Raw genomic sequence first — 108481 nt, 5'->3', positions numbered from 1 at the left:
CTTGGTGAGGCGATTACTGGTGTCGTAAGTGTATGTGAGGCGGTTGCCGTCGCGCTGGTCAATATAGTCTATAAACCCGTTGCGCCGGAATACCATCCTTGGCCCAAAGGCTGATCCGCCGCGCGTGTGGAGAAGATATTTGCCGCTGTCAGCAGTTCCATCGTCGATGACGGATACCCAGTACATCGAGGCTGTTCCAGTACCGTGCCAGTTGCCACCGGATTTGGTCATCTGGATGACGCCACCCTGATCGGTATAAAAATGCAGCGTTGTCGGACTGCTTACGTTACAGGATGGTTTCCCCGGGGTCGGGTAGCACATCACGCCTGTCTTGGAAAACGCAATTTTCAGATCGAGGTTCGTCACCCACGACTGGCCCAGAACGCCTATCCCTTTCCACCGCGGGTTCTTGTATCGTTCGAATCTGAGATCGGGATTTGAAACCGACTGGAAGTCGACGGCAGATGCATGCTTGTAGCCATCTACTACGTTTACAGGGTTGTTCTGTATCGCAGGTGGCGCCTTGTTGTCGACAGCGCCACACTGGGTGTCGGGTTGCGGATTGATTGCTGTCCCGGGGCTTGGGTCTGAAGGGTCCGGCCGTTCGGTGTCATAGCCGAAATCACCAGCCTGAGGGACTCCATCAAGGAAGAAGGAGATGCTGTTCGGATTCATCGATGCCAGCGGCCCGGTGTTCAAAGAGACCATCGGCGGCGCCATGGGAAGGCGCGATATCCGGAATCCATACGCCGTCACGCGATCAAGCGTAGGCACGCTGTCGGGTACCTGTTGCGCATGTGATTGACCGACCGCGGCGACTGAGCCAACCGCAGCGATGAGCAGGCAGCGTAACGCCTTGCCAAGATCTGAATTGCCACGCGCACTCAGCTCGACTCCCAAGGACCTTCCTTCCATCATGTAAGCCTTCCTATGGTTTGATCTTTAGCTTGAACCGCAACGTTCCAAAGCCCGGACATGACTGCCGGGCCATCGTTTGCAATCGAGAAGGGAGTGCCGACAAATTCGCTACGGATCTCGTCAGCCAGCGCATTGGCTCTCCGCTCCGAGACACCCAGGGCATTTCTCAACGTTGCGACTTCAATGCAGTTCTGCGTCAGTACGCACAGCAGTGCGCGGTCCCCATCTCTCGGGGATCGGGACGCACCGCGGATGGCTCGCGCCACGTGCGAGAAGACATGCTTGCTACGGTCGCATTCCAGTACCGAGGACAAGGACGTTCGAAATGCACCGGCCAGGCGCAAGTATGGATCGAGCCCCGCCATGAACGCGTCCGGCCATACCTGACCTGCCAGTTCGGCGCTGAAGGTTGCCAGGAACACTGCCGCGGCGACCCCCTCCCCGGGGCTGCCAGCGGCCGCGCCGGCTTGGACCGTCATCAATCTGGCCCAGCGGCCGTTGCCATCGATGAAGGGATGAACACAGCTGCAGTACATCCCTGTCACTGCGGCGACAACAAATGGGCTGACGTCTGTGGGAGGGGACGCGAGGACGCGTCCAAGGTCATCGACGAGTTCCGTCAGCGCCTCGTAGGGTGGATAGACATGGCGTGCTTGGCTGGCAGTCGCTGCGCCAGTGAACACGTTCTCCTGGCGCAAGCTCGTCGCAAGGGGGTGGACGCTTCGCGCAGCCTCAAGGACCGCCTGGGGCGACCGATATGCCGCCTGTCCAATGGCAACCTGGCCAAGAGTTGTCGCCAGCTTCGCATCGATAACGCCTGCAGACAGGCGATAGGATGCCAAGGGAAGCAGCCACGTTGCGATGCTCGACTCAAGCTCTGGGACGTCAGTTGGTCGCTGACCCGCGCAGCGAGACAAAAGCTCACTCAAGGGCTCAGGGGCCGCATAGCGTATCGGTAGCCCGGTTACGGCAGAGGGGATGGCGTCAGAGCGCCCTATAGGTATGCGGAGCGCTTCGTCGCTCTTTGAAGAGCAATTTCGTGCGGAGACCACTGGAGCCATCCCTGTCCCCCTTAGCAGACTTTCCATGTCGCAGTAGAGGCAATCAGTTCGATTGCCGAGCGCCGGACTCTAGGAGGTGCGACCTTTGGCTGTCAAGCCAGTGCCTCGATTTACGGCTCGCAAACTGTTAGTGCTCTCGCGGAGCGAATGATCGGGAGTCGCTTTCAACAGAAGAGGGGACGGTATTGTTTGTCGAGCGACCTGGGGCCGCGATGCTCGGAGGCAGGACGCCGGGCAGGATTTGGGTACGAAATGTACCTAACCCCAATTTCGGGGCTCGGCTAAGATCGCGGCATGGCCCGACTCCTGCTCAACCTCCGCCACGTGCCCGACGACGAGGCCGACGACGTGCGCGCCATGCTCGACGAGGCCCGTATCGCTTTCCATGAAACCCCGCCGAGCATGTGGGGCATCTCGGCGGGCGGGATCCACGTCAGCGAGAACGGCGACTTCGAGCGGGCGCGGCGCCTGATGGACGACTACCAGGCCCAGCGCGCTGCACGCGTGCGCGCCGAGCACGAGGCCGCGGTGCGGGACGGCAGCGCTGGTACCTTCTGGACCGTCTTGCGGGACGAGCCGGTGCGTGTGGTGCTGACGCTGCTCGCGATCGTGCTGCTGCTCGGGCTCATGGCGCTGCCGATGATCCTGCTCGGGGGCGGTTGACAGGCTGGACGGCACGCGGGCCTGGGAACAAGAGGAGGCGGAGGCAAACCAGGCAAGTGTGTCTACCTCCGCCGCTCGTTGATCCCCGCCTGCCGCAGCGCACGCAGGCGGCTGTCACTTTTCGCTTAGGTTACGTTCAAGTCGCTAGGGCACTAGCCAGCCCAACTCGTACGCGAGGGATGTCATGAAGAAGCTGAGCGCTGCTGTGCCTATCAACGTGCTCATGAATCTTCGTTTTTCGATGGTAGGGGCACTTCGAAGCGACAGGATGCCGACGACATAGCCGAATATCGCCGCAATCGCCATGCCAACGAGGAAGTTCTGTGTCATCGCGGTTCCTCGCACTTGCACTTCTTCTGATTCTGGTTCCGCCGATGCGCCGTGAACCCCATCTTGATGAGGCCTCCAGCACACGCTACTCCGCCCACTACCGAAGCCGCGGCTGCACAGCTGACGCCCGTCACTCCCGCTTCGATGATTCCCTTCTCGGATAGTTCCCGGACGCGGTCGCATGCAGCGGCTCTTTCCGAGGGGCTGGGAGGCGTGCGCGGGCCGCCGAACGTAGAAAATCGATCAAAGAAGTTCAAGCCGTCATAGCCGTCTAGCGCGTCGAAGTTGTTGAACTTCCACGGAGAGCAGTGGGCGGAAAGACAGCCGTTTCCAGTTAGCTGCCAATCGTCCATTTGTCCGTTGGCGTTCGAGTCGTAACGTACTTCGAAGGCGTGGCCGGGGGCAGTCATCACGTGCTCGAACTCAGCGCGCGTCAATCCGGCTTCGGTCAGTACCGCATCTGAAATCGAAATCGAAAGGTTCTCACCCTTTGAATTGCTGACATAGACCCGATTGGTGGCAAGGTCGATGATTGCGCCTACTTCGGAATGGCTGACTTGATACTGTTGTGCGACAGGATCGAGTGCTTCAAAGCTCCGGCCGTCCTCAATTCCTTCGTTGGGCAATTCGATCACATCACCCGGGGGTGTGGAGGCATGTGCGAGTCCCCATGGAACAAGCCGTGGAAGGCTCATCGTGGCAATTGCGAGACAGCTTTTTCTCATTTCCATTTGAGTGCATTCCTTGCATGTCACGTCATTGTGACAATCAAAAAAACTATCAACGCGGCGGTGGCTGCGCAACTCGACTCCATGGGGACGCCGAGGTCGAACAAACGCGCTTAAGCGTCTCCGTCCCGACTGGCCGCTTGCCACGTGCGATAGCGGGGCAGGTAGGGCGAGTCGGGGTCGAGGATGGCGATCAGGTCCGCCATGGCCTGTACGCCCCGTGGGTGCGGTGCGTTGAGGAGGATGACCAGACCGTCGCCTGAGGGCTGGTAGAGGTAGGCCAGGGTGTCTTCCGACCAGTCGCTGCCGCCATGGCCGAGGGTCGAGCCATCGGCGAAGTGGGCGACTTCCACGCCCAGGCCGTAACCCTGGCTGACGGGGCAGGGCGTGCCCGGGTATGCGGCGCAATCGACCAGCCGGTCCTTGCCGCGATCGGTCTGCACGCGGTCGCGTTCCCGTGCCAGCGCGCGGTCGTAGCCGCTGCCTGTGTGGAGGGCACCGAGGAAGCGGGCGAGATCGGGCACGCTCACCACCAGGTCGTCCGCCGCCGACCAGGCGCCGTCGGCCTTGCAGCCGCCGTAGGGCGGGCAGTAGTAGCCGGGAAACATGCCTTGTGCGTCGACCGGTCGGGCGATGCCTTCCAGGTGATGCCTGTCCACGGCGATGGCCGCCGTCGTCATGCCGACGGGATCGAAGACGGTGCGCTGCACGATGGCGGGGAAGGGCGCGCCCAGCTTTGCTTCGATGGCGTGGGCGAGCCACTCGAAACCCTCGCCGGAATAGCCGTAGCGGGTGCCCGGGTCGTGTTCGAAGACCAGCGTGCGGTCGGCACGGAATACGCGCCAGTTGGGGAGCCCGGAGGGTGGTCGAGCACCATGCGGGCCGTCAGCGCCTCGTGGCGGGAGTCGCCGGTGACATCGGGGTCCACCCAGTACGGCGCGAGTGGCGCATCCAGGTCCAGGTCGCCCGACGCGACCAGGCGCAGCGCGGTCTCGGCAGTGACCAGCTTGGTGATCGACGCGACGTTGAAGCGGGTGCTGGCGCCGGCCCGCTGGCCGGGCGCTTGATCGCCATGGTAGTGCGACCACACCAGCTTCCCGTCCCGAAGGATACCGATACCGGCGGTCACGATGCCTTCGCGACGCAGCACCGCGTCCAGCGCCGGCCCGGCATCGGGGGCGGGCAGTGCGACACGGCCGTTCGCGGGCGGTGGGGGTTGCGTTGAAGCGATCGTCGTGCAGGCGCCGAGCAGGAGCATGGCGGCGAGGGGCAGCAGTCGCATGTCGTTGTCCGTTGGAGGGCCGGGCTCCATCCGATGCCGAAACCTGCGGGAGGGTTTACGCGTTGTCCGTGCGGGAACGCGTCCCGTGGGCCGACCAGCGAAGGATCCCGCCCGGACAAAAGGGGCGAATTTCCAACCATTGGTCGCGGCGCCGCATCCGTAGTGTGGGCCGCTTGGCCCGGTGAATCCCCTTGACGTATCCCTTCGCGGCGGCGTCGCTTCGATGCCCGCGGGGCTTGCGCGCCCAGACGCGTGCGAGGCGCTACGCCGGTGTCCGGGCGGACATCCGTCTCACGGACGCCCGGGCGGGGCGGGACCCCGCGAGTGCCGACCGCCGCCCACGTCACGACGTGGGGTTCGTGACGACTTCCGTACCAACGAGGAAATGTTCATGAGATCAGTGCTGTTTGCGAAATTTGCGATGGCCTTTGCCTGCGTCCTGGCGGCCCTGCCTTCTCCCGGGCGCGCGCAGGACACCGCGGATGGGGCCCTGACCGTCGTGCGGGCCGCGCATCTGGTGGACGTGCGGCATCGTCGGGTGATCGATGACGTCGCAGTCGTCATCGCGGGTGGCGAGATCCGCTCGATCGAGACTGGCGCTGGCATGCCGATGGGAGCGGAAGTGATCGACCTGGGCGAGGTCACCCTGCTTCCCGGACTGATCGACGTGCATACCCACCTGCTGCACGAGTACGACCGCGAGCACGGCGACGACGACGCCAATCGCATCCTGGAGATCGTCGAGATGAGGGCGGCGGACCGCGCGCTGCTGGGCGCGCGCAATGCGCGGGACATGCTGGAAGCAGGCTTCACCACGGTTCGCGACCTCGGCAATTCCGGCATCAACAATGATGTCGCGTTGCGCGACGCCATCGACGGGGGATGGGTGCCCGGGCCGCGCATGTTCGTGTCGACCCGTGCCCTGTCGCCGGTGGGCGGTCAGTTCCAAGAGCTGGTGGAAGCGGCGCAGCCGCTCGTGGCGCGCGAGTACGTGCAGGTCGACGGCCCGGAGCAGGCCCGCAGGGCCGTGCGGCAGGCGATCCACGACGGCGCCGACTGGATCAAGGTCATCGTCAATTCCGACAGTCTGATGCTGTCGCCCGGCGAGATGGAAGCGATCGTCGACGAAGCGCACCGCGCAGGCGTCCAGGTGGCCGCGCATGCCACCCACGGCGACGCCGCCGCGATGATCGCGGTGCAGGCAGGCGTGGATTCGATCGAACACGGTTACACGATCTCGGACGACGTGCTGGCGGTCATGGCACGCAAGCACATCGCCCTGGTGCCGACCGACAGCCCGACGGCCGAACACCACCGGGCACGCATCCGCCGTGCCGTCGCCGCCGGCATCCGCATCGCGATCGGATCGGATGCGTACTACCGCGCGGATGGCCTGACGCGGGGCCAGGTCGCCGCGCGCATCTATCCGCGCTACGTCGCGGCGGGGATGTCCAACATGGACGTATTGCGTTCGGCCACCCTGCTGCCGGGCGAGCTGCTTGCGCCCAGGCATCCAATCGGGACGATCGAGGCGGGGGCCAGGGCCGACCTCATCGCCGTGCGCGGCGATCCGCTGGAGGACATCGGCGCCCTTGAAGACGTGGCCTTCGTCATGAAGGAGGGGCGCACCGTGGTGAATCGCCTGACCCGGCCGTGATGAAAAAACACCCGGGTGCGACGCTCGCCGCCACCCGGGTGCCTGGCTCGCTTCCTGCGAACGTCGCTTCAGTAGCAGGGGCCGCGGTGGTCGCCGTGGCCCAGGTGGGCGCTGATCGCCTCGGGCGGCAGTTCCAGCGTCTTCTTGCCCTTGTGGCAGACCAGGCCCTTGCCGGAGTGACCGTCCAAGTCGACCGGCACCCACAGGCAGCCGGACAGGGACAGGGCGAACAGCAGGACGAGCAGGTACTTCATTCGGTGCGTCTCACGATGGGATGATGCGGCCTAGGGTAGTGGCGCCGCGGTCCGCGGTGTCGTGATGCATGGTCCAAAAGGCGCTGCTGCATGCCCGCCGGGCAAGAGCGGGGCGATGAAGGGCCTGGAGGCGAATACGCCGGAGATGTAGGGCCCACATCGCCTCGCATGCGACGCCTCAGCCCTGCGGCGGCTTGCCGTCACCGGCGGGGATGGTGTTCACCATCCACGGCACGCCGAACTTGTCGACCACGGAGCCAAAGCCGGGGGACCAGAAGGTCGCGGCGAAGGGCATCACCTCCTTGCCGCCTTCGGACAGCGCCTTGAACCAGCGCTCGGCCTGGGCCACGTCCTCGGTGTGCAGGGTGACGTCGAAACCGTTCTTGGGCTTGTCGATGTTGGGGCTCCACTCGACGTCCATGTCGGCGCCCATCAGCGACTGGTCGCCGACGTCGAGCCAGCAGTGCATCAGCCAGTCCTTGTATTTTTCGCCGGTGATCGGCATGTCGGGCGGCGCGTCGCCGTAGGGATAGGCGGCGGTGATCTTGCCGTCCAGGACCTTGGCGTAGAACTCGAAGGCTTCACGGCATTGTCCCTGGAAGCTGAGGCTGGTCACGATCTTCATGGTGTCTCCTTGGGTGGGGGAACGGGCGTGCGAACACGGGGGTGGGGTCGTGGGGTCACTTCCCGGCCACGGCGGCTTCGATGGCGGCGATGTCGATCTTCTTCATCGTCATCATGGCGTCGAACGCACGCTTGGCCAGGGCCCGGTCGGGGTGGGTGAAGGCTTCGGTCAGGACGCGCGGGGTGATCTGCCAGGACAGGCCCCACTTGTCCTTGCACCAGCCGCATTCGCTCTCCTGGCCGCCGTTGCCGACGATGGCGTTCCAGTAGCGGTCGGTCTCGGCCTGGTCGTCGGTCGCGACCTGGAACGAGAACGCTTCGTCGTGCTTGAAGGCCGGTCCGCCGTTCAGGCCCAGGCAGGGGATGCCCATGACGGTGAACTCGACGGTGAGGACGTCGCCTTCCTGGCCGTCGGGATAGTCGCCGGGGGCGCGATGGATGGCGGTGACTTCGCTTTCGGGGAAGGTCTCGGCATAGAACCGGGCCGCGTCCTGGGCGTTGCCGTCGTACCAGAGGCAGATGGTGTTCTTGGCGGGGGTGGCCATCGCTCGGGCTCCTGTCGGGGTGGGGTGCATGGCGTGCACGTATCCCTTAGACGAACGGGCGCTGGCCGGATCGACACGCCGGCCACGCGGGCTAAACCCCACGCGGCCGCCGCGCATCTGTAAGCTCAGGCCCCCGACACAAGGATGCTGCCGCATGCGCACGCAACTGCTGGTCCGAACCGCCCTCGCCACCGCCCTGGCGGCGCTTTCCGCCACGGCCCTTGCCGCGCCGCCCGAGGGCGCCCCCGCGCCGGCGCGGGTGATGATGTTCGGCATGTTCCACTTCGCCAATCCGGGGCGGGACATGGTCAAGAGCGGGGTCGTGGACGTGACCACGCCCGCCCACCAGGCCTACCTTGACGGCCTCGCCGGGCGCCTGGCCGGCTTCGAGCCCACCGCGGTGCTGGCCGAGTGCAGCCCGGGCGACCAGGCGCGCTACGACGCGCAGTTCGAGGAGTACGTCGCCGGAGACTTCGACCTGCCCACGAACGAGACCTATCAGATAGGGTTCCGGCTGGCGCAGCAGGCAGGCCTGTCGGGCGTGACCTGCTTCGACGAGGACCAGGTGGGCTGGGACGCGCAGCCGATGTTCGACTACATGGACGCGCACGACACCCGGGCGCGCGAGGACATCGAGGCGCGCTTCAAGGCGCTCTCCGCCGAGCAGGACCGGGAGCAGTCGAGCCTGTCGCTGGCGCAGCTGCTGCAACTGGCGAGCGATCCTGGGCGCGATGCCGTCAACAAGGGCCTGTACCTGCGGACCAACGCCGTCGGCGCCGGCGACGGCTTCGCGGGCGCCGACGCCTCGGCGAGCTGGTGGCATCGCAATTTCCGCATGTACGCCAACATCCAGAAGGCCGCCGGACCGGGCGACCGGGTCGTCGTCCTGGCCGGGCAGGGTCACACCGCGATCCTGAAGGACCTCCTGGCCGTCGACGACCGCCGGGTCGCCGAAGACGTGCGCCCCTACCTTGAGGCCGGCGACTGAGGGCGCGAAGCACGTCCCGTAGGGCGCAATAAGCGCAGCGCATTGCGCCGGATGGAGCACAGGCGGGTGGAATCCGGATGTCTCAGGCAGGCGCGGCGGGCGGTGGTGCAATGCGCTTTGCTTATTGCACCCTACGAATGTGCTGGACCGTGCCGGTCCGCCGCCACCGGGATACCGTAGGGCGCACTAAGCGTAGCGCATTGCGCCGGATGGGATCAGTCGGAACAGGTCAGACCCTCCGCAAGACTGGCGTTGCCCCAGTCCAGGGAATAGAGTCCGGCGCCCACGCAGCGGTGGAACGTGGAATGCGGCCAATCGGCCACGCGGGCGACCAGGCCATGTTTGACCGGGTTGAAATGGACGTAGTCCATGTGTGCCCGATAGTCGTCGCCATCCCGTATGAGGTGCTCCCAATACCGGCGTTGCCATATGCCGCGCTCGCCGCGCCTTTGTCGCACCGATGAGCGTCTCTCGTCCCGTGGCAGGCCGCGGGAGAAGCCTCCCTTGATGAGTCGCCAACGCAGGGCGAAGTCCGTGTCTCCCTGGGGGAGCTCAATGAGGCAATGCAGGTGATCGGGCAGCACCGCCCATGCATGGATGCGGAAGGGGTGGCGTCCGCGAACCTTTCGCACTGTCTGGCGTAGCAGGTCGGCCTCGCGCAGCAACAGGTCGTTCTTGCCGCGTTCGAGCAGGTTGACGGTGAAGAACCAGGTGCCGCCCGGGTGCCAGGCGCGCCGATACTGGGGCATGTCGCGTCCTCCTTGACGCCGATGCAGGTGCATTGCGATCCGCTTGATGCACCCTACAGATACCGACATCCTGCTTCGACGGTGTGGCGCCGGCGAATGACGGGTGCCGCTTCGCTCGGCCCATCCTACGGTGGAGGCTGCCACTTGCGTTAACGGCGCCAGGGGCGCGCCGGTGCCTGGGGCGGATGATTTGAATCACGGGCGATGCAGGGCCCTTCATGTCCATCCTGAACAGCCTCCCGTCTCACCTGGTGAGACGGGAGGCGGGCAGGCTATAACTGCATGAAACTGAAAGAAAAACTCGCGGTACTGGCCGATGCGGCCAAGTACGATGCGTCCTGTTCGTCCAGTGGCGGCCGCAAGCGGGACTCGCGCGGGAGCGATGGCATCGGCTCGACCGGTGGCATGGGCATCTGCCATGCCTACGCGCCCGATGGCCGCTGTATTTCGCTGCTGAAGGTGCTGCTGACCAACTTCTGCATCTACGACTGCGCGTACTGCATCAACCGGCGCAGCTCCAACGTGCGGCGGGCGCGCTTCACGGTCGATGAGATCGTGCGCCTGACGATGGACTTCTACCGGCGCAATTACATCGAGGGCCTGTTCCTGTCCTCGGGGATCATCCAGTCCAGCGACTACACCATGGAGATGCTGGTGGAGGTCGCGCGTCGCCTGCGGGTGGAGGAGCGGTTCCGCGGGTACATCCATCTCAAGACCATTCCCGACGCCTCGCCCGAACTGCTGGCCGCGGCGGGCCGCTGGGCGGACCGGCTGAGCATCAACGTGGAGATGCCGACCGAGTCCGGACTCAACGCGCTGGCGCCGGAGAAGGATGCCGGCGACATCAGGCGCTCCATGGGCCGCCTGCGCCTGGGAATCGACGAGGCACGGGCCGAGAAGAAAGCCCCGCGTTTCGCACCCGCGGGGCAGAGCACGCAGATGATCGTCGGTGCCGACGCGGCCAGCGACCGCGACGTGCTGAAGACCAGCAGCACCCTTTACGCGAGCTATCGCTTGCGCCGGGTGTATTTTTCCGCGTTCAGCCCCATACCGGATGCCTCGCGGGCGCTGCCGCTGCGCCCGCCGCCACTGTTGCGCGAGCATCGCCTCTACCAGGCCGACTGGTTGATGCGCTTCTATGGTTTCGATGTCGGCGAAATCGCACCGCCGGGGGAGTCGGGCATGCTCGACCTGGACATCGACCCGAAGCTGGCGTGGGCGCTGCGCCATCGCGAGAAGTTTCCCGTCGACCTCAACACGGCAGACCGCGAGATGCTGTTGCGGGTGCCCGGGCTGGGAACCCGGACGGTGCACAAGCTGCTGGTCATGCGCCGCCACCGCCGCCTGCGTTACGACGACCTGGTCCGGCTCCGCGTGGCGATGGGCAAGGTCGCGCCGTTCATCGTCACGCTCGACCATCGGCCGCGCGCCGACGTCGACAGCCGGCTCATCCGTGCCGCCGCCGCGCGTCCGCCGGCGCAGGCGGACCTGTTCGGCCACTGATGCGCCGCGTCTCGCTGGACGATGGCGCCGACCTGGCCGAATGGCGGCAGGCCGCGCGCGGCCTGTTGGCGGACGGCATCGCCCCCGAGCACGTGCTGTGGGACGTGGGCGCTCAGGCGGACCTGCTGGGCGCGCTGGCGGCCCCGGGGCAAGGCCTTGCGAGCGGCGCGCGACCCGTGCCGGCCGTAGCGCAGGCGAAGGTGCCGGCGGCGTTCCTGTCGCTGGCCGGACGCGTGATCGCGCACGCCGATCCGCGACGCCATGCGGTGCTGTACCGGTTGCTGTGGCGCCTCGTCCATGGCGAGCGCGCGCTGCTGGGCATGGCGACCGACGACGACGTGGCCTGGGCCGCGGATGCGGCGAAGGCGGTGAATCGCGAGAAGCACAAGATGAAGGCCTTCGTGCGACTCCGCGAAGTCCAGGCGGCCGACGGCAGCGTGTACGTGGCCTGGTTCGAACCGGTGCACGACGTCCTGGCCCAGGTCGCGCCGTTCTTCGCGCGGCGTTTCGCCGGCATGCGCTGGTCCATCCTGACGCCGCTGCGGAGCGCGCACTGGGACGGCCAGGCGCTGCGCCTGGGCCCCGGCGCGGAACGCGCGGACGCGCCCGACGGAGACGCGCTCGAAGCGCTGTGGCGCGTCTACTACGCCAACATCTTCAATCCGGCTCGGCTGAAGGTCGACGCGATGGTGAAGGAGATGCCGGTCCGCTACTGGAAGAACCTGCCCGAAGCCGCGCTGATCCCCGGTCTCATACGCGAGGCCGGCGGGCGCATGCAGGCGATGGTCGATGCCGCGCCGACCACGCCGCGACGGGCGCAGCGGGCACCTGCGCGTACGGCGCGCGATGTCGCGCTGCCGATGGAGGCCGATGCGCTGGCCGCTGCGGTCCGCAGTTGTCGCCAGTGCGCGTTGTGGCGACCCGCCACGCAGGCGGTGCCGGGCGAAGGGCCCGTGGATGCCCGGGTGATGGTGGTCGGGGAGCAGCCCGGCGACGCCGAAGACCTGGCCGGGCGGCCCTTCGTCGGCCCGGCGGGCCGCCTGCTGGACGAAGCCCTGGTGGCGGCCGGGCTGGACCGGGCGGGGTTGTACCTGACCAACGCGGTGAAGCACTTCAAGTTCCAGCCGCGTGGCAAGCGCCGCCTGCATGCGCGTGCCAGTGCCGCCGAGCAATCGGCCTGCCGCCCGTGGCTGCAGGCCGAGCTCGAGCGGGTGAAGCCGCGATTCGTCCTGTGCCTGGGCAATACCGCCGCCCGCGCCCTGCTGGGCGCGGGCGTGTCGGTGAACGCCGACCGCGGCGTCTGGCACGCCTCGGCGACGGGCGCGGCGGTCATGCCGACCTTCCACCCGGCGTATCTGCTGCGCCTGCCGGTGGCCGAGCGCGAAGCCGCCTGGGCCGCGTTCGTCGCCGACCTCGCGAAGGTCCGGGAAGCCTGCGAGCGTGACGGGCCAGTCTGAGCGTCCCCGATACGCCGGTGCCGGGATTCGAGAATCCTGGCGCCACCCCCACCCGTCATTCCAGCGAACGCTGGAATCCAGCCTTTCGGGGAAGGGGACGGGGAAGGGGGTGGGGCAGTTCGGGCCTTGGTGCAATGCGCTTTGCTTATTGCACCCTACAGCGAAGGGCGGCGGGACGGGGCCGCGGGCTTCAGGCCTTCTTGCCGAGCAGGGCGAGCACGGCCTCGGCGGCGGCTTCGGACGAGGCCGGGTTCTGGCCGGTGACCAGGTGACCGTCGGTGATGGCGTGGCTGGCCCAGTCGTCCTTCTTCTCGTAGTGGCCGCCGTTTTCCTTGAGCATGTCCTCGACCAGGAACGGCACCACGTCGGTCAGGCCCACGGCGGCCTCCTCGCTGTTGGTGAACCCGGTAACGCGCTTGCCCTGGACCAGCGGGTCGCCGTCGCTGCCCTTGACGCCGCGGAGCACGCCGGGGGCGTGGCACACCAGTGCGACCGGCCTGCCGGCGGCGTGGGTGGACTCGATGAGGGCGATGGAGTCGCGGTCGTTCGCCAGGTCCCAGAGCGGCCCGTGGCCCCCGGGGTAGAACACTGCGTCGAAGCGCTCGGGGTCGATCCCGGCCAGGACCTCGGTGGAGGCGAGCGCCGCCCGTGCGTCGGCATCGTCGCGGAAGCGGCGGGTGGCATCGGTCTGCGCGTCCGGGGCGTCGCTCTTGGGGTCCAGCGGCGGCTGGCCACCTTTCGGCGAGGCGAGGGTGATCGTGGCGCCGGCGTCCTTGAAGACATAATAGGGCGCGGCGAATTCCTCCAGCCAGAAGCCGGTCTTCTCGCCGGTGTCGCCCAGCCGGTCGTGGGAGGTCAGCACCATCAGGATCTTCATGTCGCGCTCCATGGGGAAGGCCAAGACCCTAGCGGTCGCCACCGAAACCGGGCGTGAAGCCGGTGCGGGCCGCGTCCATTTTTTGGCTACTATCGCGCCATGAACGACCTGACGACCCCCGACCCCGTCGATGCCACCCTCCGCGAGGCCATGGCCGATGCGGATGTCTACCGCACGCTGCTGGAGTCCACCCGCGCGATTCCGTGGAAGATCGATTGGGCGAGCATGCGCTTCGCCTACATCGGGCCGCAGATCGAGGCCCTGCTGGGCTGGCCGCAGGACAGCTGGAGCACGGTCGAGGACTGGGCGGCACGCATGCATCCGGAGGACCGCGAGCGGGTGGTCGGCTTCTGCGTGGCGCAGTCGGAGGCCGGTGTCGACCACGAGGCCGATTACCGCGCGATGACCCATGACGGGCGCTATGTCTGGATCCGCGATGTCGTCCACGTCGTGCGCCGTCCCGATGGCGGGGTCGACAGCCTGGTCGGCTTCATGTTCGACATCAGCGAGCGCAAGAAGGACGAAGAAGAACTCCTGCGCCTGCATCGCGAACTCGAGCGCCTGTCGATGACGGACGGACTGACGGGCATCGCCAACCGGCGCATGTTCGATACCCGCCTGGGCACGGAATGGAAGGCCGCGCGCGAAGGCGGGGTGCCGCTGTCGCTGGTGATCGTGGACATCGATTATTTCAAGCAGTACAACGACGCCCATGGCCACGTGGCCGGCGACGAGTGCCTCAAGCGCGTCGGCGGCATGCTGCACGAACTGTCGCAACGGCCCGGGGACGTGGTCGCGCGTTTCGGCGGCGAGGAGTTCATCCTGCTGCTGCCGGGTGCCGATGAAGTCGCCGCGCGCGAGGCCGCCGAGGCCTGCGTGCGCGGCATCGCCCGGCTGCGCATCCCGCACGGCGGCTCGGACGTCAGTGACATCGTGACCGCCAGCCTCGGCGTGGGCACCGCGCGTCCAGCCGGCGGCGACACCGCCCGCGACTTCCTCGCCGCGGTCGATCGACGTCTTTACGACGCCAAGGCCCGCGGCCGCGACCAGATCCAAGTGCTGGAATAATCACCTCAGGGGATATCGGGCCAGCGCGGCACCTGCGCAGCCTTGAAGGGAACAGGGGACCCAGATGAGAGCAACGTGCGTGGGTGTGGCGGGACTCTTGATTTTCGTGGCGGCCTTGCCGGCCATGGCATCGACGTTGCCCTCGTATGACAGCCAGGAGATGGCACCGCCCAGGGTATCGGCGCAGGACCGGGAGGCCTCGACCGCATACGCCCTGCGCCGTGAGGAGGCGACCACGCTGGCGCTGACCACCGATGAGCTGGACGCCGCGAGGACAGCGATGGCCGCCGTCATGGCGGAGCCGCTGTTCGAGACGCTCGGCCCGGGGGAGAAGCGCTACCTGGCATCCTCGGCGGCGTGGGTGGAGGTACGCGCCGGACGCTACGAGGCGGCCGCCGGCTTCTATCGCGACGCCGTACGCATGGATCCGGGCGATCCGGACGACTGGCATCGCCTGTCCATGGTCGAGGACATACTGGGCCACCACGACGCTTCGATCGATGCGTTGCTGCGGATACTCGAAAGCTGGCCCGAGCTGTACAACGGCATGTCGGCGGGTCACGTGCTGGCGCTGGTGAGGCACCTGCCCCGCGAGTCGGACAAGCGCCTGGAACTGATGCTGACGCTGTTCGAGTCGAACTGGAAACCGGGCGAGGAGGCGGCCAGCACGCTCTGGTACGAACTGGCCCTGACGCTCGTGGAGCGGGAGGAGCGTGAACGCGCCCAGCATGTCGTCGACAACGTCTTCTGGCCCGATCCGCTGATACGCATGCAGGCCGACCGCCGTTTCGACGGACTGCTGGCGACGGACCCGACCCTTGTGGGCGATCGCCTGGACGTGCTCGTGGAAGGCCTTGCGTCGATGGCCGCGGACAACCCGCGCAACCTCTATACCGAGCACGAGCGGATGGACGCGATGCTGGCGGCCGGGCGCAGCACGGAGGTCGTCGCCATCGCCGAGGACATCGTGGCGCGCATCGACGGCGAGGATCCGCGACGTCCCGTCTACCACGACGGGGACGATCTCAACGCCACCCTGGCCATTCTCTCGACAGCACTCCGGCGCGAGGGACGCCTCGACGAGGCCGAGGCCGCCCTCAGGCGCGCGAGCGGCCTGCCGGAAGCAGGAGAGCCCAACATCACCCAGCGACTCAGCCTGGCGAGCTGGTACAACGCCCGCATGCGCCCCGCCGAGGCGATCGCCATGGCGGATGGCCTGGGTGTCATGGCCGAAGCGCCGGACAAGGCGTGGCGGGATGCCGTACTGCTGCATGCGGCCATCATCGAAGGCCGCAGCGACGATGCCATGCGCCTGCTCGATCGTCTCCGCGCGGTTGCCGACGGCAACGAGGCGTTGCTGATGCGCGCGCTGCTCCGCATCGGGGATGTGGATGAGGCCGCCGCCCTGTATGTCCGCCGCCTGCAGGATCCGAGGTTGCGCGGCGACGCGCTCCTGCTGGCGCAGCGATCCCTCGAGCCCACGCCGCTGCCGGGAGAGCTCGAAACCGAGCAGCGAATGGACGCCATGCTGGCGCGTCCCGACGTGCTTGCCGCGATCGACGCGGTGGGGCGGGTGCAGGACTACCCGGTATGGTGAGGGCACGTGCAGTGACGGCTCGCCGCTGAAGCGGCGCCGCACGTAACATAACCGGCGTCCGTTCAGCGGAATGATGGAATTCGTGCCTCCCGTTCACCCTGCCTAGATGAAGGGGGGGCTTGAATGGGGCATGGAAGCGATACCCCGCCGCGCGCGTCACGCGATCGACCAGGTGCTCGAGCGGTTCCTGGCCGACCTGCGGCCCGATCTGTCGATCATCCTGGACCAGCTCGACGCCGCCGTGATCCGCCGCGCGCGCGATGAGCGCGATGACGCGATGCTCGTGCAATGGGTCGATACCCGCGAGGCCCTGGGCCGGCGCAAGGACGGCTTCATACCAGCGTTCAACCAGGCCCTGGGCCGGGAATGCGAGGCCGCGTACGACCATGCGGCCCCCTCGCTGTCGCGGGGCCTGCTCGGCGACCAGTTGCAGCCGCTGATGCTCCTCGACGAGCACATCGTCGACGAAGACAACGCCCTTGCCGCGGTCGCGACCCGGCATGCGTCGCGCGCCAGCCTGCCGCTGCTGCTGCTCGGCCACCGCTTCGCTGTGCTGCTCGAGCGCCCGCCGCTGGATGCCGCCGCGCTGCCCATCGGCCCGGAGGCATGCTGCCGCGCGCTGCGCATCGCGGCACAGGCGATCGACCTGCCGATCCATGCCCGCGTGGTCCTGTACAACGCCTACGACAACGAGATCGGCCGGCATTACGAGGCCTGCATCCAGACCGCCAATGCCCTGCTCGACGACGCCGGGATCCTGCCCGGCCTGAGCTTCATCCCCCTGCGCGCGCGCAGGCGCCAGCCACCCCGGGCGCGGGCAGGGCGCCGAGGCGCCGGCCGCCGCCGCGGATGATGGGCTGCTGTCGGCGATCGAGGCGATGCGCATCGTCAACGCCACCCTCGACGAACTCGCGCCGCCCGGCACGCTGCCGGCGAGTCGCCTGACCGAACGCGCCGAGGCGGTGGCGGCGATGGTGCAACTGGTGTCCCGCTTCGGCCCGAGGTCGCCGGAGTGGTTGCGCTGCCGCATGGTGGTCGCCGAGGTGGTCGACGCGATCCGCGCGGGCAATGCCATCGATCCGGCCATCCGCGAGTGGATCGCCGGGTCGCTCGCGATGGTCGGCTATTCCGGTGTCGACGCCGAGCGCCTGTCCACCGCCCTGGTGGACATGGGCGGTGCCGGCGTGACGGCCGGCGCGCGCGACGCGCGGCGCTGGCAGGCCCGGCTCGATGCGTTGCCGCAGGGCGCGCTGATCGGTTTCAGTCGCGATGGCGGCATCGTCCGCGCACGGCTGCGCGACCATCGCCGGGACACCCACCACGTGCTGCTCGCCAGCGAGGACAGCGGCCAGGAGGCCTGGATCGACAGCGATACCGTCTCGCGCCTGCTCGCCAACGGACAGGCCTGGCTGCTCACCGGGACCGGGGGACAGCGATGACGGCCGAAGGCCACGAGACGGGCGGGCGGCGCGCGCCGCGGCAAGCCGTCGACGTGCTGGTGCCGGTGGTCAACGCCATGACCCAGCGTGCGATGGGCCTGACCCGCGACGTTTCGCGCGGCGGGATGAAGATGCAGGTCGTCGAGCCGCTGGTCGACCAGGCGCTGTACCAGTTGCGGATGGAGCTGCCCGTGGGCGAGCGCCGGTTGCCGGTGGAAGCGGGCGTGCAGGTGGTGCGCCAGCAGCGCCAGGCCGATGGCGCGATCCTCGTCGGCCTGCGCTTCGTCCACCTGGAGCCGTCCAACCGCGAGCGACTGGGCGACTGGCTGGTCGCCTCGGGCGTGGATGCCGGCGCGGCCTGAGCGCGACCGTGCCGTAGGGAAATCAGCGCGGGCTCGGGCGCTGTTTCGCCAGCCAGCGGTCCAAGGCCCAGGCGCCCGCCAGGCCGGCGCCGGTCGCCAGCAGCATCGGCCACGGCAGACCGCGCCAGTGCGCGGCACTGGTCCGCAGACCCTCGATCACTTCCGCGCCGCCCCAGCCCACCAGGGCCAGCACGGCCACGCCCGGCAGCAGGCCGAGCAGCCAGGTGTCGTTTCCACCGCGTGCCCGGGTGTCGCTGGATGCGTCGGCGGCCAGCGCCAGGCGCTCCATCTGCAGGGCGAAGCTCGCGGGCGGCTCGGGCATGGGCGCGCTGCGAATGGCGTGGTAGACGGCGCGGTAGCGGTCCGTGCGCGGGTCGGGCGCGCCACCCGCCGTGGCGGGGCGCTCGGCCTCGGCCTGGCGTCGGGCGTCCTGCGCGACGTCCGACGCGTTGGGATCGGGGTCGGGGCGATGCGTGTTCATGAGGGACAGGCCTCCAGGGATTCCAGGTGCCGGCGCAGGCGCTGGCGGGCGCGGAACAGGTAGTTCTTGACGGTGCCTTCGGGCAGGTCGGTGATGCGCGCCACCTCGGCGATGCCCAGCTCGTCCACGTGGTACAGCGTGACCAGCGTGCGCTGCAAGGGGGGCAGGGCGTCGATCGCGGCGTGCAGGTGGCGCATGAGCTCGGCATCGGCGACGCTGGCGGCAAGATCGAAGCCGTCCTCGACGCGCTCGGCCGGGGACACGCCGTCCTCGTCGGGCTCGACCATCGGCAGGCGCTTGCGCTGCATGTGGCGGCTGGCGACGCTGAATGCGATCCGGCCGATCCACGTGCCCAGCGCACTCTCGAAACGGAACTGGTGCAGGCGCCGGTGCACCTGCAGGAACACCTCCTGGGCCAGCTCGCGCGTGTCCTCGGGGTGCTGGACGATGCGATGGACCAGGTGCCAGACCAGCTTCTGGTAGCGCGTGACCAGGTGCTCGAACGCGCCCGGGCGGCGCGCCATCACGGCGGCCACCAGGTTCCGATCGTCCTCCGGTCCTTGTTCCATGCCCATTGGATACACCGGGACGGCCCCCGGTTGCACGTGGAGCGGGTCATCCGCGGCGAAGGGCGATCCCATCCGCCTTGGATGCAACCGGACGCGCGTTGGCCGTCTCCATTCCTGCAAACGGGGCATGGTGCCCCTGGAGACGCCCCATGGTCGACATCATTGCCTTGTTCATCCCGATGGTCTTCGCGGTCTGCATCGTGCTCGCGATCCGCGCCGTCGTCGAAAGCCGGCTGCGCCGGCGCCTGGCCGAGACCCACGCCAGCGAAGACCTGATCCGGACCCTGCTCCTGGCCGACCAGGAGAACCGCCACCAGGCCACGCTCAAGTGGGGCATGGTGCTGGTCCTGACCGGACTGGCCTTCGGCCTGATCGACGTCGCCAACCTCACCGCCGAGGACGCGGCCAGCTACGGCATCCTCTTCGGCGCGATCGGGCTGGGCATGATCGGCTACCACTTCCTCCCCCGCGGTCGCCACTGACCGTCCACCCGGCCCGCGCCCGCCGGGCGCGCGGCCCCTCCACAAGGAATCCCCATGACACCTGGCCTCGTCCTCACGGGCGTGCTGCTGGCGGGCAGCGCATTGCCCGCCGCCGCGACCGACACCCCCGGCGACCCCTCGACCGGAGGCGATACCGTCGCCGCCGCGGGTCCCGAACGGACCCGCCTCGATGCCGCCCTCGGCGAATGGATGGCGCGCACCCGTGTTCCCGGCGTGGCCATCGCCCGCGTGCGCGACGGCCACCTGGCCTGGACATCCACATGGGGCGAGCGCGACGCCGGCGAGCCGCTCGACGCGGACACCATCTTCAACGTCGCCTCGCTGACCAAGCCCGTGTTCGCCATGATGGCCCTGCACCGGGCGGCCGACGGTGGCCCGGGGCTGGATGAGTCCCTCGCCGCGGACTGGGTCGACCCCGACGTCGCCGGCGATCCACGCCACCTGGCCCTGACGCCGCGCATCGCCCTGAGCCACCAGACCGGCCTGCCCAACTGGCGCGGCGACGCGCCGCTGGCGTTCGCGTTCGCCCCGGGCGAGCGCCACGAATACTCGGGCGAGGGCTACGAGTACCTGCGTCGCGCGATCGAGCACCGGGCGGGCGAGTCGATGCCGGCGCTGATGCGCGCCCACGTGCTGGCGCCCGCGGGCATGAGCTCGACCTCGTTCGGCTGGAACGCACGCATCGAAGGCCATCTTGCGATCGGTTTCGGCGCCGACGGCACGCCCTACGACATGGCGTACCTGCGCAAGCGCGGGCCCAATGCCGCCGCCAACATGTTCACCACCATCGGCGATTACGGGCGATTCACCGCCAGGGTGGCGCGCGGTGCCGGCCTGCCGGCGCCGATGTTCGCGCAGATGCAGCGGCCGCAGGCCCTGCATGCAGGCGCGGCCGAGCACTTCGGCCTCGGCTGGCGGGTGAGCGAGGTCGAGGGCGCGACGGTGCTTTCGCACGACGGCCGCGAGCCCGGCGTGCGCACCCAGGTCTACGTGGCGCCCGCCAGCGGCGACGGCCTGGTCATACTGACCAATGGCGACAACGGCGAGCTGCTGACCCGGCCGGTGCTCGAGGCCACGTGGCCGGGTGCCGATGCCCTGTTGGCGGCGATCGATCGCGACATCTGGCTCTACCTGCAGCGGATGCCCGCGGGCCAGGTGGGCCAGCTGGCGAACATGCTCCCGCGCTCGCCGCCCTTCATGGCGCGCTTCCTCTACGCGGCCGATGCCCGGCTCGTCGCCGGGGCCGGCCTGCCAGCGGCGGAGCGGCAGGCCGCGCACGATGCCATCGCGCCCTTCGTGCTCGGCCTGGTCGATGGCAGCATCGCCCCGGAACGCGCATCGGCGGTGGTGGAGATGGCGCTCGAGAGAGAAGCAACGGAAGGCGCGACCACTGGCGCCACCGCGCGTTGGCGCCAGCGCTTCGACGCCACGCGCGCACGCGCCTGGCGCGATGCGCTCGGTGGTGCGGAGGGCTAGGCGCACCGCACGGGAGGGGCCGGCTCGGGCGGACTTGTTACCCTGACAGGACGTCCAGGGAAAAAGGGAGCCCCGATGCCTCGCATGCCCATGATCGTGCTGCTTGTCGCCGCGTCGTTCGTCGCGTCGTTCTCATCGCCATCGGCCGCCGGTCCCGGCGAGCGGGACGCGGCGGCGATCGCGCATTTCGATGCCTACCTCGCCGCGTTCCGCGAGGAGCACCGGATTCCCGCCCTCGCGGTGGCGGTGCTGCGCGATGGCCGGCCGCTCTGGGCGAAGGCCTATGGCTGGTCCGACGACGAGGCCGAAGTCGAGGCCACCATCGACACCACGTTCTCCATCGCCTCGGTGACCAAGCCGATCGCGGCCGCTGCGATCATCGCGGAGGCCGAGGCCGGAGCGCTCGACCTCGACACGCCGATGGCGGCCGATCCGGACTGGGCCGATACCTGCGACTGGCTTTCGCACAGCGAGATCCTGTTCGGCAGCGGCGGCCGCGAGGCCGACGGCACGCCGGTGCCGGCGATGGACTGCACGCGGGGGGTGACGCTTCGCGACATGCTCAACATGCGCGCCAACGGCGATGGGTCGCAGTTCGTCTACAACCCGGTCAGCTACGCGCGCATCGATCGCGTCATCAGCGGCGCAGGCGGGCGCGACCTGCGCGCCATCGTCCGCGAGCGCATGATCGACCCGGCCGGCATCCACGACCTGGCCCTGGGCTGGCGCGATCCGCAGGGCGGTTCCGCCTTGCGCCTGCTGGCGCCGCCCTTCGAAGTCGTGGACGGCAAGCGCCGGAAGAACAATGTGTCCGACGACGACTTCCGCGCCGCCGCGGGCATCAAGGCGAGCGTCCGCCAACTGGCGCAGTTCGACGCCGCACTCGACGCCGGCCGCCTGCTGCCGGAAGGTTGGCATGCACGCATCTTCGACGCGCCCGTCGAGGCCGCTGCCGGCGACTACCGCTGGGGCTGGTTCGCCCAGGAATGGCGGGGCGAACGCCTGCTCTGGCATTCGGGTTGGGACCCGGGCCGCTACTCGGCCATGTACCTCAAAGTGCCCGAGCGCAGCCTGACCCTGATCGTGCTGGCCAACACCGAAGCCTTGTGGTGGGACAACTCGGCGGTGCGCGCCGAGATCGAGACCAGCCCGGTCGCGGCGACCTTCCTCGCCGATTTCGCCGGGCTGGGCGCGCCCGCCACCGCCGCGCCCGATGCGCTTTGAGCCGGGCGGGAGATCGGGTAGCCTGCCCGGCACGCAGGATCGGAGGCGGGCAGGGATGCGGGACGCGTCGAGGAGCATCAGCCGGGGACTGGCGATCGCAATGCTCGTCGTCGCGGGCAGCGTGGCCGCGTCGGGTGGGGACATCGATCCGCGCGTCCTGGCGCCCGATGCGTCCGTCGAAGGCACGGACTTCGGCGAGCTGACCGAACACTGGTGGCGCTGGGCCGAGTCGTTGCCGGTCGCGCCCTACCAGGATCCGGACGGGCGACTGTGCGATCTGGGCCAGGCGGGTCCGGTCTGGTTCCTCGCGGGGACCGATGGCAGCTTCACCGCGCGCCGCGAGTGCACCATCCCGGCCGATCGCCACCTGCTGCTGCCGGTCATCAACATGCTGCACAGCAACCCGCCGCGGGCGCCGAAGGGCTACGTAAGGCGCCGCTGCAGTGAGCTCCAGGCGGCGGCTGCAGTCAACAACGACGGACTCAACAGTGCCGTGGTGCTGATCGACGGCGAGCCGGTCCGGGACGTGGCGCGCTACCGCGTGCGCAGCCATGGATGCTTCGACATGGACGAGGATCGCGAAGGGGCCAACGGGGCGGGCGATGCCGGGAAGCGTCCCGGGCGGCTCGCCGCCGCCGATGGCTACTGGTTGCTGATCCGGCCGCTCGCGCCGGGTCGGCACACGATCGTGGTGGGCGCCAACTATGGGGTCGATGCCGATCGCAGCTACGGCAACATGGTGCAGAACTTCGAGTACGTGCTCGATGTCGGCGGTTCGGTGAACACGGCCTCGCGCCAGCGCCACGGTCGCGGCGGAGAGCGCCTCGCCGCGCGCGCGGGCCCGCCTGGGCACGCAAAGGCCCCCTGAGCGGGGTGGGCAGCGGAAGGACGCGCAGGGAGGGTGGGCGTCCCGACGATGTGCCCGAAGGGCGATTGGAAGGCGGTCAGTCCGCCCGGACGAGGTGATAGAGATTGGTTTCGCCGGAATTCGCCTCCACGATGTCGGGGCGACCGTCGCCATCCAGGTCGCCGCAGGAGACGTGGTAGGTGTCTTCGGCCAGTTCGGGGCGAAGCGCCATCTCCCGGTAGCGGCCGTCCGCCTGCGACAGGAACACGACATTCGCCTGCTCGCTGTTGCCCTCGACGACGTCCAGCCGCCCGTCGCCATTGAAGTCGGCGACCGCGACCGAGGCGGTCGCATGCGCCGTCGACAGCACGCGCCGCCGGGTGAATCCGCCGCGGCCGTCTCCGTAATGGATCGTCGACCCCGTCCGCAGGCTGCCGGTCACCAGGTCGAGGCGTCCATCGCCGTCCATGTCGCCGCTGGCGACCGCGCGCGTGTCGTCGTCGGCTTCGCCGTAGGAGAGACCGGCGTCGAAGCCGCCATGGCCGTCATTGAGGTGGACGCGCCCGGGCGCGCCGCGCTCGGCGGTGGCCAGGTCGAGCCAGCCGTCGCCGTCGATGTCGGCGACATGGACCTGGATCGTCGGGCCCTTGGCGTCGCCGAAGCGGGTGACGCGGTCGAAGCGCCCGGTGCCGTCGTTGAGGGCGATTTCGTTGGGGCCGAAGCGATTGGCGACCACCAGGTCGACGTCGCCATCGGCATCGATGTCCACGGCGGCCACGCTGCGCGAAGCGAGGGCGGGGTCGCCGAAATCACCGGCGGCATCGAAGCCGCCGCTGGCGTTTCCGAACAGCAGCCGGTTTTGGACCTTGTCGTTGGCGACGGCGATGTCCATGCGACCGTCGCCGTTGAAGTCCGCGGCGGCCATGGCGTACGAGGCGTCCATCCACTCACCGACGGGGCGTCCGGACTTGAAGGCGCCATGGCCGTCGTTGAGGTAGAGGTAATTCTGTTCCGCCCAATGGCGGCCGTTCGCCACCAGCGCATCCAGGTCGCCATCGCCGTCCATGTCGACCAGGGTGATCGAGGCCGTGCGTTCGGTGCCTGTTCCCACCGACAGGAACCCGTCATGGTTGACGAACCTGATGTCCTCGGCAGCGGCGGCGAAAGGCATCAAGAGCAGCAGGGCGACGCAGGGTGTCAGGTGCATGGCGATCCAGGGGGCCGATGGGCAGGCATCCCGGGCCGGCCCCGTCGTGCGGGAAAGCGGGCCCGGACGCCTTTGGGCCAGTCTGGAGGCAGGCCTGGCCGCACCCCAGTGTCGAAGGTCAGGGGCGGTGCTCGCGCTCGCCGGGTCCAGGCGCAGGGTCGGGACGAAAGCGCCCCCGCGACGTGCGGGGGGCGCTTCGAAGTCCCATGTCCGGATGGATCAGGGGCTGGTGCGCAGGCTCAGGCCATAGGCACCGAGGATGGCGTTGATCGGGGTGAAGTAACTGTTGCCACCGCCATTGCGGCCCTGGCGGCCCTTGCAGCTGCCGCTGCCGCCGGACAGCACGCCCTGGGCCTGGCCCACGCCGGTGATGTACGAACCGCCGGAATCGCCGCCCTCGGCGCAGGCCGTGGTGCGGGTGAGGCCGGTGACCGTGCCGTCCGGCTGGCCGCTGTCGTTGACGTAGGACACGGTCACGTTCTTGCTGCCGATCGCGCCGCAGTGCCAGCCCGAGGTGCGGCCGGAGCGGCAGATCGCGGTGCCCACCGGCGCCTCGGTGCCGCCGCGCACGGTCACGTCGCCCTTGCCGTAGCCATACACGCTCGGCGAGAGGGTGTGGGTGCTGTCGACCTGCACCCAGCCGCGGTCGGGACCGGTCTGGTTGCCTTCGGGCATCGCGGAGGCGGCGAACGCGCCCAGGCGCACGCCCGGCGTCCACTGCGAGACCTCCTGGTAGACGATCTCGCCGACGTCGCCGCAATGGCCGGGCGTGGCGCCCTTGGTCACCGCGAAGCCGCTCGAGCAGGCGTACAGGTAGCCATCGCCGGGATCGCGCAGGATGCCGCGGCCGCCCTGGATGGCAGCGCGCCGCTGCGGTGCCTGGTCCATGCGCTCGAAACGGACGGTGCTGGCGTCCAGGCCGCTGCGGGCGACGAAGTCGATGGCGGCGTCCTCCGCGCCCGGCGCGACGCCGAGCACGACGCTGTTGCTGGGCAGGTCCACGGCCCAGCTGTACACCCCGCGCGGTGCACCGGCGCGACGGGCAAGCTGGTCGTCGAGCTGGCCCTTGGTGGCATTGAGCGCGGCCAGGCTGTGGCGCGCATGGCGCGATTCAGCGCCTGGCACGCCCGCCGGGCGCGTATTGGAGGTGGTCGCGACCACCAGGCCGAAGCTGCCATTGGCTTTGCGTTCCAGCCAGGCACCGGCGAACTCGCGGCCCAGCTGCCGCTCGGCGACCTTCTCCTGCTGCATGGCCAGGCGTTCGGCCTTGAGGTACTGCGCCAACTACGGGCCGCTGAGGCCGAGGTCGCGCTGCATGGCCGCCTCCAGGGCGGGCGAGAGTCCATCGGCGGCGAGGGCGGCTCCGGACAGGGTCATCGCGACGACGGCGGCGAGGACCGACACACTGAACTTGCGCATTGCCAAACTCCTTTTCCAGTAGTGGGCGTGGACAGCAGTGACGGCAGGCCGGGCGGCATCGCCAGTGGGGGCGTGGCCGGGACGCCTGGGCGACCGTGCGTGCTGGAACGGCGGCGCCTCGCCGCCCCCTACCCGGAAAGAGCGACGCGGCTCACGATTCGGATAGGTCGTTGCCGGTGCCCCGGTCGCGGTCGGCCAGGGCCGGGGTGCGATCGCTCAGCGACTGCGCTGTGCCAGGCGTTCGAAGCGGATGTCGGGATGGCCTTTTGCCTGCAGGTGCCGTGCGACCCGCTCGCTGACGATGATGCAATCGGTGTCCTCGTCGACGAGGAACATGTCCAGGACGCCGATGCGCGCCGGATCGAGCACAAGCCGGTCGATGATCCGCATCGGATGGATTTCGTCGGCATCGCCGCCTTCGTCGATACGGGCGACGTCGGAGTTCGCCAGGTCCGCGCAGGACACGCGACCCAGGATGTTGAGCAGGACGTAGGACTCGTCGGGCTGGGACAGGTCGTCGCCCTCGATACGCACCGGATGCACCTCGAGGTTGTCGATGCCCAGGGCCTGCAGGTCGTCGAGGAAGCCGCGCGTCGCGATCAGGGCCGGGGAACAGAACAGGGTTGGCCAATGGGCGTCCGGGCTGTCGCGGTCGAGCTCGCAGACCAGCGGGCCGCGAAAGGGCGCGCCGGCGTCGCAGGCCTCGTAGTCGACGAGCCTGCGGCCGGTCTTGGTCTCCACGCCCGCATGGCTGCGTTGGAACAGCGAGGCGGTGTCGCCGGGGACGTCCTCCAGGAGCCGGTAGTAATGCATGGGGCGCTGACCTCGTCGGGGGAGGCGGGCGAGCATAGCCGACGCATGCGCGGCCTATTGCCGAACGGTGACGGAAGTCGCACTATCGGCATGGACGCCGCAGGGGGTGGCGACAGGGGGCATCGATGGGCAAGTACATCCTGGCGCTGCTGTACGCCTGCCTGGCATGGGCGTCGCCCGTGCGGGCCGGGGAACCGGGCGCCGACCCGGCCGTCTGGGGCGATTTCGCCGAGGTCGCCGGACGCACGGCGTCCGGCGGCGAGCGCGCCTACACCCTGCGCTGGCAATGGCAGGTGCCGGGCCAGGTGCTCGTGCAGGAATACCTGAATCCCGGCGACGGGTCGGTCGCCAACCGCGAGGAAATCCAGCCTGGCAATGCGCCCGGCCGCCTGCTGCTGACGTCCTCGGTGCTGGGCAACAAGCAGTGGAACGGCACGCTTCAGGCCGACGGCAGCGTGCTCTTCATCGGCAAGGGCCTGCTCAAGCTCCCGTATCGCGTGGGGCTGTCGGACGATGGCGCCTGGGAGGTCCGGCGGGTGAAGCTCGATGGCGAACGCATCGCCTCGATCCTGCCGGTCGACGACTACAACCATTTCGTTTTCCTGGGCGCGTCCAGCGACACGGCGGTTGCCGTCGCGGTCGCGACCGACCCGGCCGGCGGAGCCGCCCAGCCGATCGGCGGGGCCGGGACGGCGAGCATCGCGATGGACGGCTCGGCCTGGTCGATCCTGGAGGCGTTGGTCGGCACCTACTGGTCGCCCAATCACCTGGACGATGCACCCGACGTCCAGGTCCGCGTGGATTCGATCTCGCGTGATCGCAAGGGTCGCATCGAGTTGCTGCAGCGCACCTACGGCATCGGTTCGTCGACGTGGACCTTCTCGCCGGGCGATAGCCCCGACGTGGTCCAGGCCGAGCTGTCGGATGGCTACGCCAAGCGGAGCGTGGTGTTCCGGCGCACGGCGGGCGGCGTGCTGGTGTCGGAATGGCATCGCCGGCCCTATTCCTTCTGGCGCGATTTCGGCATGGCGAGCAAGGACGAGTCGCGTACGCGCATCGTCTCCAGCGGTCCGGGCGACTACCTCATCGAAACGATCTGGCGCCCGGAAGACGACCGCCGCGACATGCCGTTCCCCGGGGAAACGACGCCGATGATCGGCTACAGCGCGGGCGAGGCCGGGGTGCTGGTCGCGCGCGGCGAGGCCGTGGAGCGCCGGAACTGGGAGGCGGTGATGGCGCGCAACGAGGCCGACAAGGCCGCTCGCAGCGCCGAGCGCTGGGCCACCTTCGGCGCCATCGCGCAGGGCTTGGCGGTGGGCACCATGGCCGCGATGGAAAGCCAGCAGGCGATGGAAGCGCAGCTGCAGGGCTCGATCGACCAGGGCCTCGCGCAGGGCGCCGCGATGTACGCGCAGACGCAGGCGCAACAGGCGCAGCAGATTCGGCAGGCACAAGAGGCGCAACAGGCGCAGATGCAGATGCAACAGGCGCAGGCTCAACTGGCCCAGGCCCAGGCCCAGACGCAAACGCAGGCTGTGGTGGGCGTGGGCCGGTCGCTCGCCGATTCTTCGAGCGCATCCGGCACGGCGGCGGGCGGTGCGTCGCCGTCATGCGCCAGCACCGGCCCGCAGCTCCGCCCGCAAAGCACGCCCTACATCGTCGGCAGTCGCGCCGAGGCCGAGGCCCGCCTGGCGGCGCTCGCCGCGCCGTCCTGTACCGGCGGTGGTGGCGGTCATTTCACCGACGAGACGTGCGTGGAGTCGCAGGGCATGTGGAGTTGCCGCCGGCAATTCGTCTGCGACGTGCCGCTGTGCTACGCCTCGCCCGCCCAGGGGTCGGCGCAGTAGCGCTGCCAGGGGCGGGGGCGGCGCGAGGCCGGCATCCCGCCACCAGGGCAACACGGCATACGGCCGTGGAGGCTTCAGAAGACCGGTTCGTCCATGCGGACCCGGCGCCGCAACTCGGTGAGCATGCGGCGCTCGGTCAGGTCGAGGGCCCATTGTGGCCGCAGCTGGAAGTGCGAGCGGTCGACGAGTGTCTTCCAGTTGCCGCCCCATTCCAGTCCCAGGTCGATGCCCAGCGCGCCGACTGCCTGGTACGCCGGCGAGTCCGGCAGGTAGCGATTGCCGCTGAATATGCCGATGTCGAAGGCGATGCCGAAGTTGTGCGTCGAATGGCCGCCCCGGGCGCCCGTGACCTTCGTCCCCGGCGTGCTGCGGCCCTGTGCATACAACCGGTCCTGCTCTTCGAACGAACGCAGGCCGCTGATGATCTCCAGCGTGATGCCCAGCGAGCGCGCCTTGAAGTACAGGGCGCGCGCATAGGGCCGCACCTCCGGCAACAGGGGGGCGATGGCGCGTTCGCTGCGGTCGCTGGCGCGATCGCCGGGGGCGGTGAACGCGACCCGGGGCCTTGCAGCGGGCTGCACGACGTAGCGATGGATGGCACCCCAGGTCTGCGGTCCGGCGCGGCCGTCGACGACGACGCCCAGTTTGCGTTGCACCGCGCGGATCATGTCTTCGGTCTTCATCGCCCTTGCTCCCTTCGGGTTCCTGCTCCGCCTGGCCCACGGCCCGATGGTGCCACGCCGTGCGTGCGGCGCCTGCGACGGCGGTAGCGGTCCGGGCCGCAAGCCTCAGGGTGCCAGCGACAGGCCCGGTCGTTCGTTGTCCCAGATCATGTGGATGATGCGCCAGCGTCCATCCGGCTCGCGGTACAGCTGGATGCTGTTGACGCCGCGGCGCTCGATCTCCGGCGCGTCGGGCGCGACGCGGGCCTCGTAGGTGCTCCATGCATGCGCGATGTTGCCGAAGACCTGCAACTCGCGCGCCGTCTCGACCTCGTGGAAGCCCTGCGAAGCCAGCAGGCGGTCGACGTTCTCGCGGTAGGAGGCGAGGTCGAAGGCCTGCATCCAGGGATTGCCGTCGGCATCCACGCCGGTACGAACCTGGCGGCAGTCGGGATGGAAGCAGTCGTCCTGCGTGCGCCAGTCGCGGGGGCCGGCCGGGCCCGAGATCATTGCGTACATGCCGGCGATGGCGGCGTCGATCGAGTCCAGGTCGGTGGGCATGGCGGCGGTTCCGGCGGGGGATGCGTGAAGCCTCACGCAAGACGCCCGGGCTGTCCACGCATGCGTGCGACTTGAACCGTGCCGGGCGTTTGCTAGATTCAGCGCATGGCCAAGACATCCGATTCCATCCGCTTCGAAGCCCGCCTGATGCGGCCCGCCACGCCGAAAGGCGCGAGCTGGTCGTTCCTGGTGTTGCCCGCGGCCGCCAGCGCGAAACTGCCGACGCGGGCGATGACGACCGTCGAGGGCCGCTTCGGCGACCAGGACTTCAAGGCGACGCTGGAGCCCGACGGCGAGGGCAGCCACTGGCTGAAGGTGACGCGCGCGCTGCGCGAGGCGGCGGGGGTCGAGGTGGGCGACGGCGTCGCACTCGAGATCCGGCACTCGGAAGAGCAGCTCGAGCCGGAGCTGCCGCCCGACCTGCGCAAGGCGCTCGACGCCGATCCGGCCGCGCGTGCCGTCTGGAACGACATCACCCTGGTCGCGCGCCGCGACTGGATCCTGTGGATCACCACGGCGAAGAAGGCGGAGACGCGCGACAAGCGGGTCGCCGGCGCCTGCGACATGTTGGCATCCGGCAAGCGCCGCGTATGCTGCTTCGACCGCTCGGGCAAGTTCAGCAAGGCCTTCGGCGCGCCGCAGGCCGCCTAGCGGCACCGCGGCCTGCACACGCGACCGTCAGGGCGGTGGCGCTAGGCTCGGGCGTCCCGACGACGGATGGACGCCCATGCAACTCGAAGGATCCTGCCACTGCGGCAAGGTGCGCTTCCGCTGCGAAGCCTACGCGCCGGTGCCGTTCCTCTACTGCTACTGCTCGATCTGCCGGAAGACCGCCGGCGGCACCGGCGCGGCGATCAACCTGGGCGCCTGGGCCGACACGCTGGAGGTCGAAGGCGAGGCGCACCTGGGCCTGTACCACGCGCGCATCCGAGAGGACGACGGCGCGTGCCGCATCAGTCGCGGCGAGCGCCGGTTCTGCCGTGAGTGCGGGAGCGCGCTGTGGGCCTTCGATCCGCGCTGGCCTGGGCTGCTCCATCCCCATGCCTCCGCGATCGACACGCCCCTGCCCGAAGCGCCCGCGCGCGTGCACATGCTGCTCGACTCGAAGGCCAATTGGGTCCAGGTCCCGGCGGGGAAGGGCGAGACCCGCCTGGCGGAGTTCCCGGACGAATCGCTTGAGGACTGGCACCGCCGCCATGGCCTGCTGGAGGAACGCGGCGGCGATGCCCCATAGCGGCGCGTGCCGGTGCGACCTGTCCGAACCGACAGCGGCCCCGGGCCGCCATCTGGTCCACACTTCCGGGGTTGTGGAGGCCCCTCGGAAACGGGGCTTTCGCGTCGCGCATGCCGACGCGCGCACGTGGCCGCTGTCCGTGGCCCGCCCCATGGAGACGAGAAAAGGAGTACGTCCGTGCCCCAGGACCTGCTGGACATCACCTTGTCCGACGAACAGATCGCCGCGGCCGATGCCGCCTTCGAGCAACTGGTGCGCGCCTTGCCCGGGCTCACCGCACTGACGCCCGACGAGCGCCGGGAAATGGGCGCGGCGAACGCCGGGCCGCCGGAGCTGCGTTCGCTGGTGTCCACCGGGCCGTGCGGGGATCCGGGTCTGGACCGCTTGCGTCGCGACCTGCAGGCATACGATCGGCTTCATTCCGTGTTCGAACGGGTGCATGCCCTGCGCGCGATGCTCGACGACACGCTCGCCGCGCTTGGCGGCAGGATGGCCCGGAGCGCGCTCGACGCTCGCGTCGCCGCCGACGCCGTGTGCGCGGCTGGTGGTGCACGGCCACCGCTTGCCCCGGGCGTGGACGACCCGCGCTGAGCCGCGCTCCGCGCCGCCGGACTTGCCTGCACCGGCGATCACGGCGAGAGTGCGCTCTGCCGGTGCTGTTGCGCCAGGGGAGACGGGGACATGCAGGCAAGCAAGGGAATAGGGAAGTGCGCGTGGCTGGCCGTGGCCTGGCTGGCGCTCGGCGGCGTGGCCGTCGCCCAGGCGTTCCGTGACGGTGAGGGCAGGGCGAGCCCGCCTTCCGAGTCGCGCCGCTACATCGACGGCTTCAGCGGCATGTTGCTTGTCACGCCGGACATGGACTGGGCGGCGAAATGGGACACGCCACCCGATGTCATTCCGCATTTCCGCGAAGCCAGCGAGGTCGCGCGGGGCGAGAAACTCGCCATCCTCGTGTTCTTCGCCAACGCGGGCCAGGTCGACGGCGCGATCGATACCGCGGTCGGTGTTCGCGTGACGCAGCCCGATGGACAGGTCCAGCTGGACGCCACGGACGAAGCCTGCGTCAGCGGCCCCTACGGCGGCGCGCCGGGGAATGTGCTGCTGTGCGCGACCTCGCTGCTGTACGTCGCCGACGCCGACGACCTCTCCGGCGACTGGACCGTGGAGGTGGTGTTGAAGGACCGCCACCGCGGCATCGAGATGCCCCTGCGGACGGCGTTCCGTGTGCTGGACTGAGCGGACCGGCATGCCGCCCGCAGCGTCGGCCGGCGCCCCGCGGACGCGACATGTCCCATAGGGAGGCGTGGCCCCGGCATGAGGTCATCGACGCGCTGAGGGGCTTCGCGCTAGCCGGCGTGGCCCTGGTCAACCTGCGCTACCTGTCGCTGTATGCATTCCTGCCGACCGAGGCCCGTGAGGCCCTGCCTTCGGCGGGCTTCGACGGCGTGGTGCTGTCACTGATGGGCGGGTTGCTGGACGCGAAGTTCATCACCCTGTTCTCGATGCTGTTCGGCCTCGGCTTCGCCCTGCAGGTCGACCGCGACGACCGGGCCGCCAGCGCCGGCGGCGCCCGGCGATACGTGCGTCGCGTCCTCGGGCTGGCACTGATCGGCGCGCTGCACGGCTGGTGCCTGTGGTGGGGCGACATCCTGCTGACCTATGCGGCGGTCGCGCTGCTGATGCTGCCGCTGCGCCGCCTGGGCGATCGTATGTTGCTGCTGTTGGCCCTGGTCCTCGCCCTGCTGCCGGGGCTCATCGCACCCTGGGTACGCCCGTGGCTGCCGCCGCTGCCCAGCGGCCCGGAAGCGTTCGCTCAGGGCCTGGTCGCGTTCTCGACGCCATCGCTGGCCGTTGCCTTCCAGGGCAACGCCGAACTCGCCAACTGGGCGCGGATGTCGAACTGGGGGCTGCTGTGCTTCGTGTTGTCGCGCTTCCTGCTGGGCTACTGGGCCGGGCGCCGCGGCCTGCTGCAGGACCCGGAGCGGCACGTCGGCCTGCTGCGCCGGTTGTGCATCGGCGGGGGGCTGCTTGGCCTCGCGCTCCTGCTGGTCGCGGGCCTGCAGGCGGAACTGCGCGAGGCCGTCCCGTTGTTGCAGGCGCCGCTGGCCCGGCGCGCGCTGCGGATGGTGGGGCGACTCGAGTCGATCGCGCTCGGCGTCGCCTACGCGTCGGGTTTCGTCCTGCTGTTCCTGCAGCCGGCGGGGCGGTGGTGGCTGGGCGCGTTCGCGCCGGCAGGCCGCATGGCCTTGACCCACTACCTGCTCCAGAGCGTGGCGGGCGTGGGCCTCTTCTACGCGATCGGCTTCGGCATCGGGCCCGGGGGCGGCCTGTGGCCGGTGTTGCTGGCCTGGGCCGCGATCCTTGGCCTGCAACTGTGGGTCAGTCCACGCTGGCTGGCGCGGTACCGCCACGGCCCGGTCGAGTGGCTGTGGCGCTGGTCCACGCGGGGGGAGCGACCGCCCTTCCGTCGGCGGCCGGCGATGGCGCCTGCGCCAGCGGCGACGGCATGAGTGCCGCGGCGCTGCGACGGGCGTAGGATGCGATGGCGGGATCCAGGGGGTGGACCGCGGGGGCGGGCCGGGCGGGCACCGGCGCCCTTCGCCGCGCAATCGTTCCCCGGACGCATGGGTTGTCCATCTTTCTCGGGAGCACGACACGATGAGCGGTTCCACCCTCCAGGGCGGTTGCCTGTGCGGTGCGGTGAGGTTCGAGGCGACGTCGCCGTTCCGGCGCATGGTCCACTGCCATTGTTCGCGCTGCCGGCGCAGCACCGGCACCGGGCATGCGACCAACATCGCCGTCGACAGCGGCCAGTTCGCGTGGCTGTCGGGCGAGTCGTCGATCTCGCGCTTCGACCTGCCCGGCGCCGAGCGCTTCGGCAAATGGTTCTGCAGCCATTGCGGTTGCCCGCTGCCCCGGCGCTCGCGCGACGGCAGCTTCGTGATGATTCCCGCCGGGTCGCTCGACACCGCGCCGCCCATACTGCCGGGCGACCACATCTTCTGGGGCTCGCGGGTGGAATGGGGATGCCCCAGTGGCGGCATCCCCACGCACGACACCTACCCCGAAAGCTGGGGCTGAGCGGGGGCGCACTCACGGCGTGTAAGTGACGCTCAGGATGGCCGAGGCGCCGTTGTCGAGCCAGAGGTAGTGGGTCGCGAGCGGGTCCTGGGCGAAGCGCAGCCGCACCTGGGTGCGGCCGCCCTTGTTGATCGCCGCCCGCCCGGCGGTGCTGAACGCGGTGCTGGCCTGGCTGCCGCCGCTGAAGGCCGGGACCTGGGCGACCGCGCTCGCCGTCGGCGTGTTGGCCCAGTCGGAGGCCTCGACGGTGCACGCGCCCAGGCAGCCGGTATGCACGTCGACCACCAGTGCGTTGCCCGCAGGGCTGCTCCACGGGTCGCCGTAAGCGCTGCGGTAGGCGACCGTCAACGTGGCCGAGGTGACCGTGGCGCCATCGGGCAGGGCCGAGGTATCGAACGAGAGCAGGCTGCGGTTGAACTTGCCGTCGGTACCGCGGCCGACGGCGAGTCCCAGGTAGGCTTCCAGCGTGCCCACCGCCGCGCCGCCGCCATCGCCTGTGGCCTTCACGTACCCGTCCAGGGCGGCTTCGTTGGCGAAGTCCAGGGTGAGCGGTGCGCCGCCGCCGTCGTCGCCGCCGGTCACGGTGACGTGGGCGACGGCCGAGGTGCCGACGTTGTCGACCAGGTCACGGGCGCGCGCCTGCACCGCGTGCGACCCGTTGCTCGCGACGCCGGCGTCCCAGGTGGCGGCGTAGGGCGCGCTGGTGTCGCTGCCGACGAGGACGCCGTCGACCAGGAACTCGACCCGTTCCACGCCGACGTCGTCGCTGGCGACGGCCGCGAGGGCCACGTTGCCGCTCACGGTGCTGCCGTCGGCGGGCGAGGTCAGGTTGACCGTCGGCGCGACGCCGTCGAGGTTGTCCAGGCCCCAGAAGTGACCGATGTGGTAACTGGAGCAGATGTTGGCGTCGAGGATGTAGGCGCCTGCGGTGCCGCACTGGCTCTCGCCGGTGCCGGGGTCCACCGGCGTGCCGTGGCCCATGCCGGTGATGGTGTAGGTCTCCACGCGTGGCGTGCCGGCGGCGTCCTTGTAGACCCTGTGCGGATAGCCGGCCACGGTGTCGGCGACATCGGCGACGGCATCGATGCCATGCACGTTCGTCCACTGTTCCATCGCCTCGGTGAGGTTGGCCGGCCGCACCACGTAATCGGCGTCGCCATGCCAGATCGACACGATCGGCCAGGGACCGTTCCAGTTGCCGGCGGCGCGGACCTTGTCGCCCCACGCCGACGGCGTGAGGTCGCTGCCCGGGTTCATGCAGCTGAAAGCCGCGGGCTGGCTGGTCGCGCAGCGATAGGGCAGGCCGGACAGGATCGCGCCGCCGGCGAAGACATCGGGATAGGTCGCGAGCATCACAGCCGTCATCGCGCCGCCGGCGGACAGCCCGGTGGCGTAGACGCGATCGCCGGCGATGCCGTGGTCGAGGATCATGCGGTCGACCATCTGCTTGATCGACAGCGGTTCGCCCTGGCCCCGGCTGGTATCGGCGGTGGTGAACCAGTTGAAGCAGCCGCTGGCGTTGTTGCCGCTCTGCTGCTGCGGCAGCAGGAGGGCGAAATGCCAGCGGTCGGCCAGCATCTGCCAGCCGGTCTCGGCGTCGTAGCTGGAAGCGGTCTGCGAGCAGCCGTGCATCGCGACGACCAGGGGAGCATTGGCCGGCAGTCCGGCAGGCACGTACTTGAACATCCGCAGGTTGCCGGGATTGCTGCCGAACCCGCTGACTTCGGTCTGGGCCACGGCGGGCAGGGCGCCCAGCGACGCCAGGGCGAGGCAGGCGAGGGTGGCGAACTTCCGCAGCGGCCGCGGCAATGCCGGACGCGTGGCGGGCGGTGCAGGAACGGGGGACGGCGCGCGTCCATGGGCAACCGGTGGCATCTGCGTCTCCTGACAGCGAATGTACCGGGCAGTACGACAGCGTCGCGGAGGCCTGCACAGTGTCCAAAAGGGCAAGCTGCAGTGCAGCATCGGCACGGGCCGTTTGATCGCGGGTTGACGCTCGCGGGTCGATAGTGGGGCATGGCCGATACCTCGTCTTCCCCGTCGCCGGCTTCGCGCCTGGCGTGGTTGCTGCTCCTGTTGCTTGCGTTCCTGGCGTGGTCGCTGGGTTCGGGTCGACTGCAGGTGCCCGACGACTGGAACCCCTGGGCGCCGCTGGACGTACGGGCCACGCCGAATGCATTGACCGGGCTGAAGCTGCGTCGGGCCGGCGCCGATCCGGAGGCCTGCTTGGAGGCCCTGTCCCGCTCGCGCCTGGCGTGGACGCCGCTGCCGGACCGCACGACCGGCGACGGCTGCGGCTTGCGCAATGCCGTACGCGTCGAGGGCGGTCGCATCGATCCCGGACAGGCGTTCCCCCTCAGTTGCCGGGCGGCATTGTCGCTGGCCATGTGGGAAGCGCACGTGCTGCAACCTGCAGCGCGGCAGCGGACGGGGCAGGCGGTGGTGGCGTTCGAGCACCTGGGTTCGTACGCCTGCCGCAATCTCTACGGACGCCCGGACGGTCGACGCAGCCGGCATGCCACTGCCGATGCCCTCGACCTGGCGGCCTTCGTGCTGGCCGACGGACGCCGGGTCAGCGTGCTTGCGCACGGTGCCGCCGACGCGCCTGGCGGCGATGAAGCGCGCCTGCTGCAGGACCTGCACGATGGCGCCTGCCGCTACTTCGATGCGGTCCTCGGGCCGGCGTACAACGCGGCCCATGCCGACCACTTCCACTTCGACCGGGGCGGCGCACGCGTGTGCCGCTGAGGGCGCCGCGCGGCGCTCACCACAGGTAGAGCTGGAGCGAGTCCTCCCGAGGTCGGGGCGGGATGTCCGCCAGCAGTCCGCGGTGGTCGGGGAAGTTCATCGCGCTGCGCTCGATCAGGTTTTCGATCGCGGCGAGGTTGTGCTGTGCCTGCCGAGGGGTTGGCGGCTGCAGGCTCGTGGCGTCGGGGAAGATGCCCATGCCCGCCAGCAGGCAATACCACGACACCACCGGGTAGGCATTGCCGAACTGGCCTTGCCTGAGGCCGCCGATGATCGGCTTGCGTGCCATCCAGGTCCGCAGCAGTTGCACCAGCGACTCGGACAGGTGCGCGTTGGCGGTGTTGTCGCGCCAGTATTCGGTATCGGTGCGGTTGTTGGTCTTGTAGTGGGCGACGATGTAGTCGCGCGTGCCCTCGATCTGCGCGTTGAGGGTGTCGTTGAAGCGCGAGCGCGTGGCCTGCCCGATGTCGCCGCTTTCCAGCGCCTCGACCAGAAGGCTCGCGGTGCGCTGGACGAACTGCAGCGCGGTCGCCTCCAGCGGTTCGATGAAGCCCTGCGCCAGCCCGTTGGCGACGCAGTTGTGGCGCCAGCTCTCCGCGGCGCGCCCCACGCGCATCTTCAGGTGGCGCGCCTGGACGTCGGCATCGAGCAGGCCCAGGTGCGCGCGCAGCTCCGTCTCGGCCTGGTCGGGCGTGCAATGCGCGGTGCTGTAGACATAGCCGTTGCCGTGGCGCTCGGTGAGCGGGATCTTCCATGCCCAGCCGTGCGAGAGGGCGGTGGAGACGGTCTGGGTCATGATGCGGCCGCCGGCCGGGCCCGGCAGGGCGACGGCGGCGTCGTTGAACAGGTTCTCGGTGAACGGCACGAAGGGCGTTTCCAGCGCCTTGCCGATCAGCAGCGATGCAAAGCCGGTGCAATCGACGAAGAAGTCGGCCGACAGGGTCTCGTCGCCGTCGAGCTCCAGCGCGGCGATGTCGCCGTTGGCGGCGCGGCGGACCGCGCGCACGTGGCGCGGCACGTGCCGCACCCCGCGTTCCACGGCCTTGTCGTGCAGGAAGACGCCCAGCAGGCTGGAGTCGAAGTGGTAGCCGTACCAGACATCGAAGGGGAAGTTGCGCGACGGTCGAGGGGCGAGGGCGTCGCGCGCCAGACGCGCGGCGATGAAGAAGCGGTCCGGGTGCGCATCGACGTCGGCCCCCTGCAGGCGTGCATGCACGTTCTGCACGAACTGGGTCATCGTCAGGTTGTCGAGCATCGAGGCGAAGGGATGGAAGTAGCGCTCGAAGCCGGGACGGGTGGACCAGCCCTCGAAGCTGATGCCGGCCTTGTAGGTCGCGTTGCACGCGGGCATCCACTCGGGTTCCTCGATGCCCAGGCCATCGAAGAAGCCGCGCAGCCATGGGGTCGATCCCTCGCCGACGCCGATGGTGCCCACCTGCGGCGATTCGATCACGGTCACGCGCAGGCGCTCGCCATAGGCCGAGTTGGCCAGGAGCAGGGCGGTCATCCAGCCCGCGCTGCCGCCACCGACGACGGCCACGTGCTTCACCGGCGGTTCGGCATCGATCGCGGCGTGGGCGGCATGGGCGGCACCGGTGCCGCAGGACTGGGTATAGAGGGGTAGGGTGGCCATGCCCCAGCCTACGCACGGTCGCCGGCATTTCAAGCACGGTCGCGAGGCCGCGCCCTTTATCCCGTGCCGGCGCGTCCCCATCTGTAGGATTCCCCCGCAGAGCCGCGACCATGATCCCGTTGTCCGTCCTCGACCTCGCGCCCGTCACCGTCGGCAGCACGCCGGCGCACACCTTCGCCAACACCCTGGCGCTGGCCCGCCATGCCGAGCAGCTGGGCTACCGGCGCTTCTGGCTGGCCGAACACCACAACATGCCGGGGATCGCCAGCGCCGCCACGGCGGTGCTGATCGGGCACGTGGCCGGCGGCACCTCGTCGATCCGCGTCGGCTCGGGCGGCGTGATGCTGCCCAACCACGCGCCGCTGCAGGTGGCCGAGCAGTTCGGCACCCTGGGCTCGCTGTACCCCGGCCGCATCGACCTGGGCCTGGGCCGTGCACCGGGAACCGACCAGCCGGCGGCGCGGGCGCTGCGACGCTACTACCAGGGCGCCGACGAGTTCCCCGCCGACGTGGTTGAGCTGCTGGGCTACTTCGAGCCCGTCCGCGACGGGCAGTCCGTGCAGGCCGTGCCGGGCGCCGGAGTCGAGGTGGAACCCTGGATCCTGGGCTCCAGCCTGTTCGGCGCGCAGCTGGCCGCGACCCTCGGCCTGCGCTATGCGTTCGCCTCGCACTTCGCGCCGGCCATGCTGGAACAGGCACTGGCGGTGTATCGCCGCGAGTTCCGGCCGTCCCGCCACCTCCAGGCGCCGCACGCGATGCTGGCGCTGAACGTGGTCGCCGCCGACAGCGACGAGGAGGCCGCGCGGCTGTTCACCACGCAGCAGCAGGCCTTCGTCAACCTCAGGCGCGGTCGTCCCGGCCAGGTGCCGCCACCGCTGGCCTCGGGCGCAGCCTTCGACGCCTATTGCCAGCCGGGCGAGCGCGCCGGCGTCGACGCGGCCCTGTCCTGCGCCGCGGTGGGGTCGCCGGACACCGTGCGCACGGCGGTCGATGCCTTCGTGCAACGCTACCGGCCGGACGAGCTGATCCTCACCGCCAACATCTTCGACCACGACGCGCGCCTGCGCTCGTTCGCGCTGGCCATGGAGGCGATCCAGGCCTGAGCCGACCCGCTCCGCCCGGGCGCGTTGCTGCCGCCGGCGGTCAGCAGTGTTGCCAATGGCATGCGCACGCGCGGGCCGATCGCGCCGATACTATGCGGCCCCCTCCGGTCGACGCCCCCATGTCCGACACGTCCACCGCCGCGGACGCGCCCCTGCCCGCGCCGCTGCCCCGCCACCTCGATCCGCGGGTGATGATCCCGCTGTGCCTGCTGACGCTGTACCTCGTCTGGGGTTCGACCTACCTCGGCATCCGCTTCGCGCTCGAGAGCTATCCGCCGTTCCTGCTGGCTGGCATGCGCTTCCTTGCCGCGGGGGTGGTGCTGTACGGCTTCCTGCGCTGGCGCGGCCACGCGGCGCCGACGCGCCTGCAGTGGCGAAACGCCGGCATCACCGGCCTGTTGCTGCTGGGGTTCGGCAACGGCCTGGTGTGCTTCGCCGAGCAGCGGGTCAGCTCCGGCATCGCCGCGGTGGCGGTGTCGAGCATGCCCTTGTTCGCGGCCACGTTCTCGGGCCTGTACGGGCAATGGCCGAGCCGGCGCGAAACCCTGGGGCTGCTCGTGGGTTTCGTCGGCGTCGTCGTGCTCAACCTCGGCAGTGGGCTGTCGGGCGAGCGCCTGGGGGCGATCGCGCTGCTGACCGCCGCCATGTGCTGGGCCTTCGGTTCGGTCTGGAGCCGTCGCCAGGACATGCCGGCCGGGCCGATGAACACCGCCGCGCAGATGCTCTGCGCCAGCGTGGCCCTGCTCGCGGTGGGCGTGCTCTCGGGCGAGCGTCTGCCCAGCCACCCGACGGTGCAGGCGACGCTTGCCCTGGCCTACCTCGCGGTGTTCGGCTCCATCGTGGCCTTCAGTGCCTACCTGTACGTGCTCAAGCACGCGCGTCCGGCGGTGGCGACCAGCTACGCCTACGTCAACCCGCCGGTGGCGGTGCTGATCGGCGTGCTTCTGGCGGCCGAGACCGTGGGCCCCTACGACCTCGCGGGCATGGCCATCATCCTGGTCGGTGTCGCCCTGATCACCGTGGTGGGCAAGCGTCGCCGTCGACCCGCCTGAGCGTCGCCATCCCGGCCGGGCGGGCACCGGCGCGGGTTTGGCGCTAGAGTCGGGACCGGAGCATGCGCTCCGATCCTGGGGACGGCCGTGGGCATGACGGGTACGCAGGCAACGCACGGCGGCATTGCCGCGCGGCGAGCGGAGGACGACTTTCCGTTCTACGACGACCGGCCGATGGCCCTGACAGGCCCCAGGTGGTTGCTGGTCATGGCCGGGGTGGTGCTGGGATTCCTGGTATTGATCGCACCCGTTCCCTTCTTCGCAAGCGCCTGGGGGCAATGGATCCCGGCGGTCCTGTTCTTCGCGATCCCGCTCGCGACACTGGCGTGGGGCCGCGCCGGGCCACTGGACCGCGATCTTCCGTCGACTCACGCCTGGCGACTTCGGCTGGATGCTGCTGGTGGCGCTGCTGAACGTGGTCGTGACGCTGGGCATCGCGCTGGCGGTCTCGCGCTTCTCGGGCGTTTCGGCCAACCCGGCGATGGAGATGCTGCGCGGACAGGCCACCGGCGATCGCGTGATGTTCTTCCTCAGGACCCTGCCGCAGTTGTTCGGCGAAGAGGTGATCACGGTCCTGCCGTTCCTGGCGATCGCCTGGCTGCTGCACATGAAGTGCGGCCTGGGTCGGACCGCCGCGCTCGTGCTGGCCTGGCTGGGCGCGGCGGTGCTGTTCGGCATGGCGCACCTGCCGACGTACGACTGGAACTGGGTGCAGTGCCTGGTGATCATCGGCAGCGCGCGGCTCGTACTGCTGCTGGGCTACCTGAAGACGCGCAACATATGGGTGTCCACCGGCGCGCACATCATCAACGACTGGCTGCTGTTCGGCGCCATGCTCCTCCTCAGCGGGCTCCTGGCGCCGGCCTGAGCCAACCGCCTCAGGCGTTGGAGTCGGCGGGCGGCGCCGAGGTGTCGAGCGGAGCGGCGCCGGCACTCGAGCGGCCGGCCGTGGCGACGTCCAGGCCCACGGTGTACGCGGTCATCGACAGCGAACCGTAGGTGTAGCCATCGGCCAGCACGCCGGGCGTGCCGCCGTCGGCCGCTGCGAGCCCGGCGATGTACAGCAGGGGCAGGAAGTGCTCGGGCGTCGGCGCCGCCAGGCCGTAGTCCGGCCCCTCCATCAGCGAGGGCAGCTCGCCCGGCCGTTCTTGCATGACCTGGCGGACCCGTTCGTCGAAGCGCCGGGCCCAGTCGAAGGCGCCGTCCGGCCGGTTCCAGTCGATCGCGCGGAGGTTGTGGACCACGTTGCCGCTGCCCATCACGAGGATGCCGCGGGTGCGCAGCGCGGCCAGCCGCTCGCCCATTGCCAGGTGGTAGGCCGCCGGCCGCCGTGCGTCGATGGACAGCTGCACCACGGGGATGTCGGCGTCGGGGAAGGCGTGCGCCAGTACCGACCAGGTCCCGTGGTCCAGGCCCCAGCCGTCGACGTCGGCGCCGACGTGGTCGGGCCGGGCGAGGTCGGCGATCTCTTCATGGAGCGCGGGCAGTCCCGGCGCCGGGTACTGCATGTCGAACAGGGCGGGCGGGAAACCGAAGAAATCGTGCAAGGTGCGCGGCCGGGCCATCGCGGTGACCGCGCTCGCGTTGACGTACCAGTGCGCGGAGACCATCAGGATCGCGCGCGGCCTCGGCACGCTGGCGCCGAATGCCCGCCAGGCGTCGGTGTAGCGGTTGCGTTCCAGCGCGTTCATCGGGCTGCCGTGGCCGAGGAAGGCGGCGGGCATGGTCGGGCCTGGCATGGAGCCTCCGGCGATCGGGACGTTGCAGGCATCGTACGCGCGCCCGGTATCGCGCAGGTCGCCATGGGCAGGACAGTGCGTGCGACGCGACTTCCGGGCGAAAGGGCGCGGGCACGGTGGTACCGTAGAACCGTCGGCGGAAAGTGGCCGGGGCCGGCCGCGAACGGATCGGAGGACGCGGGATGAGCGAGCGCAAGGTACCGGGCGTGGAACCCTTCGAGGGTGCGGCGGGCGGCTGGAGCGCACTGGGCGCGGTCGCCCGGGTGCTGAAGGACCAGATGGCGGTCGGGCGCGAGGCCTCGGCGCTGCGGCGGGTCAACCAGCCCACCGGCTTCGACTGCCCGGGCTGCGCCTGGCCCGACCCGCGGCACACCTCGTCCTTCGAGTTCTGCGAGAACGGCGCCAAGGCGGTGGCCTGGGAGGCCACCGGCAAGCGCGCCACGCCCGAGTTGTTCGCCCGGCACCCGGTCTCCGAGCTTTGGGAGTGGAGCGACCACGCCCTGGAGGATGCCGGCCGCCTCACCCATCCGCTGGCCTACGACGCCGACAGCGACCGCTACGTGCCGATCGAATGGGACGAGGCTTTCGCCCGCATCGGCCAGGCGCTGCGGGCGCTGCCGGATCCGGACATGGCCGAGTTCTACACCTCCGGCCGCACCTCCAACGAGGCCGCCTTCCTCTACCAGTTGATGGTGCGCGAGTTCGGCACCAACAATTTCCCGGACTGCTCGAACATGTGCCACGAGGCCACCAGCGTGGGCCTGCCGGCGTCGATCGGCGTCGGCAAGGGCACGGTGACGCTGGAGGATTTCGAGCACTGCGACGCGCTCTTCAGTTTCGGTCACAACCCCGGCACCAACCATCCGCGCATGCTCACCACCCTGCGCGAGCTGTCCCGGCGCGGGGTGCCGATCATCGCGGTCAATCCCCTGCGCGAGCGCGGGCTGGAGCGTTTCACCTCGCCCCAGCATCCGGTCGAGATGTTGGCCAACCAGGCCACGCCGATCGCGCGGACCTACTACCAGGTGCGCATCGGCGGCGACCTGGCTTTGCTCAAGGGCATGATGAAGTGGCTGTTCGAGGCCGATGCCGCGGACCGGGCAAGGGGAGGTGCCGGTGTCCTCGACCATGCGTTCATCGCCTCGCATACCCGGGGCATCGATGCGCTGCGCGAGGATGTCGAGGCGACCGCCTGGGACGACATCGTGCGAGCGTCGGGCCTGGCGCGCGAGGACATCGAGTCGGCGGCGCGCGTCTACGCGAAGGCCGATCGCGTCATCCTCTGCTACGGCATGGGCATGACCCAGCACCGCTTCGGCACGCGCAACGTGCAGCAGATGGCCAACCTGCTGCTGCTGCGCGGGAACATCGGGCGCCAGGGCGCGGGCATCGCGCCGATCCGCGGCCATTCGAACGTACAGGGCGATCGCACGGTGGGGATCACCGAGAAACCCACGCCTGCGCTGCAGGCGGCGATCCGGCGCACCTACGGCTTCGAGTTCCCGCTCACGCACGGGCACGACGCGGTCGCCGCGATCCAGGCGATCCGCGATGGCCGCTCCCGCGCGCTGGTCTGCATGGGCGGCAACCTCGCCGTGGCGATGTCGGACCCGGCGACGACCCTGCCGGCCATGCGCGGCCTCGACCTGGCCGTGCACGTGGCCACCAAGCTCAACCGCTCGCACCTGATCCCGGCCCGGCAGGCCTTCGTGCTGCCCTGCCTGGGACGCACCGAGCTGGACATCCAGGCGAGCGGCCCGCAATCGGTCACCGTCGAGGACTCGATGTCGATGGTGCACGCCTCGCAGGGCGGCCTGCCGCCGGCCTCGGAGCACCTGCGCTCGGAGCCGGCGATCGTCGCCGGCATCGCCAAGGCGCTGTTGCCCGACAGCCGCGTGGACTGGGACGGCCTGGTCGCGGACTACGACCGCATCCGCGACGACATCGAGGCGGTATTCCCGATCTTCCGCGACTTCAACCGGCGCGTGCGCGAGCCGGGCGGGTTCCGCCTGTATGTCGGCGCTTCGGTGCGCGACTGGGGCGGGGCGGGCAGGAAGGCCGAATTCCATGTCGCCGCGGGCCTGAACGAAGACCGCCCGGTGGAAGGGGCGGACATGCTGACCCTGACCACGATCCGCTCGCACGACCAGTACAACACCAGCATCTACAGCTTCGACGATCGCTATCGCGGCATCAGCGGCCGCCGCGACGTGGTGTTCATGAACGCCGAGGACCTGCGCGAGCGCGGCCTGCGCCACGGCGACCGCATCGACGTGGAATCGCGGGTGCCCGGCAGCGATCCCGGCGCACACCGTGTCGCCGGCTGCATCGCGATCGAGTACGACCTGCCGCGTGGTTCGGCGGCCATGTACTTCCCCGAGGGCAACCGCCTGGTGCCGCTTGCCAGCCACGACGCCGAGTCGGGGACACCGGCGTACAAGTCGATCCCGGTCCGCATCGTCGCGGCGGTCGCTTGAAGAGGGGCGAACCCGTCGGCAAGGGGCTCGCGGGGCGGGGCGTCTGGCGGGTGGAGGCGGGCGCGTCGACGCCGGCCGACGACCTGCTGGCCGAGGAGGTCCCGGTCGATATCCGGTTCGACGGCGTTGCGTTCGCGGTGATGATGGCCTCGCCGTCCGACCTGGAGGACTTCGCCGTCGGCTTTGCCCTGACCGAACGCCGCATCGCGCCCGACGCCATCGTCGGGATCCAGGTCCGCGAAGTCATCGAGGGCATCGTCCTGGAGATCAGCACCCGCGAACCGGCCGCGAGCGGCAGGGCCCCGGCGCCGCGGGCGATCCCCGGACGCAGCGGCTGTGGCCTGTGCGGCAGCCGCGCGCTGGAGGAAGTGCTGCGCCGTCCGGCAGCCGTCGGCGAGGGCGGTCGGCTGGGGGCCGGTGCGATCGAGGCGGCCTTGTCGGCACTGCGCTCGCGGCAACCGCTCAATGCCGCAACCGGCGCGCTGCATGCGGCTGCGTGGTGCGATACCGCCGGCGGCCTGCGACTGGTCCGCGAGGACATCGGTCGCCACAACGCGCTGGACAAGCTGATCGGGGCGATGCGGCGGCCGGGCACCGCGGTGCAGGACGGCTTCGCCCTGGTCACCAGCCGGGCCAGTTACGAGATGGCCGCCAAGGCCGCCGAGGCCGGGATTCCGGTACTGGCGGCCATGTCCGCGCCCAGCGCGCTGGCCGTCGATCTCGCGCGCGATTGTGGCCTCACCCTGGTCGGCTTCACCCGGCCGGGCCGCCACGTGGTCTACAGCCATCCGCAGCGCCTGGATGGCGTCGAGGGCGGGCGCGTCGCGGGCTGAGCGCGCGCGGCTCCAAGACGATCGGGCTGGGGTAACATCGGCAGCGGGACGCCGGCGCCAGGGGGTTGGCCGCCGCGCCCGCACAAGACAGGGGGAGGGGACCATGCGGCGGATCGTCGGAATGTTGCTGGTGGCCGTGCTGATGGCGGGCTGCGCACCGGTGCGCCAGACGCCGGACGAAGCAGTCGAGCAGGCGCAGGCACAGGCGCGTGCCGAGGCGGAGCGCCGCGAGGCGCAGGCGCGCGCGGAAGCGCAACGCAAGGACGCCGAAGCCTTGGCCGAAGCTCGCCGCGCCGCCGAGCGCGAGGCGCGGGCGAGGGAAGAAGCCGGCATGGCGCCGCCACCGCCACCCCCGCCGCCACCGCCGCCGCCGCGCACCGGCCGCTCGCGCGCGCCTGCTGCGCGCCCGTCGGCCCCGACCGCCGACTACGTCAACGTCGATGTCTTCTACGCGACCAACCGCAGCCCGCACGCCGCGTTCGACAGCCGGCCCGCGGCGGACCGCTTCACCGCTGCCAATGCCGGGAAGCTGACCTACGGCCAGGCCCGGATCAGTATCCCCAAGAGCCACGTTGCCGGCGAACTGGAGTCGCCGCGCTGGTACCTGCTGGAGTTCGAGGAAGACCCCGCCCGCCATGTGGTGCTGCAGGACGTCAGCCGCCTGCCCGAGGGTGCGTTCTTCGGATCGTTGCAGTCGCGCGTGCGCGACTCCGGCGACAGCAGTGCCTTCGTCTTCGTGCACGGTTTCAACGTGAGCTACCGCGACGCCGCCCGGCGCACCGCGCAGCTGGCCTACGACCTGCGCTTCGACGGCGCGCCGGTGTTCTACAGCTGGCCGTCGCAGGCATCGCTGACGGGGTATTTCACCGACGAGGAGACGATGGCCAGGACCGTGCCGCTGATCGAGGGCTTCCTGGCGGACATGGCCGACCGCTCCGGCGCGCGGAACCTCTACGTCATCGGCCACAGCATGGGGACGCGCGGCGTCACCCGCGCGATCCGCAACCTGGTGGCCCGCCGCCCGGACCTGCGCGGGCGCTTCCGCGGCATCATCCTGGCCGCGCCGGATATCGACGCGAAGGTCTTCCGCGAGCAACTGGCGCCGGCCATGCACCTGGCAAGCGGCCGGGTGACGCTGTATGCCTCGTCCGAGGACCTGGCGCTCAAGGCATCGCGACAGGTCAACCGCGGTCCCCGCGCCGGCGACTCGAGCGAGGGCGTGATGCTGGTGGACGGCATCGACACGATCGATGTGTCCGGCGTCGACCAGAGCATCCTCGCCCATTCCTATTTCATGGAGTCGGACCAGGTCATGGGCGACATCCGGCAGATGCTGCGGGGCAACCTGCCAGCGGCCGAGCGCAAGCCGCTGCAGACGGTGAAACTGCGCGAAGGGGTGTTCTGGAAACTGCTGCCCCCGTGACGCCGGCGCCTGGTCCACCGGTGTCCGGCGCGCCGCGCCGCGCGCGGCCCGTACGGGTCCCGGTCGTCGCGGCCTAGCCGTTGCCGTCCGTGGACGGCTGCGCGTTGTCGTTGTCCCTGGATGCGTCGCGTTCAGCGAGCTTCTTCGCCTGTTTCTCGTCTTTCTTCTTCTTCTTCGCGATCTCGCGCTGTCGTTTTTCGTACGAATAGTTGGGCTTGGCCATCGAGCGTTCCGTGGGTGTGTGTCCCTGCAGTGTACGGGTTCGCGCCGCCACGCCCCGCGTGGCGGGCGCGCCGCGGGTTTCACCCGGCTGCCACCGCACCCGCGATAGCGTCCTTGCATCCCCCATGCGACGAGTGAGCCCATGAGCCAGAAGAAGATCGCCATCCTCGCCACCGACGGCTTCGAACAGTCCGAGCTGGTGGAGCCCCGCGACGGCCTGCGCGCCGCCGGCTTCCATGTCGACGTCGTGTCGCCCGGCGGCGCGCGCATCCGAGGCTGGGCGGGCAAGGACTGGGGCGACGAGGTCGAGGTGGACGTCGCGCTCGACGACGCCTCCCCGGATGCCTACGACGCCCTGGTACTGCCCGGTGGCGTGATCAACCCCGACAAGCTGCGCATCGACGAATCCGCGGTGGCGTTCGTGCGCGCATTCGACGAAGCCGCCAAGCCGCTCGCGGCGATCTGCCACGGCCCCTGGCTGCTGGTGCAGTCCGGCGCTGCGAAGGACCGCGCGTTGACATCGTGGCCCTCGGTCCGCACCGACCTGGAGAATGCCGGCGGGCGCTGGCGCGACGCCGAGGTCGTGGTGGACGGCCACGTGATCACCAGCCGTAAGCCCGATGACATCCCGGCATTCACCCGCGCGGTGATCGATGCGCTGTCCTGACGCCAGGTCCGCGGCCGCATGATCGCGACGGTCGCCGCCTGCCTGCTCGGCCTGGTCGCGGGTGCCCGGACCTTCACCGCCCCGGCGGTGCTGGCCTGGGCGACACGGAGCGGTGCCCTGGATCTGCAGGGCACGGCGCTGGAATGGCTTGGGGGCGCCTGGGCGCCTTGGGTGCTCACCCTGCTGGCGCTGGCCGAACTCGCCGGCGACAAGTCGCCGCGCGCGCCCAGCCGCAAGACGCTGCCGGCCGCCGGCGCGCGCGTGCTGTCGGGCGCGTTCTGCGGCGGCGCGGTCGCGCTGGCGATGGAAGTCGCCTGGCTGCTGCCGGCCCTGGCCGGTGCGATCGCCGCGGCGCTGGGCACGCGCGGCGGCTATCGGCTGCGCATGGGCCTGGCCACGCGCTTGGGAAAGGACTGGCCCGCAGCGCTGCTCGAGGACGCGGCGGCGATCGGGCTGGCGCTGGGGACCGTCGCACTGCTGGCGGGCGGCCAGGACTGACGGCCGCTGGCGTCAGTCGGGCAGGTCCAGGACCGGGACGAAGCCCCCGAACACCATGCGCTTGCCATCGAACGGCATCGGATGCGCCTTGGGATCGAAGCGGGGGTCGTCGCCGTCCATCATCTTTTTCATGAAGGCGTCGCGCGTGGCCTTGTCCGGCCACTCGATCCACGAGAACGCCACGGTCTCCGCGTCGGTCGCCCGGACCGCGCCGAAGAAGTCGGTGTGCTTGCCGCGCGGCACGTCGTCGCCCCAGCATTCCACGATCCGCAGCGCCCCGTACTCCATGATCACCTCGTCCATCGCGCGGGCATGCGCGACGAAGGCGTCCTTGTTGGCGGTGGGGACGGCGATGATGAATCCGTCGACATACTTCATGGTGGGCTCCGTGCTGGCGTGGCGCGCGACAGGCGCGCCTTCACCTGGACGACGTCCGGCGGGGACACGGATCGACACACCGTCGGTCGCCTGCCGATAATGCCCGCATGAACAGGACACGCGATGCCCTCGACCTGCCCGCACGCATGGGTGAGATCGCGCTTGCGGGCATCTGTGCGTTCGCGGCGGCCGCGACCGCCGCGCAATGGCTGCGCGCCGACCTGGACTGGCAACACGCACCGCTGAGCTTCTACCTGGTGGGACCGTACGGCACCTGGGTGCAGGGTGCGTATTTCGCGCTGGCGCTGGCCCTGGTCCTGCTGGGGGTGGGCTGGTATCGCACGTTGCGACCCGCGGCCCGCAGCGCGGCGCCGCTGCTCCTGTTCGTCGCGGCCGCCGTGTCTCTGGCCGTGACCGCACTGGCCGGGACCGGGCGTGCCGGTTCGTCGCCCAGCCTGGAGGCCCTGGTGCACGGAGTCGCCGCACAGACCGCTTTCCTGTGCGTCACCGTCGCCATGCTGCTGCAAGCCTGGCGCCTGCGCGGCGACCCCGTCTGGCGCCACCGCTTCGCAGCGGCCTTCGCGCTGGCCCTGCTCGCCTTCATCGGCCTGTGGGTGCATGCCCTATGGCGCGAAGCCCCGCGCGGCCTGACCCAGAAGGTGGAGATCCTGTTGATCCTGTCCTGGCTGGCCCTCTCGGCCGCGGCCCTGCGCAACGGCCCGCGCGGTCAGATCCTGGTGCCGACCGGCAGGTAGCGCCACTGTCCCGGCGGCATCGCGCCCTCGGGGCCCTTGCCGATCGGGATACTGCCGATGCGCAGGCGTCGGATCGACCGCACCGACAGCCCGACCTGCGCGCACATGTCCTGCAACTGGCCCTCGCGCACGCCCTTGAGGGCGAAGCGCAGGCGCGTCTCGTTCTGCCAGCTGACCTTGCACGGGGGCAGGGCGCGGCCCTGGAAGGACAGCCCGTGGTTGAGCCGGCGCAAGCCCCACGGCGCCAGCTCGCCCTCGACCTCGACGAGGTATTCGTGCTCGATCACGTCCGCATCCTCGGTCAGCCGTCGCCAGACGCGGCCGTCCTGGGTGAGGATCATCAGGCCGCTGGCGTCGGTGTCCAGGTGGACCAGGGGCGTGAGTCGATGGAAGTGGCGCTCGAGCGGCCGGATGCCCGATGGGTCGTCGGCCCAGTGCGACCCGGGCTGGACCAGGCCCGCGGCCATGCGCCTGCCTTCGATCGCGTCGTAGCCCGCCGGCTTGTGCAGCAGCACCGTGGCCGGCTCGACGTCCTCCAGGCGCGCGTCCGGATGCAGCTCGACCGTGGCGTCCGCGACCGGGTGCTGCGGCGATTCGACCACGCGGCCATCCACCGACACCCAGCCGTTGCGGATGTATTGCTCGGCATCCGCGCGCGAACACCTGAACACTTCGGCGACGCGGTGGGCCAGGCGGACGGGTTCGGACATGGGTGCGGCATGCAGGGGCAGGGGGGTGGCAGTGTAACGACCCCGCCCGGGGCGTGCTGCCTGAACGAAGCGTTTGCCGGCTGCGCGGCGTTCTGCAACCATCGTGCGATTGCAGTCACGGCTGCTTGCAGGGGGGCGCCGTTGGATTACCTGGACCTGTTCGAACGTTCGCCCAATCCGTACATGGTCGTGGACCGCGGATTGCGCTACGTGGCGGTCAACCGCGCCTATGAGTCGGTGGTCGGGCGCACGCGCGACGTGCTGCTCGGGGTGGGCCTGTTCGAGGCCTTCCCCGGGGACGGCACGCGCCTGGGCGAGACCAATGTCGCCCTGCTGCGACAATCCATCGAGCGGGTCTTCGCCACCGGCGAGCGCGACGTGCTGAGCCTGATCCGCTACGCAATCGAGCGACCGGACGAGGCGGGGCCGGTCATGGAGGACCGCTACTGGTCGGCCACGCACACGCCGCTGTTCGACAGCGCCGGCCGGGTCGCGCACGTCCTGCAGCACACCACCGACGTCACCCACCTGCAGCGCCTCAACCAGGCGCTCGCGCGGGCCACCGGGGCATCGCAGGAACAGATCGAGTTCGGCATGTTCGAGCGTGCGCGCAAGGTCCAGGAGCACAATCGCGCGCTCGAACACCGCATCAGCGACTTGGAGACCCTGTTCGCGCAGGCGCCCGGCTTCATGGCCTACCTGTCCGGGCCCGAGCACCGCTTCACCCTGGCCAACCGGGCGTACGAGACCCTGGTCGGCCGTGACCGCGACCTGATCGGGCGGGTCCTGGAAGAGGCCTTGCCCGAGACCGCCGAGCAGGGCTTCCTGGCGCTGCTCGACGAGGTATACCGGAGCGGCCGGCCCTACGTGGGCCAGGCGGTCCCGCTGCTGCTCCAGCGCGAGCCCGACGCGGAGCCCGAGGAGCTCGTGGTCGACTTCGTCTACCAGCCGGTGAAGGATGCCGGTGGACAGGTCGTCGGCATCTTCGTCCAGGGCAACGACATGACCGCCCAGGTCGCCGCGCAGGCGGAAGTCGAGCTTTTCCACAACAACCTCGCCGAACTGGTCGAGCAGCGCACGCAGGCGTTGAAGGTCAGCGAGGAGGAACGGCTCGCCGCGCAGGCCGCGCTGCACCAGTCGCAGAAGCTCGAGGCGATCGGCCAGCTCACCGGGGGCGTGGCCCACGACTTCAACAACCTGCTGCAGGTCATCGGCGCCAACCTCGAACTGCTCGAAGGGCAGGTCCAGGACAGCGTCGCGAGCCAGCGCCTGGCCTCGGCCCGGAACGCGGTCCAGCGCGGCGCCCAGCTGGTGTCGCAGTTGATGGCCTTCGCTCGCCGCGACCCGCTCAACGTGGCCGTGTTCGATCCGGCGCTCACCCTGTCGACCCTGGCCGACATGCTCGAACGCACCCTGGGCGAGGGACGCGAGATTGCGCTCGAGCTCGACCTCGACTGCGAGACGCGGATCCGGACCAACCCGCAACAGTTCGAGACCGCGATCCTGAACATCGTGATCAATGCCCGCCACGCCATGCCCCATGGCGGCAAGGTCCGCATCGAGTGCCGCTGCGTGGACGGCGCCGAAGCGGGACGGGGCGGCGAGCACGTCCGCATCACCATCGCCGACACCGGCACGGGCATGGCCCCGGAGGTCGTGGAGCACATCTTCGAGCCCTTCTTCACCACCAAGCCGCAGGGCGAGGGCACCGGTCTGGGCCTGGCCGCGGTGTACGGATTCATACAGCAAAGCGGCGGCGAGATCCGCGTCGACAGCGTTCCCGGCGAGGGCAGCCGTTTCACGCTCTACCTGCCGACCACCGACGCGCCCGGCGAGCCGGTGGTCGATCCCGCGGACAGCACGCCACGCGGACGCAATGAGGTGGTGCTCCTGGTGGAGGACGACGAAGGCGTGCGACGCACCGGCGTGGACATGCTGTTCGACCTGGGTTACGACGTCGTGCAGGCCTCGCATGCCGCGATGGGGCGCGCCCTGCTCGATGAGGGCCTGCGGCCGGCGTTGCTGTTCAGCGACGTGGTGATGCCTGGGCCGATGCACAGCTTCGACTTGGTCGCGCACGTGCAGGCTCGGTTGCCCGGGACCGCCGTCCTGATGACCTCGGGTTATGCAGAGGCAACCCTCTCACGCTCCGGCGCGGCGCGGCCCGATGTCCCGATGCTCGCCAAGCCCTACACGCGCGCGGACCTGGGCCGCCACGTGCGCGCCGCCATCGATGGCCACCGGCTGCCGCCATCGCTGCGCGTGCTGCTGGTGGAGGACAACGAGGACGACAGGCTGCTCACGGGCGAGCTGCTGGAGGCCTGCGGGATGGACGTGGCGCACGCGGGCAATGCCGAAGAGGCGCTGCGGCGCCTGGCCGAATCGCCGCGCGACGTCCTCCTGACGGATGTCGAGCTGCCCGGCTGCGACGGCATCGAGCTCGCGCGCGAGGCGCGCGTGCGCCAGCCGGGCCTTCGCGTGGTGTTCGTCACGGGGCACGACGAGGACGCGGTGCGCGAGCGCGGCGGCGTCGGGGCGATCCTGTCCAAGCCCTTCTCGCGCGCGCAGCTGACCTCGGCCATCGCCCTGGCCACCCAGGCCCTGGACGCCTCGTCGTCGCCGGCTGGCTGAACGCTTCGCGACGGCGGTGCGATCGCCGTCGCGGGCCCGTGCGAGAATGCCCGCCCCCGAGCGCCCGAGCCGCCCCCAGTCCATGAAGACCCCCACCGCGCTGATGGCGCTGATCGAGGACGGCGTCATCGACGCCGTGCTGCGCCCGCTCAAGAGCGGCAAAGAAGCAGCGGTGTACCTGGTCCGCAGCGGCGACCATGTCCGCTGCGCCAAGGTCTACAAGGACATGGCGCAACGCAGTTTCCAGCAGCGGGTGCAGTACCAGGAGGGGCGCAAGGTCCGCGGCAGCCGGGAGGCCCGTGCCATCGGCAAGGCGACCCGATACGGCAGGCGGCAACAGGAAGCCGAGTGGAAGAACACCGAGGTCGACGCGCTCTACCAGCTTCGCGACGCTGGCGTGCGCGTGCCCGAACCGCATGGCTTCTTCCACGGCGTGCTGGTGATGGAGCTGGTCGTCGATGCCGACGGCTCGCCGGCGCCGCGCCTGGGCGAGGTCGAGCTGGGTCCGGAAGTAGCGCGGGCATTCCATGGCGTGCTCGTCCGGCAGGTCGTTCGGATGCTGTGCTGCGGCCTGGTCCACGGCGACCTGTCGCCCTACAACGTCCTGGTCGGCGCGGACGGCCCGGTGGTGATCGACTTCCCGCAGGTGGTCAGCGCCGCGGGCAACAATGCGGCGCGGAGGATGCTGCTGCGCGACGTCAACAACCTCACCGCGTGGCTCGGTCGATCGGCACCGGAACTGCTGGACACCTGGTACGGAGAGGAGATGTGGGCGCTCTATGAAGCCGGCGCCCTCGCATCCGATACCGACCTGAGTGGCCACTTCGAGCACGACGCGCACGAAGCCGATGTCGAGGGCGTGCGCGATGCGATCAACGAGGCCCGCGACGAGGCGCTCATCCGCCAGCAGGGCCGGGAAGCCGCCGAACTGGAAGACTGAACCCGGTTCGCGATTTGCGGTTCACGCCGGGCCCCCGGCTGACGTTTTCCACGGCATGGGCAATGACGCCCCTGCCGGAGGACTCCCCATGACCCGCATCTACCGCGGCCAGGCCCAGATCGAGAGCCTGGACCCCTATTTCATCGACGCGCTTGGCCTGTGCCGGGCCGCGGCCGGCTGGTTGCAGCCGCGCAACCGCAACGTGCTGCTCGACCCCAACGACGCGGACGCCGGGACCGTTCGCGGCGCACTGACGACCTACTTCGGCGTCCAGTTCGGCGCCGGGCCGATGCCGGCGCTGGGGCCGGGCGACACCGTCTTCGTCGATACCGCACAGACCGTCTACGCCGCCATCGCCACCGCGCTCAATACCTGGACGGTGTACATCGAGTACGCCGACTGGCAGGACCACGATCCGGACGAATACGCATCGGCGCGCCCGCCGGTGGTGTTCCCCGATGCCGAAGGCAACGTGGACGCGGGCAATCCCAACAGCTTCCAGGCGACCTGGGCCGACGTGCGCAACAACATGAACCGCGGCACCCAGAGCTACGTGTTCATGCACAACGGCCTGCCGGTCACGGTGTCGCCCGCGCGCGACCTCGCGTTCAATATCCAGTTGAATACGCGCTTCCGCAATGCCGACGACATGCTCAAGCAGGAAACGATCATCCACGAGATGTCGCATGCGCTGGCCGACACCAACGACGCGGCCTACGCCGACACCCTCGCGCAGGCGCGGCTGATCTGCGCCGCGCACGGGGCGCCCACGGCGCGCGATACGGCCGACTGCTGGGGCTTCTTCCCCTTCGACCTCTAGGCGGGCGCGGGCCGGGCGCCGGATGCGCGAGCGGACCGGGGGCGGGCGGCGAGGGCATCCGGCGCCCGGCGGGGCGATGGTAGAGTGGGCCGCTCCATCGCCCGCACCGGAGCCTGTGTCCATGTCCAGCACCCCCGCCTTCCATTCCATCGGTACCCCCGGCGTCGCGTGGGGCCCGGCCGAGCGCGGGCAATGGCTGGCGCGGCAGTCCAGACACCGCAGCTATCGGGAAGACGTCGTCGACGCGATCGATCGCCTGCGCGCGCGCTTCGACGTGGAGGACTATGGGCGCCTGGTCTATGGCGAGGAAGCCTATCCGTTGTATGCCGTGCGCAGCCGCGGTTGGCGCGACGACCTCCCGGTCGTGTTGGTGACGGGGGGTGTCCACGGCTACGAGACCAGCGGAGTCCATGGCGCGCTGCGTTTCCTCGACCTCGATGCCGCCGACTACGCCGACCGGGTCAACCTGCTGGTGGTGCCCTGCGTGAGCCCCTGGGCCTACGAGCGCATCCACCGCTGGAACCCGGATGCGATCGACCCCAACCGCTCTTTCGTCGAAGACAGCCCCGCCGGCGAGTCGGCCGCGCTGATGCGCCTGGTGGCCCCGCTGCAGGGACGGGTGCTGTTGCACGTGGACCTGCACGAGACCACCGACAGCGACGAGAGCGAATTCCGGCCCGCGCTGGCGGCGCGCGATGGCAAGCCCTTCGAGCCGGGCGAGATCCCAGATGGCTTCTACCTGGTGGGCGATACGGCGAACCCGCAATCGGATTTCCAGCGGGCGATCATCGACGCCGTGGCGAAGGTCACCCACATCGCCCCCGCCGATGCGCGCGGCGAGATCATCGGGTCGCCGGTCGTCGCGCCGGGCGTGATCAACTACCCGCTCAAGCCGCTGGGCCTGTGCGCGAGCATCACAGGTGCGCGCTACACCACCACCACCGAGGTATACCCCGACAGCCCGAGGGCGACCCCCGAACAGTGCAACGAGGCCCAGGCCACCGCGGTGCGCGCGGCGATCGACCACGCACTCGCGCACGGCTGAGCGCCACCGGCACAGCACCGGCCGCTGGTCGCGCGGCCGGGACGGGTTCCGGAGCGCGCCCATTCCGGTCATGCTGTGCGCCGTTCCCATCGAAGACGCCCCTGCATGCACCTGCGGTTCCCCAGCGCCTGCGACATCGGCCAGCACGACTTCGCCGGCATCCTCGACACCATCCACGACGAGGTTCGCCGGCGCCTGGGCGAAGGTCGCCAGGCCGATTACATCCAGGCCCTGGCGAAAGTGCCGCTCGATGGCTTCGGCATGGCCCTGGTGCTTCGCGACGGCCGCGTATTCGAGGTCGGTCGTGCCCGTCATCGCTTCACCATCCAGAGCATCTCCAAGGTCCACACGCTGACCCTGGCGCTGGACGCGGTGGGCGACGCGCTGTGGGAGCGGGTGGATCGCGAGCCCTCGGGCGATGCCTTCAATTCGCTCATCCAGCTCGAGTACGAGAAGGGCATCCCGCGCAATCCGTTCATGAATGCCGGCGCGCTGGTCGTCGCCGACGTGGTCCTGTCCAGCTGCAGCGACGCGCGTTCGCGCCTGCTGGCCTTCATGCGCGCGCGTTCGGGCAACACGGCGGTGGCCTGCGACGAGGGCGTGGCGCGCTCGGAGGCCGACACCGGGCATCGCAACCTGGCGTTGGCGCATTTCATCAAGAGCTACGGCAACCTGCACAACCCGGTGGAGGACGTGCTCGACTTCTACTACCACCAGTGCGCGCTCAGCATGGATTGCGTCGACCTGGCCCGGAGCATGCAGTACCTGGCCGGCAACGGCCACTGCAGCGTTTCCGGCGAGCAGGTCGTCAGCGGCGAACTGGCGACCCGCATCAATGCCCTGATGATGACCGCGGGGACCTACGATGCCGCAGGCGACTTCGCGTTCTACGTCGGGCTGCCGGCCAAGAGCGGCGTCGGCGGCGGCATCGTCGCCGTGGTCCCGCACGTGCTCAGCCTGTGCGTCTGGTATCCGGGCCTCGACGACAAGGGCAACTCGCTGCTCGGCCGGTATGCCCTTCATCGCTTCAGCCGCATGACCGGCCTGTCGGTGTTCTGAGGCCTCGACGGGCGCGGCCCGTTGACGGATACCCAAGCCCAGCGGTCTTGGCTATGCTCGCGCCATGAGCCCGCATGGCACCGGCGGTCGAGGCCCGGGGGAATCCGCCCGCCGACGGCGTGCGCGCAGGTGGCTGCGCAAGCTCGCACTGGTGCTGGGCCTGGCCTACGCTGGCTACCTGCTGATCGGCAACCTCCTGCTCAACACCCCCCTGGGGCCCGCGCTGGCGAACCGGCAGCCGGAAAAATTCCACGTCGACTGGGGTCACGGCTACACGCTGTGGCCGGGCCGCGCGCAGCTGTGGGACATCGAACTGGGCGGTCGCGTCGCGCGTAACGCGTGGACGCTCGAAGTGGACGCCGCGGCCGGCCGCGTGCGCCTGCTGCCGCTGCTGCGACGGCGGCTGGAAGTGCCCTGGGTCGAAGCAGGCGGCGTCGATGCGCGCGTTGAGCGCCTGCCCGGGGCCCTGGCACGCGCCGCGCCACGGCCCGGCGCCTGGACGCTGCGCTTCGAGCGGGTCGCGGCCACTGAAGTGCGGAGCGCGCGACTGGGTGGGCTGGTGCTCTCCGGGCAGGGCACGGTGGAAACGGGCTTCGAGAAACAACTGCGGGGCGGTGCGCTGGAAGTGATGCCGTCGCACGCGCACTTCAGCGATGCCCGCCTGGACAGGGGCGAGGTCGGCCTGCTCGCCAGCGCCACGCTGGACGCACGCTTCGCGATGGCGCGCCATCGCCGCGCCGACGCGGCCGGCGCCGACGCCCTGCGCCTGACCCAGGGGGTATTGCAGGTGGAGGGCAGGACGCCCGGACTTTCCCTGCGACTGCAGGAAGGCCAGTCGGGCGTCGACACGCGCCTGGTGGCCGAAGAGGGGCGGGCGTCCGCCGACCTGGCGTGGGCGGACGGGGCCCTGCTGCCCGGTGGCCAGGCCCGGATCGACGTGCCGGTGCACAGCACCGGTTTCGATGGCGTCCGCCACGAGAATCGCCTGCAGCTCCACCTCGACGTCGACGAGGGAATCCGGCTGGCGGCGGCGACGCGGGTCCCAATCGATGGCGCGGATGCGCCCGACCTGTCCGTGGACGCCCGGCTCGACATCGACGGCCGGGCCTTGCCGCTCGAAGGCATCGATGCGTTGCTGGCGCGGACCTCGGGATATGTGCAGGGTCGCTGGGCATTCCCTTCGCTGGCCTGGCTCGAGGCCTTCCTGCCGCAGGCTGCTTGGCTCGGCATCGAAGGCGAGGGCCTGGTCGATGCGGACATCCGTGTCGTGGAGGGCCGCGTGGCCGCCGACAGTCGCGTCGACGTGCCCCGGGTCAAGGCAAGCGCAACCGTGATGGGCAACCGGATCGATGGCCAGGCGCGCCTGGAGGCCCGCCTCGCGGAGGACGCCGACGGGGCGCTGGTGCCCCGGCTGGCGCTGCACATGGATGCCTTCCGGGTGGCCGATGCCGCCGCGCCCGACCGACCCTATGTCGAGGGCAACGCGCTTGAGCTGGAGGTCGATTCGGGCATCCCGATCGGCAGCGTCCGCCAGGCCGGCGCGGCGGCGGCCCTGCAGCAGGCCCGGCAGGACGTGAAGGCGCGCCTGCGCTTCGAGGGGGCGAGAGTGCCCGACCTGCGTGCCTACAACGGCTTCCTGCCCGGTACCCAACTGCGCTTCGACGGCGGCTCGGGCACCCTGGGCGGCGACCTGCGGCTGGATACCGAGGGCGTCATCGATTCGGGTTGGCTGCGCATCCGCGCGACCCGCGCGCGCTTGCACATGGCCGAACTGGCGATGGGTGCCGACGTCGACCTGCGCGCCCGTCTGGCGCGCAACGACGCCGTGGCGCACGAGTTCAAGCTCGACGGCTCGACCCTGGACCTGGCGAACGTGAGCTACACCGAGCCCTCCGGCGACAGTATCCGGGGCTGGTGGGCGAAGGTCGCCTTCGACGATGCCCGGATCGACTGGAAGCGCCCGATGGACGTGTCGGGCCGGGCCCGCATCGCCATGCGCGACGTCAGCCTGCTGTTGTCGTTGTACTCGCGGCAACGCGACTACCCCAGGTGGATCACGCGGGTGGTCGGTTCGGGCCAGGCGCAGGTGACCGGTCGCCTGGCCTGGAAGGGCGACACGCTGGTGTTCGACCAGCTGCATGCCGACAACGGACGCTACGAACTTCGGGCCAGGCTCAAGCTGCAGGGCAAGCAGCGCACCGGCAGCCTGTACGCCAAGTGGGGCGTGCTGGATTGCGCGGTGGAACTGCGCAACGGCACGCGCAAGTTCCACCTGGTGCGATCGCGCCGGTGGTACGACGCGCAGCCGGCGTTGCTGCCCTGAGTCGACGCACCGCCCCGCGGCGGTACGCGACGCATCAGTCCAGGCGGACGTCGGCGACCTTGTCCTGGTAGTCCTTCTTCGGGTCGACGCCCAGCAGCAGCTTCACGCCCGCCAGGAAATTGGACTCATTGAGCCAGATCTCGGCGTGCTCGGCATCGAAGCGCAGGAGGGTGAGCTTGGGGTCGTCCTTGCCTTCGAACCATGCCGCGATGAAGGGATTCCAGAGACGGTCGATCACGGCCCTGTCGTTGTCGATGACCAGGCTGCCCTGGATGCTGGCGAACAGGTCGTGGTCCTTGGCGGAGAAGGCGGCGATGGCACGACGGCTCTCGGCCAGGTGCTGCACGACGGCGTTGGGGCGTCCGGTGAAGAACCAGATGGGACCGCCTTCGTCGTGTTCGGTCATGGCGGTCATCGGGCGCGAGTGGCCGTCCTCGACGCCGTCCACCCCCAGCATGAGGGTGCGATCGGATTTAAGGGCCTTCCAGAAGCGCTTTTCGAGTTCTTGGGGTGTCGTCATGGGAGCCTCGTTGGGGGAGCGGTCGGGGCCACGATGGCCCGCGTCCCATTGGTAGGGCACTGGCCGTTAAGCACGCGTACGTTTCCCGCATCCGGCACGCATCGCCACGACATCGGTTGTCGGGCGGTACATCTTGGTGACGGGCAGGTGCGCGCCTCGCCTCAGGTATAGACCGCCAGCGGAATGCCACGCGCGCGGCGATCGCTGTAGTCGGCGCGGATGTCGCGACAGTACGGCCCATCCATCCGGAAGCGGCGGCAGACGTCCGGCCGGCTGCCGTAGATCGAACAGCCCCCGCTGGCCGCGTCGACGGCGACGCACCAGCCTTCGGCGTCGCGCGCCATGACATGCAGGCCCGCCGCCGTGCGTGCGGTGAGGTGCTCGGGAATGCGGTCGTCCGCGTCGAGGACGACGGTCAGGCGACAGCACACCGCGTCGCAGCGGCTGCAGTCGGCATGGGCGCGCGCGGCAGTCATGGCGTCGGCGCTCCCACGGCATGGTCGTCGCGGCGGTAGTGCAGCAGCCGCCCGCGCGGTACGTCGGGCTCACCGTCGAGGGCCTGGCGGCGTTCGGTGACCGAGAAGCCCTGGGCTGCCAGGTGCCTGGAGAACGGCGCGCTGTTGCCGCGGCCCGGGTCGCTCACCACCACCTCGGCGACTGAATGCGCGTGGCGGCCCACCACCTCGGCGAGCAGGGCGGCATGCCCCCGCTCGTAAAGAACATCGCTGGCGATGATCATGTCGAAGCGGCCGAGCGTCTCCAGCGGCAGGTCCCAGTCCATCTGCCGGTAGTGCACCGAGTCGAGCGCATTGAGCGCCGAGTTGTAGGCCAGGAAGGGTTCGGCAAGCGGATGGATGTCGGAAGCGACGATCTCCGCGCCGCGCTGTTGCAGGACCAGGCTCGCAAGCCCGATCCCGCAGCCGACTTCGAGGATGCGCTTGCCCGCCACGTCGGCGGTGGCCATCGCCTGCGCGAGCAGGCGGCCAGCGGGCCAGAGCTGTCCGAAGAGGCTCCACTGCGCCGGCGAAATGCCCAGCCGTTCGCCATGACCGTCGGGGTCGGAGAACTGCTGCAGGTCGCTCAGTACGCGAAGGTGGAATGCATGGCCGCCCACGTGGACGAGCAGGGTACGGGTGGAGTAGCCGGGCACGGCGCTTCCTGGGAAGTGTCGCCCGAGGGGGCGATGACACGTGAAGGGAAGCGGCCGGCGACGCAGGCGCGTCGCGGGGGGCTTGCGAATAAAGCCTGTAGCGTGCTTCGGATGGTAGCACCGCGGCCCGGCGGGCGCGTGAGGATCGCGTCGCGTGGCCCCCGGGTCGGCGTGCAACGCCGCCCCGGGGGCGTGCCCGGTTTTACTTGTCGAGCGCGATCACCGCATCGAGCGTCTCGCGCACGTGCTTGTTGGGGCTCATGTCCGAGTAGGCGTGCGCGACATGACCGTCGGGGGTGATCACGTAGGACGTGCGGCTTGACCATTCCGGCTTCATCGACAGCGTCGCGTCGTATTCGGCGGCGATCTTCGCGCCCGGATCGGCCGCGACCGCGAACTTGCCGCCGCAGGTCTCCGTGTTGCTGGAGAACGCCTGCAGTTCGTCGATGTTGCCGCCGGTCACGCCGATCACGGTCGCATCGTGGTCCTTGAATTCTTCGATGGCCTCGGAAAACAGGTGCGCCTCGATGTTGCAGCCGGGCGTATTGGCGGCCGGGAAGAAATAGACCACCACCGGACCCTTCTCCAGTGCCGCGGCCAGGTCGAAGGTGAACGGCTCGCCGGCGAGATAGGCCGGCGCGGTGAAGACCGGGGCCTCGGCGCCGGGCTTGAGCGCCGCCATCGCCGTGGAGGCGAATGCGAGGCCGATGAGGGTGGCGGACAACATGCGCTGGGTGGCGTTCATCGCGACTTCTCCGGGGAGGGAGCGCCAGCATACGGGTTTGGCCCCCCTGGGTGCGACGTTCCCGCGCAGGAATGCGCGGGCCACCGGGGCCCGCGCATCCTGGCCGGGCGCCTGCCCGGACCTGGCGCCGTCTCTCAACAGCCGGCGGCGTTGCACAGCGGCACGATGTTGCTGCTGCTGAACCGGGGCCCGACATAGCTCTGGCCGAAGTCGCCGATATGCGGCCCGCTGACGACCGCGTTCACGTGGTTGCCCGAATGGGAATTGGGCGTGTAGTTGCGCAGCCAGCCACCGCCGCTGCTGCCGTAGGTCATGTCGCACCCCTGCACCAGCACGTCGGAGCCCTCGTTGCTGGAGGAGTAGGTGTAGCCCCGGCAGATGCTGGTGTACTGCGTGCTGATGTTGCTCGCATAGCCGTGCGAGTAGGTGTATTGCACGTAGGGCTGGTTCCAGGAACGGCCCAGCCAGCCGACGTAGTCGGTGACGGGCCGGCCACTGGACTGCTCGCCGGCGAGCCGGATCACCGCGACGTCCCAGCGTCGGCCACCATCGTTGATCCAGTTGTTGAGCACCGTCGCCGACTGCCAGCCGTACTTGCCGTAAGGCGCCACGCCGTAGCGGTCGGCGGGCACGAACACGAAGTTCGAGTTGAAGCCCTGGCCGCGGGTGTAGACGCAGTGCGCGGCGGTGATGAGCACCGAGTTGCCGCTGGCCACGTTGGCGGTGCAGTACGAACTGCCGCCGCTGGGCGTGGTGAAGTACAGCTTGCCGATCTTGTTCCACGGCGCGGCCAGCCACTGCGACGTGTTCAGGTTGCCCGGATAGCGGACGTAGCCGTAGTGCGCGCCGTCCTGCGGCGACACCGTGCCGTCGCCCAGCGCCTTCGCGTCCGTGCCGGCCTCCATGCGTTCGAGGTCGCGCCAGGCCTCGGCGAAGTCACCGCGGGCGAGATACTCGGCGAAGGGCGGCGCGGCGCCACCGCTGGCGTCGCCGGCGGGACCGCGCAGTTCCGGCGCGGGCTTGGCGTTGCCCTTGGCGGGCTTGGACATCGCCGCGTCGTCCAGCCATGGCAGCGGGGCGACGGCCGAGCGCTGCTCGGCGGTGGCGAAGGGATGCGGGCGACCGAGCGCCCCGGTGAGCGTCTGCTGTGCGCCGCGCGGCGCCTCCAGCTGGACGACATCGCCCTCGGGCATGCGGACCCGCTTTTCCGCGGCGAACGCCGACGGCACCATGGCGACCAGTGCGAGGGCGGCGAGCATGGCCGGGGCGCGCGAGGGGCGCGTGGCCGGGCTTGATTGACGATTGTGGTTGCGTGCTTCCATGACGTTGACTCCTTGACTACCGATGCGCAATCGCATCTTTCGGGGGATACCGGCCCCGGGCGTCGTCGTCCCGCGCACGCATCGACGCCGCGGTGTCCTGGGACGCCGCGTCGCGATGATGGAGGGAGGGGAGTGCGTCTGGCACGATCGACATCCTGTTCAGGCCGGTTGCTTCGACCCGGTGGATGACGGTCCTGTCATGCCGGGTCAGTCAATCCAACGCAGCGTTCCCCGAATGCCGGACACGTCGCCGTGCGTGCTTCGACACTGAACGCGCGTCGTCGCCCGTTCACGTTTCCCATGGCCTGCGGCGGCATCGGCGTGTTCCTTGGGCACCGTCGCGCGGGCAGGCAATGAGGATGGCCGGCGGTTTTCGCATGACGGCCGCGATGGCCACTTTGGCCGGCATTCCGCGGGCCCGTAGGCCCTGATAAGGCTCGTAGGGTGGGTAGAGCCGAAGGCGAAACCCACCGTTGCGGGATTGCATGCACGATGAATGATGGGTTTTGCTTCGCGCTACCCATCCTACGACCCGGCCTCTCGTCGCGCTTCGTAGGGTGGGTAGAGCCGAAGGCGAAACCCACCGTGGGCGCAACCGCACGAATGACGCACGATGGGTTTTGCTTCGCGCTACCCATCCTACGACCCGGCCTCTCGTCGCGCTTCGTAGGGTGGGTCGAGCCGAAGGCGATGCCCGCCATGGTTTCCGGCCACGACGCATGTTGGTTTTTGCTTGGCCCAACCCATCCTTCGAAGCTCGATCGGAACCCAAGGCAAGGTCAAAGGCTTCCGCCCGCTGCGCGTCCGGGTCCTTTTGTCTTGTCAAAAGGAACCAGAACCGCGGGCTCCATCGGCCGCCGGTGCGGCTTCGCCGCACCGGTCCCCTGTGCGCCTCGGCCGCGGCGGTACGGCGCCCAAACTCGCTGCGCTCAGACAAGGGCGCCTCTGTGGCCGCCACGGCTTCACTCCCTGGGCGCCGTCTCATCGAGCAGGTCGCGTCCACGCGTGGACGGGTCCATCGCGCGCTCGAGCTCGATGCGGCTCCCGATCTCGTCGCGCGCGCGGGTGTCCACCGCCGCGTCGCCATCCGTTACCGCGCCCCGGGAGGGTGCGTGCGCAGGCGAGGGCGGTGCTGCCTCGAACGACTGCAGCTGCAGGCGGTAGATCGGCTCGGGCATGTCCATGCCGGCGGCCTCCAGCGCGGTTTTCGCCAGGCGGATCGCCTCGCTCTTCACCGCCGCGAAGTCGTGGCTGCGCTGGTCGACCCAACCCAGGAAACGCACCTGCACGTTGGAGTCGCCCAGCGAGGCGATGAACGCGCGCGGCGGCGGCGTGTCCAGCACGCCCTCCAGCGAGGCGATCGCCTCGATGCCGATCGCCTGCGCGCGCAGCAGGTCCTCGTTGACGCCGATGCCGACGTCGAACTGGAAGCGGCGACTGGGATTGCGGGTGTAGTTCAGGGTGACGCTGCGGAACACCAGCGCGTTGGGCAGGCGCAGGTGGTTGCCGTCGAGGGTGACCAGGATGGTCGCGCGCGAGGTCATCGAGGCGACGATGCCTTCGTTGCCGTCGATGACGACGTGGTCGCGCGGCGAGAAGGGTTGCCGGATGCTCATCAGGATGCCGGCGAGGTAGTTCTCCAGGATGTCCTTGAACGCGAAGCCCAGGGCGACGCCGAGCACGCCGGCCGTTCCAAGGATGGCGCCCGCCAGCGCGGTGGCGTCGAGGATCTCCAGCGCGACCAGCACGCCCAGGGCCAGTACCAGCCATCGCACGCTGGTGCGGGCGAGTTCCTGCATGAAGGGGTTGTAGCGGCCGACGCGGTCGATGAACGCACGCTTCGACAGCCAGCGGCCCAGCATCCACGCCAGGACGACGACCACGAGGGCGAGGACGAACACCGGCGCGGCGGACACCAGCGAGGTGACTTCGCGCTGCAGGCGCTCGAGCGCGGGGGTGAAGCTGATCTCGAAGTCGGGCATGGGTGTGTTTCGCATCGAGGGGCCTCCAGCCTGCCACCCGGGGCGTGGACGCCATGCGTGCACGCGGTCCACGGGCCGCCACGCCGCCTTCCCGGCAGCGGTGGTTTCTTCGGGCCCGGATGGCGACCGGCCCGGCGCATGCGCATGGGCATCCGCGCACCGCGGCCTCGCCCAGACCACAGGGGACGCCCACAACGAGGAGCAGCGACATGGAGCATGCGATTTCCATCCTGGCCGTGTGCGTGGCCCTGGCGGCCTGCAAGCCTGCGTCCGAGGGAGAAGGGGCCCAGCCTGCGGTCGACACGGCACCCACCGCGCCGGCTGCCGAAACGCCGCTGCCGCCTGCCGAAGCTCCCGCCCCGGGGCCGGGCTTCGACAAGACACTCGAGTTGCAGGGCATCGGTTTCCATATCCAGGGAGGCGATGGCCGGGTCACGGTCACGCCCACCGGCCTCGAGGCCAGCAACGAGCCGATGACGCGCGACGTCGATGGCCAGGTGATGGACGCGGAACTGGCTGATCTCGATGCGGACGGCTCGCCCGAGGTCTACGTCTTCGTCGCCCCGGCGAGCGAGGGTGGGCCCGCGGGCCTGGTCGCCTTCGCGGCGAACAAGCGCAAGAGCCTGAGCGACATCTACCTCGCCCCGCTCGCCGAGGACCCCGAAGCGGCGGACGGCTACAAGGGCGGCGACGACATCGCCGTGGTCGAGAATCGTCTCATCCGTCGCTTCCCACTGGTGGGCGAAGATGGCCAGCCGACCGGCAAGACCCGCCAGGTCGTGTATCGCCTGACGCCGGGCGAAGCCGGTTGGGTACTGGAAAAGGAGCGGGTCAGCGAATTCTGACCGGCTGACGCTTCACTGCCCTGGCGGTCCACGGCCCATGGCCGGTGGGCGGGCCAAGGGCGCGGCAGTTTGCTGTTCCATGACTTCGACTCGAGGAGTTCGCTGATGAAACGCCAGCTATCCGCTTCGCCGTACCGTAGCTCCACCGTCCTCGCCGCAGGACTTGCGATGGCTGCGTGGTCGACCGGCGCCCTGGCCGATTACCGGGTGACCTGCGAAAGTCGCGACAACGGCTACAGGACCTGCCCGCTCGAGCAGGCAGGCTACGTGACGATGGAGCGGCGCCTGTCCAATTCCGGCTGCATCAAGGGGCGCGACTGGGACTACGACCGTCGCGAGATCTGGGTCGACGACGGGTGCCGTGCGCAGTTCGAGGTGCATACCTACGGCAGCAGCCACTATCGCAGCGGCAGCTGCGACCGCGACCGCGACGACCGCAGCAGCCACCACGACGCCAAGGTCGCGGCCGGCGTACTCGTCGGCGCGGCCATCCTCGGGGCGATGGTCCACAATGCGAACAAGGACGAGGAGCGATACCAGGACCAGGGCTACCAGGGCGCGCGCCATGCGTCCTACGTGCCCTCCTGGATGGTGGGGACCTTCAACGGTTACAACCCGGTCCACCACGTCAACGTGAGGATGACGGTGCAGAGCGATGGCCGGGTCACGGCGCTGGCCGCAGGGCAGACGTTGAACGGCTGGATCAACGGCGGACAGCTGCACGTCGGCAGCGACGTGTTCACCATCAACCAGAGCCACGATGGCTTCGTGACCTCGCAGGTCGGCGACCACCACAACCAGGTCCGCTACGTCCGCGCGCGCTGAATACCGCGTTTGCCCGATCGTTGCCGGCTGAATCGCCGGTAACGATCGGGCCCGCTGCATCGCTTCAATTCACGTCGTCGCGATGTGCGTGGCGGGATGCTGGCATCGACCTTCCGTCAGGAGTCGATGATGAAGACTTCCAGCCCGGTCAGCGGCGAGGTCTTCGATACCAAGCTCGCGGCCATCTTCAACGAACCGGCACTCGCGGACGAAGCCCGGCAGGCAGTGCAGGATGCGCTGGCGCTGCCCGATGCGCAGGTCTGCGTGATCCTGCCGGGCGACCCCGCCGCGGATCGCAAGCTCGAGCCCGAAATCCAGGGCATCAAGGCGACGATGGTGCGTTCGCACGTGACGATGGGCGCGGCGGGCGTGGTGGCCGGCGTGGTGGCGTGGCTGGTCCTGCATTTCATCGACATCCCGATGATCACCCAGTCGTCCTGGTTGTCCCTGGGCGCACTGCTGTTCTTCGGCGGCATCGCCGGTTTGCTGGTGGGCGGGCTGCTCAGCCTGCGACCCGACCACGATCGCTACGTGCACACGGTCAAGGCCGCGCTGAGGAAGGGGCGCCCCGCGGTCGTGGTGCACGCCCGCAGCCCGGAAGAACGTGCCCGCGCGGCCGCGCTTCTCGAGGGCCGCGGCGGTACCGCGGTGTCCTCGCTCTAGCCGGTTCCACGATGGCCCCGCCGGACCGGCGTACCCACCCATGCGCCGGTTCCTCGCGTATTTCGCGTTGGTTGATATCGGGTGCCTGCCGGGACGGGTCCGCCTGCATGGGGCGCGTCCGGTGCGGGCGCGCGCCGCGCGAAGCGTTCGCCGGCGCCACCCCCGGCCGTCGGTCGACGGTCGCGTGGCTCGATATGGAGATCCGGATGGCCCATCGGCCCGTCTCGTCGGATACGAACCGCCTCGCTGGCCTGGACACGGCGATGGACGCCATGGAAACCGAGCTCAAGCGGCTCTCGCCCTGGGACGGCCGCTCGCCCGGCGAGGGGCGCCGGGCATGGCTGGGCGCACCCTCGGTGCGCTTCTGCGAACAGGTACTGGATGCGCTGGACATGTTCCCGGAAGTCCTGCCCGGCGACCTGGACATCCGCGACGTGCGCCGGATCATGGAGGACGAGCTGCTGGCGATCGAACGCCTGGTCCGACGCCGAGACCGATTGCGCCGACTGGCTGCCCATGCCGACGCCGCGGTGCACGCGAGCGGCGGCGACCTCATGGACACGGTGATGGAGGTCTACTCGCTGCTCGCCCACGCGGGGCGCTCGGCCGGCATCAGGCCCGTGCCGGGTCCGGGCGATACGCCGCGCTGACGGGGGAGGGGTACCGGGCCCGCCGGCTCAGCGTCCGTCCGGCTCATGCGGCGTCTCCGCCAGGTCGAGTTCGACCTCGTTGCTGAAGCGCCGCGTGCCGAACCAGCCGCCTTCCAGCTTGCCGTCGACCCGGTAACGCAGCGGGCCGGGACCGGGGTCGCGGGCGACGCCCACAAGCTGCTGGATCGCCTTGATCGCGGGGATCGTGACCGGCACCGTCACCAGGCGCTCGCCGTAGGCGGGTACGCGGCCGGCGCTGTCGCTGACCCCGGTGGCGAGCGTGCGGTCGTTGAGCGACAGGGCCAGCGCCGCGCCGCGGAAGTCGACCGGGTCGTCGTTGGGGTTCTGGATCCGCAGCGTGACCGCCAGGCGGATCTCCATGCCTTCGCCGGGCAGCGATTCGACGCCCGCGACATCCACGTTCAAGGGATCGCGATGGGGCAGGCTCGCACAGGCCGACAGCATCCAGGCCAGGACGACGCCCACGAGCCAGGCCGCGGGCAGGCGGCGATGTCGGCGGCGGCAGTGCAGGGCGATGGCCATGGGCGGTCTCGTGGAAGCGGGTGGGCGTTGCGATCAGCCGGGGGCTTGCTGCGCATGGCGCAGGAGCGTGCCGCGCGCCTTGGTGGCGGCCAGTACGGCGAAATAGAAGGCGCCGAAGGCGATGACCGTCTGCGGTTGGCTGACCCAGAGCCCCCCGCCGGGCAGTCCGGCCTCGGCGACGATCGCTCCGCTTATCCCCAGTCGCGGCACCGGGACGAACACGGTCAGGAACACCCCGGCGAGGTAGGCCATGGCTCCGATCGCCCAGTCGGACTGCATCCGGCGCCGACGGGCCTCGCCGGGCAGCGGCTGGAACGCCTGCCAGGCCTTGCCCAGCAGCAGCCAACCGAACGCGAGCAGGGGCCACCACGCCCGGAACTGGTACGACCAGGCGGCGATGAAAAGCAGGTAGAAGCCGCCCAGCGAAGCGACCAGGGCGAGGCGATGCCGGCGCTTGTCCCGATCTCCATCCGACCGCAGCAGCATCGAGCCCAGCATCGCGGTGGCATGCAGGAGGATGAACTCGACCAGCATCATCAGCATGCCGGTGCGGATGGCCCCCGCGCCCCACCACGCCGGCACGATCCAGACCGACAGGAAGAAGGCCGACGTGACGGCGTCGGGCAGGGCGGAGGCCCAGCGGGCGATTCGGTCCTGGACCATGGCGCCAGTATGCCCCGGCGCCGGCCGGGCGGGAACGCGGGCGACTGGCACGGCGTCGCCGACCTCCGTATCTTGGGCGCTTCGCCCAGGCCCCGGATGCCGAGGAACAACGCGCATGACTCCTGCCAACGACCGCCCCGCCAGCCCGCGCTGGCTGGCGTTCCTGCTCAACACCAGCCTGGTCGCCCAGATCGTCGTCGGCCTCGTGGTCGGCGTCCTGCTGGCCGTGGCCTGGCCCGACGCCGCGCGTGCCAGCGGCCTGCTCGGCAGCGTGTTCGTCTCGGCGCTGAAGGCGGTGGCGCCGGTCCTGGTGCTGGTGCTGGTCACCGCGGCGATCGCCAACCACAAGCGCGGCCAGTCGACCCACATCCGGCCGATCCTGGTCCTGTACCTGGTGGGGACCCTGCTGGCGGCGCTGGTCGCGGTGGTGGCCAGCTTCGCCTTTCCCTCGACCCTGCAACTGGCGGCCGCGGAGGTCGCGGTGGCACCGCCCGCGGGCATCGTCGAGGTGCTGCGCGACCTGTTGATGAAGATCGTCGACAACCCGGTGCACGCCCTGCTCGAGGGCAACTTCATCGGCATCCTCGCCTGGGCGGTCGGCCTCGGCATCGCGCTCAGGAGCGTGGGCGATACCACTCGGGGGGTGATCGACGACCTGGCGGGCGCGGTGACCTTCATCGTCCGCCTGGTGATCCGCTTCGCGCCGCTGGGCATCCTCGGCCTCGTCGCCGCGACGCTGGTGGAGTCGGGCCTCGGGGCCCTGCTGGACTACCTCCGCCTCCTGGGCGTGCTCGTGGGCAGCATGCTGTTCGTTGCGCTGGTGGCGAACCCGCTGCTGGTGTTCTTCGTCACCCGGCGCAATCCGTACCCGCTGGTGCTGACCTGCCTGCGCGAGAGCGGCATCACCGCATTCTTCACCCGCAGCTCGGCGGCGAACATCCCGGTCAACCTCGACCTGTGCCGCCGACTCGACCTGCCGGAGGACACCTATTCGGTATCGATCCCGCTGGGTGCCACGATCAACATGGCGGGGGCGGCGATCACCATCACCGTGCTGACCCTGGCGGCGGTGCATACGCTGGGCATCGAACCGGACCTGCCGACCGCGCTGCTGTTGAGCGTGGTCGCCGCGGTGGCCGCGTGCGGCGCCTCGGGCGTGGCCGGCGGTTCGCTGCTGCTGGTGCCGCTGGCCTGCGGCATGTTCGGCATCTCCAACGACGTCGCCATGCAGGTCGTGGCCATCGGCTTCATCATCGGCGTGGTCCAGGATTCGGTCGAGACCGCGCTCAACTCCTCGACCGACGTGCTCTTCACCGCCGCGGCCAGCCGTGCCGCGAGCGGCGGCAACGGCTGAGTTGCCGACAGGCGGCCCGCCGTCAGAAGCCGGCGAGCTGCGCGGCCTGGGTGTCGACGCGCGCGGCCGGATCGAGGGTCACGATCGCCAACCGGCTCAGGTGGCGCGCGCCCGGACCCTGCCAGCTGCAGCTGGAGGGCGCGGGATGGTCGGCCATGAAGCACACCGGCACCAGCACGGTGCTGGCGATGGGCATGCCGTCGACCTGCTCGGGAGTGAAGCGCCATTGCCAGGCGGCGTCGCGCGCGGCGTTGGCCATCGAACGCGTGGCGCGTTGCTTGTCGCCATGGAAATCGACCGCGGTCACCGCGCCGTTCGCGTCCACCTCGACCTGCAACACGACCACGCCGCCTTCGCCACGGCGCAGTTCGCTCGTGGGGTAAACCGGGTTGCTCAGGGTGTCGAAGGCCGGGCCCGTGGTTGCCGACAGGATGCGCAGGGGCTCGCCCGCGCTGGTACCGCCGGCGACGGCGATGCGCAGGTAGCTGCGGATCGAGCCCGCGGGGCGACCGTCGGTCTGGAACACCCATTCCGCGGCACGCGACTCGAGCGCGCTGCGCAGCGCGTCGGGCATCGGGGCGGTCGGGCGCATCGACACCATGCGACCCTGGGGATCAAGCTCGATGGCGAAGGTGTGGACCTGTTCGCCGTTCCACGCCGTGCCGGTCGCGCCGGTCTGCGCGGCGGCCGCGATGGGGGCGAGGGCAAGCAGGGCCGCTGCAAGGACGAGGGGTTTCATGGGCGCTCCTTCCGGCCGTGCGGCCTGTATTGTTCTGGATGGGCCCCATCTGACCCTGTCCGGTCCGGGCTTGGGTTACACCCATATTTCAAAACCCGTGAATATTGACGTACGGTACTAAAATGGCGACGAACGGCATGTCGACGAACGAAAAAGCGATCCGGGAGGCCGCCGATGCCTGAGAGCTTCGCGCTGGAGGCCTCCCAGGAAGCGCGGCTCCGCGAGGCCTACGCGCATCCGCCACGGGCGTACCACAACTTCGGCCATGTCGAAGAGGTGATGCGCCACTTCGACGCGGTGGCGGAAGGCCCCGGTTGGCGGCAGCCACGGGAAGTGCGCCTGGCGGTGCTGTACCACGACGCCATCTACGAGCCCTCCCGTGGCGACAACGAGGCGCGCTCGGCCGAGTTCGCCCGCGAGGAAATCGCCGCCGCGACGCCGGCAGCCGGTATCGACGTGGACCGTGTCGCGGGCCTGATCGAGCTCACCGCGCGCCACGGCCGGTTCGGCCCCGGCGATTTCGACGACGACGCCCATCCGGACGACGTACGCCATTTCCTCGATTGCGACATGGCCATCCTCGGCGCGGCGCCGGACGCCTTCGATGCCTACGACCGCGGGATCGCCAGCGAGTACCGCGGCCATGTGCCCGGCTGGCTGTTCCGGATCAACCGCAGGCGCTTCCTCAAGGGGCTGCTGGCACGCGAACGCATTTTCCTGAGCGATTTCTTCCACGAGCGCCTGGACGCGCGCGCACGGGCCAACCTCCGTCGCGCGGTGACCGGCAAGCGTTGAAGGACCCGGCGCGTTCCGCCCGCGTGGCCGGATCGGGCAGAATGCGGGCCTGGCCGGATCGACCCGAACCGGCGGACGGGGATGCCACGCGATGAACGATGCCAACAGGGCCGGACCGGCGCGCCCGTCGAGGGCCCATGTACTCCTGGCCAGCCTGATCGGCACGACGATCGAGTTTTTCGATTTCTACATCTACGCCACCGCCGCGGTGCTGGTCTTCCCGTCCCTGTTCTTCCCGGCCGGCGATCCGGCGTCCTCGACACTGCAATCCCTGGCGACCTTCGCCCTGGCCTTCTTCGCGCGACCGATCGGGTCCGCGGTCTTCGGGCACTTCGGCGATCGCGTCGGCCGCAAGGCGACGCTGGTCGCGGCCCTGCTCACCATGGGCGCCTCGACGGTGGTGATCGGCCTGTTGCCCACGTACGCGCAGTGGGGCGTCGCCGCGCCGGCCCTGTTGGCCTTGTGCCGCTTCGGCCAAGGCCTCGGCCTGGGCGGCGAGTGGGGCGGGGCGGTGCTGCTGGCCACCGAGAACGCACCGCCGGGCAAGCGCGCGTGGTACGGCATGTTCCCGCAGCTCGGCGCGCCGCTGGGCTTCCTGCTGGCGACCGGCGCCTTCCTGCTGCTGAGCGCCTGCCTGGACGAGGCCGACTTCATGGCCTGGGGCTGGCGCCTGCCGTTCCTGGGCAGCGCGGTGCTGGTGCTGCTGGGCCTGTGGATCCGGCTGCGGCTGACCGAAACGCCGGCGTTCCAGCGCGTCATCGACCGTGAGGCGCGCGTGGCGCTGCCGATGCGCGACGTGCTCGTCCTGCATCCGCGGGCCCTGTTGCTGGGCACCGTCTCGGCGCTGGCGACCTTCGTGCTGTTCTACCTGATGACGGTGTTCGCGCTCAGCTGGGGCACCTCGCGCCTGGGACACGCGCGCGAGGCGTTCCTGTGGATGCAGATGGGCGGGGTGCTGCTGTTCGCCGCGACGATCCCGCTGTCCGCGATGTATGCCGACCGGGTCGGGCGCCGCCGGATGATGCTCCTGGCCAGTGCGGCGATCATCGCCTTCGGCTTCCTGTTCCAGCCGCTGTTCGGGAGCGGCGGCATCGTGGGCACGGTCGCGTTCCTGGCGATCGGCCTGGCGATCATGGGCCTGACCTACGGTCCGCTGGGCACCATCCTCGCCGAGCTGTTCCCGGCCGAGGTGCGCTACAGCGGGGCATCGCTGGCGTTCAACCTGTCGGGCATCTTCGGTGCCTCGCTCGCGCCCTACATCGCGACCTGGCTCGCCAGCCGCCATGGCCTGGAATACGTGGGGCTCTACCTGTCGGCAGCCGGCGCGCTGAGCCTGTTGGCCTTGCTGGCGGTGCCGCGGCGACTGCACGACTGAGGCCCGCGGCGCGGGCGGCATGACGCCTGGATGACGGCATGCAGGCGCGAGAGCGCCGCCCACCGGGGCTGCGGCGAGGGGTGCAACACGACGGTAACCGCGCGTGCATAGCCTGACGCGATGAACATCCTGATGCTGTCGGACGTGTATTTCCCGCGGGTGAACGGGGTGTCGACCTCCATCCGCACCTTCGCCCGCTCGCTGCTGCGGATGGGGCACCAGGTCACCCTGGTCGCGCCGGACTACGGCCCGCCCGTCGAGGGCGCTGCCGACGGCGCCCTCGACGGCCTGGAGGTGATCCGGCTGCCGTCACGCGAGATCTTCTTCGATCCGGAGGACCGCCTGATCCGAGGGGACGCGATCAGGGCGCTGCTGCCGCGGCTGGCGGCGCGGCGCTGGGACGTGATCCACATCCATACCCCGTTCCTCGCGCACCGCCTGGGCGTGCGGTTGGCCGAACGCACGCGGGTGCCCACGGTCGAGACCTACCACACCTATTTCGAGGAGTACGTCGCGCACTACCTGCCCTGGTTGCCCGGGGGGCTGCTGCGCTTCATCGCCCGCCGAGTGTCGCGCCAGCTCTGCCATGGCGTCGACCACCTGATCGTGCCCAGCGAGCAGATGACCGGCGTGCTCGCCCGGTACGGGATCCAGACGCCCTGGACCGTGATTCCCACCGGCATCGACCTCGACGAATTCCAGGGCGGCGACGGCGCCGCCTTCCGTCGGGCCCATGGCATCGGCCTGGACCAGCCGGTCCTGGTGACGGTGAGCCGGCTGGCGGTGGAGAAGAACATCGCCTTCCTGCTGGACGTGGCCAGGCGGCTGGTCGCCGAATTTCCGCGCCTGCGCTTCATCATCGCCGGAGAGGGGCCCGACGCGAAGCGCCTCAAGCAGCTCAGCACTTCGATGGGCCTGGACGGGACCGTGCGCTTCCACGGCAACCTCGACCGGCAGGGCGCGCTGCTCGATGCCTACCGGGCCGGCGACCTGTTCGTCTTCGCCTCGCCGACCGAAACCCAGGGGCTGGTGCTGACCGAGGCCATGGCGCTGGGCGTGCCGGTGGTCTCGACCGCGGTGATGGGTACCGCGACCGTCCTCGCGGGCACCCGGAGCGCGGTGGTCAGTCCCGAGGAGCCGGGCGCTTTCGCCGACGCCGTCGCCGGCCTGCTGCGGTCGCCCGCGAAACGTGCCGAACTCGCGATGGCCGGGCCCGGCGACGCCCGTGCATGGAGCACCGATACCCTGATGGGTCGGGTCGTCGCGCTCTACCAGGGGCTGGTGGACGAGGCCTGAGCGCTGCGACGGATCGCGCTTGTCGCAGGCGCGCGCAGGGGCGAGGATGAAAGCTCAAGCAATATCGAGGTAGCGAGGATGTCCGAGCTCAGCGTGGGCCAGTTGGCCGAACGCAGCGGAGTGGCCGTGTCGGCCCTGCATTTCTACGAGGCCAAGGGCCTGATCCACAGCCGCCGCACGGCGGGCAACCAGCGTCGCTACGGGCGGGACACATTGCGGCGGGTGGCCGTGATCCGGGTCGCGCAACGGGTCGGGGTGCCGCTCGCGGCGATTCGCGAGGCCTTGTCGACCCTGCCGGAAAGCCGCACGCCGACGCGGCGCGACTGGCTGCGGCTGTCCACGCACTGGCAGGCGGACTTGGATGCGCGCATCGCGCAGCTGCAGCAGTTGCGGGACACCCTGGGCGACTGCATCGGATGCGGCTGCCTGTCGCTGGAGCGGTGCCGCCTGGCCAATCCCCGCGACAGCCTGGGCGTAGCGGGTGCCGGGGCGCGCCGCTGGAGCGGCACCGCCGGTCAATCGAGCGCCTAGACGCGCGGGGAGCAGGTGGGCCATGCCGCCGGAGCGCGTCCGGCGGCCGGCGTGGGGCCATGGGAGGGCCGGTGGGCTCAGTGGGTCAGCTTGCCCAGGGCATGGTCGAGCACCCGCTGGAGCTTGCGGGCGGCACCCGACACCGCGCTCTTGACGGTATCCGCGTCCTCGGAGGCGGTCATCGGCGGCAGGCCCTCCAGCCGCGCTTCCATCACGCAATGCTTGTCGTTGCCGCCGGACTTGGTGGCGTTGTTGTCGCGGACATGGACCTCGATCCGGGTGATCTGGCCATTGAAGCGGTCCAAAGAACTGGCCAGGGCCGACTCGACATGCCGCGTCAGGGATTCGTCGTGCTGGACGTGGCTGTCGGTGTTGATCTGTACCTTCATTGCGCCTCCATTTCTTGTTATGGGCGGCAGCCGGCAAAGGGCCCGGGCTGCCTGTCGAACACAGTGACAGTGCCTGCATTCAGACTGCGCGAAGGGCGGCGAGTTCCGGTGTCGTTCAGCGCCGGGACACGCCCGGCGGTGATGCGGCCGCGTAAAATGCGGCCATGATCGTCAATATCGCCGCCTACCATTTCACCCCGGTCGATGCGCCCCGGGCGCTCGCCGATCGCCTGCGCGAGCGCGCCGAGGCCGGGCGGCTGCGGGGCACCGTGCTGGTCGCCGAAGAAGGGATCAACCTGTTCCTGGCCGGGGCGGACGCGGACATCGGGGACTTCCTCGGCGACTTGCGGAGGGATCCCCGTTTCGCCGACATCGTCGTCAAGTCCAGCCTGAGCCGGGCCCAGCCGTTCGCGCGGCTGAAGGTGAAGGTCAAGCGCGAGATCATCGCCTTCCGCCGCGACGACGCCTCGCCGCTGGCACGCCGCGCGCCGACGGTGGCGCCGCCCGACCTGGCGCGCTGGCTGGCGCAGGGGCACGACGATGCCGGCCGTCGGCTGGTGCTGTTCGACACCCGCAATCGCGAGGAAGTGGGCTACGGCAGTTTCGCCGGCGCGCTGACCCTGCCGATCGACAACTTCACCGACCTTCCTGAGGCGCTGTCGCCGCATCGCGAGGCCCTGGCCGACGCCACGGTGGTGAGTTTCTGCACCGGCGGCATCCGCTGCGAGAAGGCGGCCCTGTGGATGCAGGCCTCGGGCATGGACAACGTCGTGCAGCTGGACGGCGGCATCCTGGGCTACTTCGAGCAGGCGGGCGGCGCGCACTACGAGGGCCGCTGTTTCGTGTTCGACGGGCGGGTCGCGCTGGATCCCGACCTGCAGCCGCTGGTGGATGGCGTCGACGCGGGGGCCGTACCGGTCGCGGCCTGACCCGGCCAGCGCGTGGCACTGGCCGGGCGGCATGCCCGGGATCAGGCGTTGAGGTTGCGCATGCCCGCTTCGGGATAGCGGGTGCCGGCGACTTCGTGCTGCGCGAGCACCTCGTCCAGTCGCGCCAGTTCGGTGGCGTCGAGTTCCAGCAGCGTCGCGGCGGCATTCTCGTCCAGTCGGCCGGTCCGGCGCGTGCCCGGGATCGGCACGATGTCGGGGCCGCGATGCAGCAGCCAGGCCAAGGCCAGCTGCGCCGGCGTGCACCCACGCGCCTCGGCCAGGGCCGTCACCGCCTCCACCAGGGCGCGGTTGACGTCGATGTTGCCGTCCTGGAAACGGGGATTCTGCCGCCGCCAGTCGTCGTCGGCGAGCGTGTTCGTGGACGCGATCGCGCCCGTGAGGAAGCCGCGACCGAGCGGGCTGTAGGGCACGAAACCGATGCCCAGTTCGCGACAGGCCGGCAGTGCGCCGGTCTCCACGTCGCGCGTCCACAGCGAGTACTCGCTCTGGAGCGCCGCGATCGGATGCACGGCGGCGGCGCGGCGCACGGTGTCGGCCGACGCTTCCGACAGGCCCAGGTAGCGGACCTTGCCGGCCTCGACCAGGCGCGCCATCGCGCCGACGGTTTCCTCGATCGGCACGTTCGGGTCGACCCGGTGCTGGTAGTACAGGTCGATATGGTCGACGCCGAGCCGCTCCAGGCTGGCGTCGCAGGCCGCCGCCACGTACGCGGGCGAGCCATCGATGCCAAGGAACGTGCCGTCGGTCGCGCGCACGTTGCCGAACTTGGTCGCCAGCACGACGTCGTCGCGGCGCCGGGCCAGGACCTTCGACAGCAGGATTTCGTTGCGGCCGACGCCGTACATGTCGGCGGTGTCGAGGAAGTCCACGCCGATGTCGAGCGCGTGGTCGAGCACCGCAAGATTGGCCTGTTCGTCGGACGGGCCGTAGAAATCCGACATGCCCATGCAGCCCAGGCCGATCGCCGATACCTCCAGCGAGGGACCCAGGCGACGGCGCGGGACAGGGCGGGAAAGCGGGGTGGTCATGGCATCGCTCCGGGGACGGGGTGGGGGTGCGGACAGCCTAGGCCGGTGGGGCTCCCGGCCGGTAGCCGGTTGTCGCAGGATCCTTGCACGATCCTGCAAGGCGCGCCCCCCCCGCCATGCCGTCCTTCCATGGCAGGCGTATGCTGGTCGCGGGCAGAAACCACCATCGAAATCATGCAATTGCAGACAGGACACGCCGATGCCGCCGGGAGCGGCGAGGACCCGCGCCAGCGCGAGCTGGCGGCCCGGATTGCCCGATTGGCGACCGCCGACGGCGCGCACCCCAGCCCCTGGGCGCCCCTGACCCTGATCCGCGCGAGCGCGCCCAACCAGGGCCTGCCCTCGGTCTACGAACCCAGCCTCTGCGTCGTCGTGCAGGGTCGCAAGCGGACCGTGGTCGGCGACCAGGTGCTGCATTACGACCCCTTGAACTACCTGGTCGTGTCGCTGACGCTACCGGCGGTCGGGCAGATCCTGGAGGCGACGCCCGAGCACCCCTACCTGTGCCTGCGCCTGGCGATCGACACCGATGAAATCGCGCGCCTGCTGCTGGAACTCGGACCGCCCGCGAGCCCGTCGACCGGGCGCGACGACGCGCTCGGGATGTACGTGGCCTCGATGTCCGGCGAACTGCTCGATGCGCTGCTCAGGCTGGTGCGCCTGCTCGACAGTCCGCGCGACCTGCCGGTGCTGGCGCCCGCTGCCAGTCGCGAGATCCAGTACCGGGTGCTGATGGGGGAGCTGGGCCACCAGTTGCGCCACCTGGCGGTGCAGGAAGGCCGTACCCATCGGGTCGCCCGCGCGATCGACTGGATCCGTGGCCACTACGACCAGGCGCTGCGCGTCGATGCGCTGGCGGAGGCGCTGCACATGAGTGCGTCGTCGCTGCACCACCAGTTCAAGGCGGTGACCGCGATGTCGCCCCTTCAGTTCCAGAAGCAACTGCGCCTGCACGAGGCGCGCCGGCTGATGTTCAGCGAAGGACTGGAGGCGGCCGCGGCCGGACACCGGGTTGGTTACGAGAGTCCGTCGCAGTTCAGTCGCGAGTACCGGCGCCTGTTCGGCGCGCCGCCGCGGCGCGAGGTCAGGGCCATCCACGGCAGCGCCGCCGGCATGGCCTGAGGCGGCCAGACGCGGCCGCCGCGGCATGGACGGCGGCGCGCTTGGCGGGCGCGGGGCGTTGGCCCCGGCCGCGATCAGCCGGCGAGCTCGACCAGCAGCTTGTTCAGGCGCCCGACGTAGCGGGCCGGGTCCTTGAGGCCGTGGCCGGCGGCCAGGGCGGCCTGGTCGAACAGGATCAGGCTCAGCGCATCGAAGCGTTCGCCGTCCGGCTCGCCGTCCAGCTTGTCGATCAGCGGGTGCGCCGGGTTGAACTCGAACACCGGCTTCGTGTCGGGCACGGCCTGGCCGCTGGCCTCGAGGATCTGGCGCATCTGCGCACCGATGTCGTTCTCGCCGATCGCGAGCACGGCCGGGGAGTCGGTCAGGCGGTGCGAGACCCGCACGTCGGAGACCTGCTCGCCCAACGCGACCTTGAGCCGGTCGACCAGGCCCTGCCGCGACTTGGCGACTTCTTCCTGCGCGGCCTTGTCGGCCTCCGAGTCCAGCGCGCCCAGGTCGAGGTCGCCACGCCCGGCGTCGACGAACGACTTGCCGTCGAACTCGTGCAGGTAGCCCATCATCCACTCGTCGATGCGGTCGCTGAGCAGCAGCACCTCGATGTTCTTCTTGCGGAAGACCTCCAGGTGCGGGCTGTTGCGCAACTGGGTGTGGCTCTCGCCGACCAGGTAGTAGATCCTGTCCTGGCCTTCCTTCATCCGCGCCACGTAGTCGGCCAGCGCCACGCTGGGCTTGCCGCTGTCGTCGTGCGTGGAGGCGAAGCGCAGCAGCGCGGCGATCTTCTCGCGGTTGCCGAAGTCCTCCGCCGGGCCTTCCTTGAGCACCTCGCCGAACTGGTCCCAGAACGTCGCGTACGTCTCGGCATCGCCGGAGAGCCTGTCGAGCATGTCGAGCACGCGCCGGGTCAGCGCGGTCTTCATCGAGCCGATCATCGGGTTGTTCTGCAGGATCTCGCGCGACACGTTCAGCGACAGGTCGCTGGAGTCGACCACGCCGCGCACGAAGCGCAGGTAGCGCGGCAGGAACTGCTCGGCCTTGTCGGTGATGAAGACGCGCTGCACGTACAGCTTCAGCCCGTGGCTGCCGTCGCGATGGTAGAGGTCGAAGGGCGCGTGCGCCGGCAGGTAGAGCAGGGAGGTGTACTCGAGGTTGCCCTCGACCTTGTTGTGGCTCCAGGCCAGCGGGTCCTGGAAATCATGGGTCACGTGCTGGTAGAAGCTGCGGTATTCCTCGTCGCCGACCTCGTTGCGCGGGCGGGTCCACAGGGCGCTGGCATCGTTGACCGCCTCCCAGGCGGGCGTGTCCCCGGCGTCGTCCTCGCGCGGTGTGCGCGGCATCTCGATCCGCGCGCCGATGTGGTCGGCGTAGCGCTTGACGATGTCGCGCAGGCGCCAGCCGTCGGCGAAGTCCTTGGCGTCGTCCTTGAGGTGCAGGACGATCCGGGTGCCCGGTTCGGCCTTGTCGATCGTGGCGATGTCGAACTCGCCGTCGCCGCGCGAGCTCCAGTGCACGCCTTCGGCGGCCGGGCGCCCGGCGCGTCGCGTGAACACGTCCACGCGGTCGGCGACGATGAAGGAGGAATAGAAGCCGACGCCGAACTGGCCGATCAGCTGCGAGTCCTTCTTCTGTTCGCCCGACATGCTGCGCAGCAGTTCCGCGGTCCCGGAGCGTGCGATGGTGCCGAGGTTGGCGATCACCTCCTCGCGCCCCATGCCGATGCCGTTGTCCTCGACGGTGACCGTGCCGGCGTCCTTGTCGAAGTCGATGCGGATGCGCGGCTCGTGCGGTCCTTCCAGCAGCCCGGGGTCGGAGATCGCCTGGAAGCGCAGGTGGTCGATCGCGTCGGACGCGTTGGAGACCAGTTCGCGCAGGAAGATCTCCTGGTTGGAGTACAGCGAATGGATCATCAGCTGCAGCAGCTGCTTGACCTCGGTCTGGAATCCCAGCGTTTCCTTGTGTGATTCGGCACTCATGCCATGGCTCCTGTATGCGTGGGTTCGGGCAACGGGCTCGCCCCCGGGTTCGGGATACAGGCGCTAGATGGGTGTGCGGCCGCGACTTTCAAGTCGCCACCGAGGGCGCGCGGAAGGCTCAGCGCGGCTTCGCGTCGAGCAGTTCGACCTCGAACACGAGCGAGCCGTCCGGCGGGATGACGCCGCCGGCGCCCTTGCGGCCATAGGCCAGCGACGCGGGGATGCGCAGCTCGCGCCTGCCGCCCACGCGCATGCCGGCCACGCCCTCGTCCCAGCCGCGGATGACGCGACCGGCGCCGAGGAGGAAGGTGAAGGGTTCGCCGCGGTCGCGCGAGCTGTCGAACTTCTCGCCGCGCAGGCCGGGCCGGCGCTCGTCGTAGTTCCAGCCGGTGTAGTGCACCGTGACCTCCATGCCGGGCCTGGCGAGGGCGCCGTCGCCCGCCTGCAGTTCGATGCGCTCGAGCGCGGCGACCTGGCGCCCCGGAGGCGGGCCGGGGTCATGGCAGGCGGCGAGCAGCAGGCAGGCGCAGAGGACGATCAGGCGCGGCATCGGTCGGGTCTTGGCGGCGGGGCGCCCAGTATCGCATCGCCGCCGCGGCGGCGATGCGGGCCACGTACCGGGCGGTCCTTCAGGCGCTCGGCGGCGCGGTGGGGATGCGCTGCTCGTAGTCCTGCTCCAGGCGGGAGAAGGTCTGCCAGAACGGCGGCGGATCGGTGTCCATCAGCCGGGCGTGCAACACGGCCAGGTGCGCGTGCCAGCCGCTGGAGACGCTGACCAGGGCACTCCGGCGCGGCAAGCGCTGGTGGGTGAGCGTCAGCAGCACCTCGTCGCCGTCGGGTTCGAGGTCGAAGCTCACCTCCGAGCCGTTGCCCTCGGCATCCTCGTCCCAGGTGATGACCAGCCGGTGCGGCGGCGAGCAGGCCCGCAGATGGCCACGGGTGTGGGCCAGCTCGGCCATGTCGGCGTAGCGCGCCGGGGGCGGGTCGTCGGCACCGGTCAGCGAATTGTTGCGGAAGGTCAATTCGAAGCCCGCGCCCTCGTCGCCGGGGAAGGCGCCGTCGGCCAGCCACTGCCGGCGCAGCGCGGGTTCGGTGAGGTAACGCCAGACCCGTTCGATCGGGCCGGGCAGCAGGCGTTGCAAGCGGACCGCATCGTCGGCGAGCAGGGTGCCATGCGCATCGTTGTCCATCAGGGTGTCTCCTTGCGGGTGGGGGCGGGGATGTCCGGTGTCGCGGCGGCGGTGGCGTCGCTGGACCGGAGCAGGGCTTCGAGCGCATCCAGGCGGTCGCGCCAGAAGCGTTCGTAGTGGCGGAGCCATGCCAGGCCGGCATGCAGGGGCAGGGCCTCGAGATGGCAGGTATGGGTGCGGCCGCGCACTTCGCGGCGGACGAGGCCGGCCTGTTCGAGCACCTTGATGTGCTTGGAGGCCGCGGCGAGCGACATGTCGAACGGCGCGGCGAGCTCGCCCACCTTGTGCGAACGGGTCGAGAGGGTCTGGAGCATCGCGCGCCGGGTCGGGTCCGACAGGGCGTGGAAAAGCGCGTCCAGCGATCGGGGATTAAATTCAACCATGAGGTTGAAGATAGCGCGCCCCGCAGGAAAGTCAACCGATCGGTAGAATATCGTCCGCGGGATCCGACGAACGGCGCGTCGGGCGGCGGCCGGGGATCGGGTTCAGCCCTCGCCCAGCCAGGCCACGGCGCCGCGCCCCGCACGCAGGCCGCTGGCGAAGCAAGCCTGGAGCAGGTAGCCGCCGGTGGGCGCTTCCCAGTCCAGCATCTCGCCGGCCAGGAACACGCCGGGGCGCGCCCGTGCCATCAGGCGCGCGTCCAGCGCCTCGAGGGCCACCCCGCCGGCGGTGCTGATGGCCTCGGCGACGGGGCGCGTCGCGCGCAGTTCGAGCGGCAGCCGCTTGATGGCCGCCGCAAGCGCGCCCGGATCGTCCAGGGTCGCGGCGGGCAGGCATTCGTGCAGCAGCGCGGCCTTGACCCCCGACAGCCCGGCCTGGCGCCGCAGGTGCTCGCTGCGGCTTCGCTTGCCGCGCGGCCGCGCGAGTTCGGACGCGAGCCGTTCCGCAGCGCGTCCCGGGGCCAGGTCCAGCCAGAGGCGGGCGCTGCCGTCGCGCCGGATCGCATCGCGCAAGGGGGCCGAAAGAGCGTAGACCAGGCTGCCCTCGATGCCGGTCGCGGTCGCCACGCATTCGCCCTGGAGGCTGTGTTTCCCGCCGCCCGCGTCGCGCCAGGCGCCGACGACGGGTTTGATCGGCGCACCGGCGTGGCGTTCGCGGAAGTGCTCGCTCCAGCCGATGTCGAAGCCGCAATTGCTCGCCTCGAGTGGTCGCACGTCCAGGCCGGCCTCGCGGAGGGTGTCGGTCCACGCGCCATCCGAGCCCAACTGCGGCCAGCTTGCCCCTCCGAGCGCGAGGATCGTCGCCCGCGCGTGCCGCCGCAACGCCCCCTCGGGCGTCTCGAAGCACAATGCGCCGTCGTCGTCCCAGCCGGTCCATCGGTGCTGCACGTGGAAGCGCACGCCCTGTTCGCGCAGGCGGCGTACCCAGGCGCGCAACAGGGGCGCGGCCTTGCGGTCGCGCGGGAACACGCGGCCGGAAGAGCCGACGTAGGTGTCGATGCCGAAGCCGCCGGCCCAGGCGCGCAGGGCGTCGGCATCGAAGTCGTCCAGCCAGCGTCCGACCTGGGGCGCGCGTTCGCGGTAGCGGGCATCGAATGCCGGCCGCGCTTCGCCGTGCGTCAGGTTGAGCCCGCCCTTGCCGGCGATCAGGAACTTGCGGCCGACCGAGCCCTTGCCCTCGTACAGGTCGACTTCGATGCCGGCGGCACGCGCGGCCTCGGCGGCCATCAGGCCGGCGGGGCCACCGCCGACAACGGCAATGCCGGGCAGGGACGGAGCGTGGATGTCGCTGGATGGCATCGGGGCGCGTGGATCCGGGGGGCGCCAGTATGCCCCCTGCATCGCCGCGTGTTGTATCGTCGCCCAACCACTCATGGGGGAATGCGATACGTGTGCAGTGATCCGGGGACGTCGCCGGTGCGGCCGGCGATGATGGGGCGCGACGGCCGCGGGCCGGGGCGCATGGGCCGGGGCAGGGCGTGGCGCGGACTGGCGCTGGCATCGGCGATGCTGTTCGCGACACCGGCGCTCGCGCAGGACGCGGCCGCGGCCGCGGACACGCCGCGCCAGGACGCCGCCGCCGCGCGCCTGGCCGGCTTCGATGCGTATGTCGAGCGCGTGCGCGAGACCTTCGACGTCCCGGGCATCGCGGTGGCGATCGTCGAGGATGGCGAGGTGGTGATGGAGCGTGGCTACGGCCTGCGCTCGCTGTCGCCCGAGGCGCCGGTCGAGCCGCGCTCCCTGTTCGCGATCGCCTCCAACACCAAGGCCTTCACGGCCGCCTCGCTGTCCATCCTCGCCGACGAGGGCAAGCTCGACATGGGCGACCGGGTCATCGACCACCTGCCCTGGTTCCGCATGTCCGATCCCTACATCACCCGCGAGATGCGCATCCGCGACCTGCTCGCGCATCGCAGCGGCCTGGCCCTGGGCGCCGGCGACCTGCTGTACTGGCCGACCACCGGCTACACGACCGAAGAGGTCGCGCGCCGGCTTCGCGACGTGCCGATCGAGGGCGGGTTCCGCGCCCAGTACGCCTACGACAACATCCTGTTCGGCGTCGCCCAGCTGGTCGTGGAGGCCGCAAGCGGGCAGTCCTACGCGGACTTCCTGCAACAACGCATCTTCGATCCGCTGGGGATGTCCGACACGCGCTTCAACAGCGACACGCTTCGGCCGGGCGACAACGTCGCCACCGGTTACGCCAAGGCGGACTTCAAGGACCTCGAGCCAGCGCCGCGGCTGTCCTGGCACAACGTCTCGGGCGCGGGCGGCATCTACTCCAGCGTGCACGACATGACCCGCTGGATGGCCATGCAACTGGCAGGCGGGCGCTATCGCGACGCCGCGGGCAAGGAACACGTGCTCTTCAGCGAGAAGCGCCAGCAGGAGATGTGGACGGTGCTGACGCCGATCCCGGTGCGCAAGCCGCCAGTGCCCGAGCTGGCCCCGATGACGCCGGACTTCGCCGGATACGGCGAAGCCTGGAACCTGACCGATTACCGCGGCGAGAAGCTGGTCTGGCACACCGGCGGCTGGCCGGGCATGGTCTCGCGCCTGACCCTGGTCCCGGACCGGGGCCTGGGCGTGGTGGTCCTGACCAATGCCGAGGTCGGTGCGGCCTTCCACGCGGTCACCCTGCGTGCGTTGGACCTGATGCTGGAGCTGCCCGCGACCGACTGGAACGCGGCCTACAAGGCGGCCGTCGACAAGGCGCAGGAGAAATCGGACGAGGACTGGCAGGCGCACCTGGCGGCGCGCGACGCGCGCTCGCGGCCGTCCCTGCCGCTGTCCGGGTATGTCCGCGCTTACCGCGATCCGTGGTACGGCGATGTCTTCGTCGAGCCGCGTGGCGACGGCCTGGCGCTGCGCTTCGGCCACACGCCCGCGCTGGTGGGCACCTTGTCGCACTGGCAGCACGACACCTTCATCGTGCGCTGGGACCAGCGCTGGCTGAACGCCGACGCCTTCGTCAACTTCAGCCTCGACGTCGACGGCAAGGTCACCGGCATGCGCATGGAGGCGATCTCGCCGAAGACCGATTTCAGCTTCGATTTCCACCACCTGCGGCTTGCCGCGCAGGACGACACGCAGGAGCAGGACGAATGAACGACGGAGCCCGGTCATGAGCTGGCTGGCCATCGCGCTGCTGGTCGTCGGCCTTTACCTCGCCTTCAAGCTCGCGGGCGTCGCGCTCAAGCTGGTGATGTGGGCACTGGTGCTGTTGGCCGCGTACTGGCTGCTGGCGCCGCTGCTGGGGATGCCACGGCCATTTTGAGGTTTATCTCCCCACTGGGGGAGAGTGCCGCAGGCCGTGCCGCTGCGGCCGAGGAGCAGGGTCGTAGGATGGGTAGCGCGAAGCAAAACCCATCGCGCATCGTGCGTGCGGCTGCGCAACGGTGGGTTTCGCCTTCGGCTCTACCCACCCTACGGCCCTGGGGGAGAGTGCCGCAGGCCGTGCCGCTGCGGCCGAGGAGCAGCGTCGTAGGATGGGTAGCGCGAAGCAAAACCCATCGCGTATCGTGCGTGCGACTGCGCAACGGTGGGTTTCGCCTTCGGCTCTACCCACCCTACGGCCCTGTTGCCGTTGACCTTGACCTTGACCTTCGCGACTTTGAGGCCGCCGCGCACCGCAGGCCGTGGCGGCGGCCGATGGAGCCCGCGGTTTTGGTTCCTTTTGACAAGACAAAAGGAACCCGCCCATAGGGCGGAAGCCTTTGACCTTGGTCTTGCCTTCCGATCCCGCAACCTGGCATGGGTAGCGCGAAGCAACACCCATCGTTCGTCATGCGTACGGGCGCGCCCACGGTGGGTTTCGCCTTCGGCTCTACCCACCCTACGAAGCGCGATGAGAGGCCGGGTCGTAGGATGGGTAGCGCGAAGCAAAACCCATCGCGCATCGTGCGTGCGACTGCGCAACAGTGGGTTTCGCCTTCGGCTCTACCCACCCTACGGCCCTACGGCCCTGAGACCACCCCACCGGGCACTCACACGGCCAGGCCGGCGGCGTGCCCGGAGGCCCATGCCCACTGGAAGTTGTAGCCGCCGAGCCAGCCGGTGACATCGACGACCTCGCCGATGAAGTACAGGCCCGGGACGTGGCGCGAGGCCATCGTGCTCGATGACAGGCCGTCGGTGTCGACGCCGCCCAGGGTGACCTCGGCGGTGCGATAGCCCTCCGTCCCGCTGGCCACCAGCGGCCACTGCGCGAGCACCGAGGCGATCGCGCGCAGTTGCGGCAGGTTGTACTGGCGCAGTGGCCGGGGCGTGGCGGCCCCCGGCAGCCAGACCTCGCACAGGCGCTGGGCGAAGCGCTTGGGCATCACTTCCGCGAGCACCGTCTTGAGCTCCGCCGCCGGGCGCTCGCGCTGCTGCGCCTGCAGCCAGTCCAGCGCGTCGCGCCCGGGCAGCAGGTCCAGGTGCAGGGCATCGCCGGGCTGCCAGTACGAGGACACCTGCAGGATGGACGGGCCGCTGACGCCGCGGTGTGTCACCAGCATGGCGTTGCTGAAGGCCTGTCCGTTGCAGCTCGCGGTGACCGGGAGCGCGACCCCGCTGAGGCCCTCCATGCGGTCCAGGTGCTTGCCGCTGAGGGTGAGCGGCACCAGGCCGGCCCGTGTCGGCAGGACCGCATGGCCGAAACGTTGCGCGAGTTCGTAGCCGAAGCCCGTCGCGCCCATGCTGGGGATGGAGAGGCCGCCGCTGGCCACGACCAGGGACGGGGCGGTGAACGCGCCGCGCGTGGTCCGAAGCGTGAAACCGCCATCGTCGTCGTGGACCACCTGTTCGATGCTGCAGGCGGTCTCGACCTGCACTCCGGCGGCCTGGCACTCGTCCAGCAGCATGCGCACGATGAGCTTCGAGGAGACGTCGCAGAACAGCTGGCCCAGTTCCTTCTCGTGGTAGGCGATGCGATGGCGCTCGACCATCTCGATGAACTGCCAGGGCGTGTAGCGCGCCAGCGCCGACTTGCAGAAGTGGGGGTTGGCCGACAGGTAGTTCGCCGGCGTGGTGCCGGTATTGGTGAAGTTGCAGCGCCCGCCACCGGACATCAGGATTTTCTTGCCGACCCGGTTGGCGTGCTCGACGACGCACACGCGCCGGCCGCGCTGGCCGGCGGTGATCGCGCACATCAGGCCGGCGGCGCCGCCGCCGACGACCAGCACGTCATGGGTGTCGGGGGACGCGCCGCGCATGGGCTACTGCGCGGCGACGCGGACGTCCGGCCGCAGGGCGACGCTGCCAAGGTCGCTCATCAGCGTGAGTTCGCCGTCCTGGATGAGGGCCTGCAGGCGCATGCCGCGCTTGCCGATCGCCGCCAGCGCATCGACCGTGTCCGGACGCAGGTCGAGCACGGTGAGGTTCTTCAGGCGCGTCAGCGAACTGGCGATGCGGGTCCACCAGATGTCGGCGGCGTTGCCGCTGTAGTTCACCACCACGACCTGGCGCGCGCGGGCGCAGGCCTTCTTGATCCGCGACTCGTCGGGCTGGCCGAGGTCGATCCACAGGTCGACGTCGCCGGTGTAGTCGCGCTGCCACAGGTCCGGGTCCTCCTCGGTGCTCAGCCCGCGCCCGAACTCCAGGCGGTCGCTGGCGTGCAGGGCGAAGGCCACCACCCGCACCATCAGGCGCTGGTCGGTCTCCGACGGGTGCTGCGCCATCGTGAGGTCGTGGGTGGCGTAATAGTGCCGATCCATGTCGCTGATCTGCAGTTCCGCTTTGACGACGGTCGAATTGAGGGCCATGGCCGGCTCGGGGAAACAAAGGAGCGCCATTCTAGCCGCCATGGCCGGCAGCGGTGTTTCAGGCGCCGAAGCCCTCCAGCACGATCTTGCCGCGTGCACGGCCGCTTTCCAGCAAGGCATGGGCGCGCATGAGGTTGGCAGCGTCGATGCGGCCGAAATGTTCGCCCAGGGTGGTGCGCAGGACGCCTTCGTCGACCAGGTCGGCGACGGTGTCGAGCAGGCGGTGCTGTTCGATCATGTCCGGGGTCTCGAACAGGGCGCGGGTGAACATGAACTCCCAGTGCAGCGAGCCGGCCTTGCGCTTGAGCAGGCGCGCGTCGAGGGTGTCGGGGTCGTCGATCAGGCCGATCCGGCCCTGCGGTGCGAGGGCCTCGACCAGCTGCGGGAAGTGGCTGCCGGTGTGGGTCAGGCTGGCGATGTAGTCGACCTGGGGCACCCCGATCCCGGCCAGCGCTTCGGCCAGGGGTTGCCGATGGTCGACGACGGCATGCGCGCCCAGCGACGCCACCCACTGGCGGGTCTCCTCGCGCGAGGCGGTGCCGATGACCTTCAGGCGGGTCAGGCGACGGGCCAGCTGGACCAGGATCGAACCGACCCCGCCGGCGGCGCCGACGACCAGCAGTGCCTGGCCCTCGCCACCGTCGCGGGCCACGCCGATCCGGTCGAACAGCAGTTCCCACGCCGTTATCGCGGTCAGGGGAAGCGCCGCGGCCTGGGCGAAGTCGAGGCTGCGCGGCATCCGCCCGACGATGCGCTCGTCGACGACGTGGCGTTCGCTGTTGCCGCCCGGGCGCGCGATGGATCCGGCATACCAGACGCGGTCGCCGGGCTTGAACAGCGTGGCCTGTGTGCCGACGGCGCGCACCACGCCGGCGACGTCCCAGCCGAGCACCTTGTAGGGCGACCCCTCAGGGGCGGCGCTGCGACGGACCTTGGTGTCGACCGGATTGACCGAGACGGCATGGACGTCGACGAGCAGGTCGCGCGGGCCGGGGACCGGCTCGGGCAGCTCGATGTCGAGCAGCGCGTCGGTGGCGTCGATCGGCGAGGGGGTCTGGTATCCGACGGCCTTCATGCGGGGATCTCCTGGGCGCGGGCGGCATCGTCGGCCGTCCATTCGGGGTAATCAATGTAGCCACGGGCATCGCCACCGAACAGCGTGGCGGGATCGAGGCTGGCGAGCGGCAGGCCTTCGCGCAGGCGGCGCGGCAGGTCCGGGTTGGCGACGAAGGGACGGCCGAAGGCGACCAGGTCGGCGAGGCCGTCGGCGAGGATCGCCCGGGCACGCGGGGTGTCGTACTTGCCGGCGACGATGATCGCGCCGCCGAAACGCGCGCGGATGTCGCGGCGGAAGGCGTCGGGGAATCGGGGCGCGTCGTCCCAGTCGGCCTCGGCCAGGTGCAGGTAGGCCAGTCCGCGGCGATCCAGGTGCGCGGCCGCCTCGAGGATCGTCGGCAGGATGTCGGGGCAGGCCATGCCACGCGCGGTCAGGAAGGGTGCCAGGCGGATGCCGGTGCGTTCGGCGCCGACGGCCTCGCTGACGGCATCGACCACCTCGCGCAGGAAACGCAGGCGGTTCGCGCGGGAGCCGCCGTAGGCGTCCTCGCGCTGGTTGGACGAGGTGCGCAGGAACTGGTCGACCAGGTAGCCGTTGGCGCCGTGGATCTCGACGCCATCGAAGCCGGCCTCGATCGCCCGCAGCGCGGCCTGCCGGAAGTCGTCGACGATGGCCGCGATCTCGTCGACTTCGAGCGCGCGCGGCACCGGGCAGTCGACCATCGCGCCGACGCCGGTCGCGGGATCGACCTTCCACACCTGGCCCTCGAAGGGGATCGCCGAGGGCGCCACCGGCAGCGCGCCGCCATGGAAGTCCGGGTGCGACATGCGGCCGACGTGCCACAACTGCAGGAAGATGCGCCCGCCAGCGGCATGGACCGCGTCGGTGACCCCACGCCAGCCTTCGACCTGGGCCGCATCGTGGATGCCCGGCGTGAACGAGTAGCCCTTGCCCTGCGGCGAGACCTGGGTGGCCTCGGTGACGATCAGGCCGGCGCTGGCGCGCTGGGCGTAGTAGGTCGCGTTGATCGGCTGCGGCACGTCGCCGGGCTGGCGGCTGCGCGAGCGCGTCATCGGCGCCATCACGATGCGGTTCGGCAGGTCGAGGCGGCCCAGTTGCAGGGGTTGGAAGAGGTCGGCGGTCGGCATGGGGGATCCTTGCATGGCAATGGGGGCGTTTGGGACGGCAGGTGGGTCAGTGGGCGGGGGCGTCGAGTTCGATGAGCAGGCCGCCTGGCAGCGGTACGAACAGTTGCACCTCGCCGTCGCCGGGGACCGTCGTCGCCTCGAACGGCAGGCCGGCGCGACGAAGGGCGTCGACCACCCCCGCGGCGGGACGATCGGTGCGGAAGGCGACGTGGCCGAGGCGGACCGCGTCGATGTCGTCGCCGCGCCCGCCGACGACATGGACGGGCGCGCGCTCGCCGTCGCCGTAAAGCCATTGGCCCGGGAAGGGGAAGGGCGGGCGTCGACCGGGGCGCAGGCCCATGACGTCAACGAACAGGCGCTGCAGCACAGAGCCATCGCTGGCCTGGAGGTTGACGTGGTCCAAGCGCCAGTCGGTCGGGGCGGTGGGGCGGTCCATGGGAAGGTCCTGCGATGCGGAGACTACAGTCTCGGTGCTTGCAAGAGGGCGAAAAAGGCGCGATAAAACGTTTCAGTTTCAATGGAATGTTGATAATGCGAGCGCTCAACGACCTGCGGCTGTTCGTGCAGGCGGCCGAACTCGGCGGTTTGTCCGCGGCGGCGCGACGACTTGACCTGAGCCCGGCCGTCGCCAGCGCCGGGCTCAAGCGCCTGGAGGCGGAGCTGGGCAGCCCGCTGTTCGTGCGTTCGACCCGAAGCCTGCGCCTCACCACGGAGGGCGAGCGCTTCCTGCCGCATGCGCGCGACGCCCTGGCGAGCCTCGACGTCGGCACCCGTGAACTGCGCGACGGACACGCCGGGCTGGCGGGCGCCCTGCGCATCTCGGCGCCGTCGGACGTGGGCCGGCACATGCTCCTGCCGTGGCTGGATGCCTTCCAGCAGGCCCATCCGCGCCTGCGACTGCACGTGCAACTGACCGACCGGCTCGCCGACGTCTACCGCCAGCCCGTCGACGTGGTGCTGCGCTACGGCCCGCCGCCCGATTCCTCGCTGGTCGCCCTGCCGCTGGCGCCGTGGAACCGCCGCGTCCTGTGCGCATCGCCGGACTATCTCGCGCGCGAGGGCGCGCCCGACTCGCCGCTGGCACTGGCCGGTCGCAACTGCCTGCGCTTCAAGCTCGGCGAGGACCTGCATGCGCACTGGCACTTCGTCGCCCCCGACGGCGGCTCGCATGCCGTCGCGGTCGAAGGCGACCGCAGCAGCGACGACGGCGAAGTGGTCCGTCGCTGGGCGCTCGCCGGCCTGGGCATCGCCTACAAGTCGTGGCTGGACGTCGCCGGCGACATCGCCCGCGAGCGCCTGCGCGTGCTGTGCGGCGACTGGCGTGGCGAAGCGTCGCCGCTCAACCTGGTGATTCCGGATCGACGGCTGATCACGCCTGCCGTGCAGGCCCTGCGCGGTTTCCTGCAGGCGCGCCTGGACGCGGTGCCGCGGCCATGAGCGATCCCGGCACGCCGCCCAGCCGCCTGCAGCTGCCGCCCGGGACCTGGCCCAGCCTGATCGACGGCCTCTGCGCGCGCTTCCCGCGCGTGCCCCGCGACGAATGGGCCTCGCGTTTCGCGCGGGGCCGCGTACAGGATGCCGCCGGTCGCGCGCTGGCGCCCGGCCTGGCGTATCGGCCCGGGATGGAAATCCGCTACTACCGCGAGGTGGCCGACGAGCCACGCATCCCGTTCGAGGCACGCATCGTCCACCACGACGCGCACGTGCTGGTCGCCGACAAGCCGCACTTCCTGCCGGTGACGCCGGCCGGTGGCTTCGTCGCCCAGACCCTGCTCTCGCGCCTGCGGGCATCGACCGGCCTGGAGACCCTGGTGCCGCTGCACCGCATCGATCGCGGCACCGCGGGCCTGGTCATGTTCTCGGTGGAGCCTGCGACGCGGGCGCGCTACCAGGCCCTGTTTCCCGGGCGCGGGATCGAGAAGACCTACGAAGCACTCGCGCCACCGCCGCCGACGGGGGACATGCCGGCGGCGCGGCATTCGCGCATCGAAGCCGGCGAGCCCTTCTTCCGCATGCGCGAAGTGGACGGGCCGCCCAACAGCGAGACTCGCATCGAGGTGCTCGAACGCGACACACAAGGTCCCTGGCGATACCGGCTTCGACCGGTGACCGGCCGCAAGCACCAGCTGCGCGTGCACATGGCCGCCCTGGGCACGCCGATCCTCAACGACCCCTTCTATCCCGGGTTGTCGCCGGCCGGGGACGACGACTTCAGCCGGCCGCTGAAACTGTTGGCGCGCGCGCTGCGCTTCCTCGATCCGATCGACGGCAGCGAGCGGGTCTTCGAAAGCGACAGGACCCTGTAGTCCGTCGCCGCCACAGGCACGGGCCCCGCGCTCAGGTGAACTCGCGCGACGGCAGGGTGAGCTTGCGGCGTGGTCGCCCGACCAGGTCCAGGAAACGGTTGAACACGGCCTCCGAGCTCGCCTGCATGGCGGCGATGTGCTGGCGCGTCTGCGCACGGATGTCGTCGGCGTCGGCCGCGTGGCCGCACGCGCGCAGCTCGTCCAGGTAACGGGGATTGGCGAGCCAGCGTTCGATCAGCGCTTCGTCCATTTCCAGGTGGAACTGGAAGCCGTAGGCGTTGTCGCCCCAGCGGAAGGCCTGCGGTTCGCACAGCGGCGAGCGGGCCAGGTGCACGGCGCCGTCGGGAACCTGAAAGCTGTAGCGGTGCCACTGGAACACCGGGGACTGCTCGTCCAGCGGTGCCAGCACCGGGTCCTGGCGGCCGGCGTCGGTGGTGGCCAGCGGGTGCCAGCCGACCTCGGGAACGGGGTGGCGTCGGATCGGGGCGCCCAGCACGTGCGCGAGCAACTGCGCGCCCAGGCAGATGCCCAGCACCGGTCGCCCGAGCTTGAGCATCTGTTCGATGGCCCGGAGTTCGGCGAGCAGGTGGGGGCGACGGTCCCTGTCCTCGACGTTCATCGGGCCACCGAGGACGACCAGGCCGCGATAGCGGGCCATGTCCGGTTGCAGGTCGGGCTCGCGCTCGAAATTGCTGAAGCGGATCCGGTGCCCTCGCCGCCGGATCAGCGGATCGAGCGTGCCCAGCGGTTCGGCGGCGACGTGCTGGAAGACCTGGATGCGGGGCATGGATGGACGGGGCGGGCAGGGCGGCGCGAGCGGATGGTCACCGCACTATGCCAAAGCCGGCCGCGGCCGCCGATAACCGCTGCTTGGGCCGCCATTCCCGTCCGTCATCTGCCCCGGATCGCTCAGCGCCCGCGATGCGGCTTTTTCGGACCGCGGTGCGGGGGCTTGCCCGGATGCGGCCGGCGCGGCGGCCGGCCGTCGCGCAGCGGCGGCGCCCGGCCGCCCTCGTGCAGGTCGCGCGGACGGCTGATGCGCAGCGGCTGCCCGGCGACGCGCACCTTCTTCAGGTGCTCCATCAGCTCCTTGGGCATGCCCTCGGGCAGGTCGACGTAGCTGTGGTCCTGCTGGATGTCGATGCGGCCGATGAACCGGCTTTCCAGTTCGGCCTCGTTGGCGATCGCGCCGACGATGTTGCCCGGCTTGACGCCATGGACATGGCCGACCTCGATGCGGAAGGTCTCCATGCCCGCTTCCGGCGCATGGGCACCGCGATCGCGCGGCGGCCTGGGCGCGGCGTCGGCGAAGCCCTGCTCGCCCCGGTTGCCCGCGAACGGACGCGCTTCGCCGCGCTCGGCGGGCGCGGCGCGCTCGGGACGCGGACGCTCGCGCGGCTTGTCCAGCAACAGCGGCTGGTCGCCCTGGACCAGGCCGGCCAGGGCCGCGGCGATCTCGGCCATCGGCACGTTCTTCTCGCGCTCGTAGCGCTCGACCAGGTCGCGGAACAGCGACAGGTCGGCGCGCTCGAGCGACTCGCCGATGCGGCCGAGGAACTTGTTCACGCGCTGCTCGTTGACCGTGTCGATGCTGGGCAGCTCCATCGGTTCGATCGGCTGGCGTGTGGCGCGCTCGATGGCGCGCAGCATGCCGCGCTCGCGCGGGGTGACGAACAGGATCGCCTCGCCGCTGCGGCCCGCGCGACCGGTGCGGCCGATGCGGTGCACGTAGCTTTCGGTGTCGTAGGGGATGTCGTAGTTCAGCACGTGGCTGATCCGCTCGACGTCCAGGCCGCGGGCGGCGACGTCGGTGGCCACCAGCACGTCGATGCGGCCGTCCTTGAGCTGCTGCACGGTCTTCTCGCGTTGCGCCTGCTGGACGTCGCCGTTGATCGAGGCGGCGGAGAACCCGCGCGCGGTCAGCTTCTCGGCCAGTTCGTCGGTGCCGAGCTTGGTGCGGGCGAAGATGATCATCGCATCGAAGGGCTCGGCCTCGAGGATGCGGGTCAGCGCGTCGAGCTTGTGCACGCCACTGACCGACCAGTAGCGCTGGCGGATGTTCGCCGCGGTGCTGGTCTTGTTCTTGATCGAGACCTCCACCGGGTCCTTCAGGTAGGTCTGGGCGATGCGCTTGATCTGGCTGGGCATGGTCGCCGAGAACAGCGCGACCTGGCGCGTCTCGGGGGCTTTCTTGAGGACCGCCTCGACGTCGTCGATGAAGCCCATGCGCAGCATCTCGTCGGCCTCGTCGAGCACCAGGCCGCGGAGTTCCGACAGGTCCAGCGAGCCCCGTTCGAGGTGGTCGATCACACGCCCCGGGGTGCCCACGACCACGTGCACGCCGCGGCGCAGCGCCGCCAGCTGGGGGTGGTAGCTCTGGCCACCGTAGATCGGCAGCACATGGAAGCCGGGCAGGTGGGTGGCGTACTTCTGGAAGGCCTCGGCTACCTGGATCGCCAGCTCGCGGGTGGGCGCCAGGACCAGGGCCTGCGGCTTCTTCTGCGCCGGGTCGATGCGCGCCAGGATCGGCAGCGCGAACGCGGCGGTCTTGCCGGTGCCGGTCTGCGCCTGGCCCAGCATGTCGCGGCCTTCGAGCAGCGGCGGGATGGTGGCGGCCTGGATCGGCGAGGGCGACTCGTAGCCCACGTCGCCAAGCGCCCTGAGCAGCGGCTCGGGCAGCGCCAGGTCGCTGAACTTCATCTGGGGGGTGCTGTCGCCAGCGGTATCGTCGTTCATCGGGATGACCCTCGTACTGCCCGCGAGGGCCAATCGGACATTTTACGCTCCGAACGGACCCGGATGGTGCATTGCGTCATGCCCGGGTCAGGCGCGATTGGGTATTTCAGCCCAGCACCACGCGGTCGCAACCGCGCAGCCGCGCCTCCCGCATCGCCGCCTCCGCGCGGCCGGTCGCGGCCTTCAGCGCCTCGCGCTCGCGGGTCTGGGTGATGCCGACGCTCAGGGTGATGGGCGTGTCGCCCGCCATGCCGGCGATCGCGCCGCGGATGCGTTCGACCACGCGCGCCGCGGTGTCGGCGTCGCTGCCGGGCAACAGGACGACGAAGCTGCGGCCGTCCACGCGCGCGAGCAGGTCGCCGTGGCGCAGGCAGTCGCGCATGACGCCGGTTGCCTGCTTCATCAGCTCGGCGGCCGATTCGTTGCCGTGCCGCTCGCGGATATCGTCGATCGGGTCGAGGTCGAGCCGGACCACCGACAGGTCCTTCTGGGTGTCGCGCTGGTGCCGGTGCAGGAAGTGGGCCCGGGTCTCCCAGTTGTCGCGGTCGCCGGCGTCGAACGAGGCCTGGTGGGCCGCGGCCTGGTGCAGGCGTCGCAGCAGGCGCTCGCGGTAGAGGAAGATCTCCATCGACGAGGACAGCTGGGCCCGGCGCAGGGTGGCGCCGATGATCCCGCCCGCGGCGAAGAACAGCGTGTAGGCACCCCAAAGGCCCCGGGGGGCGTCGAGGTACCACAGCATCCCGTACATCGGCAGGATCAGCGCCAGGGCGGTGGTGACCGCGGCCAGGCGGGTCAGGGCGAAGGGCAGGAAGATGATCGCCATCAGCATGACCGGTACGTGGGTCAGGCTGAGGCGTTCGGGTTCGATCGAGGAGGTGACCGCGATCGCGACGCTGAAGAACAGGGCGTACAGCGTGCCGAACAACTCCGCGCTGCGGCTGAAACCCGACAGCCAGGTCAGGCTGGCAAGGATGAGCAGGCCGAAGGTCAGTGCCAGCCGCAGCAGCAGGGTCCACTGGGCGGTGTCGCCCAGCACCACCAGGTCGCGCGCCCAGCCCAGCGCGAACAGCAGCGGCAGCCCGAACATCAGCAGGCGCAGCGCGTGGCGCAACTTCTTGTAGGCGAACTTCTGGAAGCGCAGGAACTCGTCGGCCGACAGCCGGTGCCTGGCCTTGTCGTAATTCAGCAGTCCGGAAAACATCGATCGCGCCCCCTGTTCGACTGACCGAGATCCTGCGATGGTCTCGCCTGCCAATCCATGCGGGCGCCACGGCATACAATCGGATGGACCCGGCTCCCTGCCCGGATGCGCGACGCATGCCTACCACGCCCAGTCTACGCTTCGACAACGCCTTTGTGACGCGCCTTCCGGGCGATCCGGAGACCGGCCGCCACGTGCGCGCGGTCGAGGGTGCGCTGTGGTCCCCGGTCGCGCCCGAGCCGGTCGCCGCGCCGCGCATGCTGGCCTGGTCGGCGGACATGGCCGGACGACTGGGCCTGGACCCCGCGTGGATGAGTTCGGCGGCCGCGGCCGAGGTGCTGGCCGGCAACCGGTTGCTGGAGGGCATGGCGCCCTTCGCCAGCAATTACGGCGGGCACCAGTTCGGGCACTGGGCCGGACAGCTCGGCGATGGCCGCGCGATCGGCCTGGGCGAAGTGCTCGACCCGGGCGGGCACCGCTGGGAGCTGCAGCTCAAGGGTGCGGGCTCCACGCCGTACTCGCGCAGCGCGGACGGGCGGGCGGTGCTGCGCTCCTCGCTGCGCGAATTCCTGTGCAGCGAGGCCATGCACCACCTGGGCGTGCCGACCACGCGCGCGCTCAGCCTGGTCGGCACCGGCGAGCCGGTGGTGCGCGACATGTTCTACGACGGCCACCCGGCGCCGGAGCCCGGCGCGGTGGTGTGCCGGGTCGCGCCGTCCTTCATCCGCTTCGGCCATTTCGAACTGCCGGCGTCGCGCGGCGACGTGGACCTGCTGCGGACGCTGGTGGATTTCTGCATCGCGCGCGACTTCCCGCACCTGCATGGCACGGGCGAGGCCCTGCTCGGCGACTGGTTCGGCGAGGTCTGCGAGCGCACGGCCGTGATGGTCGCGCACTGGATGCGGGTCGGTTTCGTGCATGGGGTGATGAACACCGACAACATGTCCATCCTCGGCCTGACCATCGACTACGGCCCCTACGGCTGGATCGACGACTTCGATCCCGACTGGACGCCCAACACCACCGACCGCCAGCACCGGCGCTACCGCTTCGGCCAGCAGCCGCAGGTGGCCTACTGGAACCTGTCGCGGCTGGCCGGCGCGCTGTCGCCGCTGTTCGGCGGGCACGAGGCCCTGCAGGCCGGCCTGCGCCGCTTCGTCGAGGCCTACGGGGCTGCCGACCGCGGCAACACCGCCGCCAAGCTCGGACTGTCCGCGTGCCGGGACGAGGACGTCGACCTGATGCAGGCACTGCGAGACCTGTTGAAGGCCGGCGAGGTCGACATGACGCTGTTCTTCCGCCAGTTGGCCGACATCGACCCGGACGCGCCCTCGCTGGACGGGTTCGACGACGCGTTCTACGACGCCTCGCGCCGCGCGTCGGTCGAGGGCGCGCTTGGCGAGTGGCTGCGGACCTATGCCGCGCGCGTCGCCGGCGACCCGCTGCCCGCCGAGCACCGCAAGGCGCTGATGGACGCCGCCAACCCGCAGTACGTCCTGCGCAACTACCTCGCGCAGGAGGCGATCGACCTGGCCCACGGGGGCGACATGTCGCGCACCGAAGCCCTGCTCGCGCTGTTGTCCCACCCCTACGACGCCCAGCCGGGCCGGGAGGGCTTCGCCCGGCGGCGCCCGGACTGGGCCCGCGACCGTGCGGGGTGCTCGATGCTTTCGTGCAGTTCATGAAAACCTCCATGCGCGCCCCGGGCGTCGTCCGGCCGGCCGGACGACAAGATCGACACTCGGGCGCGCGTACCGTCGCCCACGCGCACGCAAGGAGGCCATTCGCGCGCGCTGAGCACGCGCATCCCCCGTAGAATGGGCGGATGTCCCTGATCAATCTCATCGACGTCGACTACAGCGTCGGCGGTCCCCTGCTGCTCGAACGCGTCAACCTGGCCATCGAGGCGGGCGAGCGCATCGCCCTGATCGGCCGCAACGGCGCCGGCAAGTCCACCCTCCTGCGCCTGCTTTCGGGCGAGCTCCAGGCCGACGATGGCGAGGTGCGTCGCGAGGACGGCCTGCGCGTGGCCCGGCTGGAGCAGGAGGTGCCCGCGGGCGCCGGGGGCGACGTCTGGGACGTCGTCGCCGAGGGCCTGGGCGAACTGGGTCGCTGGCTGGCGGAGTACCACCACCTCAGCCATGCCGAGGACGTCGACATGGATGCGCTGGCCCGCGTGCAGGGCCTGATCGAGTCAGCCGACGGCTGGTCGCTCGACCAGCGCGTGACCGAGACCCTCGACAAGCTGGAACTCGACGGTGACGTGCCCTTCGCGCGCCTGTCCGGTGGCATGAAGCGCCGGGTGCTGCTGGCCCGCGCCCTGGTGTCCTCGCCGGACGTGCTGTTGCTCGACGAGCCGACCAACCATCTCGACATCGCGGCGATCGACTGGCTCGAGGGCTTCCTCAAGGGCTGGCAGGGCGCCCTGGTGTTCATCACCCATGACCGGCGCTTCCTGCGTTCGCTGGCGACGCGCATCGTCGAGATCGACCGCGGCCAGGTCACCAGCTGGCCCGGCGACTGGGCCAACTACCTTCGGCGACGCGAGGAGCGCCTCAACGCTGAGGCCCAGGAGAACGCCCGCTTCGACAAGATGCTGGCACAGGAGGAAGCCTGGATCCGGCAGGGCATCAAGGCGCGCCGCACCCGCGACGAGGGCCGGGTCAGGCGGCTGAAGCAGATGCGCAGCGAACGCGCCGAGCGGCGCGAGCTGCAGGGCAACGTACGCATGGACCTGGCCCGCGGCGAGTCCTCCGGCAAGAAGGTCATCGACGCCAAGGGCCTGGGTTTCGCCTATGGCGACCGCGTGCTCGTGCAGGGCCTGGACACCACGGTCTTCCGCGGCGACCGCATCGGCCTGATCGGCCCCAACGGCAGCGGCAAGACCACCCTGATCAAGCTGCTGCTGGGCGAGATCGTGCCCTCGCGCGGCGAGGTGCGGCTGGGCAGCAACCTGCAGGTCGCCTATTTCGACCAGTACCGGGCCACCCTGCGCGAGGACTGGAACGCACTGGAGAACGTCGCCGAGGGCCGCGAGTTCGTCGAGGTGGGCGGCAAGCAGAAGCATGTCATCGGCTACCTGCAGGACTTCCTGTTCACGCCCGAGCGCGCGCGTGCGCCCATCACCCGCCTGTCCGGCGGCGAGCGCAACCGCCTGCTGCTGGCCAAGCTGTTCGCGCAGCCGTCCAACCTGCTGGTGATGGACGAACCCACCAACGACCTGGACGTGGAAACCCTGGAGCTGCTCGAGGAGCTGCTGGGCGACTACCCCGGCACCCTGCTGCTGGTCAGCCACGATCGCGACTTCCTCGACAACGTGGTCACCTCGACCATGGTCATGGAGGGCGAGGGCCGCGTGGGCGAATACGTCGGCGGCTACACCGACTGGCTGCGCCAGCGCCCTCGGCAGGCCTCGCCCGCGGCCGCGGGCGGCACTGATCGGAGCACGACGACTGCAAGCCCGGCCCCGGTGTCGGGCGGCAGCGCCGGCCCTGCGCCCGTCGCACCGTCGCCGCGGCGCAAGCTGAGCTACAAGGACGCCCGCGAACTGGAGCAGCTGCCGGCGCGGATCGAGTCGCTCGAAGCCCGACTGTCCGAGCTCACGTCGGCGATGAGCGACCCGGCGTTCTTCCAGGGCGAGCCCGGCGCGGTCGCCGGTCACACCGCCCAGCTGGGGGCCGTCCAGGCCGAACTCGATGCCGCCTACGCGCGCTGGGGCGAGCTGGAAGGCGAGGCCGGCTGAGCCTCGCCGCGAGGACGCGTCATGGACCAATTGCCACTGGGCGGATTCGAGCCGCCGGCGCGGCGCCGCCACCGCCTGTTCTTCGCGTTGTGGCCGGACGCGACGACGCGGGCGCGGATCGAGGCCGCGACCGTCGAGTCCATGCCCCTGGTGCGTGGCAGCGGCCGGCGCCTGCGGCCGCACCGTTACCACCTGACGCTGCGCTGGCTGGGCGATCATCCGGACGCGCACACGCACGTGCTGGACATGGCCACGCATGCGGCGCGACGCGTGCGCTTGGCGCCCTTCGACCTGCACCTCGACCTGCGCGGCGCCTTCCCCTCGGCGCGGGTGTGCTGGCTGGGCTGTCGCCAGGCGCCCGCGGCGCTTCCGGCGTTGCGGGCCCGGCTCGACGAAGGCCTGCTGGGTGGCCCGGTGCGACTGAAGGGTGCGACGGCCCTCGTGCCGCACGTGACCGTGTTGCGCGACTGCGTCGACCCCTGGCCCGAGGGCATGCTCGCATCGCCGGTGGCCTGGCGGATCGAGCGCTTCGTCCTGCTGCGCAGCGACCTTGACGCCGGGCACGCCTACGAAGAAGTCGCCGCCTGGCCGCTCGAGGGCTGAACGCCTCTCCGGCGATCTGCGCTCAGGGGGCGAGGCTCAGGGGGCGAGGAAGCTGCCGCAGCCGCGGTAGGTCTCGCCGTTGACGCTCAGGCGCGCGCTGGCTTCGAAGGACTCTCCGCTCATGTCGTCCTGGCAGGCGTTGCGCTCGACTTCGAGCCGTACGACGCTGCCATCCGCGGCGGTCCCTGCATAGTCCAGGCCCTCCCGTGCGGCGTGCTCGACTTCGACCGTGCGCGCGCCGTAGTCGAGTTCGGCCTTGAGCCGCGGCGCATCGCCGCTACCCACTTCGACGTGCCAGCCAGGCTCGTTGCCGGCAGCACGGAAGGCGATGCCGCCACGGGCAGCGGCGCCCCAGGGCGAGGGCGACTCGACCGGCGTGCAGGCCACGGCGGGTTGTCCGGCGAGGGAAAGCGCGTAAGCGCCGTCGCGCGTGTCCAGCGCGTTGCCGAGGTCGTCCTCGTAGCGGTTGCCGTCGTCGGCCGAAGCAAGCGCGAGCTGACGGCCGGAGAGGGCCAGCATGGCCTTGCCGTCGCCGGGGCGCAGGCGTGCGTCGACGCGCAGGTCGCCGCACTGGAGCGTGAGCCCGGCCTGCGGTCCTTCGCCAGGCGTCGTCGGGGCGCCACGACTGGACACGCGCTTCATCAACAGCTCGACAGGCGCGTCGGTGGCCGGATCGACCGCATGCCGGGTGTCGGTGACGAAGAGCAGGGCGCCGTCGGGGCCGCGCACCGAGGCATGCAGGCCGTACATGCCGTTCGGGCGAAGGTCCGCGGCATCGTAGGACAGGCGGAAGGGAATCGGCGAGCTGCGCGCGTCGTCGACCGCCACCTCGGCCAGGACCGCCTTGGGCGTGTCGGCCAGCAGGTTGTCGATCAACTGCACGCTCAGCCGAGATCCGGGCGGCAGCATCATGCGTTCGCGGTAGATCGCCTGGCCCTCGATCATGGCGTCCGCGGGGGCGGCCGCCGGTTCCGCTGGCGTCGCGGCCGCCTCGCCAGCCGCGGTGGCCGGAGTGGGCGTGGTCGGCTGGCAGGCCGCGAGTGCGAGCGTCAGGCCCGCCAGCAGGCCTGTGGGGAGGGCGTAGGGTCGGAGGGATCGAAGGGCCAGGTGCATGGGACGCTCCCGCGTGGGTGACGGCGCCAGTATGCGCCGCGGCCGTCGAGGTCGCGTCAGCGCCGGCGCCTCACCGGGAGGGATCGGCATCGGTGCGCAGCACCGGGTACAGGTTGTAGCGGTCGTCCCACGCGCTGTGCAGTCGGTAGAAGTAATCCAGTCGCGCCTGCGGACTGTCGACGAAGGCCTTTTCCGATGCCACGCGCCGTTCGAAGGCCGCCTTGAGGGCGGGGTCGCGATCGAGCATCTCGCGCGCGACGTCCTCGGCGACATAGTCCTCCATGTACTCCTTGCGTTCGAAGGCGTTGTTGAACGCGCCCCAGGCGAGGAGGGCGTCGGGGGCGGCCGGTTCCAGCAGCGCCATGACCAGCCGTGCCTTGGGCTGCGCGATCGGCACGAACAAGGCGCCGGCGCGCAGGTCGTGGCGCCCGCGCGCCCAGTCCCCCTCGACGCCCAGGCGCTGGTGGCCTTCCAGCGAGGTACTGGCGAAGGTCGCGTCGGTGGCGCGGAACGCGTCGGCCTCGATCCCTTCGATGGGGCGTGCCAAGCGGATGAAACGGATGTCGTGCACGGCCAGCCTGGGCGCGATCCGGTCGGCCTGCGCAGCCGGCACGAGATAGCCGCCCCGTGGCGCGGTGGCAACGTGGTCCGGGACGATGCGGTCGTACAGCGGGACCTTCCAGACCTGAGGTCGGGTCTCGTCGTAGCGGGTCATCAGCGCGCCGGACACCTCCGAAGGCGTGCGGGTGTAGGCATAGCCCCGGAAGTCGATGGTGCGCGAGGTGTCGGTGGCCTTGTAGTCCAGGGGCACCGCTTCGCCTCCCAGGCGGCTGGCGCGCCCATCGGCCTCGCGCGCCTCGCCCATCCACTGGCGGCCATGCCGGGCCACCAGGTCGAGCGATGCGAGGATGGTGTCGTGGGTGGCCTTGACCCGCTCCGGGTAGGTCTTCCAGGAGTGGGTCTCCACCAGCATGCCGATGCGGTTGCGCAGCCAGGGGTAGCCGTGCGAGAAGCGCGGCGGGGCGACGCCGTCGCGGAAGCCCGAGGCGGGGTCGTCGTACTCGATGAAGGAGGGATAGAAGGGCAGGGGCATCGAGCCGGCGCGTTCGAGCGCGGCCAGCACGCCGTCGCGGAACGCCAGTCCGACCTTGCGCATCCCGGGGTCGCCGGCATGCAGCGGCTCGACCTGGATCGAGATGTCGTGTTCGAACTTGGCGCCGTCGGTGACGTGCAGGTCGAGGTAGGCCAGCGGGTCCCAGGCGTTGTACAGCGCCAGCATCGCCTGCATTTCCGGCGCGTCGGCCTTGGCGTAGTCGCGGTTGAGGTTGTAGTTCTGCGCGGTCGTGCGCCAGCCCATCTCCTCGGGGCCGCGCTGGTTGGGCCGGTTCCAGGCCTTGAAACGCTCATGGCCGTCGACGTTGAAGACCGGCACGAACAGCAGGACCTGCGCGGAGAGCGGGTCGCCCTCGACCTCGCCATCGAGCATTTCCCGCAGGGCCAGGAAGCCCGCGTCCTTGCCGTCGATCTCGCCGGCATGGATGCCGCCCTGGACCAGGGTGACCGGCAGGCCGCGCTCGCGCGCCTGCGCCGGCGTGAACGCGCCATCGCGCGATGCCACCAGCAGCTTCATCGGCCGTCCCTCGGGCGTGGTGCCGAAGGTTTCGCAACGCACTGCGTCCGGATAGCGCGCGGCGAAAGCATCGCAAAGCGCGATCACTTCCTCGTAGCGACCCGTCCGGACGAACCCGCTGCGCTCGGCGACGGTCCGCAATCCGTCGTCGGCGGTGGCCGCGGACACGGGATGGGCCAGGGTGGCGCAGGCAAGGACGAGGGCAGCGTTGAAAAATCGGATCATGGTCGTTCGGGCAGCGGTGGCAGTGCCGACATGGTAACGGAGGCGTGGCGGTTGGCCCGATGCGCGGGTGCTGCCTGCTGCCACATGCTGACGGCAGTGGCCCGGCCCGGGCGGTGTCGTTGCCTGCCTTGCCGACATGGGCGCCATCCCCCGCGAGGGCGATCTGCGGTAGGCTCGGGGGTTAGTGCCCGCTCCTGGAACCGCCCGATGTCGACGAATGCCGCAGCCCCCTCAACGCCCGGGAAGATGCCCCGGCAGATCCCCTACATCATCGGCAACGAGGCCTGCGAGCGGTTCAGCTTCTACGGGATGCGCAACATCCTGGTCCCGTTCCTGGTCAGCAGCGTGCTGCTGGCCTACCTGCCCGAGGCGGACCGCGAGGGGGCGGCGAAGGACATCTTCCATACCTTCGTCATCGGCGTGTACTTCTTCCCCCTGCTGGGCGGCTGGCTGTCGGACCGCTTCTTCGGCAAGTACAACACCGTGTTCTGGCTGTCGCTGGTCTACTGCGCGGGCCATGCGTGCCTGGCGCTGTTCGAGGAGAACCGCACCGGCTTCTACACCGGCCTGTTCCTGATCGCATTGGGCTCAGGCGGCATCAAGCCCCTGGTTTCGGCCTTCGTCGGCGACCAGTTCGACCAGAGCAACAAGGCCCTGGCCAAGGTGGTCTACGACGCCTTCTACTGGACGATCAATTTCGGCTCGTTCTTCGCGTCCTTGCTGATGCCGCTGTTCCTGCGCGAGCTGGGGCCGAGCATCGCGTTCGGCATCCCGGGCATCCTCATGTTCATCGCCACGGTGATCTTCTGGAGCGGGCGCCACAAGTACATCCACGAGCCGCCGGCCCCGCGCGACCCCCACGGCTTCCTGGCGGTGGTGAAGACCTCGCTGTTCGGCGCCGGCAGCGGCGGCGGCACCGTGCTGGCGATCGCCGGCATGGTGCTGGCGGTGGCTTCGCTGGGCCTGATCCCGGCGCTGGGTTTCGTCAAGGCCGCGCTGATCGGGCTGGGCGTGCTGATCGCCCTGGTCGGCATCGGGGCGTCCATGCAGCTCGACCGCGCCCGCGGCCGGCACCCCGACGTCGCGGTGGAGGGCGTGCGTGCGGTGCTGCGCATCCTGATCGTGTTCGCCCTGGTCACGCCGTTCTGGTCGCTGTTCGACCAGAAGGCCTCCACCTGGGTGCTGCAGGGCGCGGACATGCGCATTCCGCACGAAAGCTGGTGGTGGCCCAGCTGGCTGGTGAAGGAGGCCGCGCAGATGCAGGCGCTCAACCCGATCATGGTCATGGCGCTGATTCCCTTCAACAACCTGGTGCTGTACCCGGCCCTGCGGCGGATGGGCTTCGAGCCCACGGCGCTGAAGCGGATGGGCTTCGGCATCGCGTTCTCGGGCCTGGCCTGGATCGTCGCCGGCATCGTGCAGCTGTGGATCGATGGTGGCGACCCGGTTTCGCTGGCCTGGCAGATCCTGCCGTACGCGCTGCTCACCTTCGGCGAGGTGCTGGTGTCGGCCACCGGCCTGGAGTTCGCCTACAGCCAGGCCCCCAAGTCGATGAAGGGCACGATCATGAGTTTCTGGCTGCTGTCGGTGTCCTACGGCAACCTCTGGGTGCTGATGACCAACGCCGCGGTGCGCAACGACGCCGTCACCTCGCAGATCGCCAGCACCGGGCTCAGCGAGAACGCCTTCCTGATGTTCTTCTTCGCGGCGTTCGCCTTCGTCGCGGCCCTGCTCTTCGGGTGGTATGCCAAGCACTACCCGATGCAGGACCACTACCGCACGGTCTGACGGAGCGCCCGCATGCTGACCCTGGTCCTGATTGCCGTCACCGTGCTGGTGTCATGGCAGGCCTTCGAGCGGCCCCGGCTGATCGAGCGCCTGATCCTGTGGCCGCCGGCCATCGAGCGCAAGCACCAGTACGACCGCCTGGTCACGCATGGTTTCATCCATGCCGACTGGCAGCACCTGTTGTTCAACATGATCACGCTGTTCTTCTTCGGGCGCGCGGTCGAGCCGGTGTTCGCCCAGTTGCTGGGCCCGGTCGGCTACCTGTTCTTCTATCTCTCGGCGATCGTGGTGGCGATCCTGCCCACCTGGCTCCGTCACCGGCATGACGCGCGCTATCGCAGCCTGGGCGCATCGGGCGCGGTGTCGGCGGTGCTGTTCGCCTATATCCTGCTGTCGCCCTGGTCGCTGATCTTCGTGTTTTTCCTGCCGGTGCCTGCGATCGTGTACGGCGCGTTCTACGTCGGCTACTCGTTCTGGATGGACCGGCAGGGCGGGGACAACATCAACCACAGCGCCCATCTGTCCGGGGCGATCTATGGCGTGCTGTTCATGCTGCTGATGGAGCCGCGCGTGGGTGCGGTCTTCCTGGAGAGGCTGGCCAGCCCGTCGTTCTGAGCGGGGACCGCTGCCGCCGGGGCCGGTCCGGGACCGGCCGTGGGCGCGCCTGGCGTATTTCGCTGGCGGCTCAGGCCGCCATCATGGTCTCGACGGGCATGTCTTCCAGGGACTGGCCGTAGGCACGGGCGAGGCGCTGGTAGACCTCGTGATCGATCACGGTGAACTCCTCGGCGCCGGCGTTGCCGTTGCGGGCCATGGAGAACAGGCGCTCGACCAGGACGGAGTCGCTGGCGGCGTGGATCAGGGCAATCTGGTTGTCGGTCATGGACTTAGCTCCCCTCGGTGATCGTTACCTCAATCCCAAGCATGTTCCGTGCCAACGCTTCAGCTTCCTTTCATTTGGCCGTGTGCCATAAAAAATGTGACGAAGTGCGTCAATTGTGGTCCTGCAGCGGAGGCTCCTGCCCTTGGGCGCCTTGGGTCCCCTGGGCGGCGGGCCGGCGTCACTTGCGGTGCAGCGGGCCCGTGGTATGGATTGACCACGCGGTGCCTGCCTCCTGCGAGATGAGACAACGAGGCGGGCCGCCGCGGCCGGACACGTCCCGGGACGTCCGGCATCCCCCCCGATCCCGCCCCTTGGAGTCCAGCATGAGCCCGCAGAGCCCGACCCCGTCCGACGCCCCCGAGATCCACCACGATGGCGACATGCGCCGGTTCGCCACCACCGTCGACGGTGCCAAGGCCTACCTGGACTATCGCCAGGTGGATGGCGTCATGAGCATCACCCACACCTGGGTGCCGGCCGAGATCGGTGGCCGGGGCATCGCCGGGCAACTGGTGCGCGCCGCGCTCGAGCATGCGCGCGCGTCCGGTCTCAAGGTCGAGCCGGCCTGCTCGTATGCCGCCGGCTGGATCCAGCGCCACCCCGAGTACGCCGACCTGGTGGCCTGAGCCGGGGCGGAGCAGGCCTCGCCCGACCCTGGCGCGCGGCACCCGCGACAGTGGCCGCTGGCGGCCCGGGTTCGCGTTTCAATGTGCGGCGCCGGACCGGCTCCGTCCGTGACCGCCGCGTCACGCGGCCCCGGATAAGGTTCGCGCATCGAAGACACAGGGGCCCCCGGATGAGTTCGTACCTTGCCGTTTCGCCGCCACGCCTGCGCGACGCGCTGATGGCGTGCGGCCTGGTGGTCGCCTTGGCCAGCTGCGATCGCGGCGGCGGCACGCCCGACGTGAATCCGGCGGACGGCGGCGTCCCCGGCCCGGCTGGCACGGTCGATCCAACGGCCGCGACGCCACCGGAGACGCCGGCAGGCCCGGTGGACCTGGCCGATGTGTCGGACGTCACCTCCGACTACGTCATCGGCATCACCTATCCGCCGTCGGCCTCGCGCTACCCGGGCCTGGCGGCGCGACTGAAGGCCTACGCCGATGCCGCCCGCGACGACCTCATGCAGGCCGTGCGGGCGAAGGGCGAGGGTGGCCCGCCGAGCCTCTACGACCTGTCGCTGTCGTTCACCGAAGTGGTCGACACGCCCGAGCTGTTCGCCGTCGCCGCGGAAGGCAGCAGTTACACAGGTGGTGCCCACAGCGCGCCGCTGCTGGCGCGCTTCGTGTGGTTGCCGAAAGAGAACCGCCTGCTCGAGGTCACCGACCTGATTCCCGAGGGCGACGGCTGGCGTGACATTGCCGGCATGGTGCGCGAGCAGCTGCACACCTCGCTGTCGCAGCGCATCGACGCCGACAAGCTGGACCCGGGCGAGCGCGACGCGATGTCGCGCGAGGCCGGGCGCATGATCGACGACGGTACCGGACCTGAGCCGGAGAACTATCGCGACTTCGAGCCCGTGGTCGATCGCAGTGGGCGCATCGTCGCCATCCGCTTCGTGTTTCCGCCCTACCAGGTGGGCCCGTATTCCGATGGCGCGCAGAGCGTGGAAATTCCGGCCGCGGCGTTGCGCCCCTACGTGGCCGAGGCCTACCGCGAGCTGTTCGCCCCGTAGTACCGGGCGATCGCTCCCGGCCGCCTTGACCTGACGCTGACGCCCCATGGCGATAAGGTAAGGGCCCGGTACAGGCAAGCCAGGCAGGCGGGGGCCCGGATGTCGGACGCATCGAACGTCGTCAGTCGCCGATCCGCGACGCACGGATTCGCGCGCGAGCGCGTGCAGGCGCTGCTCGCCTTGGCCGGCGTCCGCGTTCGCGAGGGCGAGGGCGGCGGCAGCCAGGACGATGAGCTGGTGGTGCATGACGGGCGACTGTACGGCCGGCTCCTGTCGCAGGGCTCGCTCGGCCTGGGCGAAGCCTACATGGACGGCTGGTGGGACGCGTCCCCGCTTGATGGCGTGCTTGCCCGCATCCTCGGCGCCAGGCTGGACCGCCGCGTCACCGGCATGGCGGCGCGCCTGGACGGCCTGAGGGCCCGCTGGTTCAACCTGCAGACCCGGCGCCGCAGCCGCGAGGT

Annotated in this window: 110 protein-coding genes and 1 pseudogene (2 of these 111 only partly in view); 60 read left to right on the top strand and 51 right to left on the bottom strand. The window is 70.1% G+C overall.

The genetic code is table 11. The annotated features are described in order from the left end of the window. Nucleotides 1–900, bottom strand: partial view of an RHS repeat-associated core domain-containing protein gene (locus tag H4F98_RS03155; RefSeq protein ID WP_182685201.1) — the 5' end (the start) only. It extends 3687 nt beyond the left edge of the window; the window shows 900 of its 4587 coding nt (coding positions 1–900); its start codon is at nucleotides 898–900; the stop codon falls past the left edge of the window. A gap of 14 nt (nucleotides 901–914) precedes the next feature. Next, nucleotides 915–1616: a Fic family protein gene (locus H4F98_RS03150; protein WP_220479057.1), complete on the bottom strand. Its 702-nt coding sequence runs from the start codon at nucleotides 1614–1616 to the stop codon at nucleotides 915–917. A 657-nt stretch (nucleotides 1617–2273) separates the two neighbouring features. Here H4F98_RS03150 and H4F98_RS03145 point away from each other — a divergent pair. Next, entirely contained in the window at nucleotides 2274–2642 is a 369-nt protein-coding gene (locus tag H4F98_RS03145) for a DUF6164 family protein (RefSeq protein ID WP_182685199.1), read from the top strand. A 144-nt stretch (nucleotides 2643–2786) separates the two neighbouring features. On the opposite strand, the gene H4F98_RS03140 is transcribed toward H4F98_RS03145, so the two are convergent. The 3 genes and pseudogenes from H4F98_RS03140 to H4F98_RS16780 all read right to left on the bottom strand — a co-directional run bounded on the left by H4F98_RS03140 (nucleotide 2787) and on the right by H4F98_RS16780 (nucleotide 4958). Further along, nucleotides 2787–2972 (bottom strand): hypothetical protein, encoded by a 186-nt coding sequence (locus tag H4F98_RS03140; protein ID WP_182685198.1) that lies wholly within the window; start codon nucleotides 2970–2972, stop codon nucleotides 2787–2789. Next, nucleotides 2969–3775: a hypothetical protein gene (locus H4F98_RS03135; protein ID WP_182685197.1), complete on the bottom strand. Its 807-nt coding sequence runs from the start codon at nucleotides 3773–3775 to the stop codon at nucleotides 2969–2971. Before H4F98_RS03135 ends, H4F98_RS03140 begins: the two co-directional genes overlap by 4 nt. A gap of 38 nt (nucleotides 3776–3813) precedes the next feature. Next, nucleotides 3814–4958 (bottom strand): annotated as a pseudogene (locus H4F98_RS16780) (serine hydrolase domain-containing protein). Nucleotides 4959–5163: 205 nt separating this feature from the next. On the opposite strand from H4F98_RS16780, the gene H4F98_RS03120 reads away from it, so the two are divergent. Next, nucleotides 5164–6639, top strand: coding sequence for an amidohydrolase family protein (locus H4F98_RS03120; RefSeq protein ID WP_220479056.1), 1476 nt, complete (start codon nucleotides 5164–5166; stop codon nucleotides 6637–6639). Between the two features lie 68 nt (nucleotides 6640–6707). Here H4F98_RS03120 and H4F98_RS03115 read toward each other — a convergent pair whose 3' ends face one another. From H4F98_RS03115 to H4F98_RS03105, 3 genes are all read right to left on the bottom strand, one after another. After that, entirely contained in the window at nucleotides 6708–6893 is a 186-nt protein-coding gene (locus H4F98_RS03115) for a hypothetical protein (protein ID WP_182685194.1), read from the bottom strand. Between the two features lie 178 nt (nucleotides 6894–7071). Then, nucleotides 7072–7518: a VOC family protein gene (locus H4F98_RS03110; protein WP_182685193.1), complete on the bottom strand. Its 447-nt coding sequence runs from the start codon at nucleotides 7516–7518 to the stop codon at nucleotides 7072–7074. 55 nt (nucleotides 7519–7573) lie between these two features. Then, nucleotides 7574–8062, bottom strand: a complete 489-nt coding sequence (locus tag H4F98_RS03105; protein WP_182685192.1) for a VOC family protein — start codon at nucleotides 8060–8062, stop codon at nucleotides 7574–7576. Between the two features lie 154 nt (nucleotides 8063–8216). Between H4F98_RS03105 and H4F98_RS03100 the strand changes: the two genes are divergently transcribed. Continuing rightward, a complete protein-coding gene (locus tag H4F98_RS03100) occupies nucleotides 8217–9050 on the top strand; it encodes a DUF5694 domain-containing protein (RefSeq protein WP_182685191.1) in 834 nt (277 codons plus the stop codon). A 215-nt stretch (nucleotides 9051–9265) separates the two neighbouring features. Here H4F98_RS03100 and H4F98_RS03095 read toward each other — a convergent pair whose 3' ends face one another. Next, nucleotides 9266–9799, bottom strand: a complete 534-nt coding sequence (locus H4F98_RS03095; RefSeq protein ID WP_182685190.1) for an REP-associated tyrosine transposase — start codon at nucleotides 9797–9799, stop codon at nucleotides 9266–9268. Between the two features lie 282 nt (nucleotides 9800–10081). Here H4F98_RS03095 and H4F98_RS03090 point away from each other — a divergent pair, with 282 nt between their 5' ends. Next, nucleotides 10082–11302 (top strand): putative DNA modification/repair radical SAM protein, encoded by a 1221-nt coding sequence (locus H4F98_RS03090; protein WP_182685189.1) that lies wholly within the window; start codon nucleotides 10082–10084, stop codon nucleotides 11300–11302. After that, the gene (locus tag H4F98_RS03085; protein ID WP_182685188.1) at nucleotides 11302–12759 is read left to right on the top strand and encodes a UdgX family uracil-DNA binding protein; all 1458 of its coding nucleotides are present in this window, start codon (nucleotides 11302–11304) and stop codon (nucleotides 12757–12759) included. The genes H4F98_RS03090 and H4F98_RS03085 overlap by 1 nt, the downstream gene beginning before the upstream one ends. Before the next feature lie 190 nt (nucleotides 12760–12949). On the opposite strand, the gene H4F98_RS03080 is transcribed toward H4F98_RS03085, so the two are convergent. Then, nucleotides 12950–13636, bottom strand: coding sequence for a type 1 glutamine amidotransferase domain-containing protein (locus tag H4F98_RS03080; protein ID WP_182685187.1), 687 nt, complete (start codon nucleotides 13634–13636; stop codon nucleotides 12950–12952). 99 nt (nucleotides 13637–13735) lie between these two features. Here H4F98_RS03080 and H4F98_RS03075 point away from each other — a divergent pair, with 99 nt between their 5' ends. The 5 genes from H4F98_RS03075 to H4F98_RS03055 all read left to right on the top strand — a co-directional run bounded on the left by H4F98_RS03075 (nucleotide 13736) and on the right by H4F98_RS03055 (nucleotide 18102). Continuing rightward, nucleotides 13736–14704, top strand: coding sequence for a diguanylate cyclase domain-containing protein (locus H4F98_RS03075; RefSeq protein ID WP_182685186.1), 969 nt, complete (start codon nucleotides 13736–13738; stop codon nucleotides 14702–14704). Between the two features lie 124 nt (nucleotides 14705–14828). After that, nucleotides 14829–16301 (top strand): hypothetical protein, encoded by a 1473-nt coding sequence (locus H4F98_RS03070; RefSeq protein WP_182685185.1) that lies wholly within the window; start codon nucleotides 14829–14831, stop codon nucleotides 16299–16301. Between the two features lie 130 nt (nucleotides 16302–16431). After that, on the top strand, nucleotides 16432–17154 hold the full coding sequence (locus tag H4F98_RS03065) for a DUF1631 family protein (RefSeq protein WP_182685184.1): 723 nt from the start codon (nucleotides 16432–16434) through the stop codon (nucleotides 17152–17154). A gap of 25 nt (nucleotides 17155–17179) precedes the next feature. Then, the gene (locus H4F98_RS03060; RefSeq protein ID WP_182685183.1) at nucleotides 17180–17740 is read left to right on the top strand and encodes a hypothetical protein; all 561 of its coding nucleotides are present in this window, start codon (nucleotides 17180–17182) and stop codon (nucleotides 17738–17740) included. Further along, complete coding sequence (locus H4F98_RS03055) at nucleotides 17737–18102, top strand: PilZ domain-containing protein (RefSeq protein ID WP_182685182.1); 366 nt, start codon at nucleotides 17737–17739, stop codon at nucleotides 18100–18102. The genes H4F98_RS03060 and H4F98_RS03055 overlap by 4 nt, the downstream gene beginning before the upstream one ends. A 22-nt stretch (nucleotides 18103–18124) precedes the next feature. Here H4F98_RS03055 and H4F98_RS03050 read toward each other — a convergent pair whose 3' ends face one another. After that, complete coding sequence (locus H4F98_RS03050) at nucleotides 18125–18583, bottom strand: hypothetical protein (protein WP_182685181.1); 459 nt, start codon at nucleotides 18581–18583, stop codon at nucleotides 18125–18127. Further along, the gene (locus tag H4F98_RS03045; RefSeq protein WP_182685180.1) at nucleotides 18580–19152 is read right to left on the bottom strand and encodes an RNA polymerase sigma factor; all 573 of its coding nucleotides are present in this window, start codon (nucleotides 19150–19152) and stop codon (nucleotides 18580–18582) included. The genes H4F98_RS03050 and H4F98_RS03045 overlap by 4 nt, the downstream gene beginning before the upstream one ends. Before the next feature lie 149 nt (nucleotides 19153–19301). Here H4F98_RS03045 and H4F98_RS03040 point away from each other — a divergent pair, with 149 nt between their 5' ends. The 4 genes from H4F98_RS03040 to H4F98_RS03025 all read left to right on the top strand — a co-directional run bounded on the left by H4F98_RS03040 (nucleotide 19302) and on the right by H4F98_RS03025 (nucleotide 23223). Beyond that, nucleotides 19302–19634 carry a DUF6249 domain-containing protein gene (locus tag H4F98_RS03040; protein ID WP_182685179.1) on the top strand — a complete coding sequence of 111 codons (333 nt, stop codon included), beginning with the start codon at nucleotides 19302–19304 and terminating at the stop codon, nucleotides 19632–19634. 54 nt (nucleotides 19635–19688) lie between these two features. Beyond that, complete coding sequence (locus H4F98_RS03035; RefSeq protein WP_182685178.1) at nucleotides 19689–21131, top strand: serine hydrolase domain-containing protein; 1443 nt, start codon at nucleotides 19689–19691, stop codon at nucleotides 21129–21131. Between the two features lie 75 nt (nucleotides 21132–21206). Continuing rightward, nucleotides 21207–22355: a serine hydrolase domain-containing protein gene (locus tag H4F98_RS03030; RefSeq protein WP_182685177.1), complete on the top strand. Its 1149-nt coding sequence runs from the start codon at nucleotides 21207–21209 to the stop codon at nucleotides 22353–22355. 100 nt (nucleotides 22356–22455) lie between these two features. Further along, on the top strand, nucleotides 22456–23223 hold the full coding sequence (locus tag H4F98_RS03025) for a hypothetical protein (RefSeq protein ID WP_182685176.1): 768 nt from the start codon (nucleotides 22456–22458) through the stop codon (nucleotides 23221–23223). 76 nt (nucleotides 23224–23299) lie between these two features. Here H4F98_RS03025 and H4F98_RS03020 read toward each other — a convergent pair whose 3' ends face one another. The 4 genes from H4F98_RS03020 to H4F98_RS03010 all read right to left on the bottom strand — a co-directional run bounded on the left by H4F98_RS03020 (nucleotide 23300) and on the right by H4F98_RS03010 (nucleotide 26641). Further along, a complete protein-coding gene (locus tag H4F98_RS03020) occupies nucleotides 23300–24409 on the bottom strand; it encodes an FG-GAP repeat domain-containing protein (RefSeq protein ID WP_182685175.1) in 1110 nt (369 codons plus the stop codon). Between the two features lie 219 nt (nucleotides 24410–24628). After that, on the bottom strand, nucleotides 24629–25693 hold the full coding sequence (locus H4F98_RS03015; protein ID WP_182685174.1) for a S1 family peptidase: 1065 nt from the start codon (nucleotides 25691–25693) through the stop codon (nucleotides 24629–24631). Further along, a complete protein-coding gene (locus H4F98_RS16900; RefSeq protein ID WP_281368116.1) occupies nucleotides 25694–25828 on the bottom strand; it encodes a hypothetical protein in 135 nt (44 codons plus the stop codon). A 216-nt stretch (nucleotides 25829–26044) separates the two neighbouring features. Beyond that, nucleotides 26045–26641: an imm11 family protein gene (locus H4F98_RS03010; RefSeq protein ID WP_182685173.1), complete on the bottom strand. Its 597-nt coding sequence runs from the start codon at nucleotides 26639–26641 to the stop codon at nucleotides 26045–26047. 125 nt (nucleotides 26642–26766) lie between these two features. Here H4F98_RS03010 and H4F98_RS03005 point away from each other — a divergent pair, with 125 nt between their 5' ends. Beyond that, nucleotides 26767–28488, top strand: coding sequence for a hypothetical protein (locus tag H4F98_RS03005; RefSeq protein ID WP_182685172.1), 1722 nt, complete (start codon nucleotides 26767–26769; stop codon nucleotides 28486–28488). Nucleotides 28489–28562: 74 nt separating this feature from the next. On the opposite strand, the gene H4F98_RS03000 is transcribed toward H4F98_RS03005, so the two are convergent. Next, entirely contained in the window at nucleotides 28563–29171 is a 609-nt protein-coding gene (locus H4F98_RS03000; protein ID WP_182685171.1) for a M15 family metallopeptidase, read from the bottom strand. Between the two features lie 105 nt (nucleotides 29172–29276). Next, complete coding sequence (locus H4F98_RS02995; RefSeq protein ID WP_182685170.1) at nucleotides 29277–29711, bottom strand: Cif family virulence factor; 435 nt, start codon at nucleotides 29709–29711, stop codon at nucleotides 29277–29279. Nucleotides 29712–29816: 105 nt separating this feature from the next. On the opposite strand from H4F98_RS02995, the gene H4F98_RS02990 reads away from it, so the two are divergent. From H4F98_RS02990 to H4F98_RS02965, 6 genes are all read left to right on the top strand, one after another. After that, nucleotides 29817–30362 (top strand): YdeI/OmpD-associated family protein, encoded by a 546-nt coding sequence (locus H4F98_RS02990; protein WP_182685169.1) that lies wholly within the window; start codon nucleotides 29817–29819, stop codon nucleotides 30360–30362. Between the two features lie 76 nt (nucleotides 30363–30438). Continuing rightward, the gene (locus H4F98_RS02985; protein WP_182685168.1) at nucleotides 30439–30945 is read left to right on the top strand and encodes a GFA family protein; all 507 of its coding nucleotides are present in this window, start codon (nucleotides 30439–30441) and stop codon (nucleotides 30943–30945) included. 177 nt (nucleotides 30946–31122) lie between these two features. Beyond that, the gene (locus H4F98_RS02980; RefSeq protein WP_182685167.1) at nucleotides 31123–31536 is read left to right on the top strand and encodes a hypothetical protein; all 414 of its coding nucleotides are present in this window, start codon (nucleotides 31123–31125) and stop codon (nucleotides 31534–31536) included. A 90-nt stretch (nucleotides 31537–31626) separates the two neighbouring features. Beyond that, nucleotides 31627–32181, top strand: coding sequence for a hypothetical protein (locus H4F98_RS02975; protein WP_182685166.1), 555 nt, complete (start codon nucleotides 31627–31629; stop codon nucleotides 32179–32181). A 50-nt stretch (nucleotides 32182–32231) separates the two neighbouring features. Further along, nucleotides 32232–33455: a DUF418 domain-containing protein gene (locus H4F98_RS02970; RefSeq protein ID WP_182685165.1), complete on the top strand. Its 1224-nt coding sequence runs from the start codon at nucleotides 32232–32234 to the stop codon at nucleotides 33453–33455. A gap of 148 nt (nucleotides 33456–33603) precedes the next feature. Next, the gene (locus H4F98_RS02965; protein WP_182685164.1) at nucleotides 33604–34026 is read left to right on the top strand and encodes a GFA family protein; all 423 of its coding nucleotides are present in this window, start codon (nucleotides 33604–33606) and stop codon (nucleotides 34024–34026) included. A 12-nt stretch (nucleotides 34027–34038) separates the two neighbouring features. Here the strand turns inward: H4F98_RS02965 and H4F98_RS02960 are convergent, their stop codons facing one another. After that, complete coding sequence (locus H4F98_RS02960; protein ID WP_182685163.1) at nucleotides 34039–35901, bottom strand: extracellular catalytic domain type 1 short-chain-length polyhydroxyalkanoate depolymerase; 1863 nt, start codon at nucleotides 35899–35901, stop codon at nucleotides 34039–34041. A gap of 141 nt (nucleotides 35902–36042) precedes the next feature. On the opposite strand from H4F98_RS02960, the gene H4F98_RS02955 reads away from it, so the two are divergent. Beyond that, nucleotides 36043–36774, top strand: a complete 732-nt coding sequence (locus H4F98_RS02955; RefSeq protein ID WP_182685162.1) for an extensin-like domain-containing protein — start codon at nucleotides 36043–36045, stop codon at nucleotides 36772–36774. 16 nt (nucleotides 36775–36790) lie between these two features. Here the strand turns inward: H4F98_RS02955 and H4F98_RS02950 are convergent, their stop codons facing one another. After that, complete coding sequence (locus H4F98_RS02950) at nucleotides 36791–38407, bottom strand: tryptophan halogenase family protein (protein ID WP_182685161.1); 1617 nt, start codon at nucleotides 38405–38407, stop codon at nucleotides 36791–36793. Between the two features lie 110 nt (nucleotides 38408–38517). Here H4F98_RS02950 and H4F98_RS02945 point away from each other — a divergent pair, with 110 nt between their 5' ends. The 3 genes from H4F98_RS02945 (at nucleotide 38518) to H4F98_RS02935 (ending at nucleotide 41430) form a co-directional block, all read left to right on the top strand. Then, the gene (locus tag H4F98_RS02945; protein WP_182685160.1) at nucleotides 38518–39510 is read left to right on the top strand and encodes an LLM class flavin-dependent oxidoreductase; all 993 of its coding nucleotides are present in this window, start codon (nucleotides 38518–38520) and stop codon (nucleotides 39508–39510) included. A 119-nt stretch (nucleotides 39511–39629) separates the two neighbouring features. Beyond that, nucleotides 39630–40562, top strand: coding sequence for a drug/metabolite exporter YedA (gene yedA / locus H4F98_RS02940; protein ID WP_182685159.1), 933 nt, complete (start codon nucleotides 39630–39632; stop codon nucleotides 40560–40562). Nucleotides 40563–40962: 400 nt separating this feature from the next. Continuing rightward, a complete protein-coding gene (locus H4F98_RS02935) occupies nucleotides 40963–41430 on the top strand; it encodes a CPBP family glutamic-type intramembrane protease (protein WP_182685158.1) in 468 nt (155 codons plus the stop codon). A 10-nt stretch (nucleotides 41431–41440) separates the two neighbouring features. Here the strand turns inward: H4F98_RS02935 and ygiD are convergent, their stop codons facing one another. Next, entirely contained in the window at nucleotides 41441–42301 is an 861-nt protein-coding gene (ygiD, locus tag H4F98_RS02930) for a 4,5-DOPA-extradiol-dioxygenase (protein WP_246372774.1), read from the bottom strand. A gap of 182 nt (nucleotides 42302–42483) precedes the next feature. On the opposite strand from ygiD, the gene H4F98_RS02925 reads away from it, so the two are divergent. The 3 genes from H4F98_RS02925 to H4F98_RS02915 all read left to right on the top strand — a co-directional run bounded on the left by H4F98_RS02925 (nucleotide 42484) and on the right by H4F98_RS02915 (nucleotide 47034). Next, nucleotides 42484–44778 carry an FdhF/YdeP family oxidoreductase gene (locus H4F98_RS02925; protein WP_182685157.1) on the top strand — a complete coding sequence of 765 codons (2295 nt, stop codon included), beginning with the start codon at nucleotides 42484–42486 and terminating at the stop codon, nucleotides 44776–44778. After that, nucleotides 44775–45611 carry a formate dehydrogenase accessory sulfurtransferase FdhD gene (fdhD, locus tag H4F98_RS02920; protein ID WP_220479055.1) on the top strand — a complete coding sequence of 279 codons (837 nt, stop codon included), beginning with the start codon at nucleotides 44775–44777 and terminating at the stop codon, nucleotides 45609–45611. Before H4F98_RS02925 ends, fdhD begins: the two co-directional genes overlap by 4 nt. Before the next feature lie 103 nt (nucleotides 45612–45714). Next, on the top strand, nucleotides 45715–47034 hold the full coding sequence (locus H4F98_RS02915; protein ID WP_182685156.1) for an alpha/beta hydrolase: 1320 nt from the start codon (nucleotides 45715–45717) through the stop codon (nucleotides 47032–47034). Nucleotides 47035–47107: 73 nt separating this feature from the next. On the opposite strand, the gene H4F98_RS02910 is transcribed toward H4F98_RS02915, so the two are convergent. Further along, nucleotides 47108–47257, bottom strand: a complete 150-nt coding sequence (locus H4F98_RS02910) for a hypothetical protein (protein WP_182685155.1) — start codon at nucleotides 47255–47257, stop codon at nucleotides 47108–47110. Between the two features lie 141 nt (nucleotides 47258–47398). On the opposite strand from H4F98_RS02910, the gene H4F98_RS02905 reads away from it, so the two are divergent. Both H4F98_RS02905 and H4F98_RS02900 read left to right on the top strand, forming a co-directional pair. Then, nucleotides 47399–47923: a type 1 glutamine amidotransferase domain-containing protein gene (locus H4F98_RS02905; RefSeq protein WP_182685154.1), complete on the top strand. Its 525-nt coding sequence runs from the start codon at nucleotides 47399–47401 to the stop codon at nucleotides 47921–47923. 18 nt (nucleotides 47924–47941) lie between these two features. Continuing rightward, complete coding sequence (locus H4F98_RS02900) at nucleotides 47942–48421, top strand: DUF4126 family protein (RefSeq protein WP_182685153.1); 480 nt, start codon at nucleotides 47942–47944, stop codon at nucleotides 48419–48421. A gap of 12 nt (nucleotides 48422–48433) precedes the next feature. On the opposite strand, the gene H4F98_RS02895 is transcribed toward H4F98_RS02900, so the two are convergent. Beyond that, nucleotides 48434–48799, bottom strand: a complete 366-nt coding sequence (locus H4F98_RS02895; RefSeq protein ID WP_182685152.1) for a DUF1428 domain-containing protein — start codon at nucleotides 48797–48799, stop codon at nucleotides 48434–48436. 107 nt (nucleotides 48800–48906) lie between these two features. Between H4F98_RS02895 and H4F98_RS02890 the strand changes: the two genes are divergently transcribed. Then, nucleotides 48907–49554, top strand: coding sequence for a DUF998 domain-containing protein (locus tag H4F98_RS02890; protein WP_182685151.1), 648 nt, complete (start codon nucleotides 48907–48909; stop codon nucleotides 49552–49554). Here the strand turns inward: H4F98_RS02890 and H4F98_RS02885 are convergent. Beyond that, a complete protein-coding gene (locus H4F98_RS02885; RefSeq protein ID WP_182685150.1) occupies nucleotides 49527–50264 on the bottom strand; it encodes an rRNA pseudouridine synthase in 738 nt (245 codons plus the stop codon). The genes H4F98_RS02890 and H4F98_RS02885 overlap by 28 nt on opposite strands. A 141-nt stretch (nucleotides 50265–50405) precedes the next feature. Here H4F98_RS02885 and H4F98_RS02880 point away from each other — a divergent pair, with 141 nt between their 5' ends. The 6 genes from H4F98_RS02880 to H4F98_RS02855 all read left to right on the top strand — a co-directional run bounded on the left by H4F98_RS02880 (nucleotide 50406) and on the right by H4F98_RS02855 (nucleotide 59082). After that, nucleotides 50406–52895, top strand: coding sequence for a response regulator (locus H4F98_RS02880; RefSeq protein ID WP_182685149.1), 2490 nt, complete (start codon nucleotides 50406–50408; stop codon nucleotides 52893–52895). A gap of 82 nt (nucleotides 52896–52977) precedes the next feature. Then, nucleotides 52978–53835, top strand: a complete 858-nt coding sequence (locus H4F98_RS02875) for a PA4780 family RIO1-like protein kinase (RefSeq protein WP_182685148.1) — start codon at nucleotides 52978–52980, stop codon at nucleotides 53833–53835. A gap of 88 nt (nucleotides 53836–53923) precedes the next feature. Then, complete coding sequence (locus tag H4F98_RS02870; RefSeq protein WP_182685147.1) at nucleotides 53924–54655, top strand: hypothetical protein; 732 nt, start codon at nucleotides 53924–53926, stop codon at nucleotides 54653–54655. A 121-nt stretch (nucleotides 54656–54776) separates the two neighbouring features. Further along, nucleotides 54777–55700 (top strand): M14 family metallopeptidase, encoded by a 924-nt coding sequence (locus tag H4F98_RS02865; protein ID WP_182685146.1) that lies wholly within the window; start codon nucleotides 54777–54779, stop codon nucleotides 55698–55700. A 105-nt stretch (nucleotides 55701–55805) separates the two neighbouring features. Next, nucleotides 55806–56759 (top strand): glutaminase, encoded by a 954-nt coding sequence (locus H4F98_RS02860; RefSeq protein ID WP_182685145.1) that lies wholly within the window; start codon nucleotides 55806–55808, stop codon nucleotides 56757–56759. Nucleotides 56760–56823: 64 nt separating this feature from the next. Further along, the gene (locus H4F98_RS02855) at nucleotides 56824–59082 is read left to right on the top strand and encodes a translocation/assembly module TamB domain-containing protein (protein WP_182685144.1); all 2259 of its coding nucleotides are present in this window, start codon (nucleotides 56824–56826) and stop codon (nucleotides 59080–59082) included. 34 nt (nucleotides 59083–59116) lie between these two features. Here H4F98_RS02855 and H4F98_RS02850 read toward each other — a convergent pair whose 3' ends face one another. The 6 genes from H4F98_RS02850 to H4F98_RS02825 form a co-directional block, all read right to left on the bottom strand. After that, nucleotides 59117–59602 (bottom strand): pyridoxamine 5'-phosphate oxidase family protein, encoded by a 486-nt coding sequence (locus tag H4F98_RS02850; protein WP_182685143.1) that lies wholly within the window; start codon nucleotides 59600–59602, stop codon nucleotides 59117–59119. Nucleotides 59603–59763: 161 nt separating this feature from the next. Further along, entirely contained in the window at nucleotides 59764–60078 is a 315-nt protein-coding gene (locus H4F98_RS02845) for a YkgJ family cysteine cluster protein (RefSeq protein ID WP_182685142.1), read from the bottom strand. Next, nucleotides 60075–60752: a methyltransferase domain-containing protein gene (locus H4F98_RS02840; RefSeq protein WP_182685141.1), complete on the bottom strand. Its 678-nt coding sequence runs from the start codon at nucleotides 60750–60752 to the stop codon at nucleotides 60075–60077. The genes H4F98_RS02845 and H4F98_RS02840 overlap by 4 nt, the downstream gene beginning before the upstream one ends. Before the next feature lie 202 nt (nucleotides 60753–60954). Beyond that, a complete protein-coding gene (locus tag H4F98_RS02835; RefSeq protein WP_182685140.1) occupies nucleotides 60955–61497 on the bottom strand; it encodes a peroxiredoxin in 543 nt (180 codons plus the stop codon). A 134-nt stretch (nucleotides 61498–61631) separates the two neighbouring features. Beyond that, the gene (locus H4F98_RS02830; protein ID WP_182685139.1) at nucleotides 61632–62819 is read right to left on the bottom strand and encodes a trypsin-like serine peptidase; all 1188 of its coding nucleotides are present in this window, start codon (nucleotides 62817–62819) and stop codon (nucleotides 61632–61634) included. Between the two features lie 962 nt (nucleotides 62820–63781). Next, a complete protein-coding gene (locus H4F98_RS02825) occupies nucleotides 63782–64816 on the bottom strand; it encodes a mechanosensitive ion channel family protein (protein WP_182685138.1) in 1035 nt (344 codons plus the stop codon). A gap of 194 nt (nucleotides 64817–65010) precedes the next feature. On the opposite strand from H4F98_RS02825, the gene H4F98_RS02820 reads away from it, so the two are divergent. The 4 genes from H4F98_RS02820 (at nucleotide 65011) to H4F98_RS02805 (ending at nucleotide 67784) form a co-directional block, all read left to right on the top strand. Continuing rightward, the gene (locus tag H4F98_RS02820) at nucleotides 65011–65646 is read left to right on the top strand and encodes a hypothetical protein (protein ID WP_182685137.1); all 636 of its coding nucleotides are present in this window, start codon (nucleotides 65011–65013) and stop codon (nucleotides 65644–65646) included. Between the two features lie 168 nt (nucleotides 65647–65814). Beyond that, entirely contained in the window at nucleotides 65815–66471 is a 657-nt protein-coding gene (locus H4F98_RS02815) for a DUF3011 domain-containing protein (RefSeq protein ID WP_182685136.1), read from the top strand. Between the two features lie 129 nt (nucleotides 66472–66600). After that, the gene (locus H4F98_RS02810) at nucleotides 66601–67134 is read left to right on the top strand and encodes a hypothetical protein (protein ID WP_182685135.1); all 534 of its coding nucleotides are present in this window, start codon (nucleotides 66601–66603) and stop codon (nucleotides 67132–67134) included. A gap of 206 nt (nucleotides 67135–67340) precedes the next feature. Next, nucleotides 67341–67784, top strand: coding sequence for a hypothetical protein (locus H4F98_RS02805; protein WP_182685134.1), 444 nt, complete (start codon nucleotides 67341–67343; stop codon nucleotides 67782–67784). A gap of 27 nt (nucleotides 67785–67811) precedes the next feature. Here H4F98_RS02805 and H4F98_RS02800 read toward each other — a convergent pair whose 3' ends face one another. Next, the gene (locus tag H4F98_RS02800; RefSeq protein ID WP_182685133.1) at nucleotides 67812–68327 is read right to left on the bottom strand and encodes an LEA/WHy family protein; all 516 of its coding nucleotides are present in this window, start codon (nucleotides 68325–68327) and stop codon (nucleotides 67812–67814) included. Nucleotides 68328–68360: 33 nt separating this feature from the next. Next, nucleotides 68361–68990, bottom strand: coding sequence for a hypothetical protein (locus H4F98_RS02795; protein WP_182685132.1), 630 nt, complete (start codon nucleotides 68988–68990; stop codon nucleotides 68361–68363). A 115-nt stretch (nucleotides 68991–69105) separates the two neighbouring features. Here H4F98_RS02795 and sstT point away from each other — a divergent pair, with 115 nt between their 5' ends. After that, nucleotides 69106–70344: a serine/threonine transporter SstT gene (sstT, locus tag H4F98_RS02790; RefSeq protein WP_182685131.1), complete on the top strand. Its 1239-nt coding sequence runs from the start codon at nucleotides 69106–69108 to the stop codon at nucleotides 70342–70344. A gap of 22 nt (nucleotides 70345–70366) precedes the next feature. On the opposite strand, the gene H4F98_RS02785 is transcribed toward sstT, so the two are convergent. Further along, complete coding sequence (locus tag H4F98_RS02785) at nucleotides 70367–71083, bottom strand: energy transducer TonB (RefSeq protein WP_182685130.1); 717 nt, start codon at nucleotides 71081–71083, stop codon at nucleotides 70367–70369. Nucleotides 71084–71257: 174 nt separating this feature from the next. On the opposite strand from H4F98_RS02785, the gene H4F98_RS02780 reads away from it, so the two are divergent. The 4 genes from H4F98_RS02780 (at nucleotide 71258) to soxR (ending at nucleotide 75080) form a co-directional block, all read left to right on the top strand. Continuing rightward, entirely contained in the window at nucleotides 71258–71878 is a 621-nt protein-coding gene (locus H4F98_RS02780) for an HD domain-containing protein (protein WP_182685129.1), read from the top strand. Nucleotides 71879–71969: 91 nt separating this feature from the next. Further along, nucleotides 71970–73253: an MFS transporter gene (locus H4F98_RS02775; RefSeq protein ID WP_182685128.1), complete on the top strand. Its 1284-nt coding sequence runs from the start codon at nucleotides 71970–71972 to the stop codon at nucleotides 73251–73253. A gap of 120 nt (nucleotides 73254–73373) precedes the next feature. Beyond that, nucleotides 73374–74549 (top strand): glycosyltransferase, encoded by a 1176-nt coding sequence (locus H4F98_RS02770; RefSeq protein ID WP_182685127.1) that lies wholly within the window; start codon nucleotides 73374–73376, stop codon nucleotides 74547–74549. Nucleotides 74550–74627: 78 nt separating this feature from the next. Further along, nucleotides 74628–75080, top strand: coding sequence for a redox-sensitive transcriptional activator SoxR (gene soxR / locus H4F98_RS02765; RefSeq protein WP_182685126.1), 453 nt, complete (start codon nucleotides 74628–74630; stop codon nucleotides 75078–75080). 77 nt (nucleotides 75081–75157) lie between these two features. Here the strand turns inward: soxR and H4F98_RS02760 are convergent, their stop codons facing one another. Further along, a complete protein-coding gene (locus tag H4F98_RS02760; RefSeq protein ID WP_182685125.1) occupies nucleotides 75158–75469 on the bottom strand; it encodes an HPF/RaiA family ribosome-associated protein in 312 nt (103 codons plus the stop codon). Between the two features lie 164 nt (nucleotides 75470–75633). Between H4F98_RS02760 and H4F98_RS02755 the strand changes: the two genes are divergently transcribed. Further along, the gene (locus H4F98_RS02755; RefSeq protein ID WP_182685124.1) at nucleotides 75634–76398 is read left to right on the top strand and encodes a sulfurtransferase; all 765 of its coding nucleotides are present in this window, start codon (nucleotides 75634–75636) and stop codon (nucleotides 76396–76398) included. Nucleotides 76399–76439: 41 nt separating this feature from the next. Here the strand turns inward: H4F98_RS02755 and H4F98_RS02750 are convergent, their stop codons facing one another. Then, nucleotides 76440–77447: an aldo/keto reductase gene (locus H4F98_RS02750; protein ID WP_182685123.1), complete on the bottom strand. Its 1008-nt coding sequence runs from the start codon at nucleotides 77445–77447 to the stop codon at nucleotides 76440–76442. A 174-nt stretch (nucleotides 77448–77621) separates the two neighbouring features. Between H4F98_RS02750 and H4F98_RS02745 the strand changes: the two genes are divergently transcribed. Beyond that, the gene (locus H4F98_RS02745) at nucleotides 77622–78569 is read left to right on the top strand and encodes an AraC family transcriptional regulator (protein WP_182685122.1); all 948 of its coding nucleotides are present in this window, start codon (nucleotides 77622–77624) and stop codon (nucleotides 78567–78569) included. Between the two features lie 74 nt (nucleotides 78570–78643). On the opposite strand, the gene htpG is transcribed toward H4F98_RS02745, so the two are convergent. The 5 genes from htpG to H4F98_RS02720 form a co-directional block, all read right to left on the bottom strand. After that, complete coding sequence (gene htpG / locus H4F98_RS02740; RefSeq protein ID WP_182685121.1) at nucleotides 78644–80539, bottom strand: molecular chaperone HtpG; 1896 nt, start codon at nucleotides 80537–80539, stop codon at nucleotides 78644–78646. A gap of 118 nt (nucleotides 80540–80657) precedes the next feature. After that, nucleotides 80658–81089 carry an FKBP-type peptidyl-prolyl cis-trans isomerase gene (locus H4F98_RS02735; protein ID WP_182685120.1) on the bottom strand — a complete coding sequence of 144 codons (432 nt, stop codon included), beginning with the start codon at nucleotides 81087–81089 and terminating at the stop codon, nucleotides 80658–80660. A 79-nt stretch (nucleotides 81090–81168) separates the two neighbouring features. Continuing rightward, nucleotides 81169–81729 carry an SRPBCC family protein gene (locus H4F98_RS02730; RefSeq protein WP_182685119.1) on the bottom strand — a complete coding sequence of 187 codons (561 nt, stop codon included), beginning with the start codon at nucleotides 81727–81729 and terminating at the stop codon, nucleotides 81169–81171. Beyond that, nucleotides 81729–82112: a metalloregulator ArsR/SmtB family transcription factor gene (locus H4F98_RS02725; protein ID WP_182685118.1), complete on the bottom strand. Its 384-nt coding sequence runs from the start codon at nucleotides 82110–82112 to the stop codon at nucleotides 81729–81731. Before H4F98_RS02725 ends, H4F98_RS02730 begins: the two co-directional genes overlap by 1 nt. A 102-nt stretch (nucleotides 82113–82214) precedes the next feature. After that, nucleotides 82215–83468, bottom strand: coding sequence for a TIGR03862 family flavoprotein (locus tag H4F98_RS02720; protein ID WP_182685117.1), 1254 nt, complete (start codon nucleotides 83466–83468; stop codon nucleotides 82215–82217). A 207-nt stretch (nucleotides 83469–83675) separates the two neighbouring features. Between H4F98_RS02720 and H4F98_RS02715 the strand changes: the two genes are divergently transcribed. Together H4F98_RS02715 and H4F98_RS02710 are read left to right on the top strand one after the other, a co-directional pair. Continuing rightward, a complete protein-coding gene (locus tag H4F98_RS02715) occupies nucleotides 83676–85277 on the top strand; it encodes a serine hydrolase (RefSeq protein ID WP_182685222.1) in 1602 nt (533 codons plus the stop codon). A 16-nt stretch (nucleotides 85278–85293) separates the two neighbouring features. Continuing rightward, nucleotides 85294–85446, top strand: coding sequence for a hypothetical protein (locus tag H4F98_RS02710; protein WP_182685116.1), 153 nt, complete (start codon nucleotides 85294–85296; stop codon nucleotides 85444–85446). Between the two features lie 709 nt (nucleotides 85447–86155). Here H4F98_RS02710 and H4F98_RS02705 read toward each other — a convergent pair. The 5 genes from H4F98_RS02705 to H4F98_RS02685 are packed head-to-tail and all read right to left on the bottom strand — an operon-like array spanning nucleotide 86156 to nucleotide 90554. Further along, entirely contained in the window at nucleotides 86156–87364 is a 1209-nt protein-coding gene (locus H4F98_RS02705; protein WP_182685115.1) for a BaiN/RdsA family NAD(P)/FAD-dependent oxidoreductase, read from the bottom strand. A 3-nt stretch (nucleotides 87365–87367) separates the two neighbouring features. Continuing rightward, nucleotides 87368–87913, bottom strand: coding sequence for a YaeQ family protein (locus H4F98_RS02700; RefSeq protein WP_182685114.1), 546 nt, complete (start codon nucleotides 87911–87913; stop codon nucleotides 87368–87370). A 58-nt stretch (nucleotides 87914–87971) separates the two neighbouring features. Further along, nucleotides 87972–88988 carry a zinc-binding alcohol dehydrogenase family protein gene (locus tag H4F98_RS02695; protein WP_182685113.1) on the bottom strand — a complete coding sequence of 339 codons (1017 nt, stop codon included), beginning with the start codon at nucleotides 88986–88988 and terminating at the stop codon, nucleotides 87972–87974. Next, nucleotides 88985–90118 carry an alkene reductase gene (locus H4F98_RS02690; protein ID WP_182685112.1) on the bottom strand — a complete coding sequence of 378 codons (1134 nt, stop codon included), beginning with the start codon at nucleotides 90116–90118 and terminating at the stop codon, nucleotides 88985–88987. The genes H4F98_RS02695 and H4F98_RS02690 overlap by 4 nt, the downstream gene beginning before the upstream one ends. Before the next feature lie 46 nt (nucleotides 90119–90164). Further along, complete coding sequence (locus tag H4F98_RS02685; RefSeq protein WP_182685111.1) at nucleotides 90165–90554, bottom strand: VOC family protein; 390 nt, start codon at nucleotides 90552–90554, stop codon at nucleotides 90165–90167. Between the two features lie 95 nt (nucleotides 90555–90649). Here H4F98_RS02685 and H4F98_RS02680 point away from each other — a divergent pair, with 95 nt between their 5' ends. Next, nucleotides 90650–91555 (top strand): LysR family transcriptional regulator, encoded by a 906-nt coding sequence (locus H4F98_RS02680; protein WP_182685110.1) that lies wholly within the window; start codon nucleotides 90650–90652, stop codon nucleotides 91553–91555. Next, complete coding sequence (locus tag H4F98_RS02675; protein ID WP_182685109.1) at nucleotides 91552–92424, top strand: pseudouridine synthase; 873 nt, start codon at nucleotides 91552–91554, stop codon at nucleotides 92422–92424. The genes H4F98_RS02680 and H4F98_RS02675 overlap by 4 nt, the downstream gene beginning before the upstream one ends. 31 nt (nucleotides 92425–92455) lie before the next feature. Here the strand turns inward: H4F98_RS02675 and H4F98_RS02670 are convergent, their stop codons facing one another. The 3 genes from H4F98_RS02670 to H4F98_RS02660 all read right to left on the bottom strand — a co-directional run bounded on the left by H4F98_RS02670 (nucleotide 92456) and on the right by H4F98_RS02660 (nucleotide 96361). Next, nucleotides 92456–93211, bottom strand: coding sequence for a type 1 glutamine amidotransferase (locus H4F98_RS02670; protein WP_182685108.1), 756 nt, complete (start codon nucleotides 93209–93211; stop codon nucleotides 92456–92458). Nucleotides 93212–93333: 122 nt separating this feature from the next. Next, the gene (locus H4F98_RS02665; RefSeq protein WP_182685107.1) at nucleotides 93334–95160 is read right to left on the bottom strand and encodes a DEAD/DEAH box helicase; all 1827 of its coding nucleotides are present in this window, start codon (nucleotides 95158–95160) and stop codon (nucleotides 93334–93336) included. Between the two features lie 106 nt (nucleotides 95161–95266). Beyond that, nucleotides 95267–96361, bottom strand: a complete 1095-nt coding sequence (locus tag H4F98_RS02660) for a GGDEF domain-containing protein (protein ID WP_182685106.1) — start codon at nucleotides 96359–96361, stop codon at nucleotides 95267–95269. A gap of 116 nt (nucleotides 96362–96477) precedes the next feature. Here H4F98_RS02660 and H4F98_RS02655 point away from each other — a divergent pair, with 116 nt between their 5' ends. The 3 genes from H4F98_RS02655 to thpR all read left to right on the top strand — a co-directional run bounded on the left by H4F98_RS02655 (nucleotide 96478) and on the right by thpR (nucleotide 100706). Further along, nucleotides 96478–98046: a protein adenylyltransferase SelO gene (locus H4F98_RS02655; RefSeq protein WP_246372768.1), complete on the top strand. Its 1569-nt coding sequence runs from the start codon at nucleotides 96478–96480 to the stop codon at nucleotides 98044–98046. 140 nt (nucleotides 98047–98186) lie between these two features. Continuing rightward, on the top strand, nucleotides 98187–100103 hold the full coding sequence (locus tag H4F98_RS02650; protein ID WP_182685104.1) for an ATP-binding cassette domain-containing protein: 1917 nt from the start codon (nucleotides 98187–98189) through the stop codon (nucleotides 100101–100103). A 21-nt stretch (nucleotides 100104–100124) separates the two neighbouring features. Continuing rightward, the gene (gene thpR, locus H4F98_RS02645) at nucleotides 100125–100706 is read left to right on the top strand and encodes an RNA 2',3'-cyclic phosphodiesterase (RefSeq protein ID WP_182685103.1); all 582 of its coding nucleotides are present in this window, start codon (nucleotides 100125–100127) and stop codon (nucleotides 100704–100706) included. A 36-nt stretch (nucleotides 100707–100742) separates the two neighbouring features. Here the strand turns inward: thpR and H4F98_RS02640 are convergent, their stop codons facing one another. Both H4F98_RS02640 and H4F98_RS02635 read right to left on the bottom strand, forming a co-directional pair. Further along, nucleotides 100743–101819, bottom strand: coding sequence for a YbaY family lipoprotein (locus tag H4F98_RS02640; protein ID WP_182685102.1), 1077 nt, complete (start codon nucleotides 101817–101819; stop codon nucleotides 100743–100745). Between the two features lie 70 nt (nucleotides 101820–101889). Then, nucleotides 101890–103674 carry a M14 family metallopeptidase gene (locus H4F98_RS02635; RefSeq protein ID WP_182685101.1) on the bottom strand — a complete coding sequence of 595 codons (1785 nt, stop codon included), beginning with the start codon at nucleotides 103672–103674 and terminating at the stop codon, nucleotides 101890–101892. A 207-nt stretch (nucleotides 103675–103881) separates the two neighbouring features. Between H4F98_RS02635 and H4F98_RS02630 the strand changes: the two genes are divergently transcribed. Together H4F98_RS02630 and H4F98_RS02625 are read left to right on the top strand one after the other, a co-directional pair. Continuing rightward, the gene (locus tag H4F98_RS02630) at nucleotides 103882–105462 is read left to right on the top strand and encodes a POT-type proton-dependent oligopeptide transporter (RefSeq protein ID WP_182685100.1); all 1581 of its coding nucleotides are present in this window, start codon (nucleotides 103882–103884) and stop codon (nucleotides 105460–105462) included. A 12-nt stretch (nucleotides 105463–105474) separates the two neighbouring features. Continuing rightward, nucleotides 105475–106077 carry a rhomboid family intramembrane serine protease gene (locus H4F98_RS02625; protein WP_182685099.1) on the top strand — a complete coding sequence of 201 codons (603 nt, stop codon included), beginning with the start codon at nucleotides 105475–105477 and terminating at the stop codon, nucleotides 106075–106077. A gap of 70 nt (nucleotides 106078–106147) precedes the next feature. Here H4F98_RS02625 and H4F98_RS02620 read toward each other — a convergent pair whose 3' ends face one another. Next, nucleotides 106148–106345, bottom strand: a complete 198-nt coding sequence (locus H4F98_RS02620; RefSeq protein WP_182685098.1) for a hypothetical protein — start codon at nucleotides 106343–106345, stop codon at nucleotides 106148–106150. Between the two features lie 323 nt (nucleotides 106346–106668). Here H4F98_RS02620 and H4F98_RS02615 point away from each other — a divergent pair, with 323 nt between their 5' ends. The 3 genes from H4F98_RS02615 to cfa form a co-directional block, all read left to right on the top strand. Next, nucleotides 106669–106971, top strand: a complete 303-nt coding sequence (locus H4F98_RS02615) for a GNAT family N-acetyltransferase (RefSeq protein WP_182685097.1) — start codon at nucleotides 106669–106671, stop codon at nucleotides 106969–106971. A gap of 170 nt (nucleotides 106972–107141) precedes the next feature. After that, the gene (locus H4F98_RS02610; protein WP_246372766.1) at nucleotides 107142–108020 is read left to right on the top strand and encodes a DUF3298 and DUF4163 domain-containing protein; all 879 of its coding nucleotides are present in this window, start codon (nucleotides 107142–107144) and stop codon (nucleotides 108018–108020) included. A 99-nt stretch (nucleotides 108021–108119) separates the two neighbouring features. Then, nucleotides 108120–108481: the 5' end (the start) of a cyclopropane fatty acyl phospholipid synthase gene (cfa, locus tag H4F98_RS02605; RefSeq protein WP_182685096.1), read on the top strand. The gene runs 808 nt beyond the window's last position; only the first 362 of its 1170 coding nucleotides appear in the window; it begins with the start codon at nucleotides 108120–108122; the stop codon falls past the right edge of the window.

This window comes from Marilutibacter spongiae (assembly GCF_014145325.1).
GTDB lineage: Bacteria > Pseudomonadota > Gammaproteobacteria > Xanthomonadales > Xanthomonadaceae > Marilutibacter > Marilutibacter spongiae.
The sequence above is the reverse complement of the archived record's forward strand: the minus strand, read 5'-3'. Positions and strand labels throughout refer to the sequence as shown.

What these genes read in the sequence shown, in the direction of transcription:
- H4F98_RS02665 (WP_182685107.1), bottom strand. Translation starts at nt 95,160, where the DNA reads ATGAACGACGATACCGCTGGCGACAGCACCCCCCAGATGAAGTTCAGC.
- H4F98_RS03025 (WP_182685176.1), top strand. Translation starts at nt 22,456, where the DNA reads ATGCTCGTCGTCGCGGGCAGCGTGGCCGCGTCGGGTGGGGACATCGAT.
- H4F98_RS03110 (WP_182685193.1), bottom strand. Translation starts at nt 7,518, where the DNA reads ATGAAGATCGTGACCAGCCTCAGCTTCCAGGGACAATGCCGTGAAGCC.
- H4F98_RS02870 (WP_182685147.1), top strand. Translation starts at nt 53,924, where the DNA reads ATGACCCGCATCTACCGCGGCCAGGCCCAGATCGAGAGCCTGGACCCC.
- thpR (WP_182685103.1), top strand. Translation starts at nt 100,125, where the DNA reads ATGGACCAATTGCCACTGGGCGGATTCGAGCCGCCGGCGCGGCGCCGC.
- H4F98_RS02825 (WP_182685138.1), bottom strand. Translation starts at nt 64,816, where the DNA reads ATGCGAAACACACCCATGCCCGACTTCGAGATCAGCTTCACCCCCGCG.
- H4F98_RS02615 (WP_182685097.1), top strand. Translation starts at nt 106,669, where the DNA reads ATGAGCCCGCAGAGCCCGACCCCGTCCGACGCCCCCGAGATCCACCAC.
- H4F98_RS03145 (WP_182685199.1), top strand. Translation starts at nt 2,274, where the DNA reads ATGGCCCGACTCCTGCTCAACCTCCGCCACGTGCCCGACGACGAGGCC.
- H4F98_RS02695 (WP_182685113.1), bottom strand. Translation starts at nt 88,988, where the DNA reads ATGAAGGCCGTCGGATACCAGACCCCCTCGCCGATCGACGCCACCGAC.
- H4F98_RS02620 (WP_182685098.1), bottom strand. Translation starts at nt 106,345, where the DNA reads ATGACCGACAACCAGATTGCCCTGATCCACGCCGCCAGCGACTCCGTC.
- H4F98_RS02990 (WP_182685169.1), top strand. Translation starts at nt 29,817, where the DNA reads ATGGCCAAGACATCCGATTCCATCCGCTTCGAAGCCCGCCTGATGCGG.
- H4F98_RS02640 (WP_182685102.1), bottom strand. Translation starts at nt 101,819, where the DNA reads ATGCACCTGGCCCTTCGATCCCTCCGACCCTACGCCCTCCCCACAGGC.
- H4F98_RS02755 (WP_182685124.1), top strand. Translation starts at nt 75,634, where the DNA reads ATGATCGTCAATATCGCCGCCTACCATTTCACCCCGGTCGATGCGCCC.
- H4F98_RS02745 (WP_182685122.1), top strand. Translation starts at nt 77,622, where the DNA reads ATGCAATTGCAGACAGGACACGCCGATGCCGCCGGGAGCGGCGAGGAC.
- H4F98_RS02780 (WP_182685129.1), top strand. Translation starts at nt 71,258, where the DNA reads ATGCCTGAGAGCTTCGCGCTGGAGGCCTCCCAGGAAGCGCGGCTCCGC.
- H4F98_RS02955 (WP_182685162.1), top strand. Translation starts at nt 36,043, where the DNA reads ATGGCCGATACCTCGTCTTCCCCGTCGCCGGCTTCGCGCCTGGCGTGG.
- H4F98_RS03035 (WP_182685178.1), top strand. Translation starts at nt 19,689, where the DNA reads ATGACACCTGGCCTCGTCCTCACGGGCGTGCTGCTGGCGGGCAGCGCA.
- H4F98_RS02850 (WP_182685143.1), bottom strand. Translation starts at nt 59,602, where the DNA reads ATGACGACACCCCAAGAACTCGAAAAGCGCTTCTGGAAGGCCCTTAAA.
- H4F98_RS02815 (WP_182685136.1), top strand. Translation starts at nt 65,815, where the DNA reads ATGGCTGCGTGGTCGACCGGCGCCCTGGCCGATTACCGGGTGACCTGC.
- H4F98_RS03090 (WP_182685189.1), top strand. Translation starts at nt 10,082, where the DNA reads ATGAAACTGAAAGAAAAACTCGCGGTACTGGCCGATGCGGCCAAGTAC.
- H4F98_RS03095 (WP_182685190.1), bottom strand. Translation starts at nt 9,799, where the DNA reads ATGCCCCAGTATCGGCGCGCCTGGCACCCGGGCGGCACCTGGTTCTTC.
- H4F98_RS02655 (WP_246372768.1), top strand. Translation starts at nt 96,478, where the DNA reads ATGCCTACCACGCCCAGTCTACGCTTCGACAACGCCTTTGTGACGCGC.
- H4F98_RS02925 (WP_182685157.1), top strand. Translation starts at nt 42,484, where the DNA reads ATGAGCGAGCGCAAGGTACCGGGCGTGGAACCCTTCGAGGGTGCGGCG.
- H4F98_RS03105 (WP_182685192.1), bottom strand. Translation starts at nt 8,062, where the DNA reads ATGGCCACCCCCGCCAAGAACACCATCTGCCTCTGGTACGACGGCAAC.
- htpG (WP_182685121.1), bottom strand. Translation starts at nt 80,539, where the DNA reads ATGAGTGCCGAATCACACAAGGAAACGCTGGGATTCCAGACCGAGGTC.
- H4F98_RS02810 (WP_182685135.1), top strand. Translation starts at nt 66,601, where the DNA reads ATGAAGACTTCCAGCCCGGTCAGCGGCGAGGTCTTCGATACCAAGCTC.
- H4F98_RS02775 (WP_182685128.1), top strand. Translation starts at nt 71,970, where the DNA reads ATGAACGATGCCAACAGGGCCGGACCGGCGCGCCCGTCGAGGGCCCAT.
- H4F98_RS02760 (WP_182685125.1), bottom strand. Translation starts at nt 75,469, where the DNA reads ATGAAGGTACAGATCAACACCGACAGCCACGTCCAGCACGACGAATCC.
- H4F98_RS02820 (WP_182685137.1), top strand. Translation starts at nt 65,011, where the DNA reads ATGGAGCATGCGATTTCCATCCTGGCCGTGTGCGTGGCCCTGGCGGCC.
- H4F98_RS03060 (WP_182685183.1), top strand. Translation starts at nt 17,180, where the DNA reads ATGCGCATCGTCAACGCCACCCTCGACGAACTCGCGCCGCCCGGCACG.
- H4F98_RS02680 (WP_182685110.1), top strand. Translation starts at nt 90,650, where the DNA reads ATGCGAGCGCTCAACGACCTGCGGCTGTTCGTGCAGGCGGCCGAACTC.
- H4F98_RS02985 (WP_182685168.1), top strand. Translation starts at nt 30,439, where the DNA reads ATGCAACTCGAAGGATCCTGCCACTGCGGCAAGGTGCGCTTCCGCTGC.
- H4F98_RS03100 (WP_182685191.1), top strand. Translation starts at nt 8,217, where the DNA reads ATGCGCACGCAACTGCTGGTCCGAACCGCCCTCGCCACCGCCCTGGCG.
- H4F98_RS02675 (WP_182685109.1), top strand. Translation starts at nt 91,552, where the DNA reads ATGAGCGATCCCGGCACGCCGCCCAGCCGCCTGCAGCTGCCGCCCGGG.
- H4F98_RS02770 (WP_182685127.1), top strand. Translation starts at nt 73,374, where the DNA reads ATGAACATCCTGATGCTGTCGGACGTGTATTTCCCGCGGGTGAACGGG.
- H4F98_RS03030 (WP_182685177.1), top strand. Translation starts at nt 21,207, where the DNA reads ATGCCTCGCATGCCCATGATCGTGCTGCTTGTCGCCGCGTCGTTCGTC.
- H4F98_RS02690 (WP_182685112.1), bottom strand. Translation starts at nt 90,118, where the DNA reads ATGCCGACCGCCGACCTCTTCCAACCCCTGCAACTGGGCCGCCTCGAC.
- H4F98_RS03045 (WP_182685180.1), bottom strand. Translation starts at nt 19,152, where the DNA reads ATGGAACAAGGACCGGAGGACGATCGGAACCTGGTGGCCGCCGTGATG.
- H4F98_RS02865 (WP_182685146.1), top strand. Translation starts at nt 54,777, where the DNA reads ATGTCCAGCACCCCCGCCTTCCATTCCATCGGTACCCCCGGCGTCGCG.
- H4F98_RS02905 (WP_182685154.1), top strand. Translation starts at nt 47,399, where the DNA reads ATGAGCCAGAAGAAGATCGCCATCCTCGCCACCGACGGCTTCGAACAG.
- H4F98_RS02960 (WP_182685163.1), bottom strand. Translation starts at nt 35,901, where the DNA reads ATGCCACCGGTTGCCCATGGACGCGCGCCGTCCCCCGTTCCTGCACCG.
- yedA (WP_182685159.1), top strand. Translation starts at nt 39,630, where the DNA reads ATGTCCGACACGTCCACCGCCGCGGACGCGCCCCTGCCCGCGCCGCTG.
- H4F98_RS02970 (WP_182685165.1), top strand. Translation starts at nt 32,232, where the DNA reads ATGTCCCATAGGGAGGCGTGGCCCCGGCATGAGGTCATCGACGCGCTG.
- H4F98_RS02855 (WP_182685144.1), top strand. Translation starts at nt 56,824, where the DNA reads ATGAGCCCGCATGGCACCGGCGGTCGAGGCCCGGGGGAATCCGCCCGC.
- H4F98_RS02785 (WP_182685130.1), bottom strand. Translation starts at nt 71,083, where the DNA reads ATGAAACCCCTCGTCCTTGCAGCGGCCCTGCTTGCCCTCGCCCCCATC.
- H4F98_RS02995 (WP_182685170.1), bottom strand. Translation starts at nt 29,711, where the DNA reads ATGCCCACCGACCTGGACTCGATCGACGCCGCCATCGCCGGCATGTAC.
- H4F98_RS02660 (WP_182685106.1), bottom strand. Translation starts at nt 96,361, where the DNA reads ATGTTTTCCGGACTGCTGAATTACGACAAGGCCAGGCACCGGCTGTCG.
- H4F98_RS02950 (WP_182685161.1), bottom strand. Translation starts at nt 38,407, where the DNA reads ATGGCCACCCTACCCCTCTATACCCAGTCCTGCGGCACCGGTGCCGCC.
- ygiD (WP_246372774.1), bottom strand. Translation starts at nt 42,301, where the DNA reads ATGCCAGGCCCGACCATGCCCGCCGCCTTCCTCGGCCACGGCAGCCCG.
- H4F98_RS02860 (WP_182685145.1), top strand. Translation starts at nt 55,806, where the DNA reads ATGCACCTGCGGTTCCCCAGCGCCTGCGACATCGGCCAGCACGACTTC.
- H4F98_RS02915 (WP_182685156.1), top strand. Translation starts at nt 45,715, where the DNA reads ATGCGGCGGATCGTCGGAATGTTGCTGGTGGCCGTGCTGATGGCGGGC.
- H4F98_RS02900 (WP_182685153.1), top strand. Translation starts at nt 47,942, where the DNA reads ATGATCGCGACGGTCGCCGCCTGCCTGCTCGGCCTGGTCGCGGGTGCC.
- H4F98_RS02630 (WP_182685100.1), top strand. Translation starts at nt 103,882, where the DNA reads ATGTCGACGAATGCCGCAGCCCCCTCAACGCCCGGGAAGATGCCCCGG.
- sstT (WP_182685131.1), top strand. Translation starts at nt 69,106, where the DNA reads ATGACTCCTGCCAACGACCGCCCCGCCAGCCCGCGCTGGCTGGCGTTC.
- H4F98_RS02670 (WP_182685108.1), bottom strand. Translation starts at nt 93,211, where the DNA reads ATGCCCCGCATCCAGGTCTTCCAGCACGTCGCCGCCGAACCGCTGGGC.
- H4F98_RS02895 (WP_182685152.1), bottom strand. Translation starts at nt 48,799, where the DNA reads ATGAAGTATGTCGACGGATTCATCATCGCCGTCCCCACCGCCAACAAG.
- H4F98_RS02720 (WP_182685117.1), bottom strand. Translation starts at nt 83,468, where the DNA reads ATGCCATCCAGCGACATCCACGCTCCGTCCCTGCCCGGCATTGCCGTT.
- H4F98_RS02750 (WP_182685123.1), bottom strand. Translation starts at nt 77,447, where the DNA reads ATGACCACCCCGCTTTCCCGCCCTGTCCCGCGCCGTCGCCTGGGTCCC.
- H4F98_RS03140 (WP_182685198.1), bottom strand. Translation starts at nt 2,972, where the DNA reads ATGACACAGAACTTCCTCGTTGGCATGGCGATTGCGGCGATATTCGGC.
- H4F98_RS02625 (WP_182685099.1), top strand. Translation starts at nt 105,475, where the DNA reads ATGCTGACCCTGGTCCTGATTGCCGTCACCGTGCTGGTGTCATGGCAG.
- H4F98_RS02800 (WP_182685133.1), bottom strand. Translation starts at nt 68,327, where the DNA reads ATGGCCATCGCCCTGCACTGCCGCCGCCGACATCGCCGCCTGCCCGCG.
- H4F98_RS02965 (WP_182685164.1), top strand. Translation starts at nt 33,604, where the DNA reads ATGAGCGGTTCCACCCTCCAGGGCGGTTGCCTGTGCGGTGCGGTGAGG.
- H4F98_RS03085 (WP_182685188.1), top strand. Translation starts at nt 11,302, where the DNA reads ATGCGCCGCGTCTCGCTGGACGATGGCGCCGACCTGGCCGAATGGCGG.
- H4F98_RS02945 (WP_182685160.1), top strand. Translation starts at nt 38,518, where the DNA reads ATGATCCCGTTGTCCGTCCTCGACCTCGCGCCCGTCACCGTCGGCAGC.
- H4F98_RS02875 (WP_182685148.1), top strand. Translation starts at nt 52,978, where the DNA reads ATGAAGACCCCCACCGCGCTGATGGCGCTGATCGAGGACGGCGTCATC.
- H4F98_RS03050 (WP_182685181.1), bottom strand. Translation starts at nt 18,583, where the DNA reads ATGAACACGCATCGCCCCGACCCCGATCCCAACGCGTCGGACGTCGCG.
- H4F98_RS02725 (WP_182685118.1), bottom strand. Translation starts at nt 82,112, where the DNA reads ATGGTTGAATTTAATCCCCGATCGCTGGACGCGCTTTTCCACGCCCTG.
- H4F98_RS03070 (WP_182685185.1), top strand. Translation starts at nt 14,829, where the DNA reads ATGGCATCGACGTTGCCCTCGTATGACAGCCAGGAGATGGCACCGCCC.
- H4F98_RS02735 (WP_182685120.1), bottom strand. Translation starts at nt 81,089, where the DNA reads ATGCCGCGCCTGATCGTCCTCTGCGCCTGCCTGCTGCTCGCCGCCTGC.
- H4F98_RS03055 (WP_182685182.1), top strand. Translation starts at nt 17,737, where the DNA reads ATGACGGCCGAAGGCCACGAGACGGGCGGGCGGCGCGCGCCGCGGCAA.
- H4F98_RS02710 (WP_182685116.1), top strand. Translation starts at nt 85,294, where the DNA reads ATGAGCTGGCTGGCCATCGCGCTGCTGGTCGTCGGCCTTTACCTCGCC.
- H4F98_RS03040 (WP_182685179.1), top strand. Translation starts at nt 19,302, where the DNA reads ATGGTCGACATCATTGCCTTGTTCATCCCGATGGTCTTCGCGGTCTGC.
- H4F98_RS03020 (WP_182685175.1), bottom strand. Translation starts at nt 24,409, where the DNA reads ATGCACCTGACACCCTGCGTCGCCCTGCTGCTCTTGATGCCTTTCGCC.
- H4F98_RS02805 (WP_182685134.1), top strand. Translation starts at nt 67,341, where the DNA reads ATGGCCCATCGGCCCGTCTCGTCGGATACGAACCGCCTCGCTGGCCTG.
- H4F98_RS02830 (WP_182685139.1), bottom strand. Translation starts at nt 62,819, where the DNA reads ATGGAAGCACGCAACCACAATCGTCAATCAAGCCCGGCCACGCGCCCC.
- H4F98_RS16900 (WP_281368116.1), bottom strand. Translation starts at nt 25,828, where the DNA reads ATGCGCAAGTTCAGTGTGTCGGTCCTCGCCGCCGTCGTCGCGATGACC.
- H4F98_RS02650 (WP_182685104.1), top strand. Translation starts at nt 98,187, where the DNA reads ATGTCCCTGATCAATCTCATCGACGTCGACTACAGCGTCGGCGGTCCC.
- H4F98_RS03000 (WP_182685171.1), bottom strand. Translation starts at nt 29,171, where the DNA reads ATGAAGACCGAAGACATGATCCGCGCGGTGCAACGCAAACTGGGCGTC.
- H4F98_RS02845 (WP_182685142.1), bottom strand. Translation starts at nt 60,078, where the DNA reads ATGACTGCCGCGCGCGCCCATGCCGACTGCAGCCGCTGCGACGCGGTG.
- H4F98_RS02685 (WP_182685111.1), bottom strand. Translation starts at nt 90,554, where the DNA reads ATGGACCGCCCCACCGCCCCGACCGACTGGCGCTTGGACCACGTCAAC.
- H4F98_RS02975 (WP_182685166.1), top strand. Translation starts at nt 31,627, where the DNA reads ATGCAGGCAAGCAAGGGAATAGGGAAGTGCGCGTGGCTGGCCGTGGCC.
- H4F98_RS03005 (WP_182685172.1), top strand. Translation starts at nt 26,767, where the DNA reads ATGGGCAAGTACATCCTGGCGCTGCTGTACGCCTGCCTGGCATGGGCG.
- H4F98_RS03075 (WP_182685186.1), top strand. Translation starts at nt 13,736, where the DNA reads ATGAACGACCTGACGACCCCCGACCCCGTCGATGCCACCCTCCGCGAG.
- H4F98_RS03010 (WP_182685173.1), bottom strand. Translation starts at nt 26,641, where the DNA reads ATGCATTACTACCGGCTCCTGGAGGACGTCCCCGGCGACACCGCCTCG.
- H4F98_RS02635 (WP_182685101.1), bottom strand. Translation starts at nt 103,674, where the DNA reads ATGATCCGATTTTTCAACGCTGCCCTCGTCCTTGCCTGCGCCACCCTG.
- H4F98_RS02835 (WP_182685140.1), bottom strand. Translation starts at nt 61,497, where the DNA reads ATGAACGCCACCCAGCGCATGTTGTCCGCCACCCTCATCGGCCTCGCA.
- H4F98_RS03115 (WP_182685194.1), bottom strand. Translation starts at nt 6,893, where the DNA reads ATGAAGTACCTGCTCGTCCTGCTGTTCGCCCTGTCCCTGTCCGGCTGC.
- H4F98_RS02885 (WP_182685150.1), bottom strand. Translation starts at nt 50,264, where the DNA reads ATGTCCGAACCCGTCCGCCTGGCCCACCGCGTCGCCGAAGTGTTCAGG.
- H4F98_RS03080 (WP_182685187.1), bottom strand. Translation starts at nt 13,636, where the DNA reads ATGAAGATCCTGATGGTGCTGACCTCCCACGACCGGCTGGGCGACACC.
- H4F98_RS02610 (WP_246372766.1), top strand. Translation starts at nt 107,142, where the DNA reads ATGAGTTCGTACCTTGCCGTTTCGCCGCCACGCCTGCGCGACGCGCTG.
- H4F98_RS02910 (WP_182685155.1), bottom strand. Translation starts at nt 47,257, where the DNA reads ATGGCCAAGCCCAACTATTCGTACGAAAAACGACAGCGCGAGATCGCG.
- H4F98_RS02715 (WP_182685222.1), top strand. Translation starts at nt 83,676, where the DNA reads ATGCTGTTCGCGACACCGGCGCTCGCGCAGGACGCGGCCGCGGCCGCG.
- H4F98_RS02700 (WP_182685114.1), bottom strand. Translation starts at nt 87,913, where the DNA reads ATGGCCCTCAATTCGACCGTCGTCAAAGCGGAACTGCAGATCAGCGAC.
- H4F98_RS02795 (WP_182685132.1), bottom strand. Translation starts at nt 68,990, where the DNA reads ATGGTCCAGGACCGAATCGCCCGCTGGGCCTCCGCCCTGCCCGACGCC.
- H4F98_RS03065 (WP_182685184.1), top strand. Translation starts at nt 16,432, where the DNA reads ATGGAAGCGATACCCCGCCGCGCGCGTCACGCGATCGACCAGGTGCTC.
- soxR (WP_182685126.1), top strand. Translation starts at nt 74,628, where the DNA reads ATGTCCGAGCTCAGCGTGGGCCAGTTGGCCGAACGCAGCGGAGTGGCC.
- H4F98_RS02890 (WP_182685151.1), top strand. Translation starts at nt 48,907, where the DNA reads ATGAACAGGACACGCGATGCCCTCGACCTGCCCGCACGCATGGGTGAG.
- H4F98_RS02730 (WP_182685119.1), bottom strand. Translation starts at nt 81,729, where the DNA reads ATGGACAACGATGCGCATGGCACCCTGCTCGCCGACGATGCGGTCCGC.
- H4F98_RS02705 (WP_182685115.1), bottom strand. Translation starts at nt 87,364, where the DNA reads ATGCGCGGCGCGTCCCCCGACACCCATGACGTGCTGGTCGTCGGCGGC.